The sequence below is a fragment of the Lactobacillus sp. M44 genome (assembly GCF_058130005.1).
Genome location: NZ_CM176707.1, coordinates 57,672 through 173,014 on the forward strand (window position 1 = coordinate 57,672; position 115,343 = coordinate 173,014).

103 protein-coding genes, 31 tRNA genes, 3 rRNA genes and 2 riboswitches (2 of these 139 cut by a window edge) are annotated in these 115,343 nt (G+C 33.7%); of the genes, 26 read left to right on the top strand and 111 right to left on the bottom strand.

The window, feature by feature from the left end:
- The 40 genes from AC38BG_RS00280 to AC38BG_RS00475 all read right to left on the bottom strand — a co-directional run.
- Nucleotides 1-688 carry the 5' portion of an LTA synthase family protein gene (locus AC38BG_RS00280; protein WP_489937216.1) on the bottom strand. Its footprint begins 1,382 nt before the window's first position, so the window shows 688 of its 2,070 coding nt (coding positions 1-688); the start codon lies at nt 686-688; its stop codon lies beyond the left edge, outside the window.
- Between the two features lie 90 nt (nt 689-778).
- Nucleotides 779-1,795, bottom strand: coding sequence for a lysylphosphatidylglycerol synthase transmembrane domain-containing protein (locus AC38BG_RS00285; RefSeq protein ID WP_489937217.1), 1,017 nt, complete (start codon nt 1,793-1,795; stop codon nt 779-781).
- Nucleotides 1,792-2,838 carry a glycosyltransferase family 4 protein gene (locus tag AC38BG_RS00290; protein ID WP_489937218.1) on the bottom strand — a complete coding sequence of 349 codons (1,047 nt, stop codon included), beginning with the start codon at nt 2,836-2,838 and terminating at the stop codon, nt 1,792-1,794. The genes AC38BG_RS00285 and AC38BG_RS00290 overlap by 4 nt, the downstream gene beginning before the upstream one ends.
- On the bottom strand, nt 2,831-3,997 hold the full coding sequence (locus tag AC38BG_RS00295; protein WP_489937219.1) for a glycosyltransferase: 1,167 nt from the start codon (nt 3,995-3,997) through the stop codon (nt 2,831-2,833). Before AC38BG_RS00295 ends, AC38BG_RS00290 begins: the two co-directional genes overlap by 8 nt.
- Nucleotides 3,998-4,088: 91 nt before the next feature.
- Nucleotides 4,089-4,172 (bottom strand) — tRNA-Leu (locus AC38BG_RS00300).
- 37 nt (nt 4,173-4,209) lie between these two features.
- Nucleotides 4,210-4,280 (bottom strand) — tRNA-Cys (locus tag AC38BG_RS00305).
- A 31-nt stretch (nt 4,281-4,311) separates the two neighbouring features.
- Nucleotides 4,312-4,383, bottom strand: a tRNA-Gln gene (locus AC38BG_RS00310).
- 7 nt (nt 4,384-4,390) lie between these two features.
- Nucleotides 4,391-4,463, bottom strand: a tRNA-His gene (locus AC38BG_RS00315).
- Nucleotides 4,464-4,475: 12 nt separating this feature from the next.
- Nucleotides 4,476-4,546: transfer RNA gene (locus AC38BG_RS00320), tRNA-Trp, on the bottom strand.
- Nucleotides 4,547-4,550: 4 nt separating this feature from the next.
- Nucleotides 4,551-4,632 (bottom strand) — tRNA-Tyr (locus tag AC38BG_RS00325).
- A gap of 5 nt (nt 4,633-4,637) precedes the next feature.
- Nucleotides 4,638-4,710, bottom strand: a tRNA-Phe gene (locus AC38BG_RS00330).
- A 6-nt stretch (nt 4,711-4,716) separates the two neighbouring features.
- Nucleotides 4,717-4,790: transfer RNA gene (locus AC38BG_RS00335), tRNA-Asp, on the bottom strand.
- 3 nt (nt 4,791-4,793) lie between these two features.
- Nucleotides 4,794-4,867, bottom strand: a tRNA-Met gene (locus AC38BG_RS00340).
- 6 nt (nt 4,868-4,873) lie between these two features.
- A tRNA-Ser gene (locus AC38BG_RS00345) sits at nt 4,874-4,964 on the bottom strand.
- A gap of 19 nt (nt 4,965-4,983) precedes the next feature.
- Nucleotides 4,984-5,055 (bottom strand) — tRNA-Glu (locus AC38BG_RS00350).
- 62 nt (nt 5,056-5,117) lie between these two features.
- A tRNA-Ser gene (locus AC38BG_RS00355) sits at nt 5,118-5,206 on the bottom strand.
- A gap of 2 nt (nt 5,207-5,208) precedes the next feature.
- Nucleotides 5,209-5,282: transfer RNA gene (locus AC38BG_RS00360), tRNA-Ile, on the bottom strand.
- Between the two features lie 7 nt (nt 5,283-5,289).
- A tRNA-Gly gene (locus AC38BG_RS00365) sits at nt 5,290-5,360 on the bottom strand.
- 17 nt (nt 5,361-5,377) lie between these two features.
- Nucleotides 5,378-5,450, bottom strand: a tRNA-Phe gene (locus AC38BG_RS00370).
- Nucleotides 5,451-5,456: 6 nt separating this feature from the next.
- Nucleotides 5,457-5,530, bottom strand: a tRNA-Asp gene (locus AC38BG_RS00375).
- 3 nt (nt 5,531-5,533) lie between these two features.
- Nucleotides 5,534-5,607 (bottom strand) — tRNA-Met (locus tag AC38BG_RS00380).
- A gap of 17 nt (nt 5,608-5,624) precedes the next feature.
- Nucleotides 5,625-5,698 (bottom strand) — tRNA-Ile (locus AC38BG_RS00385).
- Between the two features lie 11 nt (nt 5,699-5,709).
- A tRNA-Met gene (locus AC38BG_RS00390) sits at nt 5,710-5,783 on the bottom strand.
- A gap of 25 nt (nt 5,784-5,808) precedes the next feature.
- Nucleotides 5,809-5,882: transfer RNA gene (locus AC38BG_RS00395), tRNA-Pro, on the bottom strand.
- Nucleotides 5,883-5,889: 7 nt separating this feature from the next.
- Nucleotides 5,890-5,963 (bottom strand) — tRNA-Arg (locus tag AC38BG_RS00400).
- A gap of 8 nt (nt 5,964-5,971) precedes the next feature.
- Nucleotides 5,972-6,057: transfer RNA gene (locus tag AC38BG_RS00405), tRNA-Leu, on the bottom strand.
- A gap of 10 nt (nt 6,058-6,067) precedes the next feature.
- A tRNA-Gly gene (locus tag AC38BG_RS00410) sits at nt 6,068-6,139 on the bottom strand.
- 10 nt (nt 6,140-6,149) lie between these two features.
- Nucleotides 6,150-6,222, bottom strand: a tRNA-Thr gene (locus AC38BG_RS00415).
- A gap of 31 nt (nt 6,223-6,253) precedes the next feature.
- Nucleotides 6,254-6,335 (bottom strand) — tRNA-Leu (locus tag AC38BG_RS00420).
- Nucleotides 6,336-6,352: 17 nt separating this feature from the next.
- Nucleotides 6,353-6,425: transfer RNA gene (locus AC38BG_RS00425), tRNA-Lys, on the bottom strand.
- Between the two features lie 6 nt (nt 6,426-6,431).
- Nucleotides 6,432-6,504, bottom strand: a tRNA-Val gene (locus AC38BG_RS00430).
- 3 nt (nt 6,505-6,507) lie between these two features.
- Nucleotides 6,508-6,624 (bottom strand): 5S ribosomal RNA (rrf, locus tag AC38BG_RS00435).
- Nucleotides 6,625-6,691: 67 nt separating this feature from the next.
- Nucleotides 6,692-9,605: ribosomal RNA gene (locus tag AC38BG_RS00440) — 23S ribosomal RNA — on the bottom strand.
- A gap of 207 nt (nt 9,606-9,812) precedes the next feature.
- Nucleotides 9,813-11,376 (bottom strand): 16S ribosomal RNA (locus tag AC38BG_RS00445).
- The 16S, 23S and 5S rRNA genes sit together here with 27 tRNA genes alongside, the layout of an rRNA operon.
- Before the next feature lie 460 nt (nt 11,377-11,836).
- The gene (locus AC38BG_RS00450) at nt 11,837-12,370 is read right to left on the bottom strand and encodes a hypothetical protein (protein WP_489937220.1); all 534 of its coding nucleotides are present in this window, start codon (nt 12,368-12,370) and stop codon (nt 11,837-11,839) included.
- 137 nt (nt 12,371-12,507) lie between these two features.
- Nucleotides 12,508-13,155 carry a YtpR family tRNA-binding protein gene (ytpR, locus tag AC38BG_RS00455; protein ID WP_489937221.1) on the bottom strand — a complete coding sequence of 216 codons (648 nt, stop codon included), beginning with the start codon at nt 13,153-13,155 and terminating at the stop codon, nt 12,508-12,510.
- Between the two features lie 17 nt (nt 13,156-13,172).
- Complete coding sequence (locus AC38BG_RS00460) at nt 13,173-13,493, bottom strand: thioredoxin family protein (protein ID WP_489937222.1); 321 nt, start codon at nt 13,491-13,493, stop codon at nt 13,173-13,175.
- 67 nt (nt 13,494-13,560) lie between these two features.
- The gene (trmB, locus tag AC38BG_RS00465) at nt 13,561-14,211 is read right to left on the bottom strand and encodes a tRNA (guanosine(46)-N7)-methyltransferase TrmB (protein WP_489937223.1); all 651 of its coding nucleotides are present in this window, start codon (nt 14,209-14,211) and stop codon (nt 13,561-13,563) included.
- Nucleotides 14,208-15,413 (bottom strand): ABC transporter permease, encoded by a 1,206-nt coding sequence (locus tag AC38BG_RS00470; RefSeq protein ID WP_489937224.1) that lies wholly within the window; start codon nt 15,411-15,413, stop codon nt 14,208-14,210. Before AC38BG_RS00470 ends, trmB begins: the two co-directional genes overlap by 4 nt.
- 4 nt (nt 15,414-15,417) lie before the next feature.
- On the bottom strand, nt 15,418-16,146 hold the full coding sequence (locus AC38BG_RS00475) for an ABC transporter ATP-binding protein (protein WP_489937225.1): 729 nt from the start codon (nt 16,144-16,146) through the stop codon (nt 15,418-15,420).
- Nucleotides 16,147-16,231: 85 nt separating this feature from the next.
- Between AC38BG_RS00475 and AC38BG_RS00480 the strand changes: the two genes are divergently transcribed.
- The 4 genes from AC38BG_RS00480 (at nt 16,232) to AC38BG_RS00495 (ending at nt 18,700) form a co-directional block, all read left to right on the top strand.
- Nucleotides 16,232-16,669 (top strand): HIT family protein, encoded by a 438-nt coding sequence (locus AC38BG_RS00480; RefSeq protein ID WP_489937226.1) that lies wholly within the window; start codon nt 16,232-16,234, stop codon nt 16,667-16,669.
- 61 nt (nt 16,670-16,730) lie between these two features.
- Complete coding sequence (locus AC38BG_RS00485) at nt 16,731-17,285, top strand: hypothetical protein (RefSeq protein ID WP_489937227.1); 555 nt, start codon at nt 16,731-16,733, stop codon at nt 17,283-17,285.
- Nucleotides 17,285-17,638, top strand: a complete 354-nt coding sequence (locus AC38BG_RS00490; protein WP_489937228.1) for a hypothetical protein — start codon at nt 17,285-17,287, stop codon at nt 17,636-17,638. Before AC38BG_RS00485 ends, AC38BG_RS00490 begins: the two co-directional genes overlap by 1 nt.
- Before the next feature lie 144 nt (nt 17,639-17,782).
- A complete protein-coding gene (locus AC38BG_RS00495) occupies nt 17,783-18,700 on the top strand; it encodes a peptidylprolyl isomerase PrsA (protein WP_489937229.1) in 918 nt (305 codons plus the stop codon).
- Between the two features lie 48 nt (nt 18,701-18,748).
- Here AC38BG_RS00495 and AC38BG_RS00500 read toward each other — a convergent pair whose 3' ends face one another.
- Genes AC38BG_RS00500 through AC38BG_RS00520 form a run of 5 tightly spaced genes read right to left on the bottom strand, consistent with a single transcriptional unit; the run spans nt 18,749 to nt 25,844 of the window.
- Entirely contained in the window at nt 18,749-19,726 is a 978-nt protein-coding gene (locus AC38BG_RS00500) for a 3'-5' exoribonuclease YhaM family protein (protein WP_489937230.1), read from the bottom strand.
- Between the two features lie 15 nt (nt 19,727-19,741).
- Nucleotides 19,742-22,201, bottom strand: coding sequence for an ATP-binding protein (locus AC38BG_RS00505; protein ID WP_489937231.1), 2,460 nt, complete (start codon nt 22,199-22,201; stop codon nt 19,742-19,744).
- Nucleotides 22,182-23,402 (bottom strand): metallophosphoesterase family protein, encoded by a 1,221-nt coding sequence (locus AC38BG_RS00510; protein WP_489937232.1) that lies wholly within the window; start codon nt 23,400-23,402, stop codon nt 22,182-22,184. The genes AC38BG_RS00505 and AC38BG_RS00510 overlap by 20 nt, the downstream gene beginning before the upstream one ends.
- A gap of 1 nt (nt 23,403) precedes the next feature.
- Nucleotides 23,404-23,760, bottom strand: a complete 357-nt coding sequence (locus tag AC38BG_RS00515; protein WP_489937233.1) for a YlbF family regulator — start codon at nt 23,758-23,760, stop codon at nt 23,404-23,406.
- Between the two features lie 23 nt (nt 23,761-23,783).
- Entirely contained in the window at nt 23,784-25,844 is a 2,061-nt protein-coding gene (locus tag AC38BG_RS00520; RefSeq protein WP_489937234.1) for a PBP1A family penicillin-binding protein, read from the bottom strand.
- An 87-nt stretch (nt 25,845-25,931) separates the two neighbouring features.
- Between AC38BG_RS00520 and AC38BG_RS00525 the strand changes: the two genes are divergently transcribed.
- Nucleotides 25,932-26,789, top strand: a complete 858-nt coding sequence (locus tag AC38BG_RS00525; RefSeq protein ID WP_489937235.1) for an RluA family pseudouridine synthase — start codon at nt 25,932-25,934, stop codon at nt 26,787-26,789.
- Nucleotides 26,790-26,817: 28 nt separating this feature from the next.
- Here the strand turns inward: AC38BG_RS00525 and AC38BG_RS00530 are convergent, their stop codons facing one another.
- From AC38BG_RS00530 to AC38BG_RS00545, 4 genes are all read right to left on the bottom strand, one after another.
- Entirely contained in the window at nt 26,818-28,230 is a 1,413-nt protein-coding gene (locus tag AC38BG_RS00530) for an FAD-binding oxidoreductase (protein ID WP_489937236.1), read from the bottom strand.
- 142 nt (nt 28,231-28,372) lie between these two features.
- Complete coding sequence (locus tag AC38BG_RS00535; RefSeq protein ID WP_489937237.1) at nt 28,373-29,287, bottom strand: class II fructose-bisphosphate aldolase; 915 nt, start codon at nt 29,285-29,287, stop codon at nt 28,373-28,375.
- Between the two features lie 79 nt (nt 29,288-29,366).
- Nucleotides 29,367-31,040, bottom strand: coding sequence for an arginine--tRNA ligase (gene argS, locus AC38BG_RS00540; protein WP_489937238.1), 1,674 nt, complete (start codon nt 31,038-31,040; stop codon nt 29,367-29,369).
- Between the two features lie 242 nt (nt 31,041-31,282).
- Nucleotides 31,283-31,696, bottom strand: coding sequence for a L,D-transpeptidase (locus tag AC38BG_RS00545; protein ID WP_489937239.1), 414 nt, complete (start codon nt 31,694-31,696; stop codon nt 31,283-31,285).
- A gap of 438 nt (nt 31,697-32,134) precedes the next feature.
- On the opposite strand from AC38BG_RS00545, the gene mazE reads away from it, so the two are divergent.
- Nucleotides 32,135-32,365, top strand: a complete 231-nt coding sequence (gene mazE / locus AC38BG_RS00550; RefSeq protein ID WP_489937240.1) for a type II toxin-antitoxin system PemI/MazE family antitoxin — start codon at nt 32,135-32,137, stop codon at nt 32,363-32,365.
- Nucleotides 32,355-32,687 (top strand): type II toxin-antitoxin system PemK/MazF family toxin, encoded by a 333-nt coding sequence (locus tag AC38BG_RS00555; RefSeq protein ID WP_489937241.1) that lies wholly within the window; start codon nt 32,355-32,357, stop codon nt 32,685-32,687. The genes mazE and AC38BG_RS00555 overlap by 11 nt, the downstream gene beginning before the upstream one ends.
- Nucleotides 32,688-32,738: 51 nt before the next feature.
- On the opposite strand, the gene AC38BG_RS00560 is transcribed toward AC38BG_RS00555, so the two are convergent.
- The 7 genes from AC38BG_RS00560 to AC38BG_RS00590 all read right to left on the bottom strand — a co-directional run bounded on the left by AC38BG_RS00560 (nt 32,739) and on the right by AC38BG_RS00590 (nt 36,636).
- Nucleotides 32,739-32,873 (bottom strand): hypothetical protein, encoded by a 135-nt coding sequence (locus AC38BG_RS00560; RefSeq protein WP_489937242.1) that lies wholly within the window; start codon nt 32,871-32,873, stop codon nt 32,739-32,741.
- A gap of 291 nt (nt 32,874-33,164) precedes the next feature.
- The gene (locus AC38BG_RS00565; RefSeq protein ID WP_489937243.1) at nt 33,165-33,296 is read right to left on the bottom strand and encodes a hypothetical protein; all 132 of its coding nucleotides are present in this window, start codon (nt 33,294-33,296) and stop codon (nt 33,165-33,167) included.
- Between the two features lie 60 nt (nt 33,297-33,356).
- Entirely contained in the window at nt 33,357-33,551 is a 195-nt protein-coding gene (locus AC38BG_RS00570; RefSeq protein ID WP_489937244.1) for a hypothetical protein, read from the bottom strand.
- A 271-nt stretch (nt 33,552-33,822) separates the two neighbouring features.
- Nucleotides 33,823-33,966: a hypothetical protein gene (locus AC38BG_RS00575; protein ID WP_489937245.1), complete on the bottom strand. Its 144-nt coding sequence runs from the start codon at nt 33,964-33,966 to the stop codon at nt 33,823-33,825.
- An 88-nt stretch (nt 33,967-34,054) separates the two neighbouring features.
- Complete coding sequence (locus AC38BG_RS00580; RefSeq protein ID WP_489937246.1) at nt 34,055-34,303, bottom strand: AbrB/MazE/SpoVT family DNA-binding domain-containing protein; 249 nt, start codon at nt 34,301-34,303, stop codon at nt 34,055-34,057.
- Between the two features lie 199 nt (nt 34,304-34,502).
- The gene (locus tag AC38BG_RS00585; RefSeq protein WP_489937247.1) at nt 34,503-35,771 is read right to left on the bottom strand and encodes a serine hydrolase; all 1,269 of its coding nucleotides are present in this window, start codon (nt 35,769-35,771) and stop codon (nt 34,503-34,505) included.
- 13 nt (nt 35,772-35,784) lie between these two features.
- Nucleotides 35,785-36,636: an NAD(P)H-hydrate dehydratase gene (locus tag AC38BG_RS00590; protein WP_489937248.1), complete on the bottom strand. Its 852-nt coding sequence runs from the start codon at nt 36,634-36,636 to the stop codon at nt 35,785-35,787.
- A gap of 83 nt (nt 36,637-36,719) precedes the next feature.
- Between AC38BG_RS00590 and AC38BG_RS00595 the strand changes: the two genes are divergently transcribed.
- Nucleotides 36,720-36,803 (top strand) — tRNA-Leu (locus AC38BG_RS00595).
- A 42-nt stretch (nt 36,804-36,845) separates the two neighbouring features.
- On the opposite strand, the gene guaA is transcribed toward AC38BG_RS00595, so the two are convergent.
- Together guaA and guaB are read right to left on the bottom strand one after the other, a co-directional pair.
- On the bottom strand, nt 36,846-38,381 hold the full coding sequence (gene guaA / locus AC38BG_RS00600; RefSeq protein WP_489937249.1) for a glutamine-hydrolyzing GMP synthase: 1,536 nt from the start codon (nt 38,379-38,381) through the stop codon (nt 36,846-36,848).
- A 4-nt stretch (nt 38,382-38,385) separates the two neighbouring features.
- A complete protein-coding gene (guaB, locus tag AC38BG_RS00605) occupies nt 38,386-39,510 on the bottom strand; it encodes an IMP dehydrogenase (protein ID WP_489937250.1) in 1,125 nt (374 codons plus the stop codon).
- 70 nt (nt 39,511-39,580) lie between these two features.
- Nucleotides 39,581-39,679, bottom strand: a riboswitch (purine riboswitch).
- Nucleotides 39,680-39,786: 107 nt separating this feature from the next.
- On the opposite strand from guaB, the gene AC38BG_RS00610 reads away from it, so the two are divergent.
- Nucleotides 39,787-40,581: an SDR family NAD(P)-dependent oxidoreductase gene (locus AC38BG_RS00610; protein WP_489937251.1), complete on the top strand. Its 795-nt coding sequence runs from the start codon at nt 39,787-39,789 to the stop codon at nt 40,579-40,581.
- Nucleotides 40,582-40,631: 50 nt separating this feature from the next.
- On the opposite strand, the gene AC38BG_RS00615 is transcribed toward AC38BG_RS00610, so the two are convergent.
- The 5 genes from AC38BG_RS00615 to murI form a co-directional block, all read right to left on the bottom strand.
- Nucleotides 40,632-40,982, bottom strand: coding sequence for a hypothetical protein (locus AC38BG_RS00615; protein ID WP_489937252.1), 351 nt, complete (start codon nt 40,980-40,982; stop codon nt 40,632-40,634).
- 84 nt (nt 40,983-41,066) lie between these two features.
- A complete protein-coding gene (locus AC38BG_RS00620; protein WP_489937253.1) occupies nt 41,067-42,116 on the bottom strand; it encodes an LLM class flavin-dependent oxidoreductase in 1,050 nt (349 codons plus the stop codon).
- 144 nt (nt 42,117-42,260) lie between these two features.
- On the bottom strand, nt 42,261-43,754 hold the full coding sequence (gene yjeM / locus AC38BG_RS00625; RefSeq protein ID WP_489937254.1) for a glutamate/gamma-aminobutyrate family transporter YjeM: 1,494 nt from the start codon (nt 43,752-43,754) through the stop codon (nt 42,261-42,263).
- Between the two features lie 81 nt (nt 43,755-43,835).
- Nucleotides 43,836-44,456 carry an XTP/dITP diphosphatase gene (locus tag AC38BG_RS00630; RefSeq protein WP_489937255.1) on the bottom strand — a complete coding sequence of 207 codons (621 nt, stop codon included), beginning with the start codon at nt 44,454-44,456 and terminating at the stop codon, nt 43,836-43,838.
- The gene (gene murI / locus AC38BG_RS00635) at nt 44,456-45,253 is read right to left on the bottom strand and encodes a glutamate racemase (RefSeq protein WP_489937256.1); all 798 of its coding nucleotides are present in this window, start codon (nt 45,251-45,253) and stop codon (nt 44,456-44,458) included. Before murI ends, AC38BG_RS00630 begins: the two co-directional genes overlap by 1 nt.
- Before the next feature lie 86 nt (nt 45,254-45,339).
- Between murI and AC38BG_RS00640 the strand changes: the two genes are divergently transcribed.
- Nucleotides 45,340-45,735 carry a YslB family protein gene (locus tag AC38BG_RS00640; protein ID WP_489937257.1) on the top strand — a complete coding sequence of 132 codons (396 nt, stop codon included), beginning with the start codon at nt 45,340-45,342 and terminating at the stop codon, nt 45,733-45,735.
- A gap of 89 nt (nt 45,736-45,824) precedes the next feature.
- On the opposite strand, the gene rpoC is transcribed toward AC38BG_RS00640, so the two are convergent.
- The 7 genes from rpoC to AC38BG_RS00675 all read right to left on the bottom strand — a co-directional run bounded on the left by rpoC (nt 45,825) and on the right by AC38BG_RS00675 (nt 58,702).
- Nucleotides 45,825-49,481 (bottom strand): DNA-directed RNA polymerase subunit beta', encoded by a 3,657-nt coding sequence (rpoC, locus tag AC38BG_RS00645; RefSeq protein ID WP_489937258.1) that lies wholly within the window; start codon nt 49,479-49,481, stop codon nt 45,825-45,827.
- Between the two features lie 15 nt (nt 49,482-49,496).
- The gene (rpoB, locus tag AC38BG_RS00650) at nt 49,497-53,138 is read right to left on the bottom strand and encodes a DNA-directed RNA polymerase subunit beta (protein WP_489937259.1); all 3,642 of its coding nucleotides are present in this window, start codon (nt 53,136-53,138) and stop codon (nt 49,497-49,499) included.
- 212 nt (nt 53,139-53,350) lie between these two features.
- Nucleotides 53,351-55,876, bottom strand: coding sequence for an ATP-dependent Clp protease ATP-binding subunit (locus AC38BG_RS00655; RefSeq protein WP_489937260.1), 2,526 nt, complete (start codon nt 55,874-55,876; stop codon nt 53,351-53,353).
- A 126-nt stretch (nt 55,877-56,002) separates the two neighbouring features.
- Nucleotides 56,003-56,076 (bottom strand) — tRNA-Pro (locus AC38BG_RS00660).
- Between the two features lie 40 nt (nt 56,077-56,116).
- Nucleotides 56,117-56,188, bottom strand: a tRNA-Gly gene (locus AC38BG_RS00665).
- A gap of 50 nt (nt 56,189-56,238) precedes the next feature.
- Entirely contained in the window at nt 56,239-56,673 is a 435-nt protein-coding gene (locus AC38BG_RS00670; RefSeq protein WP_489937261.1) for a hypothetical protein, read from the bottom strand.
- 100 nt (nt 56,674-56,773) lie between these two features.
- Nucleotides 56,774-58,702: a PTS sugar transporter subunit IIABC gene (locus tag AC38BG_RS00675; RefSeq protein WP_489937262.1), complete on the bottom strand. Its 1,929-nt coding sequence runs from the start codon at nt 58,700-58,702 to the stop codon at nt 56,774-56,776.
- 103 nt (nt 58,703-58,805) lie between these two features.
- Here AC38BG_RS00675 and treR point away from each other — a divergent pair, with 103 nt between their 5' ends.
- Nucleotides 58,806-59,531, top strand: coding sequence for a trehalose operon repressor (treR, locus tag AC38BG_RS00680; protein ID WP_489937263.1), 726 nt, complete (start codon nt 58,806-58,808; stop codon nt 59,529-59,531).
- A 7-nt stretch (nt 59,532-59,538) separates the two neighbouring features.
- Nucleotides 59,539-61,194, top strand: a complete 1,656-nt coding sequence (treC, locus tag AC38BG_RS00685) for an alpha,alpha-phosphotrehalase (protein ID WP_489937264.1) — start codon at nt 59,539-59,541, stop codon at nt 61,192-61,194.
- Nucleotides 61,195-61,236: 42 nt separating this feature from the next.
- Here treC and alr read toward each other — a convergent pair whose 3' ends face one another.
- The 9 genes from alr to AC38BG_RS00730 all read right to left on the bottom strand — a co-directional run bounded on the left by alr (nt 61,237) and on the right by AC38BG_RS00730 (nt 70,168).
- Nucleotides 61,237-62,361: an alanine racemase gene (alr, locus tag AC38BG_RS00690; protein WP_489937265.1), complete on the bottom strand. Its 1,125-nt coding sequence runs from the start codon at nt 62,359-62,361 to the stop codon at nt 61,237-61,239.
- Nucleotides 62,358-62,720, bottom strand: a complete 363-nt coding sequence (gene acpS / locus AC38BG_RS00695) for a holo-ACP synthase (RefSeq protein ID WP_489937266.1) — start codon at nt 62,718-62,720, stop codon at nt 62,358-62,360. The genes alr and acpS overlap by 4 nt, the downstream gene beginning before the upstream one ends.
- Before the next feature lie 58 nt (nt 62,721-62,778).
- Nucleotides 62,779-64,221: a degradosome RNA helicase CshA gene (cshA, locus tag AC38BG_RS00700; protein ID WP_489937267.1), complete on the bottom strand. Its 1,443-nt coding sequence runs from the start codon at nt 64,219-64,221 to the stop codon at nt 62,779-62,781.
- Between the two features lie 10 nt (nt 64,222-64,231).
- The gene (locus AC38BG_RS00705; RefSeq protein ID WP_489937268.1) at nt 64,232-65,599 is read right to left on the bottom strand and encodes a UDP-N-acetylmuramoyl-tripeptide--D-alanyl-D-alanine ligase; all 1,368 of its coding nucleotides are present in this window, start codon (nt 65,597-65,599) and stop codon (nt 64,232-64,234) included.
- An 86-nt stretch (nt 65,600-65,685) separates the two neighbouring features.
- Nucleotides 65,686-65,937, bottom strand: a complete 252-nt coding sequence (locus AC38BG_RS00710) for a type B 50S ribosomal protein L31 (RefSeq protein WP_489937269.1) — start codon at nt 65,935-65,937, stop codon at nt 65,686-65,688.
- Between the two features lie 93 nt (nt 65,938-66,030).
- The gene (murA, locus tag AC38BG_RS00715; RefSeq protein WP_489937270.1) at nt 66,031-67,308 is read right to left on the bottom strand and encodes a UDP-N-acetylglucosamine 1-carboxyvinyltransferase; all 1,278 of its coding nucleotides are present in this window, start codon (nt 67,306-67,308) and stop codon (nt 66,031-66,033) included.
- Nucleotides 67,309-67,425: 117 nt separating this feature from the next.
- Nucleotides 67,426-69,045: a CTP synthase gene (pyrG, locus tag AC38BG_RS00720; RefSeq protein WP_489937271.1), complete on the bottom strand. Its 1,620-nt coding sequence runs from the start codon at nt 69,043-69,045 to the stop codon at nt 67,426-67,428.
- A gap of 122 nt (nt 69,046-69,167) precedes the next feature.
- Nucleotides 69,168-69,710 carry a DNA-directed RNA polymerase subunit delta gene (rpoE, locus tag AC38BG_RS00725; RefSeq protein ID WP_489937272.1) on the bottom strand — a complete coding sequence of 181 codons (543 nt, stop codon included), beginning with the start codon at nt 69,708-69,710 and terminating at the stop codon, nt 69,168-69,170.
- Nucleotides 69,711-69,760: 50 nt separating this feature from the next.
- On the bottom strand, nt 69,761-70,168 hold the full coding sequence (locus AC38BG_RS00730; RefSeq protein WP_489937273.1) for a DUF1934 family protein: 408 nt from the start codon (nt 70,166-70,168) through the stop codon (nt 69,761-69,763).
- A gap of 91 nt (nt 70,169-70,259) precedes the next feature.
- Between AC38BG_RS00730 and AC38BG_RS00735 the strand changes: the two genes are divergently transcribed.
- Nucleotides 70,260-71,624 (top strand): HD domain-containing protein, encoded by a 1,365-nt coding sequence (locus tag AC38BG_RS00735; RefSeq protein WP_489937274.1) that lies wholly within the window; start codon nt 70,260-70,262, stop codon nt 71,622-71,624.
- Between the two features lie 39 nt (nt 71,625-71,663).
- On the opposite strand, the gene AC38BG_RS00740 is transcribed toward AC38BG_RS00735, so the two are convergent.
- Nucleotides 71,664-72,632 carry a ribose-phosphate diphosphokinase gene (locus AC38BG_RS00740; RefSeq protein WP_489937275.1) on the bottom strand — a complete coding sequence of 323 codons (969 nt, stop codon included), beginning with the start codon at nt 72,630-72,632 and terminating at the stop codon, nt 71,664-71,666.
- A 122-nt stretch (nt 72,633-72,754) separates the two neighbouring features.
- Between AC38BG_RS00740 and dhaK the strand changes: the two genes are divergently transcribed.
- Complete coding sequence (dhaK, locus tag AC38BG_RS00745; protein WP_489937276.1) at nt 72,755-73,750, top strand: dihydroxyacetone kinase subunit DhaK; 996 nt, start codon at nt 72,755-72,757, stop codon at nt 73,748-73,750.
- A gap of 104 nt (nt 73,751-73,854) precedes the next feature.
- Nucleotides 73,855-74,562, top strand: a complete 708-nt coding sequence (locus AC38BG_RS00750; protein ID WP_489937277.1) for an MIP/aquaporin family protein — start codon at nt 73,855-73,857, stop codon at nt 74,560-74,562.
- A gap of 63 nt (nt 74,563-74,625) precedes the next feature.
- On the opposite strand, the gene AC38BG_RS00755 is transcribed toward AC38BG_RS00750, so the two are convergent.
- Nucleotides 74,626-74,811: a type Z 30S ribosomal protein S14 gene (locus AC38BG_RS00755; protein ID WP_489937278.1), complete on the bottom strand. Its 186-nt coding sequence runs from the start codon at nt 74,809-74,811 to the stop codon at nt 74,626-74,628.
- A 250-nt stretch (nt 74,812-75,061) separates the two neighbouring features.
- Between AC38BG_RS00755 and AC38BG_RS00760 the strand changes: the two genes are divergently transcribed.
- Together AC38BG_RS00760 and AC38BG_RS00765 are read left to right on the top strand one after the other, a co-directional pair.
- A complete protein-coding gene (locus tag AC38BG_RS00760; protein ID WP_489937279.1) occupies nt 75,062-75,787 on the top strand; it encodes an ABC transporter ATP-binding protein in 726 nt (241 codons plus the stop codon).
- Nucleotides 75,784-76,893 carry an ABC transporter permease gene (locus AC38BG_RS00765; protein ID WP_489937280.1) on the top strand — a complete coding sequence of 370 codons (1,110 nt, stop codon included), beginning with the start codon at nt 75,784-75,786 and terminating at the stop codon, nt 76,891-76,893. The genes AC38BG_RS00760 and AC38BG_RS00765 overlap by 4 nt, the downstream gene beginning before the upstream one ends.
- A 31-nt stretch (nt 76,894-76,924) precedes the next feature.
- On the opposite strand, the gene glmU is transcribed toward AC38BG_RS00765, so the two are convergent.
- The 14 genes from glmU to trpS form a co-directional block, all read right to left on the bottom strand.
- Nucleotides 76,925-78,310 carry a bifunctional UDP-N-acetylglucosamine diphosphorylase/glucosamine-1-phosphate N-acetyltransferase GlmU gene (glmU, locus tag AC38BG_RS00770; protein ID WP_489937281.1) on the bottom strand — a complete coding sequence of 462 codons (1,386 nt, stop codon included), beginning with the start codon at nt 78,308-78,310 and terminating at the stop codon, nt 76,925-76,927.
- A gap of 42 nt (nt 78,311-78,352) precedes the next feature.
- Entirely contained in the window at nt 78,353-79,183 is an 831-nt protein-coding gene (gene purR / locus AC38BG_RS00775; RefSeq protein WP_489937282.1) for a pur operon repressor, read from the bottom strand.
- A 110-nt stretch (nt 79,184-79,293) separates the two neighbouring features.
- Nucleotides 79,294-79,527, bottom strand: a complete 234-nt coding sequence (locus AC38BG_RS00780; protein WP_489937283.1) for a Veg family protein — start codon at nt 79,525-79,527, stop codon at nt 79,294-79,296.
- A gap of 64 nt (nt 79,528-79,591) precedes the next feature.
- On the bottom strand, nt 79,592-80,467 hold the full coding sequence (gene rsmA, locus AC38BG_RS00785; protein ID WP_489937284.1) for a 16S rRNA (adenine(1518)-N(6)/adenine(1519)-N(6))-dimethyltransferase RsmA: 876 nt from the start codon (nt 80,465-80,467) through the stop codon (nt 79,592-79,594).
- Nucleotides 80,448-81,023: a ribonuclease M5 gene (gene rnmV / locus AC38BG_RS00790; RefSeq protein WP_489937285.1), complete on the bottom strand. Its 576-nt coding sequence runs from the start codon at nt 81,021-81,023 to the stop codon at nt 80,448-80,450. The genes rsmA and rnmV overlap by 20 nt, the downstream gene beginning before the upstream one ends.
- Nucleotides 81,010-81,777 carry a TatD family hydrolase gene (locus AC38BG_RS00795; RefSeq protein WP_489937286.1) on the bottom strand — a complete coding sequence of 256 codons (768 nt, stop codon included), beginning with the start codon at nt 81,775-81,777 and terminating at the stop codon, nt 81,010-81,012. The genes rnmV and AC38BG_RS00795 overlap by 14 nt, the downstream gene beginning before the upstream one ends.
- Nucleotides 81,777-83,765, bottom strand: a complete 1,989-nt coding sequence (gene metG / locus AC38BG_RS00800) for a methionine--tRNA ligase (protein WP_489937813.1) — start codon at nt 83,763-83,765, stop codon at nt 81,777-81,779. Before metG ends, AC38BG_RS00795 begins: the two co-directional genes overlap by 1 nt.
- 66 nt (nt 83,766-83,831) lie before the next feature.
- On the bottom strand, nt 83,832-86,519 hold the full coding sequence (gene mgtA, locus AC38BG_RS00805; RefSeq protein ID WP_489937287.1) for a magnesium-translocating P-type ATPase: 2,688 nt from the start codon (nt 86,517-86,519) through the stop codon (nt 83,832-83,834).
- An 85-nt stretch (nt 86,520-86,604) separates the two neighbouring features.
- A riboswitch (M-box (ykoK) riboswitch) is annotated at nt 86,605-86,762 on the bottom strand.
- 88 nt (nt 86,763-86,850) lie between these two features.
- Nucleotides 86,851-87,201 (bottom strand): type II toxin-antitoxin system PemK/MazF family toxin, encoded by a 351-nt coding sequence (locus AC38BG_RS00810; protein WP_489937288.1) that lies wholly within the window; start codon nt 87,199-87,201, stop codon nt 86,851-86,853.
- Nucleotides 87,201-87,413 carry a type II toxin-antitoxin system PemI/MazE family antitoxin gene (locus AC38BG_RS00815; protein ID WP_489937289.1) on the bottom strand — a complete coding sequence of 71 codons (213 nt, stop codon included), beginning with the start codon at nt 87,411-87,413 and terminating at the stop codon, nt 87,201-87,203. The genes AC38BG_RS00810 and AC38BG_RS00815 overlap by 1 nt, the downstream gene beginning before the upstream one ends.
- Before the next feature lie 104 nt (nt 87,414-87,517).
- Entirely contained in the window at nt 87,518-88,306 is a 789-nt protein-coding gene (locus AC38BG_RS00820; RefSeq protein WP_489937290.1) for a glucose-1-dehydrogenase, read from the bottom strand.
- Between the two features lie 142 nt (nt 88,307-88,448).
- Nucleotides 88,449-89,009 (bottom strand): elongation factor P, encoded by a 561-nt coding sequence (gene efp / locus AC38BG_RS00825; RefSeq protein ID WP_489937291.1) that lies wholly within the window; start codon nt 89,007-89,009, stop codon nt 88,449-88,451.
- Between the two features lie 153 nt (nt 89,010-89,162).
- Complete coding sequence (coaA, locus tag AC38BG_RS00830; RefSeq protein ID WP_489937292.1) at nt 89,163-90,077, bottom strand: type I pantothenate kinase; 915 nt, start codon at nt 90,075-90,077, stop codon at nt 89,163-89,165.
- 85 nt (nt 90,078-90,162) lie between these two features.
- Nucleotides 90,163-91,185, bottom strand: a complete 1,023-nt coding sequence (gene trpS, locus AC38BG_RS00835) for a tryptophan--tRNA ligase (protein ID WP_489937293.1) — start codon at nt 91,183-91,185, stop codon at nt 90,163-90,165.
- A 118-nt stretch (nt 91,186-91,303) separates the two neighbouring features.
- Between trpS and AC38BG_RS00840 the strand changes: the two genes are divergently transcribed.
- Nucleotides 91,304-91,374: transfer RNA gene (locus AC38BG_RS00840), tRNA-Gly, on the top strand.
- 45 nt (nt 91,375-91,419) lie between these two features.
- On the opposite strand, the gene AC38BG_RS00845 is transcribed toward AC38BG_RS00840, so the two are convergent.
- Complete coding sequence (locus tag AC38BG_RS00845; protein WP_489937294.1) at nt 91,420-92,085, bottom strand: CPBP family glutamic-type intramembrane protease; 666 nt, start codon at nt 92,083-92,085, stop codon at nt 91,420-91,422.
- A 154-nt stretch (nt 92,086-92,239) separates the two neighbouring features.
- Here AC38BG_RS00845 and AC38BG_RS00850 point away from each other — a divergent pair, with 154 nt between their 5' ends.
- The 3 genes from AC38BG_RS00850 to AC38BG_RS00860 all read left to right on the top strand — a co-directional run bounded on the left by AC38BG_RS00850 (nt 92,240) and on the right by AC38BG_RS00860 (nt 95,773).
- Nucleotides 92,240-93,121, top strand: a complete 882-nt coding sequence (locus AC38BG_RS00850) for a hypothetical protein (protein WP_489937295.1) — start codon at nt 92,240-92,242, stop codon at nt 93,119-93,121.
- A gap of 72 nt (nt 93,122-93,193) precedes the next feature.
- Nucleotides 93,194-93,625, top strand: coding sequence for a hypothetical protein (locus AC38BG_RS00855; RefSeq protein WP_489937296.1), 432 nt, complete (start codon nt 93,194-93,196; stop codon nt 93,623-93,625).
- A 105-nt stretch (nt 93,626-93,730) separates the two neighbouring features.
- The gene (locus tag AC38BG_RS00860; protein ID WP_489937297.1) at nt 93,731-95,773 is read left to right on the top strand and encodes a KUP/HAK/KT family potassium transporter; all 2,043 of its coding nucleotides are present in this window, start codon (nt 93,731-93,733) and stop codon (nt 95,771-95,773) included.
- 41 nt (nt 95,774-95,814) lie between these two features.
- Here the strand turns inward: AC38BG_RS00860 and AC38BG_RS00865 are convergent, their stop codons facing one another.
- From AC38BG_RS00865 to AC38BG_RS00880, 4 genes are all read right to left on the bottom strand, one after another.
- Nucleotides 95,815-98,319, bottom strand: coding sequence for an ATP-binding cassette domain-containing protein (locus AC38BG_RS00865; protein ID WP_489937298.1), 2,505 nt, complete (start codon nt 98,317-98,319; stop codon nt 95,815-95,817).
- Between the two features lie 77 nt (nt 98,320-98,396).
- On the bottom strand, nt 98,397-100,052 hold the full coding sequence (locus AC38BG_RS00870) for a phosphoenolpyruvate carboxykinase (ATP) (protein WP_489937299.1): 1,656 nt from the start codon (nt 100,050-100,052) through the stop codon (nt 98,397-98,399).
- A 145-nt stretch (nt 100,053-100,197) separates the two neighbouring features.
- On the bottom strand, nt 100,198-100,659 hold the full coding sequence (gene greA / locus AC38BG_RS00875; protein WP_489937300.1) for a transcription elongation factor GreA: 462 nt from the start codon (nt 100,657-100,659) through the stop codon (nt 100,198-100,200).
- Entirely contained in the window at nt 100,660-101,187 is a 528-nt protein-coding gene (locus AC38BG_RS00880; protein WP_489937301.1) for a hypothetical protein, read from the bottom strand. It abuts the gene before it with no gap.
- A 183-nt stretch (nt 101,188-101,370) separates the two neighbouring features.
- Between AC38BG_RS00880 and AC38BG_RS00885 the strand changes: the two genes are divergently transcribed.
- Together AC38BG_RS00885 and AC38BG_RS00890 are read left to right on the top strand one after the other, a co-directional pair.
- On the top strand, nt 101,371-101,799 hold the full coding sequence (locus AC38BG_RS00885; RefSeq protein WP_489937302.1) for an Hsp20/alpha crystallin family protein: 429 nt from the start codon (nt 101,371-101,373) through the stop codon (nt 101,797-101,799).
- 103 nt (nt 101,800-101,902) lie between these two features.
- Nucleotides 101,903-103,219 carry a C1 family peptidase gene (locus tag AC38BG_RS00890; protein ID WP_489937303.1) on the top strand — a complete coding sequence of 439 codons (1,317 nt, stop codon included), beginning with the start codon at nt 101,903-101,905 and terminating at the stop codon, nt 103,217-103,219.
- Nucleotides 103,220-103,263: 44 nt separating this feature from the next.
- Here AC38BG_RS00890 and AC38BG_RS00895 read toward each other — a convergent pair whose 3' ends face one another.
- The 9 genes from AC38BG_RS00895 to AC38BG_RS00935 form a co-directional block, all read right to left on the bottom strand.
- Nucleotides 103,264-104,055, bottom strand: coding sequence for a metal ABC transporter permease (locus tag AC38BG_RS00895; RefSeq protein ID WP_489937304.1), 792 nt, complete (start codon nt 104,053-104,055; stop codon nt 103,264-103,266).
- Complete coding sequence (locus AC38BG_RS00900; protein WP_489937305.1) at nt 104,055-104,678, bottom strand: metal ABC transporter ATP-binding protein; 624 nt, start codon at nt 104,676-104,678, stop codon at nt 104,055-104,057. Before AC38BG_RS00900 ends, AC38BG_RS00895 begins: the two co-directional genes overlap by 1 nt.
- Nucleotides 104,679-104,749: 71 nt before the next feature.
- A complete protein-coding gene (locus AC38BG_RS00905; protein ID WP_489937306.1) occupies nt 104,750-105,538 on the bottom strand; it encodes a Cof-type HAD-IIB family hydrolase in 789 nt (262 codons plus the stop codon).
- A 254-nt stretch (nt 105,539-105,792) separates the two neighbouring features.
- Nucleotides 105,793-106,398, bottom strand: a complete 606-nt coding sequence (locus AC38BG_RS00910) for a DUF975 family protein (protein WP_489937307.1) — start codon at nt 106,396-106,398, stop codon at nt 105,793-105,795.
- A 9-nt stretch (nt 106,399-106,407) separates the two neighbouring features.
- The gene (gene yidA / locus AC38BG_RS00915) at nt 106,408-107,223 is read right to left on the bottom strand and encodes a sugar-phosphatase (RefSeq protein ID WP_489937308.1); all 816 of its coding nucleotides are present in this window, start codon (nt 107,221-107,223) and stop codon (nt 106,408-106,410) included.
- 63 nt (nt 107,224-107,286) lie between these two features.
- A complete protein-coding gene (locus AC38BG_RS00920) occupies nt 107,287-109,254 on the bottom strand; it encodes a PTS fructose transporter subunit IIABC (RefSeq protein ID WP_489937309.1) in 1,968 nt (655 codons plus the stop codon).
- Between the two features lie 13 nt (nt 109,255-109,267).
- Entirely contained in the window at nt 109,268-110,182 is a 915-nt protein-coding gene (gene pfkB, locus AC38BG_RS00925; protein ID WP_489937310.1) for a 1-phosphofructokinase, read from the bottom strand.
- Nucleotides 110,183-110,184: 2 nt separating this feature from the next.
- The gene (locus tag AC38BG_RS00930) at nt 110,185-110,943 is read right to left on the bottom strand and encodes a DeoR/GlpR family DNA-binding transcription regulator (RefSeq protein WP_489937311.1); all 759 of its coding nucleotides are present in this window, start codon (nt 110,941-110,943) and stop codon (nt 110,185-110,187) included.
- A gap of 106 nt (nt 110,944-111,049) precedes the next feature.
- Nucleotides 111,050-111,766 carry a zinc-ribbon domain-containing protein gene (locus tag AC38BG_RS00935; RefSeq protein WP_489937312.1) on the bottom strand — a complete coding sequence of 239 codons (717 nt, stop codon included), beginning with the start codon at nt 111,764-111,766 and terminating at the stop codon, nt 111,050-111,052.
- Between the two features lie 126 nt (nt 111,767-111,892).
- Here AC38BG_RS00935 and AC38BG_RS00940 point away from each other — a divergent pair, with 126 nt between their 5' ends.
- Complete coding sequence (locus tag AC38BG_RS00940; RefSeq protein WP_489937313.1) at nt 111,893-112,153, top strand: hypothetical protein; 261 nt, start codon at nt 111,893-111,895, stop codon at nt 112,151-112,153.
- A gap of 48 nt (nt 112,154-112,201) precedes the next feature.
- On the top strand, nt 112,202-112,507 hold the full coding sequence (locus AC38BG_RS00945) for a helix-turn-helix domain-containing protein (RefSeq protein WP_489937314.1): 306 nt from the start codon (nt 112,202-112,204) through the stop codon (nt 112,505-112,507).
- Nucleotides 112,508-112,594: 87 nt separating this feature from the next.
- Here AC38BG_RS00945 and AC38BG_RS00950 read toward each other — a convergent pair whose 3' ends face one another.
- Both AC38BG_RS00950 and AC38BG_RS00955 read right to left on the bottom strand, forming a co-directional pair.
- Entirely contained in the window at nt 112,595-113,341 is a 747-nt protein-coding gene (locus tag AC38BG_RS00950) for an aspartate/glutamate racemase family protein (RefSeq protein WP_489937315.1), read from the bottom strand.
- A gap of 6 nt (nt 113,342-113,347) precedes the next feature.
- Complete coding sequence (locus AC38BG_RS00955; protein WP_489937316.1) at nt 113,348-114,898, bottom strand: UDP-N-acetylmuramoyl-L-alanyl-D-glutamate--2,6-diaminopimelate ligase; 1,551 nt, start codon at nt 114,896-114,898, stop codon at nt 113,348-113,350.
- Nucleotides 114,899-115,155: 257 nt separating this feature from the next.
- Between AC38BG_RS00955 and AC38BG_RS00960 the strand changes: the two genes are divergently transcribed.
- Nucleotides 115,156-115,343, top strand: the 5' portion of a protein-coding gene (locus AC38BG_RS00960; RefSeq protein ID WP_489937317.1) for a dicarboxylate/amino acid:cation symporter. The gene runs 1,078 nt beyond the window's last position; only the first 188 of its 1,266 coding nucleotides appear in the window; its start codon is at nt 115,156-115,158; the stop codon falls past the right edge of the window.

Sequence of the window (115,343 nt, forward strand, 5' to 3'; positions counted from 1 at the left end):
TTCTTAAATCAGACGCTTTAGCTTTAGCCATTTCTGCATTATTTTGAGCAGTTTTATAGCCATCATAGACCGCGTATTCATCTATACCAAGATATTTCACAATATAATTATTGTCAAAAGTTCTTGTTAACAACCCTGAACGATCTTTTTGAGACATCATTAAATTACTGCCCATCAAAGTCAACGCAAGTAACTCAATTAATCCAGCTACTTTCAAACTTAACTTGCGCAAATCATATTTAAAAACCTTAAATGCAAGCAATAAAATGATTACAACAACATCTCCAAATGCCCAAAAGTCACTTGCCAGTGTAATCCCTGCAATACTTTTTCCTAAATTATCAGAAGTTGAACCAGAAGTTTTAATAATTGATACAGATAAAAAGTTTGAGAATTCTCGATAATATAAAATATTGGCAAATAACCAAAATGAAAGCAAAAAATCAATAATAATTATTATCCAGTATGATTTTCGACCATTAAAAAATAAACCTATGCCTAATAACAACATCGCTGCAGGTAATGGATTCATTAACAGCAAGAAGTTTTGCATTGAACCGACTGCTCCAAGGTTAAACTTGGTCAAATATATACAATAAGTTTTTAGCCAAAATAACACTAATACTGAAGTGAAAAATCCCATCTTAGTGTGAAATAGCCAATTTATAAATTCTTTGGCACGAGCCATCCAAAAAACCTCTCAATCATGATATTCTGTCAATTAATGATACTACTTGTATTTCGAATTATATATAAATTAACCGACTTTAACTAAAAATTAATTGCTTTTCATCTTTTTTGGTTTAAATAGCCAACCAAATAATCCAAGGATCATTCCGAAAAAATATGTTGTAAAACGCCATAAAAACATTGCTAATACCAAAAGTATATGACTTGATACAAATGTTTGAAAAAGAGTTTGAAAACTAAATTCGGCTCCACCTGAAGCGCCTGGAAGTGGAACTATTGACATAAACATAATTACCATAATATTCATTTGTGTGACTTGAACCCAAGATGCTTTTAATTGCAGAGCAATTAACACTAAATAAGGGATTGAATAAAATAATAATAACTGCATAATTGTTAAAATAATCGCAATTATTAATCTCTTTTTTTCCCTCTTCAATTTTTGACTCTCAAAATAAAAACTATCAATTTGTTTCATTGCGCCTTTGCGCCATTTTTCAGTTTTTTCTTTTGAAAAAAAGTGTCCCAAAAAATCAATTATTCGATTAGTAATTTTTTTTGTCCAATTATAAACAAACATTATCGAAAATAAAATAATAATCGAAGTAATGTGAATTAAAAAGCCAATAAAAATAAAAATTGCAAGTCCCGCAAATTTAGTTACAACCAAATGAAAGCCAAATAAAATGGTCGAAACATATGCAAAAAATACAACAATTTGAAACAAAATAAATTTCATTAATAAAATCGAAGTCGCACGACCACCATCTATTCCCATTTGTATCATAGCAACTAGCTGCGAAGGTTGGCCTCCAGTTGACATTGGAGTTATCGCATTAAATAGAGCCTGAATAATAGGTATTCTCAAAAACGACCAATTAGAATATTTAGGATCATTTTTACGATATGCCAAGGTCTTAATAATTCCTGCTTCACAAACATATGACAATATCATCACCAAAAATACAACTGTTAACAAATACGGATTGATTTGCTTTATGGCTAGCAATAGACTTTTAATATCCGTTGTTTTTAGATCTTGGTAGAAGACATAGCAGCTAATTAATAAAACTATTAGCATCCCTATTAAATGTTTTTTATTCATTGTTTAATTTGCCCGAGTTCTTTGCCTAATTCATATTGTTCATTATAAAAATCTTTCCAAATTTTTGCTAAATGATCCTCTGAATACTCATCACTTGCTTTAATGGATAGTTGTGCATATTTTTGTAAAATATCAGAATTTTGTTTTATTTGCTTTAAAATGCGATCAAATCCATCTAAATCATGTGCAGATAAATAATAACCATCAATTATTGCTTTGTACAAATCTAAGTCACGCAATAATACTGGTATCCCACATGAAAAAGCTTCAAGCACTGACATTGGAAATAATTCATCATAAGATGGTAAAAAGAATAAATTAGCACAATTCAAATAATCTACTAGCTTCTTGCGATCTACAATACCTGTAAATTTTACATTTCTTGGTGGATTTTCAACAATTTTTTTATATCGTTCATATCCTTCAGTGATTGCCCCAAATGAAAAATCTCCAGCCCAAATAAACTGTATTTCAGGATTTTTTTCTGCTAATGCTACAAAATCATCAATACCTTTTCTAGCTTGAACTTGTCCGTCACCAAACACTACAAACTTATCTAATGGAATATTCATTTGTTTTCTAAAAGCATTTTTTGCAACTTGTGATTTTGGATAAAATTCTTTTTTAGAAACAAAATTAGGAATATATTTGACCCTTTTTCTCTCAATTCCAGCAGATTCTAATTTATCAATAAACATTGGATTAACAACCACTAATTGGTCCATTCTTTTATAAAAATCTATCAAGTATTTATCAAAAACTTTTTTAGAAAACCCAGGTAGTTTTATTGATCCATTCAATGTTTCTGGTAGAAAATGGACATAGCCAATTTTTCGACCACGACTGGGTGAAAAGCTATTAAGATAATAAGTTGGATTGATTGTATGATAATGAGTCAAATCACTACGCCCATATTTATTGATAGTTACATAAAAATCATCAATCAATCTTGTTTTCAATAAATGAATTAATTCATCATAAGCTGATCCCACACCTTGCCCTTTAACTGAATCAGCTTGAGAAAACATATTAATTCTAATCATTTAGCGCCTCACTTGCTTGATATAGTGATATTACATCTTGATAAAACTTTAATACTTCACTACCAAAATGTTTAGCAGAAATATTTTCAAGTTTTAAATTCAACTCTTGCTTGGGAATACTTTTATGAATATGGTCAAGATAATAAAGTACTTCCTGTAACATCTCTGATGAAGTTTTAAAAGTAGCTCCAAATACAGGTTTATCAAAAACTCCCTCAGTATAGTCAGTATCATACACAACACATCTAGTTCCTGATGCAAGTGCCTCAATATAAGTTAACCCTTGTGTTTCAGTATCACTAGCTGATACGAAAAGATCTGCCATTTTATAGTAACTTCCAACTTCTTCATGAGGAATATTTCCAGTAAAAATTATATTGTTTTCTAAAGATAACCTTTCGACTTGATCTTTTAAAACATCTTCATCTGGCCCATCACCCGCAATAACTAATTTGGTTTTAGGATGACGTTCTAAAACTTCAGGCATAATTTTTATTATCTTATCTATCTTTTTTTCTAAAGCTATTCTACTTAATGTTAAGATAACAGGTACATCTTCGTTAATTCCTAACTTTTCTCTTATATTAGTTGTAGTTTTTAAATTAATTGCTTTAACATCTACACCAGTAGGAATGACTCTGATAGGAATTGTAATTCCATATCGCATTAATAATTTTTCTACACGCATGCTAGGTGCAATTACACCATTCATTGATTTTAAATATGCATCAGTAAATTGCTTAACATGCCTAGGCTTTAATAATCTACCATTTAACACATAATGTAAATAATCTTCATACATTGTATGGTATGTATGAATAGCTGGTATATTTAATTGTCTAGCAACATATTTTCCTATCATTCCCATAGAAAATTCAGTTTGTGTGTGTACAATATCTAGATGAACTTCTTTAGCAATTCTTACAGCCTCAAATAATCCACGATATGCAATCCTGCGTTCTGTAAATGATATAAATGGTACACTTGCAAATCGAAACACATTTGGCTCCAGCATATTTTTATTTACATCTGGATCAGTTGTCGTAAAAATAAATACATTATTTCCTTGAGCTTCTAAAGCCTCTTTTAAAGTTTTTATAGATGTGGCAACACCACTAATCTGTGGAAAATAAGTATCGGTATATAAACCAATATTCATAATTTAACCTCCGTATATGAAATATTATAGAGATTCCAAGAGATTCATGCAATGCAAAAAAAGACTCACTTACGTGAGTCTTTCTATACTATAGCGGTGATCGGGGTCGAACCGATACGTCCCAGGGGACACCAGATTTTGAGTCTGACGCGTCTGCCAATTCCGCCACACCGCCAAATTATAATACTTAACTTAAACTTTAGCCAGTATTAAGGCGGGGATCGGATTCGAACCGATGATTAAGGTTTTGCAGACCTCTGCCTTACCACTTGGCTACACCGCCATAAGCTAATAATACTTTTCAGATTAACAAATTGGGATAGCTGGATTCGAACCAACGCATGTTAGAGTCAAAGTCTAATGCCTTACCACTTGGCTATATCCCAATGTTAGGGCGGAATGTGGGAATCGAACCCACGCATGTCGGATCCACAAACCGATGTGTTAACCACTTCACCAATTCCGCCATTATTTTAAACAGGGATAGTAGGAATTGAACCCACACCAACGGTTTTGGAGACCGTTGTTCTACCTTTAAACTATATCCCTATTATGGAGGAGAGTGGATTCGAACCACCGAACTCAGAGAGAGCGGTTTTACAGACCGCCGCGTTTAGCCACTTCGCTACTCCTCCAAAAGTGGCGCGGGACGGAATCGAACCGCCGACACAAGGAGCTTCAATCCTTTGCTCTACCAACTGAGCTACCGAGCCATCTTACGGTCCATGACAGATTTGAACTGACGATCTCCTCCGTGACAGGGAGGCGAGATAAACCACTACTCCAATGGACCATATTGCGGGAGCTGGATTTGAACCAACGACCTTCGGGTTATGAGCCCGACGAGCTACCAGACTGCTCCATCCCGCGATGATAAGGAGGATGTGGGATTCGAACCCACGCGCGGGCAAAACCCGCCTGACGGTTTTCAAGACCGTTCCCTTCAGCCGAACTTGGGTAATCCTCCGACTTACCATCACTGGTAATGACCCGTACGAGATTTGAACTCATGTTACCGCCGTGAAAGGGCGGTGTCTTAACCACTTGACCAACGGGTCATACTAAAAAATAGTACTTAATTATATTATCTAAAATTGTAAGAAAAGTCAATCCTCACAAACGGAGCAGGAGGGATTCGAACTCTCGCGCCAGCATAACCGACCTACACCCTTAGCAGGGGCGCCTCTTCAGCCACTTGAGTACTGCTCCAATGGGCCTAAATGGACTTGAACCATCGACCTCACGCTTATCAGGCGTGCGCTCTAACCAGCTGAGCTATAGGCCCATTATAAAGCGGGTAACGAGAATCGGACTCGCGACTAAAGCTTGGAAGGCTTTCATTTTACCACTAAACTATACCCGCATTAATATAAAAAATAATGGCGCGGGACGGAATCGAACCGCCGACACAAGGAGCTTCAATCCTTTGCTCTACCAACTGAGCTACCGAGCCATCTTACGGTCCATGACAGATTTGAACTGACGATCTCCTCCGTGACAGGGAGGCGAGATAAACCACTACTCCAATGGACCATATTGCGGGAGCTGGATTTGAACCAACGACCTTCGGGTTATGAGCCCGACGAGCTACCAGACTGCTCCATCCCGCGATAACTTATTATTAAAATGGACCTTGTAGGACTCGAACCTACGACCAGACGGTTATGAGCCGTCTGCTCTAACCAACTGAGCTAAAGGTCCAAGCGTACAAATAGCGGCGGGGGGGATCGAACCCTCGACCTCCCGGGTATGAACCGGACGCTCTAGCCAGCTGAGCTACACCGCCAAATATATTGTAACAATCGTTACTATCGGGAAGACAGGATTCGAACCTGCGACCCCCTGGTCCCAAACCAGGTGCTCTACCAAGCTGAGCCACTTCCCGAAAAAGGTGCACCCTGTAGGAGTCGAACCTACAACCTTCTGATTCGTAGTCAGACACTCTATCCAATTGCGCTAAGGGTGCATCATTAATGCCGAGGACCGGAGTCGAACCGGTACGGTTGAAACCAACCGCGGGATTTTAAGTCCCGTGCGTCTGCCAATTCCGCCACCCCGGCATGTAATGAAAGCGGAAGACGGGATTCGAACCCGCGACCCCCACCATGGCAAGGTGGTGTTCTACCACTGAACTACTTCCGCATAATATAAATGCCGATTATACGATTTGAACGTACGACCCCCTGTTTACAAGACAGATGCTCTACCAACTGAGCTAAATCGGCAACTTGTCAAAGAATGTCACAGAATGGACAATACGGGTGGTGGGACTTGAACCCACACGTCCGAAAACACTAGAACCTAAATCTAGCGCGTCTGCCAATTCCGCCACACCCGCAGTATAAATTGGGTCAATGAGTCGTGACAGGTTCGAACTGTCGACCCTCTGATTAAAAGTCAGATGCTCTACCAACTGAGCTAACGACTCAAGGAATGGAGGATACAGGGCTCGAACCTGTGACCTCCTGCTTGTAAGGCAGATGCTCTCCCAGCTGAGCTAATCCTCCAAAGCACGGCAGCTACCTACCCTCGCAGGCAGTTTCCCACCAACTACTCTCGGCGTTAAGAAGCTTTACTTCCGTGTTCGGCATGGTTACGGGTGTTTCCTTCTTGCTAGCGCCACCGCACTTTTCTTCCTCTTTTTGAGCTCTTACACTCAAAACTGAATAACAACTTCCTTACCTTACAATCTCTTTGGTCAAGTTCTCGACTGATTAGTACTGGTCTGCTCCAGATATCACTATCCTTCCACTTCCAGCCTATCTACCTCTTAGTCTTAGAGGTGTCTTATTGCTTTACACAAAGGAAATCTCATCTCGAGGGGGGCTTCGCACTTAGATGCTTTCAGCGCTTATCCCGTCCACACTTAGCTACCCAGCGGTGCCATTGGCATGACAACTGGTACACCAGCGGTGTGTCCATCCCGGTCCTCTCGTACTAAGGACAGCTCCTCTCAAATTTCCTACGCCCACGACGGATAGGGACCGAACTGTCTCACGACGTTCTGAACCCAGCTCGCGTGCCGCTTTAATGGGCGAACAGCCCAACCCTTGGGACCGACTTCAGCCCCAGGATGCGACGAGCCGACATCGAGGTGCCAAACCTCCCCGTCGATGTGAACTCTTGGGGGAGATAAGCCTGTTATCCCCAGGGTAGCTTTTATCCGTTGAGTGATGGCCTTTCCATGCAGTACCACCAGATCACTAAGCCCTAGTTTCCTACCTGCTCGAGTTGTCTCTCTCGCAGTCAAGCTCTCTTGTGCCTTTACACTCTATGAATGATTTCCAACCATTCTGAGAGAACCTTTGGGCGCCTCCGTTACTTTTTAGGAGGCGACCGCCCCAGTCAAACTGCCTGCCTGACACTGTCCCTGATTGCGATTTTCAACCTAGGTTAGGGCAACCGTAAAACAAGGGTAGTATCCCACCAGCGCCTCCAGCAAGACTAGCGTCCTGCTTTCTCTGGCTCCTACCTATCCTGTACATCTTTTACAGTTACCCAATATCAAGCTACAGTAAAGCTCCATGGGGTCTTTCCGTCCTGTCGCGGGTAACCCGCATCTTCACGGGTATTATAATTTCACCGAGTCTCTCGTTGAGACAGTGCCCAAATCATTACACCTTTCGTGCAGGTCGGAACTTACCCGACAAGGAATTTCGCTACCTTAGGACCGTTATAGTTACGGCCGCCGTTTACTGGGGCTTCAATTCGCGCCTTCGCTTGCGCTAAGCGCTCCTCTTAACCTTCCAGCACCGGGCAGGTGTCAGCTCCTATACGTCATCTTACGATTTTGCAGAAACCTGTGTTTTTGATAAACAGTTGCTTGGGCCTCTTCACTGCGGCTGATCTTTCGATCAGCGCCCCTTCTTCCGAAGTTACGGGGCTATTTTGCCGAGTTCCTTAACGAGAGTTCTCTCGCTCACCTGAGGATACTCTCCTCGACTACCTGTGTCGGTTTGCGGTACGGGTAATACCTCTCTTGCTAGAAGCTTTTCTTGGCAGTGTGACTACATAACCTTCGCTACTTTAATTTCGCTCCGCGTCACAGCTCAGACTTCCTAAAAATAAGCATTTTACTCATCTTTATCCTTACTGCTTGCACATGGATTCCAGCTCCATGCGTTACTTGCCTCCTGCGTCCCTCCATCGCTATTAACGATTAGTATTAGTACAGGAATCTCTACCTGTTATCCATCGGCTACGCTTCTCAGCCTTACCTTAGGCCCCGACTTACCCTGGGCGGACGAGCCTGCCCCAGGAAACCTTAGTCTTGCGGTGGACAGGATTCTCACCTGTCTTTCGCTACTCATACCGGCATTCTCACTTCTAATTGCTCCACCAGTCCTCTCGGTCTGACTTCTCCGCTATTAGAACGCTCTCCTACCACATACTTTTTCAAGTACATCCACAGTTTCGGTACTATGCTTAGCCCCGGTAAATTTTCGGCGCGGCGTCACTCGACTAGTGAGCTATTACGCACTCTTTGAATGATTGCTGCTTCTGAGCCAACGTCCTAGTTGTCTGCGCAACTCCACATCCTTTTCCACTTAGCATAGATTTTGGGACCTTAACTGGTGATCTGGGCTGTTTCCCTTTCGACTACGGATCTTATCACTCGCAGTCTGACTCCCGTGTATGGATATCTGGCATTCGTAGTTTATCTGGATTCAGTAACCCCTGACGGGCCCCTAGTCCAAACAGAGCTCTACCTCCATTATCCTTTCTCACGAGGCTAGCCCTAAAGCTATTTCGGAGAGAACCAGCTATCTCCAAGTTCGTTTGGAATTTCACCGCTACCCACACCTCATCCCCGCAATTTTTAACTTACGTGGGTTCGGCCCTCCAGCCAGTTTTACCTGGCCTTCAGCCTGGACATGGGTAGGTCACTTGGTTTCGGGTCTACGTCAACTAACTTATTGCGCCCTTTTCAGACTCGCTTTCGCTACGGCTCCGTCTTTTCTGACTTAACCTTGCTAATTAACGTAACTCGCCGGTTCATTCTACAAAAGGCACGCCATTACACTTTAATGTGCTTTGACTATTTGTAGGCACACGGTTTCAGGTTCTCTTTCACTCCCCTTCCGGGGTTCTTTTCACCTTTCCCTCACGGTACTGGTTCACTATCGGTCACTATCGAGTATTTAGCCTTACGAGATGGTCCTCGTCGCTTCAATCGGGATTCCTCGTGTCCCGACCTACTCAGGAGAATACTCACACTTCGCTTCGATTTCGACTACAGGGTTCTCACCTTCTTTGACTTACCTTCCCAGATAATTCGTCTATCTCTGCTCTTATGCTTTATCGTATTTCCTACAACCCCATAAAATAAATCCTATGGTTTAGGCTCTTTCCTGTTCGCTCGCCGCTACTAAGAAAATCGATCTTTCTTTCTCTTCCTGCAGCTACTTAGATGTTTCAGTTCACTGCGTCTCGCCTTTATCAGCTATGTATTCACTGATAAATAATGCATCTCTGCACTGGGTTCCCCCATTCGGATATCTCCGGGTCTTAGCTTACTTACTGCTCTCCGAAGCCTTTCGTGGTTCGTCACGTCCTTCTTCGCCTTATAGTGCCTAGGCATTCACCGTGCGCCCTTTTCTACTTGACCTAACTTTTTCGTTCGATCGCTCTCTATTTACGCTCTCGGTCTTTTCTCTTTGATTGTCTCGGTTTTTTTCGTTGTTATTCAGTTTTCAATGTACTAACTTGAGAGTTACTACTCTCAAAACTAAACAAAGTTTCTTTAGTGTGCTTCCTGGTCTTTGGATACTTCTCTTAGTATTGCTACTCTCCATATCCTTTGCCTTTTCCTTAGAAAGGAGGTGATCCAGCCGCAGGTTCTCCTACGGCTACCTTGTTACGACTTCACCCCAATCATCTGCCCCACCTTAGGCGGCTGATCCCTTGCGGTTATCTCACCGACTTTGGGTGTTGCAGACTCTCATGGTGTGACGGGCGGTGTGTACAAGGCCCGGGAACGTATTCACCGCGGCATGCTGATCCGCGATTACTAGCGATTCCAGCTTCGTGCAGGCGAGTTGCAGCCTGCAGTCCGAACTGAGAACAGCTTTCAGAGATCCGCTTACCTTCACAGGTTCGCTTCTCGTTGTACTGCCCATTGTAGCACGTGTGTAGCCCAGGTCATAAGGGGCATGATGACTTGACGTCGTCCCCGCCTTCCTCCGGTTTGTCACCGGCAGTCTCATTAGAGTGCCCAACTTAATGCTGGCAACTAATAATAAGGGTTGCGCTCGTTGCGGGACTTAACCCAACATCTCACGACACGAGCTGACGACAGCCATGCACCACCTGTCTTAGTGTCCCCGAAGGGAATGCCCAATCTCTTGGGTTTACACTAGATGTCAAGACCTGGTAAGGTTCTTCGCGTTGCTTCGAATTAAACCACATGCTCCACCGCTTGTGCGGGCCCCCGTCAATTCCTTTGAGTTTCAACCTTGCGGTCGTACTCCCCAGGCGGAGTGCTTAATGCGTTAGCTGCAGCACTGAAAGGTGGAAACCTTCCAACACTTAGCACTCATCGTTTACAGCATGGACTACCAGGGTATCTAATCCTGTTTGCTACCCATGCTTTCGAGCCTCAGCGTCAGTTGCAGACCAGAGAGCCGCCTTCGCCACTGGTGTTCTTCCATATATCTACGCATTCCACCGCTACACATGGAGTTCCACTCTCCTCTTCTGCACTCAAGATTGACAGTTTCCGATGCTATTCTTCGGTTGAGCCGAAGGCTTTCACATTAGACTTATCAATCCGCCTGCGCTCGCTTTACGCCCAATAAATCCGGACAACGCTTGCCACCTACGTATTACCGCGGCTGCTGGCACGTAGTTAGCCGTGACTTTCTGGTTGATTACCGTCAAGTCAAGGGCAGTTACTCCCCTGACCTTTCTTCACCAACAACAGAGCTTTACGATCCGAAAACCTTCTTCACTCACGCGGCGTTGCTCCATCAGACTTGCGTCCATTGTGGAAGATTCCCTACTGCTGCCTCCCGTAGGAGTTTGGGCCGTGTCTCAGTCCCAATGTGGCCGATCAGTCTCTCAACTCGGCTATGCATCATCGCCTTGGTAAGCCGTTACCTTACCAACTAGCTAATGCTCCGCAGGTCCATCCTTTAGCGACAGCTTACGCCGCCTTTTAAGCTTCAATCATGCGATTAAAGCTTTTATCCGGTATTAGCTTCTGTTTCCAAAAGGTATCCCAGACTGAAGGGCAGGTTACCCACGTGTTACTCACCCATCCGCCGCTCGCCTGTATCTATTTCCATTCCGAAGAACTTCTATAGGCAGGCTCGCTCGACTTGCATGTATTAGGCACGCCGCCAGCGTTCGTCCTGAGCCAGGATCAAACTCTCAATTTTAAAAGTTTGAGCTTTTTAGCTCTAGATTTTTTTGATTTGTTTATCTCAAATTTATTGCTTGCGAAATTGACTTCGCTTATTTGTTTTGGGTTCTTACACCCGCACACTATTTAGCGAAACTTTGTTCAGTTTTCAAAGTACTAACTCGCTTTGTAAAAAGCCTTTATTAGTTTATCATAACTCATTCTTTCTTGTCAAGAACTTTTTGATAAATCTTTTGCGCCGCTCAGCCTTTCAACTGACGACATCTAAATATATTACTAGCTTTGTTTCTCTTTGTCAAGAACTTTATTCTTTATTTTTTAACTTCTTGTTCAAGGCTTTTAAGCTTCTTGTTTTATATCTTGGATATCGTTTTTTGCGACTTAAATAATATATCATTTATCCAGATTTTTGACAAGCTTTTTTCGTAATTATTTTACAAAAAAAGCTACAATTTTTTTGTAGCCTAAAAATCTCGCTATAACGGCCATTCTATTGGATCAGTTATCTTTTTTTGTTCTTCGATTAATTTAATATTGAAAAATAAGCTTTGATAAACAGTATGCATTTCTTCTTTGCATTGATGAGCTATCCAATGATATAAAGCAAAATATATTGAATTAGCAGCTCGTGCTAAAGTATTTTTTGCATATGGTCCATTTTTTGAAGCATAGTCTTTAATTGATACATATAATGAATCAACCAAGCGTGTACATATGCATTCACCTCTCATTAAATAAAATATATTTGAATAATAATCGCTATTTTCCTTGATTTCATTCATTAAAACCAATAATCTACTACCAAAATTAGAGTATTTTTGATCAGTTAAAATGCTTTCAAGTCTGTGCTCCATAGTTACTGCATAAACTGCACTCAGGTTTTTAAATTGCCTGTAAAATATCCCACGATCAATATTAGCGCTTTGGCAAAATTGAGTTACCGAATATAAGTTAACCGGGTAGTTCGACAAATCTTGGCGCAGCGCATTTTCCAGTTGCGTCACTTGCACGATAAGCCCTCCTTTAAAATTTATTCGTTAATATTATCAAAATATTATAATTCTAGCAATCTTTTTATTAAATAACTATTGTTATTTTTGTATATAAAAAAGTTAGATCTACATATAAGATCAAACTTTCACAACTTTTATAATGTTATTTTTCCTTCAACGATTAATTGATCACATTTTTCAGCGTCAAATGGATCTCCTACTTCAAATGAATCAGGTAAAACCATAATTCCACGTTTTTGTGGTGCGTGTTTCAGACTTAATTCTCGAGCTGAACAAATCATACCGTCTGATTCAACCCCTCTTAATTCTCCATCCCAAATTTGAACTCCATTTGGCATCAGTGTTCCATTTAAAGCAACAACTACTTTTTGACCTTGTGCTATATTTGGAGCTCCACATACAATTTGTACATTCGAACCTTTGCCTACATCAACAGTAGTTATTTTCAAGTGATCAGAATCTGGATGTGGTTCACAAGTTACTACGTAACCATACACTAAAGTAGGTTTTGGTGTATGCAATTCTTGTTTAAATCCAGCTTTTTTAATTATAGAATTTAAAATTGCAATTTGTTTTGAATCTAGCTTCACTTTACCATTTGGCATATTTTGATAATCTAGATATTTGTCTACATTGAAAAAGTTATAACCAATGACATGTTTTTGATCATTCAAAACTTCAGTCACATCATCTTTTTCAATAAAACCGCTACGTCCGTCATCTTGTCCCAAGATTACAATCATTGTATTTGGATAAGATTTTTTATTTATACTAATAATCATATTTTTCCTTCAATCGTTTAATTTAATGAATGTAAAAAATCTTCAACTTCTTGTTTAGTTTTCCGATCCTTATTAACTAGTCTACCAATTTCTTGACCATCTTGGTAGACAACTAAGCTAGGAATTCCAAAAATTCCAAGTTCTTTTGCAACATCCATCGCACCATCACGATCTATATTATAAAATTTAATATCAGGAAAATCATTTTCAATTTCTGGTAAATGCGGTTCCAAAAAATGACAATCGCCACACCAAGTTGCAGTAAATAACAATACTACTCTACCTTTTGCAATCAAAGACTTTAATTCATCTAATGTTAAAGTTGATTTTTGTTCCATAAATATTCACCTCTTATACTTACTTTTTACAAGTTGATTATATACGCTTATTTATTAATTAAAAATATTAATGCTCAAAATGTGCATATAATGCAAATATTGGATTGCCTTTTTGAGAAAACTTTTGTTCATATTCAGTTTCAACATTATTTTCCATCATATTAGAGTTATGTAAATCTAAGCTTACGAAATCAAAAATCATCCCAAAATTATTCATACTTTGCAAACTATATGCAAATAAGCCACTATTATCTGTTTTAAATTCAATATGACCATTTTGTTTTAAAACAGTTTTGTATTTTTCTAAAAAACTCTTATATGTCAATCTTCTTTTTTCATGACGTGTTTTAGGCCAAGGATCAGAAAAGTTAAGGTATATCACATGAGCACTGTTAGCTTTAAAAAAACTATCTAAATTGGCAGCATCAGCAACCATAATTTGCAAATTATCTAACTTTTCATCTAATTTTTTACGCAAAATCATCCCCGCTGCTGTAGTTTGTAATTCGATTCCCACAAAATTTTGATTAGGGTATTTTTTTGCTAAATCACAAATAAACTTGCCTTTACCAGAACCGATCTCAATTGATAATGGAGCAGATGAATTTTCAAAACGATTACCCCAATCTATATTTTTTTGTGGATCAGGCTCGTTTAACACAGCCTCAGGATGTTCTTGAACTAATTTTTGTGCCCAAGGTTTATTTCTTAATCTCATTTTCTTGTTCCCATCTTTTTAATTTTGTTTGGTAAGTAAATAAACATCAAAATTAACGAAAATCCGATAAAAATAGCTATATTTACTAACACAATTACCTTATTTTGAAAAATTATTAACCAGCTAAATCCTATAATTATAACTTCAATTAAAATGACATATCTAATTACTTTGATCAAAGCCAAATATTTACCAGATACATTGATTGGTTGAACATGATACATAACATTTCTTTTATAAGCATTAACAACAGGCAGCAGTTGATAAATCAGCAAATACATAAGCAAACATGACATAATAGTTGCCCAAGTTTGATTTTGTACAATAATAGCTACTAATATTCCAAATACTGTCATTCTAGCTATCAAATTCATATATTCAGGATTACGTAACAAAGTTCTTCTATATAAAAAGCTATTTGCATTTTCATCATTTAATTTTCTCGGTAATAAGAAGTCTAAATATTTACGTCTTTTAATTACGATGGCTTTTTCAGGTACATCAGTAAATAAACTATAAATACTATAAATCATATTTTTTCTTGCATTTTCATATGAAATAGCGTAATTCCAATCAAATAAATCATTACTAGTAATAGAATTATAGTACCAAATAGGTAATAAAATTAATATCAATAATAAAGTAAAATATCTTGCATTTGAATACAATGTAAATATCACCATTACAAACACTAATAAGTTATAGCCTAATAAATGACGTCGATGATTGAAATACATCCCATTCATTCTAAGCAATAACTGAATATATTTAGCACATATCAATAATATTATCAATGATACATATGTTGACAAAACAACAGAAGTTTTAACCATTACAAAGGGAAATAATATTGCACTAGTCAAAACTAACAATATTATTGGCAAAATCATACTATAGCGCAACAAAGGCATTAGATATTTAATTAATTCCTCGTCTTTAGTAAACAAAAATTGCTTATCCGCGTCTTCAAACAAAGTAGCTAATCTTCCAGATAAAAAAGGAAGAAAAATAATTATCCCAGCAATTAAGCGATAAAACCATATTTTATTGGGAATTTGTTTTAGCATTTTTGCATACCAAAACATTAATGCCCCAAACAAAAATATTATTGCAAGGATAAAAAAGTCATTAAAAACTAAAGTCAAAAAGTGTACTTGTTTTTTTAAATTTTGAGAAAGTCGTTTTTTTACTAGTTCATTCATTTGGTTACTCCTGACTTAAAATTTGATAGAGTTTATCAAAAGGATCTTTCTCACTTAAACCATAGTGTCGCCTGATCTCGCTAAGTGTTCCAATCGTTTCAATTGTGCCTTTATTTAATACTGCAAATTTTTGAACAACTTGCTGAGCATCAGACAAAATGTGTGTAGTCATTAATACCATCTTTTTATCAGCAATTGCTTGTTGCAATAATTTAATTAAATTTGCTACAGATAACGGATCTAATCCAGTAAATGGTTCATCAACAACTAATAAATCACTATCCGCCAAAAACGCGGTAACAATCATAACTTTTTGACGCATCCCTTTAGAAAAATGTATTGGCAGCCAGTCTAATTTATCATCTAACTTAAATTTTCTTAATAATTCATTTGCTCTATTCCATGCCTTATCTGGATTTAAATTATATGCCAGCATTGTTAATTCAATATGTTCTTTTAATGTCAATTCTGGATATAGTACAGGAACTTCAGGAATATATGCTAACTTTGTTTTAAATTTTGTAGGATTTTCAGTTATTTGCATATTATCTAAACTAATACTACCTTTTTGAGGACGTAATAATCCTAATATATGTTTAATGGTCGTTGATTTACCAGCACCATTTAAACCTATTAATCCTATTCCTTGCCCATTTTCAATGGTTAAGTTCACATCTTTAATGACAGGTGTAGCAAAATAGCCTCCTGTCAATTTTTTTATTTTTAATGTCATTGTGTTATTCCTTGCTTTAAAAATTCATATTTATGATAACATGAACTTGAATAAGTCTTAAACAATATTATATGGAGGAATTGATATGAATGATTTAGATCCAAGCTGTTTATTTTGTAAAATTATTGAAAAAAAGGTTCCTAGCTACCCTGTCTTTGAAAACGATGATGTTTATGCTTTCTTAGACTTAAGCCAAGTTACACCAGGTCATACTTTAATGGTACCTAAAAAACATATTGTAAATATTTTTGATTATAGCCAAGAAGATGCTGCAAGATTTTTACAATATTTGCCAATGATTGCTAATGCAATTAAAGCATCTAATCCTAAAATTATTGGAATGAATATTAACACTAATAATGGAAAAATTGCTGGTCAAGTTATCATGCATTCACATATTCATTTCATTCCAAGATATGCCGATGATGGGTTAAAAATAGCAACCAGAAATAACGCTTCCAAATACACAGCAGCAGACTATGAAGCGATTGCTACAAGCATACGAAATAATTTTCAAAACTAATATTTTTAGGTACAATGAATATAGATATTATTAAGAATTATTTTTAACAGAGGTAAATATTATGGATGTTTTTTTAATTGGTGCTGCAATTGGTGTTGTAGGTGGTAGTGTTCTTTCATTTATTAAAAACCCTTATACTGGAAATAAAGTTAAAGGGGATGTTAGAGACGCAATTGATAATTTTGAAGACTCAGTTGGACGTGCAAAAAATATATATCATGAACTTGAAGAAAAAAGAATGTATCCAGATCAACCAAAGCCAGTAAAAACTAAAACTGATGCTGAATCCGGCGCTTCTGAAGAAGAAAAATCAACTGCTGAAAAAGCAACTAAAATGGCTACAACTGACGCTGAAACTCACGCTTCCGAACATGAAGAACATAAAGAATCTAAAACCGATGCTGAGTCTGGTGTTTCTGAAGAAAAACCTGAAGTTAAACAAATGAAACCTACTCCCAAAATTGAGCGTGTTCCACAACATGTAACTTTAGGGGAAAAAGCACACGATTTTGTAGATGCTGTAACACATGCTTCATTTAAAGCAATTGACCATAAAAAGTTATTTGCAATGATTTTGGGCAAAAATAAAAAAGAAGACAAGAAAGATAATAAATAATGAAAAATTTTAGCTTTGGTTTTATAATTGGTGCTGCAATTGGTGTTGGCGTCAGCTTTTTAAAAAATCCAGAAACCAATAAAACCATAAAACATGAATTAAAAGAATACTTTGATGAAACTAATCAAAATGTCCAAAATTTTGCTACAGCCAGTAATCAACTGAAAAACTCAGTTTACAATTTTAAAACTGCTGCCGATGATAGTACAAAAACTACACAGGCTATTCAAAAAAGTCTAGATCATTTTAGCAGATATGCTGATCGCAAACTTAATAAAATGAATAAAAAAGCAGTAATACTTGAAAAAGAACTTGATGGTTTAGAAAACAATATTTCAAAAACTAGCAACTAAAACTTTCCCATCTGTAAAATTCAGGTGGTTTTTTTATAGATTAGTAAAGATTTGGTGATTAATTTGTGAATCCACAAACCAAAATAAGATTTTTATGCTATATTAATAACCAGTAATAAATTAAGAATTTGGAGATTTATTCATATGAAAAAATATTGGAAAAAAGCTGCCGCTGTATTAGCAGTTGCGGGAATCGCAGTATCAGCAACTGCTTGTTCAAGTAGCGCAACTATCGTTACTTATAAGGGTGGTAAGATTACTCAAGATGATTACTACAAGGATATGAAAAATACCCAAGCTGGTAAATCAGAACTTGCAAGTATGATTATCAACCGTGCATTAGAGGAACAATATGGTAAAAAAGTTTCTCAAAAAGATGTTGATAAACAATACAACTCCTATAAAAAGCAATATGGTAGTCAATTCTCTGCTGCATTGCAACAAAATGGAATGACACCATCTACTTTTAAACAAAACATTAAGACTAACTTATTAACTGAAGCTGCTTTAAAGAGCATCAAAAAAATCAGTAAAGCCGATGAAGAAAAAGCTTGGAAGAATTACCAACCTAAAGTTACTGTAGAACATATCTTAGTTTCAAAAGAATCAACTGCACAAGATATTATCAAGCAATTAGATAATGGTGCTAAATTTGGAGAATTAGCTAAGAAATATTCAACTGATACAGCAACTAAAAATAAAGATGGTAAGTTACCTGCATTTGATTCATCAGATCAAACTTTAGACCCTGATTTCAAGACTGCCGCATTTAAGTTAAAGACTGGTGAATATACTAAAACCCCAGTTAAATCTCAAGCTGGTTACCATGTAATTATGATGATCAAACACCCAAGCAAGGGTTCATTTGCCTCACATAAAAAAGAACTTGATAATCAAATTTATCAATCTATGGAAGGTAACCAAGAAATTATGCGCAGCGTAATCCAAACTGTATTGAAGCGCGCTGATGTTTCAATTAAAGATAAGGATATGTCTGACGTATTAACTCAATACTTGAATCCATCACCTGCACAAGGCGGACAACAAATAGCTGGTAACTAATTGCCAAACTAAAAAAGCTTTATCACAATTGTGATAAAGTCTTTTTTTTTACTCTAATTTTTGATATTCATCAAGATACTTGTCATTTAGTGGATGATAAAATCTGCGATTATCTTGTGATTGAATGAACTCTGTAAATTCTCCAGGTTCTGTATGTTGCAATGCATTTGTCACCGCATAAATCATTGCATCCATATCATCAATTCGATGTAATATTTCTGCCTCTAAAATTGCCGGTTTTTTAGGTGACCCATATTCTCCTTTTCCATGATGAGATAAAACCAGATGTCTAAGCAATAATAAATCTTCTTGTTCCAAATCAAAATGCAATGCAGTTGCTGCTAGAACAATTTGCTCATCAATAATTACCAAATGCCCTATTAAATTACCTTCAGTTGTATATTGAGTTGATACAGATCCAGATAATTCTAGAACTTTTCCCATATCATGCAAAATACATCCAGCATACAAAAGACTTGGATTTAACTGTGGATAATTTTGGACAATTGCTTTTGCATCCCTAAGCATTGACACAGTATGATATGCTAAGCCACCTTTTACTGCATGATGATTAGATTTACCAGCAGGATATTCAAAAAAGCGATCATGCCATTTATGCAATAAATACTTTACAATATCTTGCCACGTTTTATTTTCTATTTTTTCAATATATTTACTGATTTCATGCTCCATAGTTATCTCAGTTTCAGGGGCTTGTTTAATAAATTCTTTTAAATCATACCCTTCATTAAAACCAACTGGACGAATATTATATATCTTAATTTGAGTGCGACCTTGATATTCTTCTTTTTTACCATCAATTTCAACTAGTGTTCCAGCTTCAAATTTTAATGCGTCATTTTCAGAAGCATTCCAATAATGCCCTCTAATACTTTGAGTACTATCACTTAATTGTAATGTCAAAAAAAGCTTATCCTTTTTATTGCGTCTTAATTGCGAATTGCTAACTAATAATACAAGATCAAATTCTTCTTCATAATTGTAATCGCATAAATGTTTTAGCATGATTACTCCTCTTTTTTAAAAAATTACGGGATTGGCAGTCAAGCTAGCTGCTAAAGCTTTTTGGGCGGTAAATATTATAATTTGATTTTCCTTTGATATTTTTTCTAATAATTTTTCGATATATCCTATTCGCTGTGCATCAAAATTAACAAAAGAATCATCAATCAAAATTGGCAAATTAATTTCATCTTGGATTTGTTGCGCAAAAGCTAATTTTAATGCAAAGTACAATTGCTCTGACGTACCACGAGATAAATATTTTACTTCCACTTTTTTTCCATCATTTTTAATCGCATATAACTTCTTATCTAATTTTAAGCCATTATATATATTTCCAGTCAATAAACTAAAGAAATCATTTGCAGCACTTAACATTTTAGGGAATCTCTCATTAGATGCTAGATCTAGTGTACGAGAAATAACTTTTGCTGCAAACAAATTACTTAAATATTCAGACACACTATTTACTAGCATTGCTTGCGATTTTGCTAAATCCTGTTGATTATCAAATACAATATCAGAATCTGCTAATTGCTTTAATTCTAACTCATACTCTGCTTCTATTTTAGTTCTTTTTGTAATATCTGTATTTAAACTTTCCAATTTTTTTTGTAGATTTTTTGAATAATCATTAATTTGATTAGGGTTTGTATTATATTCCTGCATTTTTGCAAAGTCAGTTCCAATATTATCTTTTAAAGCTGTTAACTGTGTTTTTTGCTTTACTTGATTTAAATAATCTTGATAGTTTTCCTCATATTCCTTCAGATTTTCAACATTATTTGCAACTAAAATTGTCTTTAATTGCAATTGCACTTGTTTTAATTCCAATGATATTTGCTTCAATTGATCTTGTAAATAATTATATGAATTTCTTTGAGATTTATCTTGATCTAACTCTAAAGTAAATTGGTCAATTATGTTGATCAACAAATTATAGTCTATTGGCTTTTCAATAATATTTTCTACTTCACTAATATAATTTTGTTCATTAGCTTTTAGTTGGCCTACCTGTGCTGATTTATTTTTAACAGCATATAATTTTAAACGATATTGCTGTGCTTGTTGCAAAATTACATTTACATCATCATTAATATTTAAGCGATAGTTTTCTTGATATTCAGCTAATTTTTGTTGATGTTGCTTAATTTGTTTATTATAATTTTGAACTTTTTGTTTGTTTTTATTATTACTAATAAATCCGTATCCTAAACTGACAACACCTGCTATAACTAACAAAATACTCAAAGGAGTTGCTGTCAATAATAAAATTCCAACAATAATTAAAATTGCTCCTAAATATATTCCTATTCGATTGTCTGTTGCAGCAGGTTGTTCAATAGGTAATTTTAAAATTGTATAATCTGATTTCAACTTAGCAATTTGATCATCTGTAAATTGTGCAATTAATGGGATACTACTGTTCAATTTTTTTATTTCTTGTTGCTCTAATTGTAATTGTTTTAATTCTTCAGTTCTTTGCAATAAATCACTGTGATTTTGTAAAATTTGAGCCTTCTGATTAACAATATTTTTCTTTTGTATACTCTGTGAGTCATCTAATTTTATCTTTGATAATTTTTCTTCAACTTCTTTTTTCTGTTTATCCAAATTATTAATTTGTGCATTAATATTTTGAGCTCTTTGATAATCCTTTGCATTAAAGTTGATATTTTTAATAGTTTCTTTTAACTGCAACCACTTTTTATAATTAATTAACTTTGATTGCAATTTTCCATTCTTGGCAAGTTCATTTTGAATTGTATCTCTATTTTTTATTAATTTCGCTAAGGTATTTTGTTCTTGAAGTTTATTTGCTGATATTTGGCGATATTGATCAAATTGTTCTAGATTTTGATTCAAATTATTTTGTTGTTCATAAGCTTTTGCTAATAATTGATTAACTTCAGGTTTTCGCCCAGTTTTTTTAAATAACCCATCTGCTTGTTTATTAAATTGGTCGCGATAATCCAGTAACTTATTACTTTGAGCCATCCCTAAATAATATATTTGTTCTAACAATTCTTGTTGGGATAATTCAGAAATATGTCCCAGCATATCTTGGTTAAAAATAAAACTATCAGCATAAAAACTACCATTAATATCTTTAATCTTATCAAAAAATAAGTTTTCTGGAACTAATTGTCCATTTAATTTTACAGTTAATGTGCCTTTTTTAGATTCATCTCCTTTAGACCATACTCGATGAAGCAAAAACTTATCCCCTGAACTATCCACAAATAATAGTTCTCCACCCATTGGAAATTTTTTTGATAAAGGAACATAATCTTCAAAAAAGGCTGATTTTTTATTTTTCAAGTGAAAACCAAATAATATCTGCTTAATAAAAGCTACAGTAGTACTTTTCCCAGCTTCATTTGCCCCATAAAACACATTGAGTTGCTCACTTGGTAAATCAAAAGTCACATTTGAAAGCTGACCAAAATTGATAATATTAATTTGTTTCAGTTTCATCTTGTAATCCTTTCAATTTTTGACTTAATTTAACTTGTGTATACTGTCTTATTTGCTTTAAAAAAGCTGGATCTTGAAACATTTTTTTTAAATAATCAGACTTTTTAGCTAGATCAATTGTGTTTTTATTAAAACTATTTATCTCAAATACCTCATTAGTAGCTTTAGTTAAAATAGCTTGATCTGTTTTATTTAAAATAATTTGTTTTGAAGCTTGCAATCTTGCATCTACAATAGTTGAATTATATTTTAATTCACTAGATAATACTTGCCAAAAGTCGGTATCTTTTACCAATTCACTTTCTTCAACAGTTAAATTTTGAGCATGATTTATCTTTAAACATACAAATGATTCTTGTGATAAATTTTTATTAATATTTTGAACCAATAATTTTTTCAAATCACTTTTAGAAATTGAATTTAGTATATCAACTTCTACAACACTCCAAATAATAGGACTTGTAGGAATAAATTTTAACTCAACTTTATTTTGGGCATCTATTTGTCCAAAATATGCACCTTTTCGACCTAATTCATTGATATGACGACCTTGTATATTACCACTATAGGCAATCAAAGGTAGTTGATTTAAAATCTGTCTTTTATGGATATGACCTAAAGCAAAATAATCATAATTTAAATGTCGCAATTCATCTATTGTAAAAGGGGCATAATCATTATTTGAAATTGACATCTTTTCCCCAGAATGCATCAATCCAAATGTGAATAATTTAGAATTTTTGGGAATAAATTCTGGAATTTTATCCTCTTTAATATGATTATGTGCATATGAAAAGCCATTAACTAAATATTTAAAACCATTTTTTGTTTCAAATAAACTTTGTTCTACTTTTTCATTATTGCCTAGTAATTTAAAATATGGACTTTTTTCGATCAATAAATCATCTATTTTCATAAAGTCATGATTACCAAAGATCATTACAACTTGAATTTTTTCATCAGTCAAACGTTTTATTTGTTTTGAAAAAAACAGTTGGCTTTTAGGGCTTGGATGATTGCTATCAAAAGTATCACCAGCAATTAAAACTAGATCAACATTATTTTTTATAGCAAAATCAACTAATTTTTTAAATGAGCTATTTGCGGCATTATGGATTTCGTGATAGGTTTTAGATGATAAAAAAGATAGCCCAGCAAATGGACTATCTAGATGTGCATCAGCAATGTGCAGAAATTTCATATTATTTATTGTCTCTTAACTTTTCATACAAATCAGCCATAGGCTTAGTTAGAGTTTTTTGAACTTCATCAAGTTTTGAATAAACTTTTTCTTCCGCTTGAATCAAAGTCTTCATTTTATCATTGTCTTGTAATTTCTTATTTAGATCTTCGTATTTAGTGCGCATATCCGCAGTTAAATCACGACCATGTTGTTGTGCTTCCATGATTTGACCTTGTAAATTATTCATTTCATGATAAAGTGCATTACTAGTAGCATCTTTTTTCACATCTTCAAGAGCAGCTTGTAAGTCTTTAAATTCTTTTGTATCTTTAAAATCTGATGCCAACTTCTTAGCTGTTTCATTAATATTATACATTGGGCTTTAATTCCTCCTTAAATTTAATGTCCAAAAAAGCCTTTGATATCATTATACCATTCATTTACTTTTTGCCCTGCACTTTGGAACCCATTTTGAATATTTTGTTGTGCATTTGAAAGCCAATCATTATTTGAACCATTATTTTGAGAAATGCTTTGAGCTGGTTTCTCTTTAAACTGGGTTCCTTTTGTATATGGTAAAATTCCATTCATTTCAGAGCGATACAACCTAGTAATTCCAGTTTCTGAAATTCCCTGCATAAAATGGCTTTCATCTGTTCTATCAAATCCAACCCATGTTGAAACTACAACATCTGGTGTATATCCAACGATCCATTGATCTTTAGTGCCATAGCCATAACTATTAGGTACTTCAGTTGAACCAGTCTTTCCTGCGACTTGATATCCAGAAGGCTGAGCTGACACAGCAGTACCATTAGTAAAAACTCCTAAAAGCATTGAGGTCATTTCCTTAGCCGTATTAGTCGTAATAATTCGATGTGAGCCTGGATTTTGATTACTTGCAATGACATTGCCACTTGCATCAGTAATTTTAGTAATAAAGTATTCATTATTTGGCAAGTTACCATTATTATCAAAAGCACAATATGCACGTGCCATTTGAAGTGGTGAAACACCTGTGGATAAGCCACCTAGTGCTAAAGCTAAATTTCGATCTTTTTTGTTCACCGTAATGCCAAAGTTTTGAACAGATTGAACACCTTTATTTACACCGATTTTGTCCAATAACCAAACGGCTGGCACATTTTTACTTTGGGCAACTGCAGTATACATTGGAATTTCGTTAGAGTATAAGTTATCCACATTATGCGGTTCATAACCATTTTTTCCAAATTTTTGTAATCGATTTGATAGCATCGAATCATAATGAAATCCATTTTGCAAGGCAGGTGAATAAACAGCAAGTGGCTTCATTGATGATCCTGGTTGTCTTTTCATTTGAGTTGCACGATTATATCCTCTAAACACATGCTTCCCGCACCCTCCAACTACTGCTCTTACAGCTCCAGTTTTAGGATCCATTGCAACGCTAGCACCTTGAACTTCAGTGCCATCAGCAGAAGCTAATGGAAAATTTTGAGTCGTTTCAAAACTAAGCTGCATCTGTCTTTGATAATCAGGATTTAGGGTGGTGTAAATCTTTAAGCCTTTATTCATGACATCTTCTTCACTTAATCCATAACGATTAATTGCTTCATTAACGACTGCATCAAAAAAATATGGATAGCGATAACCATTTTCTTGGGTAAAGTTATCTTTTAAATTTAAACCTACTTTTTTATTAACATCTGCGCTATTTTGTGAAAGTTTACGATTGTCAACCATTAACTGCAAAACTACATTTCTACGCTGCAGAGCATTAGTCATATGATCAATTGGATTATAATAACTTGGACTTTTTAGCATCCCTGCCAGTGTGGCAGCTTGACTTGGAGTTAACTCACTTGCATCTTCGCCAAAATACTTATGTGATGCATCCTGCACTCCCCAGACACCATTGCCAAAGTAAGCATTATTTAAATACATTGTTAAGATATCTCTTTTTGAATACACATGATTTATTTCAATTGCAAAAAACAATTCTTCTAACTTTCTAGAAAAAGTTTGTTTTTGAGTTAATAATGCATTTTTGGCTAACTGCTGAGTTAAAGTAGAACCTCCCCCAGAGATATCTCCATGATGAATGATTAATCCAAGTGCAGCTCGCGCCATCCCTTTAATACTAAAGCCAGGATTTGTATAAAAAGTTCGATCTTCCGTGGAAATTACTGCATTTTGCATATTAGGAGAAATTTGATTCAAATTTACAAAAGTTCCTTTTTGCGAATATAACTCTCCTGCTTTTTGATTTTTATCATCATATATTGTCGTAGTTGTAGATAAAGCAGCTTTTAAATTAGCTATATTTGAAGTCTTAACTTTAATAGTATAATAAGTACAAGTAACTAAAGCTAAGCTAAGAACTAGCAAAATTAACCATCTAATAATTTGAAAACGATGATTAAATTGCTTCATAGCTTCACAGACACGATGATCCCAAGGCTCGGTTCTTAGTGGCATATATTTGCTCCCTTACTAAAATAATATAATGATTTTATCACACAATATCATGTCTATTTTATAAAATGTATCATTTTAAGATTTATTATGAATTCATATCAATTTAAATTAACTTATCCAAATAAACAACCTATTTCAGTCAAACAATTAATTAAAAACTTACTCATCTCTAGAAAGTGGAGACATTATTTGCGAATAGAAAAAAATATTTTAATTAACAATCGCTACCTTAATTTTAATGAATTGGTTAATCCAAATGACCAAATTACTATTAACTTAACTCATGTAGAATCTAATCAACAAAAATATTCACCAAGTAACCATCTGCCAGAGATAGTTTATGAAGATGACAATATCATCATAATTAATAAACCCTCTGGTCAAAAAACGCACCCTAATTTAAACGAAACTAATACTGCATTAAATGATGTAGCCTTATATTTAGGTTATTCACCTTATATTGTCCATAGACTAGATATGTTAACTAGTGGCTTATTACTAATTGCTAAAAATCCCGCAGTAGTACCTATTTTAAATAAAGAATTAACTGATAAAACCTTGCAAAGACACTATTTTGCAAAAGTAAAAACTAAGCTTGATATGCCTATTAAAGGCGTGATTAATCAACCTATTGGACAAGATCCAAACGATCCAAGAAAAAGAATGATTACATCATCTGGAAAACATGCTGTAACACATTATGAATTAATTGAGCGAACTGATTTAGTTACTACATATAAATTAACTCTAGAAACTGGACGTACTCATCAAATCAGAGTCCATTTGGCAGCTATTGACTTACCAATAATTGGTGATCCTTTATATAATCCAAAATTTAATGGGGAAAAGCTGCAGTTAACTGCATACCAACTGTCTTTTATTGAACCATTTTCTTTTGATAGAAAAACTATTTCTTTATCTAAAAATCACAAAACAAAAAGCTGATAATTCATTTTACCAGCATTTATTTTAACTATTTATTATCTTCAGATGGGAAAATCTTATCTGGGTTCAAAATAAAGTTAGGATCAAATACTTTTTTGATTTTTCTTAGCAACTTTGCATAATCTTTCCCATAATATTCTTCAAACCAAGGTTGTCTCACATAGCCTATACCATGTTCTCCTGACATATTTCCATCTAATGATTTAGCAGTCCTATATAATTCAGTGATAACTTGTTCACTTTTTTGTTTGTACTCAACTTCACTCATATCATCCATGCAAAGATAAATATGAATATTACCATCTCCTGCATGACCAAAGCTAGGAATTCTCATACTTACTTGCTCTTCAAGTTCGTTAATACGATGCAACACATCAGGTATATGACTAATTGGTACACAAATATCAACTTCATCTACTTGAGGGGTAGATTTTTGAATTGCAAGAAGTAATTCTTCACGACATTTCCAAATTTTCTTTGCTTCCTCAGAATCGGCATTTAAAACAGTTGCATTCATTGCATTGAATTTTTTTACTGATTTTAGCGTCTGTTTTAATTCTGCATCAAGTTCAGCTTTAGTAAAAGCATCAAAACCTAAAATAATAAAACCATTGCCTGATTCAATAGGGAATTTATCATCAAAGTATTTTTCCCATAAGTTAATAATTTTTCGACCCATAAATTCAACTGTAGTAGGAACTACGCCAGAAGCTAAGATAGCTGGAACTGATTTAATTGCATCATCTAAAGTAGGAAATGGAATAATTGCATTAATTGAATTCTTAAATTTAGGATAAAGTCTAATTGTAACTTCTACTATTGCAGCAAGTGTACCTTCAGAGCCAATAATTAAATCTTTTAGCGAATATCCAGATGACGATTTTACTGCTTTAGCACCAAATTTATATAACTTTCCATCAGTTAAAACTACTTTTAATTCACGAATATGTTCTCTAGTAACACCATATTTAACTGCTTTTAATCCACCTGCATTAGTTGCAACATTACCACCAATTGAAGCCCAATGCATTGCAGGAGCTGGCATATAAGTAAATGGTTTATCAGCTAAATAATCTTCAATATCTTTTAATCTGACTCCTGCTTGAACAGTCATTGTTAAACTATCTGGATCATAGTCTAAAATTTTATTCATTTTAACCATATCAAGTGAAATACCACCATCAATTGTTAGATTATTGCCCATTAAGCCAGTTGAATTTCCTCTTGGTACAATTGGAATATTATAGTCACTAGCATATTTCATAACTTGTTCAACTTCTTTGTTAGTTATTGGTTGGATAACTAAGTCAGGCATTGCTTTAGTAGTTTTAAGTTGATCATGATCCCAATGAGCTGTTGGCTCAGTAATAAACCGCTTTGAATCAGAAATATAATTACTTAAAGTTTTAATATCTTCTTGATTTATCTGGTGATATTTCATTATCTAGTTCCTCGTATTATTTAGATTAAATTGTAATAATTACCATTATTAATTTAAAAGTTTTTTGTAAGCGATGTCAATTAGATAATAAAAAAATACCCTGCATATAGGCAGAGTATCCTAAGCATTTTAAATAATTAGATTATTCTTCGTTTAATGAAGCTTCATCAAATTTAACAGCTGAATCTTTTGAGTCAATAGGAGCAGTTCCCATCCAAGAAATCATTTGTTTCATCTTGTCAGTAATTGCATCTGTACCAGCTCTTAACAACTTACGAGGGTCATAACCCTTGTTAGCTTTATCCAAGTCTTTTTCGTCTAAAATGTATTGACGAGTAGCTTCTTGGAATGCTAATTGGAATTCAGTATTGATGTTAATCTTAGCAACACCTAATTGAATAGCTTTTTCAATTTGGTCTTGAGGAATACCAGAACCACCATGTAATACCAATGGTACGTTAACTGCATCAGCAATTTCTTTCAAACGAGTGAAGTTCAAACCTTGCCAATCAGCTGGGTACACACCATGAATATTACCAATACCAGCAGCTAACTTGTCAACACCAGCAGCAACAAAGGCTTTAGCATCTTCAACAGTTGCTAATTCTCCACCTTCAGCACCTTGGTTTTCACCAATTTTACCAATTTCAGCTTCAACAGAGATTCCTCTTTCGTGAGCTAATTTAACGATTTCCTTAGTCTTAGCTAAGTTTTCGTCAGTTGGCAATTTATGTCCATCAAACATAACTGATGAATAACCTAATGCGATACATTCTTTAGCTGATTCAAAATCACCATGATCTAAGTTCATAATTACAGGAACATCCATGTCCATGTTGTCCATTTCATTAAGAACTAGATCTTTAACAGTCTTGTAGCCACCCATGTATTTAGCAGCACCAGTTGAAACTTGAATCAATAATGGAGTTCTAGTTTCCTTAGCACCCTTAATCAATGCACGAGTCCATTCAAGGTTGTTAGTGTTGTATGCACCAACAGCATAGTGATGTTCACGAGCAGCTTTAAGAATTTCGTTACCATTTACAAAATATGCCATTAAAAAATACCTCCTAGTTTTTTTTAACACATGAGTATTTTACTCTCTAGTATCAAAATTAACAAGTTTTCTACAAAAATTACATTTCTTTTGGAGCTTTTACCCCTAATAAACGCAAACTTTCAGTCAAAACAATTGAAGTTGATTCAACTAATGCTAGTCTTGCAGGTAAGTTTTCATCATCAACCAATATTTTGACATTTGCATAATATTTATTAAACTTCTTAGCTAAATTTAATGCATATTTTGCAATAATTGAAGGTTCAAATTTTGAAGCAGCTCTAGCAACAGTTTCTTTGAAATCAGCAATTTGCTTAGCTACCGCAAATGACCATTCATCATCTAATTGAATATTGCTTACTTCAGGCTTTGTTTTAGCGCGACGCAACACACTTTGAGCACGTGCATTAGTATATTGAACATAAGGGCCAGTATCGCCTTCAAAGCGAACAACTTCTTGTAAATCAAAGTCAAAATTATCAGTACGTTCGTTTTTCAAATCATGGAAAATTACCGCACCAACACCCACTTCATGTGCAACTTGATCTTTATTAGCTAAATTTGGATTCTTAGTTTCAATTTGCTCTTTGGCAAGTGAAACTGCATCAGATAAAACTTGGTCTAGTAAAACTACATTACCTTTTCTAGTAGATAATTTTTTACCATTATGTGTAATTAAGCCAAATGGGATGTGATAAATATCATCTGCCCAGCTGTATCCCATCTTTTTCAAAACGCCCTTTAATTGTTTAAAGTGAATCGCTTGTTCATTACCTACAACATATAAAGACATCACAAAATTATATTTATGTTTGCGATAAATTGCGGCAGCTAAATCACGGGTAATATACAAACTAGTGCCATCAGACTTTTCAATTAAGGCTGGATTATCATCGCCTAAATCAACAACTTGTGCACCACGTGATTCATGTAATAAACCTTTTTGTTTTAACTCATCAATTACAGGCTGCATTTTATCATTAAAGAAACTTTCTCCATCATATGAATCAAACTTAATACCCAGTTCATCATAAATGCGATTAAATTCTTTTAAAGATGCATCCCTAAACCACTTCCATAATTCTTTTGCTTCACTATTACCTTCTTCAAGTTTTTTAAACCAAGCGCGCGCTTCGTCATCTAATTCAGGGTTAGTTTCTGCTTCTTTATGAAATTTAACATATAGTTTCAATAATGTATTAATTGGATCTTTTTTGACTTGATCTTCATCGCCCCATAACTTATAGGCTACGATTAACTTACCAAATTGAGTACCATAGTCTCCTAAATAATTAATTTTAATTGGATGATATCCAACTTTAGTCAAAATCTCTGCAATAGAATTACCTATCACAGTAGATCTCAAATGTCCCATAGACATAGGTTTTGCAATATTAGGACTAGACATATCAATTGGAACATTACCCGAACCCAATTTTTGGTGACCATAGCTTGTTTTTTCATTCATAACTTCTAATAATGTAGAAGCAATTAATTCATTATGATTAATTGAAAAGTTAACATACGGACCTACTGCAGTAATTTTAGAAAAATTCGTATCATGAATTTTTTCTGCAATTTCACTTGCAATTACTACTGGTGATTTACGTTCTTGTTTTGCCAATATAAAAGTTGGAAAAGCATAATCACCTAATTTTTCATTTTTAGGACGTTCAATTAACTTAGCAACCTGATCTTCAGGAAAATCTATTTGCTGAGTAATTGCATCTACTACTTGTTGTTTAAAATCCATTTTTTCACCTCAAAATAAAACGCCTCTTCTTCTATTTTTTCTAGAAAAAGAGGCGAGCATATTACCCGCGGTACCACTCTAATTGATGAGATTCATCCGCTTTGTTATTTACATTTTTTGATGTCAAACACGCCTTCATTTGTTTGCTTTATCTATCTTACACCAACATAGACTCGCTAAAAAAGCAATTCAAATTACTACTTCTGACAATTCTGTATTATAACAGGTATTACTATGCTATGCTAATAAATTTGATTATTTTCAATTATAACCTTAGTCCTTACTGGTAATTGATCGTAAAACCATTTAGCATCAGACACTGTTAATCTAATGCACCCATGAGAAGCAGGTTGTTTACCTAACTTAGCAGCCTCTGTTAAATTATAACGTCCACCTGTTGTAATAACTGTTGAATGGAATAAATATACTCCATGATCTTTCCATGATACATACCAATTACCACCAGCAGCTTCTGAAGCAATATAGAATTGCTTACCACGTTCTGCCTGGACATGATAAGTACCAGTTGGAGTTAGGCTTTTACCATTTACAAACATCCCAGCTGATGAATACATAGTATAAATTACATTATTACCAGACACTACATAAGTTCTATTTCCTAAAATAGATACACGAAGCCATAAGTTATGTCCCAATTTAAATATTTTCGATCAGTTTGTTTGTGCAAATTGTCTATAATTTCTGTAAACATCGAAGTATCAACTTTTGATCGCTCTTTAGTAGATGAATTTTCAAATTTTTTATCATATCTTTGGTTAGTCTGTTATAACCGATTAATAAATCTTTGGTTCTGTTTTTTTACCTAATAGAGCGGCACACATGGAAAGCGATGTGTGCTTCTTTTTTTTGCTTTAAATTATTCTCGTTTAAGTCCTCGTTTTCTCAAAAACGCTTGTTTAGCTAATTCTTTTTGGAAGATGTTTTAGATTTAATCTCTTTGGTTTGTACATTGAATTGCTCTTGGATTACCTAATTTTTAATTTTGTGTGGGGAGGTCGTTTATGTTTCATAATATTTTTAAATTTTGTTAAATTGAGTTATACTTTGTATAATTAAGTTAGAGGTGAGGTATTATGTTAAATTCTAAAACAAGAAAAGTAGGAAACTCTATCATGATCTCCATTCCAGCAGAATTATCACCTGCTGCAAATCAAGAATATGTTATAACTAAAGCTAAAAGTGGAGCGATTATACTAGCCCCTAAAATTTCAAATCCTTTTAAAAGTTCTCACAAATTTGTACCAGCTGATGATAATGAAAGTTTTGAAATAGAATCTGTTAAGGAGTTTGATGATGAAAATTAAACAAGGTGATATTGTATGGATTAATTTTTCACCTTCAATTGCTAATGAAATGCGAGGAGAACACCCCGCAGTAGTGGTGTCATCTAATTTTTATAATCAGAAAACTGCATATATAATTGTTTGCCCAATAACTTCTCATGGTAATGATTTTGAAGGATATGTTCCATTAAATGGATATAAAATCTATGGACGAGTTAATGCAACGCAGATACATAGTTTTTCACTAAAGCGAATTACATCAATGCGAATAGTAGATACATTAAGACCAGAGGATTTATTGTTGGTAAAACAAATACTTGATTATGCATTAGAGATCGATTAGTTCCCTAGCATGTACTGAAAGTGGTATATGCTTCTTTTTTTTGCTTTATATTTATTGTCGTCTTACTGTTTGGTTTAGAGCTATACCTGCCTTTTCGGCTAATTCAACAATTGAACCTTGTTCTGCTTGTTTGATTTGTTTTTTAGTATATAGAAGATTATTTTTCTTATTAAGTGTTTCAGCCATAATTTTTTCCTTTCTATAAATAAAAAGACCCCATTCTTTTTTGTAATTAAGAACGGAGTCTAAAACTCTAATATTTAATTTTTAGAAATTCGTTAAAGTCTTTTTGCTAAAGCGTCATTCAAACTTAAAGCACGCTTTTTAACCTTTTGATTAAGTATTTCAGCAAAGCTTGTATAGTTGTTAATGAGGTTGATTGGGTTTGATTGTCTTTTATAGTCAACTTAACGCTAGAATTGCTTTCTCGTACAATGTTTTGAGTCATTATTTATTACCACTTCCTTACTTTTTAATCTAAAACTCTAATTTTCCGTCCCATAATTCAATTTCAACTTCTAAAGCAGTTCTTCTTGGATCATCATCAGTATTAACAGACCACTCTCCCAAAACATTTAGTTTGCTAGAATAAATTCTGGTTCTTATCAATGACCATTTTCTATTTGATGGGAGATAAGTTACATTGTGGCTTATAGTAATTCCATAACTTTATGCAATGTTACTAATTTTATTTGCAATTGAATTTAGTTTTTCAAAATCATGATAGCTGTGAAATATAGGCTTATCATTAGTAACTAAATAATCCATATTTTTAATATGAACTAGATACTTAACTTCATCTCTAACTTCATCATAGTGCTTAGCAAATTTGCTAAAGTTATTTTTAGATCCACGTAATTTCATTACTGTTCAGCTCCTGCATATTTTGAGATTTTTTCTCTCCATTCTCTTGCTTTACGACCGCGCTTAATACCACTAATAAGCTGATTTACATAAGTTTGTGATAAATTAAATTTAGTTGCAAAGTTTTTTTGCTAATTTGAAAGGAGCAATTATGGGAATTGCCGATATAATTAGAGCAATAGTTAATAGATACAAACGTGAACATCACTTAAAATAATGTTCAAGAGATTATATTAAATGATGAATGAAGCAATAACCTATTTAGCAATAATCACGGTGCAGGTATTGAATTTAAGCAACTTGATCCTAACTTACCTTCATTAACAACTTTCTTAGTTGTTGCTATCAATTTATCTTTATATTTCACTACATCTTTAATTGCCACTTTTTGCATTGCTTTAATGTATTTTTCCATATAAGCAAAATCAATTTGCCCCTTTTCGGTTACTGGTAGTTTATTCCTTGTTTTGGATTTAAATTTAATAAAAAAATGGAGCCTTGTTTTACCATTTTTCGTTTTCTATTCTGTCTGGAATAACAATTTGGGTATCAAATTCTTCTCCATTATAATCTTTGAATAATTGCGCAAAAGTTAAAGCTTTTGGTTCAGTTTGTTTTTTAACAATTAGACTATTCCCTTCTATTTCAATAGAAACTTTATCACCAGTCTTAATATTTAAAGCATTCATTAATGCTTGGTTTAAACGAAAACCTTGCGAGTTTCCCCATTTTGTAATAGTTGCAGAAAGCATGATATTCTCCTTTTTATTGTCTATACAATGTAATATCTAATTATAATGTGAACCAAAAATAACTGGCAATATTAAAAACTAAACATAAATCACGACATAACTTTGAAAGCTAGAATACTCAATCTTTTTCCATATGTTAATTACTCCAATTACATTAGAATAAAGTTATTATAGTATAAAAGATTACCAATATTAAATTTTATCCAAATATCCAGTGCCACAAACGAACAAAAATATTAGCTTTTTGAATATTAGTTTTAACAGTTGCAGCAACTGTTAAACTTTTATTACTAATAGTTGGAATTGCTTTTTTATTCAATTTTAGCTGGTATTGTCCAACTGTTTGTCCTTTAATCAATGGAGCAGATAATGCTTTTTTAGAAAAAATAGCAGTTAAATTTTCTCCATGTCTGATCCAAATATTATTATTTTTTTTCATAACTAAATTAGCACTTGTTTGTTTGCCATCTGGAACAGAAATTGTAGTTAATCCTGAAAAACTAGTATTTTTATTTAATTGATATAAAGCATAATTATGATTAATAAAATCTAATAATCTTTCGGTTTGAACAAAGCGTGATGGATCATTTCCATCTGCGTGTTTTGCTCCCATTACAACTGTAATTATTCGACGATTATTTATTAATGCAGTACCAATAAAACATGCCCCTGCAGCATCAGTTGTACCTGTTTTTAGCCCATCAACAGTATATTTACTTGCTTGTTTTAAACCCTTTAACATCCAATTCCAATTATTCATAGGAGTTATTTTAGCACCATCAACAAAATTTTTAGTAGGGATTTTTGTTGTTTGTAAAACTTCAGGGGAATTTTTCAATAAATTTTGACCAACAATAGCCATATCATTTGCAGACATTTCATTTTCAGCTTTTTTACTAATACCAGGATAGCTTTGGCTGCCAGAAGTGCCATTAGGCAAGCCATCAGTGGTATAAATTTTTGCGTCATTGATACCCCATTTTTTTAGTTGAGAGCGCATTTGATTCACGAAAATTATCTGACTACCAGCAATTGCTTTGGCTAAAGTCATTGCTGCACCATTAGCAGATTCAATTAAGGTTGCCTGGTATAATTGCTGAATTGTATATTTGTGGTTTTTATATAATGGAACATTTGAAAAGTCGGTATTTTGACTTACTTTTACCGCATCCGAATCAGGGGTTACTTTTTCATACCAAGATAGTCTGCCTTGTTTAATCGCTTGCAAAGTTAAATAAACAGTAACTAGTTTAGTCATTGAAGCAATTGGCAGTGACTTATTGGCATTAGCTGCATATAAAACTTGTCCACTATTTGCATCAATTGCAATAGAAGATTTTGATTGAATATTTACAGCTTGGTTTTGATAGTTATTAATACTTGCAAATGCATTTTGTGTGCATATCATCATTAAATTAAATATAAATACTAAGCTAAAAAATATTTTTGTAGTTTTATTTTTAAACATAGATTTTCCTTCTTTAATTTTGTGCTTGATACTGTTTCATTAATTTCGGTAAGATTGCACTAATTTTTGTTGGACGAACGACATAGTCAGTCTTTGCAATAATGTCACCTGCAAGTGAATGTAAATAAACACTTGCTGAAACTGTTTCTAAATCAACTTCAAATTGTCCCAAAAATGCACCAATGATCCCAGCTAATGTATCACCCATCCCGCCAGTTGCCATTCCAGGATTGCCTAATGGATTAACAAAAATATTTCCATTTTGATCATAAATCTTAGTATGATTTGATTTTAAAACTAAAATTGCATTTTTATTTGGAACTATCACGTCCAATGCTTCTTGATTAGCACTATCATTTTGATAAGGAATTCTGATTTGACTTAAGCGTTCCCATTCCATTTGATGAGGTGTGAAAATTATTTTTTTGGCGTTAATTGGCAATAATTCATGATATTGTGCAATTAAATCAATTGCTGAAGCATCAATTACCACACTTTGTTTTTTAGTGACATTATCACGCAAGATTTTTAATAACTCACAAGCTGTCTTGTCTAGCCCCATTCCAGAACCTACTACAATAACATCCATTTGACTGATTAGTTGCGCTAATTTATGATCATGCCAGTCAAAATACATCGCTTCTGGATTACGACTATGTAATGCAGTTAAATTAACTGAGTGTGTTGCAACAGCAGTTAATCCAGCTCCTGCATTAATTGCTGCTTCACTTGACATGATGATTGCCCCACCATAATAGTTATTTCCGCCAATTAATAGTAAGCGTCCATAATCATTCTTGTTTGTATTAGATACCCTTTTCTTGATAACTTTTTGTAAAATATTATCTGATATTTCTGTCTTCATCCTTATATCCCTATATCTTTGACAACTTCATTATTAACATGTTTATTTTATCAAAAATTTGGTATGATAGAAGAGGAATATTTGCCCTGGTGGCGGAATTGGCAGACGCGCAGCGTTCAGGTCGCTGTTTAGGTGACTAAGTGAAAGTTCGAATCTTTTCCGGGGCATAATAAAAAAGTTCTTGAGCAAAATTCAAGAACTTTTTTGTTTTATTCCCATTCAATAGTTGCAGGTGGCTTACTAGTTATATCATAAATTATTCTATTAACCCCTGGAACTTCATTTACAATTCTACGAGAAACTTCATCTAATACTTCATATGGAATATGTGCCCAATCAGTTGTCATTGCATCTTTTGAAGTAACTGCACGCAATCCAATTGCATCGCTATAAGTTCTTTCATCCCCCATAACGCCAACTGATCTAATGCCAGGAAGTACAGCAAAATATTGCCAAATCTTTTCAGATAAACCAGCTTTGTCAATTTCATCTCTAAAAATGTAATCTGCTTCACGCAACTTATCTAACTTAGGTTCTGTAACTTCACCTAAAATTCTAATTGCTAACCCAGGTCCTGGGAATGGTTGTCTCCAAACCATCTTATGTGGAATACCTAATTGTTCACCAACTTCGCGCACTTCATCTTTAAATAAATAGCGCAATGGTTCAATTAACTTAAAGTCAATATCTTTTGGCAATCCTCCAACATTATGGTGGCTCTTAATAGTGGCAGAAGTCGCAGTACCTGATTCAACAACATCTGGATAGATCGTTCCTTGAACTAAGTAATCAATATCACCTAATTTTTTAGCTTCTTCATCAAAAACATGAATAAATTCAGCACCAATAATCTTACGTTTCTTTTCAGGTTCAGTTACACCTTTTAGTTTTTTCAAGAAACGCTCTTTGGCATCAACTTTAATAATATTCATATCAAAAGCTTCACCATAGTGTTTCATAACATCTTCAGCTTCATTTTTGCGCAATAAACCATGATCTACAAAGATTGCAGTTAATTGCTTACCAACAGCCTTATGCACTAACAATGCAGCAACTGATGAATCTACACCACCAGATAATGCAACGATAACTTTTTTATCGCCAACTTCTTTTTTAATTTCTGCAATTTTATCTTGAACAAATGAATCCATTGTCCAATCTTTTTTAAGGTTTGCAATATTATATAAGAAGTTTTGGATCATCTTTTTGCCAAATAAAGTATGGTTAACTTCAGGGTGGAATTGCACTGCATACATCTTGCGTTTAACATCTTGCATTGCAACATATGGGGTATTTTCACTTGAAGCAATTGATTCAAAACCTGCAGGTAATTTGTCAACATAAAAAGTATGACTCATCCAAGCTTGTTTTTTAGTGCATCCTGCAAATAACTTGCTATTTGTGTCATAGTCAATATCAGTTTTACCATATTCGCGTTTAACACCAGCAGCAACAGATCCACCTAATTTAACAGCCATTAGTTGCATCCCATAACAGATTCCTAAAATTGGAACACCAATGTCAAATACACTTGCATCAATATCTGGAGCATCAGTTTCAGTAACTGAATGAGGACCTCCAGTAAAGATGATTGCATCTGGTTTTTTAGCCTTAATTTTTTCAATTGGAGTAGTATAAGGCACTAATTCTGAATAAATGCCAGCTTCTCTAACTCTTCTAACAATTAATTGATTATATTGACCACCAAAGTCAATAACTAAAACTAGTTGTTTTTTATTGTTCATTAATTTACCCGTTCTTTTTACTATAGTTTGGAGCTTGTTCAGTAATTACAATTTCATGTGGATGACTTTCTTTTAATCCAGCTCCAGTCTGTACTACAAATGTAGCTGTATCAGTTAAAGCTTGCAAGTTTTTAGCTCCCAAATAGCCCATTCCTGCACGCAAACCGCCAAGCATTTCAAATACAGTATCTGCAACTGTACCTTTATATTCTACCTTACCTTCTACGCCTTCTGGAACTAATTTTTTAGCATTTTCTTGGAAATAGCGATCGTTAGATCCAGCATGCATTGCTGCAAGTGAACCCATTCCACGATATGATTTAAACTGTCTACCTAAATCATCTACCATAATTTCACCAGGTGCTTCCATGGTTCCTGCAAGCATAGAACCCATCATTACGGCGCGACCACCTGCAGCTATGGCTTTAACAATATCACCTGAAAACTTCAATCCACCATCTGCAATAATAGCCACATCATATTTTTTTGCCATTTCATATGAATCCATAACTGCAGTCAATTGAGGAACACCTACACCAGCTACTACTCTAGTAGTACAAATTGCACCAGGTCCAATTCCAACTTTAACTACATCAGCGCCAGCTTTTATTAAATCTTCAGTGGCACTAGCAGTTGCAACATTCCCTGCAATAACTTGTAAATCAGGATATAACTTTTTAGCTTCACTAACTGCATTTAAAACACCTTGTGAATCGCCATGAGCTGAATCAATTGTGATGATATCTACTTGCGCATCAACCAATGCAGCAATTCGATCCATCATATTTTTAGTAACACCTACAGCGCCACCAACTAACAAACGACCTTTATCATCAACAGCAGCTTTTTCACCAGTTGGAGTAGTTTGTTTTACTTGCTTGATTTGCTCTGCTTGCTTATCAATTGACATATTTTTATGGATAATACCTAGCCCGCCTTCATTAGCCATTGCAATAGCCATGGGAGCTTCAGTAACAGTATCCATAGAAGCACTAATTAAAGGTATATTTAATTTAATAGTTTTAGTTAATTGTGTGGTTAAATCTACCTGTTTTGGTAAAACTTCTGACTTGTTTGGCACTAATAATACATCATCATATGTATATGCCGTTTTTAAAATACGTCCCAATTTGCACTCCTTATAAAAATAAAAATCCCCTCGGTTTTTAGGGTCACTAAAAGTCGAGGGGCATTGATCAATTTCATTACCCTCAACTCATAGCATTGATATTTAAGGTATCAAGTAGAAACATCTTGCCATATTCAAGACTTATATGAGTATTTGTTATTGGTTATTAGATTAGTGCTTTTGGGTATTTTTGTCAAATTTTCGATCTTATCTAATAAACGTGCTATAATCTTTAAATAGTTAATTACTTTTTGTAAGTAAAGGAGATAACTAATTATGAAAATGGGTTTAAGTCAAAAAACAGCACTAGTAACTGGTTCAACTAAAGGAATCGGCTTAGCAATCGCAAGACAATTGGCTGAAGAAGGAGTCAATGTCATTATTAATGGACGCAAAAAAGACGTAGTTAATGCCACTGTGCAAAAAATAGCGGAACAATATCCATTAACTAATCCACAACCTGCTCCATATGATCTTGCTGACAATAAACAAGCTAGTGAGTTAATGAATAAATATCCAGAAGTTGACATCTTAGTTAACAACATGGGAATATTCAAGCCCATGGAATACCAAGATATTACCGATGATATTTGGGAAAAATTTTTCAAAGTTAATGTATTAGCAGGAAATAACTTAGCAAAATTTTATTTACCAAAAATGCTAAAAAAAGATTTTGGTAGAATTATTTTTATTTCTAGTGAAGAAGGAATTATGCCTAGTGGAGAAATGCCGCAATATAGCATGACTAAATCGATGAACTTATCTTTAGCAAAAAGCCTTTCCAAGCTAACTGCAGGTACTCATGTAACTGTTAACACTGTAATGCCAGGATCTACTCTAACTGAAGGCGTTCAAGACATGTTAGCAGATATGTATAAAGATTCTGATTTACCAAAAGACCAATGGGAAAAAGATTTCATGAGAAATCATCGTCCTTTATCGCAAATCCAAAGATTGATCAGACCAGCAGAAATTGGACGCTTTGTCACATTCTTATCAAGTCCATATGCTTCAAGTTTTTCAGGAGAAGCATTGCGAATAGATGGTGGATTAGTACCAACAATTTTTTAATGCAAATTAATAAGCATCACAAAACTGTGATGCTTATTTTTTTAGACATTTTAACAACCCATACGACCTTGATAATTTGCGTTATTATGAGGCATCATTTTTCCATTAGGATATACATAATAACCATTTTTATTTCGGCCTGACTTTCCTTGTACCCAATAACATGCACGACCATTACTGTCCTTTGTCATATAGCCATTGCGCTGATTGCCATAACAACGCCAATCATCATTTCCATATTTTTGATCTACAAGCTTTACAGCTTGTTTAGCGTTGGTTATTTTACTTGCTTGAACTTGATTATTCATCATGTTATTTTCATTTATTGATCCCTTAATTGCAAAAAATCCACCAATTGCAACCAATAATATTATTAACAAACCTAATAATTTCTTATTCATTTTAGACGTCACCTCTATATTTTCGATTATAACAAAAATCCATACCCTGTTATCATAACAGAATATGGATTTAAGCTATTTTAATTATTTTTCTTTATTGAAATGATCTCTAACAATTGGAGCAACTTCTTCTCCAAAGATCTTAATTGTATTCATAACCCCTTCATGTGGCATTGAACCTACTGGTACATGTAGGTAAAATCTGTGCAAGCCAAGTTCGCTAATAACTTTAATCATCTTATTAGCTACAGTTTCTGCATCCCCTACAAACATAGCCCCTTCATTGCCAAGTTGTTCTTTATACATTTCATATGACATTGGGTGCCAATTTGGACGATCTTTACTAATATTATCAACCAAAGTCTTAGTTGGAAAGTAATATTCACGCTCTGCCTTTTCTTTATCATGATCAAGCCAGCCCCATGAGTGTGATGAAATTGTCATCTTGCTCATATCTTGGTTAGTTTGTTCAGCAACTTGTCTATATAAAGTTGTCAAATTCTTAAACGCTAAAGGATTACCACCAATAATTGCATATACAATTGGCAACCCCAATTCAGCAATTTTAATTGTTGACATCGGATTACCACCAGTAGCAACTGATAATGGGAAGTCTTTTTGCACAAAACGTGGATATACTGGACGATTATCAACTGTTTGAGTAAGCTTACCTTTCCAATTCAGGTTAGTGTGTTTGGAAATTTCTATTAACATATTTAACTTTTCATCAAATAATTCATCATAATCCTTCAAATCATATCCAAATAATGGAAACGATTCAGTAAATGATCCACGACCTGCCATAATTTCTGCACGACCATTTGATAATGCATCAATTGTTGCGTATTGTTCATATACTCTTACAGGATCACTTGATGACAAAATTGTTACTGCACTTGATAAACGGATATTTTTGGTCTTTTCGGCTGCTGCTGCCAAAATGATCTCTGGTGCAGAAACTGGAATATCTTTTCTGTGATGTTCACCAATTGCGTATGCATCAAGGCCAACTTGGTCTGCCAATTGTGCTTCTTCAACTAGATCTCTAATACGCTCAGCATGACTAATTGGTTTACCAGTTTTTTCAAGTGGTGTAGTTTCTCCAAAAGTTGAAATACCTAATTCAATACTCATAATAAAGGTTCCTCCTCAATAATTAATTTTGACTTTTTAAATTTGATTTTATTATACTTACTTTTTGTAAGTATGTAAAGAAAAAGATTATTTTGCATCAAAAAAGTACCATGTTACAAGTACATGATACTTCTCCAGCTCTTATTATTCATCTAAAACGTGTTTACGTTCTGCATGACTATAAAATATCCAAGCAATGATTCCGAAGAATACTGGACCAAATGCTGTCCAAAACGCAGTTGAATAGTCACCATCTAAGATTGGTTGTACACAAGTGAAGATAATGCTAATTGCCAAAACTAACCATACAATTGCAGTAACTACCCAAGTCCAAGTTTGATTTTTATAAAATACAAATGGACGATCTAGATCCTTTTTCATCTTAAAGAATGGAAAGGCTCCTACTAAGAACAAATATGGTGCAGCTGATGAAACATTCATCATGTCAGTCAAAATCGTGTAGAACTGCTTAGCTGCATCCCCACCAAATGAAATTAGTAAAATAATTAAGCCAACAATCACCGCTTGTGCCCACATTGCATTAGCTGGCATATTATGATTATTCATTTTAGTTAATTTCTTTGGCAATAATCTAGGATCAGAACCTTCAATAAATGATTTTATTGGTGAATATGTCATTACAAATGCGGCACCAATTCCACCAAATACATCACTTAAAGCGGTAATTTGTGAAAACACTTTACCAATTCCTATAGCTGCATGAGTTCCTAATCCTAATTTAGTCCCCAGCATATAACCCATATTGTTGATCAAAACATATTCTACATTACCTAGGTCAACATCTTTTTTACCTAAAATTGCTTGCCAATTTGTGCTAACACCACAAAGAAAAATTGCTAAAATATAAATTACTGTCATCATAATCACAGTAATAATAATTGCACGTGGGAATGTTTTTTCTGGCTTATCAACTGAATCAATGACCCCTGCCATTGTTTCCAAACCACCATACGCAAACAATGCATATACAACAAACGAAACTACCGCAATTGGTGATACAAATGCAGGGTTGGGTGATTTAACTAAATTCATTGTAGTCAATGGTTCTGCTAAATGACCACCTTCTAGTCCCCATAAAACTAAACTTGCAACGATAAAGACCACTGCAATTCCTAAAGTAAAAATACCCCCAATTGAAGCAACACTGGCGATTTTCCCAATTCCTTTTGAGGCAATTGCAGTAACAATTATCAAAAATATAATTTCTAAAATACCTAATGTTTTATTAGCTGACAGTCCAAACATACTCCATGTTTGTGTTTGATCTTTTCCAAATATCATAGTTGAAACTGATATTAGGAAAAATTGTGTTGAAGACACCAACCACACAACCCATGCTGCAAGCCAGATAAAAGTTCCTATAAAGGCTTGCTTTTCGCCAATTGACCCACGCAACCATGAAAAGATTCCACCCTTTGCGGCTTTAAATGAAGCACCATATTCTGCAAACATTAAAGCTGACGGAACGAAAAATAAGATTGCAGTAATAACATACCACAACATACTTGCATATCCCATTTGATAAAAGGCAGTTAGTGAGTTACTGAAACCAAATATTGATGAAAAGATCATCAATATTAACGCTCCTAATTTAATTTTCTTATCTACTTTGTCCATAAGCATCTACTTTCTTTCAGTCACTAAATAAGTTAATCTATATTTTACTCCCAAAAAGCTATTTAAACTAGTGCTTTTAGACTAATTAAATTGTTTCCACCAATCTGGAAACGCCTGTAAAAATGCTCTAATTGCATTACCACGATGCGAAATTTGATTTTTTTCATCCATATTCATTTCAGCGAAGGTTTTTTGCTTTTCTGGTACATAAAATAATGGATCATATCCAAAACCATCATGTCCTTGAGGAATTGCTAAAATTTTACCAGTACATTTCCCAGTAACAACTAAATCTTTATCAAATTGTTCAGGCATTGAGGCAACCATTGTTGTATAAAAAGTTGCTGTGCGTTTTGCATCCGGAACTCCTCCTAATAATGCTAATAATTTTGCATTATTTCGTGCATCATTATGAGCTTGCCCTCCAAATCTAGCAGAATGTACACCTGGGGCTCCATTTAACTTATCTACTCCAAGTCCTGAATCATCTGCCAAAGTCGGTAACCCACTAAATTGTGCTAATTGATGAGCTTTTAACTTAGCATTTTCAACAAAAGTCATCCCTGTTTCATTAACTTTTGGTGCATTATCAAAATCTGCATTAGTTTTTATGTCAAAATCAAAACCTGCTTTTGACATAAGTTCTTTTAATTCACGAGCTTTATTTTTGTTGTTAGTTGCAAAAAGTATAACTTTTTCCATTATTCTTCCTCACTTGAAATATGTTTTGCATTGATATTAGGGTCTTTAAGCCACTTTCGAGCAACCAAACTGAATTTTTCACTGTCTCCTGTAGTGTAATATTCATGTTTTGCTTCACCATTGCCTAATAATCCATCACGCAATAACACCTTATATGTATATTCAGCCACTTGATCTGCGGGATCAACTAATTGTACATTTTTGCCAACTGCTTGTGCAATTTCAGATTCAATAATTGGATAATGAGTACAACCCAAAACTAAAGTATCAAAATCTTTATTTTTGAGTGGCTTTAAGGATTCCTTTACAACTTTTAAATTTGTCTTAAAATCTTTTTGCTTCTCAACTAAAGGTGCTAACTTAGGAGTAGCCAGTTCATCAACTTGAATTTTAGGATCTCTGAAATGAATTTCTTTAGTGTATGCACCAGAATTTATAGTTACTTTAGTGCCAATTACAGCAACTTTTTTATTTTTTGTAGTGCGAGCTGCTGCCAAACTTCCAGATTGAATAACTCCAATTATTTGCTGATCAACTTCTTTTTGCAAAGTGGGCATAGCAGCAGCAGTTGCTGTATTACATGCAAAAATGATGATTTTAACATTTTTAGATAATAAAAATTCAACACTTTTTCTGGTTAAATCAATAATGTCTTCTTTAGTGCGATCACCATAAGGCATATGTGCTTGATCGCCAATAAATACAGTATTTTCATAGGGCATTTGAGCAATAACTTTTTTAACTACTGTTAAGCCTCCAAGTCCTGAATCCAATAAACCAATCGGACGATTATCCATAATAAATTACTTCCAAACTAAAAAAATTTTTACTAAAGTCAATTTTACGGTAAACTGTAAAAGAATACAAAAGGAATTGAACAAAAATGCAAGATAACACAGAACAATTATATTTTTTAACACAATTATATCGTGACTTTTTATTACCAACTATTCTAGGTAATGATAACTCAGAAATTCTATATTGGGCAGGAAGACGCGCTGCAAATCATTATAGTTTAAACGCAGTTGATGACTTAATTGAATTTTTCCAAATGGCTAATCTAGGGGCACTTAGATTAATAAAAGAAAAAAATACAAGCTATATTTTTGAATTATCTGGTCAAATAGTCCAAGATCGAATTGCAAGTGGCAGTATGGATTTCACATTAGAAAGTGGTATCATTGCAGAAACTGTGGAAAAGCAAGTAAACAAACCTGCTGCTGCAAGCATTTCAATATCTAAAGATCAAAAAGTAAAAATTACTGCAGCTTTTGATTAATTGCTGGTTTTGACACCATTTGGTGTCTTTTTTTATTGCATCAAAAAAGAGCTGAGCTATCTTGGCTCAACTCTTTAATTTAAGATTGATTAATCTTGTGTTGTTTTATTTTTTTCAGCTTCAGCCATTTGCTTTTCAATATCAGCTATTGAATAAACGGATTGAGGCTTTTTAACTGTTGATTCAGGTTCCATCGAACGATATACAGGCATACCAGTACCAGCTGGAATAATCTTACCAATAATAACGTTCTCTTTCAATCCAAGCAATGGATCGTTTTTACCACGAATAGATGCATCGGTAAGCACTCTAGTAGTTTCTTGGAATGACGCAGCAGATAAGAAACTGTTTGTCTCTAATGCTGCCTTAGTAATACCTAAGATTACATTTTGTGCAGTCGCAGGAATTCCACCAGCAATTAAAACTTCTCTGTTTCTATCTCTAAATTCACCAATATCCATTAACTCACCAGGCAAAATATTAGTTTCGCCAGGATCAAGAACACGAACCTTTTGCAACATTTGACGTGACATAACTTCAACGTGTTTATCAGCAATTTCTACACCCTGCATACGGTAAGCTTTTTGAATTTCACTTAAAATATACTTTTCAGTAGTTAATGCATCACGAACACGAATCAATTCCTTAGGATCAATAGATCCAACAGTCAACTTATCACCACGTTCAATATGATCACCTTCAGCTACTGCAACAGAAGCTGTGTATGAAACGCTGTATGTTCTGGTATCAGTTTTACCTTGAACAGTAATTTCTCTTGTATGTTCTGCTGGATTTTCTTCAATTGAAGTAACCACACCAGTAACTTCAGAAATTGTAGCACGACCTTTAGGGTTGCGTGCTTCAAACAATTCTTGAACACGAGGAAGACCTTGAGTAATATCTTCAGCTCCGGCAACACCACCATTGTGGAAGTTACGCATAGTCAACTGAGTACCAGGTTCACCAATTGATTGAGCAGCAACAGTACCAACTGCTTCACCCACTTCAACTTGTTCACCAGTAGCTAAGTTCATACCGTAACATTTTTGACAAACACCATGTTGAGTGTTGCAAGTAAATGCTGAACGAATTGTAACTTCTTTAACGCCAGCATCAACAATTTTATGAGCCATGTTTTCATCCATCATTACATCTTTTGGACAAATAACTTCATGAGTTTCTGGATCAAAGACAGTACGCAAAGTATATCGACCAACCAAACGATCAAATAATGGTTCGATCATTTCATCGCCTTCCATGATCGCACGAACGGTTACACCACGGTCAGTTCCACAATCTTCTTCACGAATAATTACATCTTGAGCAACATCAACTAAACGACGAGTCAAATAACCTGAGTTAGCAGTCTTTAAGGCAGTATCAGTCATTCCTTTACGAGCACCATGAGTTGACATGAACATTTCCAAAACAGACAGTCCTTCACGGAAGTTTGAAGTAACAGGAACTTCGATCATACCACCATTTGGTGCAGCCATCAAACCACGCATACCAGCAAGCTGAGTAAAGTTAGAAATGTTACCACGAGCACCTGAGTCACTCATCATTGAGATAGGGTTTCTTGGGTCAAACTTACCAGCTAATTCATTTTGAATGGTATCTTTACAATCATTCCAAATACTAATAACTCGATCATGACGTTCTTGTTCAGTAATAAGTCCACGACGATATTGTTTAGAAACAACATCAACTTTCTTACGAGCAGCCGCAACAACTTCATCTTTATCAGATAATGATGGAATATCAGCAATACCCATTGTAATACCAGAAATAGTACAAATAGTATATCCTAACTTCTTCAAATCATCCAAAAAGTCTGAGGTTCTTTGTACATGATAATCACGGTAAATTACTGCGATTGATTGTGACAAAAAGCCTTTTTTGAACGGAGAACCTAATTCCATATCATTTAACTTATCATGAATATCTTCACCAGGCTTCAAGAAATATTTTTCATCCAAAGGATTAGTTAAGTTCTTTTCAGTTGGTTCATTTACATAGTAAAAATCCTTAGGGAATATTGAATTGAAAATCATCTTACCATAAGTAGTTACGAAGATATCATTTTCATGTCCTTTAGGCCATGGTTTATCTGGCATTGAATTTGCTGCCAAACCAATTCTTGTATGGAAGTGAATATCACCATTTTCATAAGCTACAATTGCTTCATCTGGTGAATCAAAAATCATTCCTTCGCCTTCACGACCACGTTCTGCTTGAGTTAACCAGTAATTACCTAAGATAACATCCTGTGAAGGAGTAACGATAGGTTTACCATCCTTTGGTGCCAAAATATGGTGAGCTGCAAGCATCAATAATCTAGATTCTGCAACAGCTTCATCAGATAAGGGTACGTGAATAGCCATCTGGTCACCATCAAAGTCGGCATTGTATGCTTCACAAGCCAATGGATGCAGACGAATTGATTTACCAGGAACTAATACTGGCTCAAATGCTTGGATACCTAGACGGTGCAAAGTAGGTGCTCGGTTCAAAAGAACTGGACGTTCCTTAATTACATCTTCCAAAATATCCCAAATGTCATCATCTTCACGATCAATCTTACGTTTTGCATTCTTGATGTTAGAAGCGACACCACGCTTAACCAATTCATGCATTACAAATGGTTTGAATAATTCCAAAGCCATTGGACGTGGAACACCACATTGATAGAACTTCAATTTTGGTGAAACGTCGATAACTGAACGACCTGAATAGTCAACACGCTTACCTAGTAAGTTTTGACGGAAACGACCTTGCTTACCTTTAAGCATATGTGACAATGACTTCAATGGACGATTACCAGGTCCAACTACAGGACGACCACGACGACCATTATCAATCAATGCATCTACTGCTTCTTGAAGCATACGTTTTTCGTTTTGAACAATGATATTAGGTGCATTCAAATCAAGCAATCTCTTCAAACGATTATTACGGTTGATAACACGACGGTATAAATCATTCAAATCAGATGTTGCAAAACGACCACCTTCAAGTTGCACCATAGGTCTTAAATCAGGTGGGATAACAGGAACTGCATCCATTACCATCCATGATGGTTTATTTCCTGAATCTAAAAATGCACTTAAAATATCCAAACGTCTAATTGCACGAGTTCTCTTTTGACCAGTTGCTGTTTGCAATTCAGCTTTTAAAGTTTTAACTTCTTTAGCTAAATCAACTTGATCAAGTAATTCTTTGATTGCTTCAGCACCCATTTTGGCGTTGAAACGATCACCATATTTGGCCTTTTGTTCACGATATTCTGCTTCAGTTAATAATTGTTTTGGCTCTAAATCAGTATCACCTGCGTCAATTACAATATATGCAGCAAAATAAATTACTTCTTCTAACGCTCTTGGTGATACATCTAAAACTAATCCCATTCTTGAAGGAATACCTTTAAAGTACCAAATATGAGTTACAGGGGCAGCTAATTCAATGTGCCCCATTCTTTCTCTTCTAACTTTTGATGAAGTAACTTCAACACCACAACGGTCACAAACAATACCGCGATAGCGGATACCTTTGTATTTACCACAGGCACACGACCAATCCTTAGTTGGTCCAAAGATACGTTCATCAAATAAACCATCTTTTTCAGGTTTTAAAGTTCGGTAATTAATAGTTTCAGGTTTTTTTACTTCACCATAAGACCAACTTCTAATCTTATTTGGTGATGCTAAACCTATCTGCATACTTTCAAACTTATTTACGTCAATCAAAGTTTAACCTCCTAATTACTCAGAAACTTTTCCATCAGAAGCATTATCTGCAGGAGTTGGTTCTTTTGGCTCTTCACTTGCTTCTTGCTTTTGCTTTTCAGATTTATCAGTTTCTTTGGCTAACTTTTTCTTTTCCTGTTCTTCAGCTAAGCGAGACAAAGTATCAATGTTTAAATGTTCACTAGAGTTTTCATCCATATCACGAAGTTCAATTTCTTTATGATCTTCATCTAACACTCTAATATCTAATCCCAATGCTTGTAATTCTTTAACTAACACACGGAATGATTCGGGAACACCTGGTTTTGGAATTCTTTCGCCCTTAACAATAGCTTCATATGCTTTAACACGCCCTACAACATCATCTGACTTGTATGTCAAAATTTCTTGCAAGGTGTATGCAGCACCATATGCTTCAAGAGCCCAGACTTCCATTTCACCAAATCTCTGTCCACCAAATTGTGCTTTACCACCTAATGGTTGTTGAGTAACTAATGAGTATGGCCCAATTGAACGAGCATGGATCTTGTCATCAACCATGTGAGTAAGTTTCAAGTAGTACATGATACCTACAGATACTCTATTTTGGAATGGTTCACCGGTACGTCCATCATAAACAACAGTTTTACCATCTTTACCAATACCAGCATCTTTAACAGTATCCCAAACATCTTGTTCAGAAGCTCCATCGAATACAGGAGTTGCTACATGAATACCTAAATGACGTGCAGCCATACCTAAGTGTAATTCCAAAACCTGTCCAATATTCATACGAGAAGGCACACCCATTGGGTTCAAACAAATATCAACTGGTCTACCATCTGGTAAATATGGCATATCTTCTTCTGGTGCAACAATTGCAACAGTACCTTTATTACCATGACGACCAGACATTTTATCTCCAACTTGAATCTTACGCTTTTGAACAATATAAACACGAACTAATGTGTTAACACCAGGTGCTAACTCGTCGCCACCTTCTCTAGTAAAGACCTTAACATCTTGTACAATACCACCACTTCCGTGTGGTACACGTAATGATGTATCACGAACTTCACGTGCTTTTTCGCCAAAGATTGCATGCAATAAACGCTCTTCAGCAGATAATTCAGTTACACCTTTAGGTGTTACTTTACCAACTAAAATATCTCCATCGCGAACTTCAGCACCTACACGAACAATACCATCAGCGTCAAGATCTTTTAGTGCATCTTCGCTAATATTAGGGATTTCACGGGTAATTTCTTCAGGCCCTAATTTAGTATCACGTGCTTCTGACTCATATTCTTCAATATGCATTGAAGTATATACATCATCTTTAACTAAACGCTCAGAAAGCATAATAGCATCTTCAAAGTTATACATATTCCAAGTCATAAATGCGATAACTGGATTTTGTCCACCAGCTAATTCACCATTTTCCATTGCGGGACCATTGGCAATTACATCACCTTTATGAACTTCATCTCCTAAATCAACATTAGGAGTTTGGTTGTATGATTTTGATGCGTTAGAACGACGGTATTTTTCAAGCTTGTATGTATCCAATGTCTGATCTTCACGTCTTACACGAATTTCATCAGCATCTACATATTCAATCTTTCCGTCAGCCTTTGCTAAAATAGCATCCCCTGAATCATGGGCTGCTCTATATTCCATGCCAGTACCAACAATTGGTGAATGTGGATTAATCAAAGGAACAGCCTGTCTTTGCTGGTTAGCCCCCATCAAGGCACGGTTTGAGTCGTCGTTTTCAAGGAATGGGATACAAGCTGAAGTTACAGAAACTACTTGCTTTGGTGTAACGTCCATGTAGTCAATTTTATCTGGTGAAACTTCAACATTATCATCTTTATGACGAGCTAAAACTAACTTATCTTTAAATGAACCATCTGGATTCAAAGGAGCGTTGGCACCGGCAATAATATAATTATCTTCTACATCAGCAGTTAAATAATCAATTTTATCAGTAACTTTATGAGTGTCCCATGAAACGCGACGATATGGAGTTTCAATAAAACCATATTTATTAATAACAGCATATGTTGCTAGTGAGTTGATCAATCCAATGTTAGGACCTTCTGGAGTTTCAATAGGACATAAACGACCATAGTGAGTATAGTGAACATCACGAACTTCATACCCAGCACGGTCACGAGTCAAACCACCAGGTCCTAAAGCAGACATTCTACGTTTATGAGTTAATTCACCTAATGGGTTGTGTTGATCCATAAATTGTGACAATTGTGAAGAACCAAAGAATTCTTTCACACTTGCGACAACTGGTCTAATGTTGATCAATTGTTGTGGGGTCACAGTTGTTGGATCCTGAATTGACATTCTTTCACGAACAACACGTTCCATTCTGGCAAGTCCAATACGGAATTGGTTTTGCAATAATTCACCAACACGACGAATACGACGATTACCTAAGTGGTCAATATCATCTGTTGAGCCAATATTTTCTTGCAATGCAAAGAAATAATTGACAGCAGCTAATACATCAGCTGGAGTCAAATGCTTAACATCAGCTGCAATATGACCATTAGAGATCAATTTAACTACACGCTCTGGATCAACTTTTGAGTAAACTTTAATTTCTTGGACAGTAATTGGATCTGGCAATACACCTTCTTTTGAAGGAGTGTATGTAACCATCTTGAAATCATCACGGTCTAAGTATTTACCCAATGTATCCATTACTTGATGAGTTACGATATCGCCTTTTTTAGCGATAATTTCACCAGTATCTGGATCAGCTAAAGTTTCAGCTAAGGTTTGACCAAGTAAACGATTCTTCAAAGATAACTTTTTGTTAACTTTGTAGCGTCCAACTGGCGCAAAATCGTATCTACGTGGATCAAAAAAACGTGCATATAATAATGATCTAGATGAATCTGTCGTTTTAGGTTCACCTGGGCGCAGACGTTCATAAATGTCTTTTAAAGCTTCAGCAACTCTGCTGTCTGCAGGGTTTTTGTGCACATCTTTATCCAAAGTAAATTGCAATGGATCACTTGCGCCTAAAATATCTTTAATCTCACTATCTGAGCCAAAACCTAAAGCACGTACTAAAACTGTCAAAGGAAGTTTTCTTGTACGATCAATTCTTACATAAGCTAAGCTTTTGGCATCACTTTCAAATTCAAGCCAAGCGCCACGGTTAGGAATAACAGTAGTACCATAAATTTGACGACCATTTTTATCAAAATCTGAATTGTAATATACCCCTGGAGATCTAACCAATTGAGAAACAATAACTCTTTCAGCACCATTGATTACAAAAGTACCTGATTCAGTCATTAATGGAAAATCACCAAAAAATACATCTTGGGTCTTAATTTCACCAGTTTCATGGTTAGTCAACTTCAAAGTAACGTGTAATGGTGCAGAATAATTTGCATCATGATCACGTGCTTCAGCGATGGTATATTTTGGCTTTAAAAGTTTATAATCAACAAAATCAAGAGATAATTTACCAGAAAAGTCATTAATAGGCATAATGTCTTCAAACATTTCTCGTAATCCCTTGTCTAGGAACCATTTATAAGAATCGGTTTGAACATCGGTCAAGTTAGGCATTCTCAATACTTCTTTAATTCGAGAAAAACTACGTCTTGTACGATGATTACCGTAATTTACTACGTGTCCGTTCAAGAAAAAACATCCTTTCTTCTAGAAAAAAGCCAAATATTACATTTTTGTTACAAATTCAAAAAATCCGAAATTAGGGCACAAAAAAACAAAAACAACTTATGTCGTTTTTGTTTTATCAACCTGCTGGACAATAGATCAGTAGGTTCCTGAATTTCAGCCTTTTTAAAAATCAAATCTTATTGTAGCATGTTATCTTTGCATGTGTCAAAAATTTAGCTTTGATTTATTTTATCTTTTTGTTTTATAACCTCAAATTTTAGTTCACCTTTATGGGCACCTATTTTTAAAATATCTGATGCATTTAATTGTCCATTAATTAGCATTTGTGCAATTGGATCTTCAACATATTTTTGAATTGCTCGACGCAAAGGTCTTGCCCCCATTGCCGGGTCATATCCCTTTTTGGCAATTGTATCTAATGCTGCAGGGGAAAACTTAACATCAATATTTTTAATTTGTAATCTGACCACTAACTTTTTGACAAGTAAGGCTACGATCTTGCGCAACTGCTTAGCTGTCAATTGGTCAAAGACAATTGTTTCATCAATACGGTTTAAAAATTCTGGTCTGAAAAACTGTTTAGTTGCAACTTCAACTTTTTCTTGTCTAAGTTTTTCGGGATTAGAATTTACATTGGCAAATCCAACTGTCTTATCATCTTGCAAAGATCTTGAACCTAAGTTAGAAGTCATAATGATGATTGTATTTCTAAAGTCAACTTTGCGACCTTTTGAATCAGTCAAAAATCCATCATCTAAAACTTGCAATAACATATTGAAAACATCTGGATGAGCTTTTTCGACTTCATCTAATAATACTACTGAATAAGGATGTCTTCTGACTTGCTCTGATAACTGGCCGCCTTCTTCATAACCAACATATCCAGGAGCAGATCCTATTAGCTTACTTGTAGCAATTGTATCCATATATTCAGACATATCAACTCTGATTAAACTCTTTTCAGATCCAAAAATTGCACCAGCTACGGCTTTAGCAAGTTCAGTTTTACCAACACCAGTAGGTCCTAAAAATAGAAATGATCCAATTGGGCGATTTGCATCATTAATGCCACTTCTACTACGTCTAATAGCTTTGGCAACTGCACTAATTGCACAATCTTGACCAATGACTCTTTTATGCAAAATACTTTCCAAATTAGCTAAATGACGCAATTCATTTTGTTTCATTTGAGTTGCTGGCACTCCAGTCCATTGAGAAACGATTTCTGCAATGTTATGTGGTTCAACAACTGCAGTATTTTGTTTTTTAGCATTGTTTTTAATAATCAATTTTTGCTGATCAAGTTTTAAATCATTTTCTTCTTCACGCAAACGTGCTGCTTTAGTGAAGTTTTGATTAATTACAGCTTCTTCTTTTTCAACAACAATATCTTTCAATTCTTGATTAATTTTTTCAAGCTTAGGAGAGGTAAAATCATTATTTTTTATTTTAACAACTGCAGCAGCCTCATCAATCAAGTCAATTGCCTTGTCTGGCAAAAATCTATCGGATAAATATCTACTTGATAAATTAACTGCAGCTTTAATTGCATCATCAGAGATTTGAACGTGATGATAATTTTCATACTTAGCTTTCAAACCTTCCAAAATTTTAATTGATTCTTCTTTAGAGGGCTCTAAAATCTTAACTTGTTGAAATCTTCTAGCTAATGCTTGATCTTTTTCAATATATTTTTGATATTCATTAAAAGTAGTTGCACCAATCATTTGAATATCGCCACGAGCCAAAGATGGCTTTAAAATATTAGATGCATCAATTGCACCTTCTGATCCTCCAGCACCAATTAAAGTATGTAATTCATCTACAAACAAAATAATATTTCCATCCATATGAATTTCTTTCAGGATAGTTTTCATTCTATTTTCAAATTCACCACGATATTTAGTGCCTGCAACTAAACTAGCCATATCTAATGCCATAACACGTTTGTTAGCTAGACCTTGTGGGACTTGATGGTTAACTATAGCTTGGGCAATTGCTTCAGCCACGGCCGTTTTACCAACTCCAGGTTCTCCCACCAAGACAGGATTATTTTTAGTTCTACGAGATAAGATTTGAATAACTCGGGCAATTTCTTTATCTCTACCTACAACTGGATCAATCTCATCTTCTAAAGCTCGCTTATTCATATCAACAGCAAGCTTATCTAAGGTTTTAGTAATACTTTGTTTATTATTTTTTTCAGAAAAATCATTATTATTCAAAAATGAATCCATGTCAGAAAATGGTGGCATAGGTGCATCATTGTTGGAATTATTATCAAACTTAGCATCTTCATCGACACCACTTGATAGTGAATCTTGCAAATCTTGTTGCAGTCTTGCTAAATCGACATTCAACTTTTTCAAAATCATTGCACCTAACACTTGCTGATTAGCAATAATTCCAAGCAAGATATGAGCTGTATTAATTTTATTACTGCCATCTTGAATAGCGATTTTTCTAGCATATGACAAAACCATTGACAACCTAGGAGACATTTCCATGTACGTACCTTTTTTATGAGAACCGTATCCTGTATAGATTTCAATTTCATCACTAACTAATGTTGGTGTTACATTCCACATGCGCAATATTTTTCCAGCAACACCGTCATTTTCGATAGTCATTGCTAATAATACATGTTCTGTATTGATGTATTTATCGCCAAAGTATTGAGCTTGTTCACGTGCGATATCTAAGACCGCATTTGCACTACTAGTATATGAAATTTGCATAAATGCACCGCCTAACTTTTTAAAACAATGATAATGATTCTAGGAGTTTTTTGGCTAGAAGTAAAGAGATTTGTTTTATTTTGGTTAATAATCTGCATTTATTTTAACGCAAAAATCTATAAAAAATCGGGATGACAAGATTTGAACTTGCGACCTCTGCGTCCCGAACGCAGCGCTCTACCAAACTGAGCTACATCCCGAAAAAAAAGACCCACAAAATTGTGAGCCTCTATATTATGAAGCGGAAGACGGGATTCGAACCCGCGACCCCCACCATGGCAAGGTGATGTTCTACCACTGAACTACTTCCGCAATACAAAAAATATTATAGCAAAGTTTTAATGCTTTGCAAATACTTTTTGTTAGTTTTTTTGTTCAATATTAAAATATCCTTTTAAATCAAGCACTAATTCAAAAGCTAGACAAGCTAGCGCAGTTTTAAGCCATGAATGAGTAAAAAAATAAATTAACACAATACCAAATATATTCGTCAAAATCGTTATAATAGTTGCAAAAGCAACTAACCCCATTCCAACTCCTTGTTCTTTGGCTACACCTTTTAAGGAATCTATTTTTTCACCGATTATCTTATATCTTTTACCCTGTGTCTTTTTGATTAATCTAAAATATTTAAAAGTACAAAACATACTAATCACAGCAAATACCAATCCAATTATAGACATTACAATATTGGTAGGTGTTCTATAAATCAATACTGCACCTATTATTAGACTAGCCTCACTTATAATATTCCATAACTTTTTTTGCTTTTCATATTTAATATTTTTGTCATTCATCGCTACTATCCTATAATTTATCACTAACAAAACAATCTGTAACAATTATCTTATCATAGGTTCAATGAATAACAGAGAATTAATTTTTAATAATCAATAATTAATTAGTTCCAGGTCTTTTAGCTTTTTCTACTTTTTTGCCTTTAATCATATTGTCGTTATAGCCCCATACATAAGTTACAATCATAGCAACGATAATTGATACTACACTTGAAATCAAAAATGTATAAAAACTAGATAAGTTAGTTGGATTCTTTGGATCAAAGAAGGATGAAAATCCAATTAAACCACCAGTAAATCCATACATAGTTCCATGAAATAATCCAGTAACTAGACCACCAGCAGCAGACCCAATTAATCCCGATACAAAGACTTTGCGATAACGTAAGTTAATACCATAAATTGCAGGTTCAGTAACTCCGCAAAATGCACTAATTGCAGCTGCAATACCTAATTCTTTCATATCTGCTTTTTTGGATTTTAATGCAACAGCCAATACTGCAGCACCTTGAGCAATCATAGTTTGACAAATGATTGCATTTAATGGGCTTTGACCACTACCTGCAATTTGCTGAGCAACAAGGGGCACAACTCCCCAGTGTAACCCAAAAATAACCAATAACTGATAAAAACCACCAATAATTAATCCACCAAATAATCCCGAAATATTTACTAACCAAGTAATAAAATCAGCAATTCCAGTAGCGATACCCTGAATAATTGGACCTGTTAAAACAATAGTAATTGTAGAAACTATTAAAATCGTGAACATAGGTACAAAAATCATATGTAAATAAGTTGGGAGAACTTTTTTAAACCAATCTTCGCATTTTTTAGCAAGCCAAGCAGCTAAAATCATTGGAAAGATTGAGTAAGTATAGTTAACAAATTGGAAGTTCCAACTGCCTAATGCAAACATTGTTTTAAATGCATGTCCCCAATTTACAATTTGTGGATAAGTTAAGAATGCACCAATTACAGCAGCAATTATTGGGTCACTACCTAATCTTTTAGCTGCTGAAAAGCCAACTAATACAGGTAAGAAGAAAAACGCTGCGTCAGCCATTGCGCTAACTGTAATATAAACTGTTGAATGCACATTAAGTAACGCACCTAATTGTGGCAGTGTTAATAAAGCAAGCAAGCCTTTAATAATACCTGATGCCGCAATTACTCCAATTACAGGACTCATTGATCCTGTAATAAAGCCAATTAAATTATTGAATGCCCTAGAAATTGGGTTCTTAGAATCGTCAACAGGTGAAGGTGATGGAGCATTATCGCCAAATCCAGATCCTAAATCTTTCATTACTGCATCATAAACTGGAACTACTTCATTACCAATAACCACTTGATATTGCCCAGCTGCATGCATGACATCTAAGACCCCACGTTGATCTTTTAGCGCATCGTCATTTGCTTTTGATTCATCTTTTAAATAAAAGCGCAATCTGGTAATACAGTGAATAACATTGTTGATATTATCTTTTCCACCAACATCTTTTAAGATGACTTTAGCTAATTCATCATAAGATAGTTTTTTATTACTAGTGTCTTCACTTGCTTGTTTTATATATGCAGTAGCAACTTTTTGACCTGCTTTTGTTTGACCTTCTACTACATCAAGACCATCTAACTTGTCAGCTGTATTAGTTATTACAACCATAATTGTCGTATCTAATCCGGCTGCTTGAATTGCATTTAGATCCATTGTAGCAATTGGTTGGCCTGCTTTTATTTCTTCATTTTCTTTAACAGAAATATTAAATGGTTTACCCTTTAAACTAACTGTATCAACACCCATGTGCACTAAAACTTCTAATCCATCTTCGCCTTTGATTCCGATAGCATGTTTAGTTTGTGCAATCATCATAACTTTACCAGAAACTGGAGCTACAACATCCCCATCAGTTGGTGTTAATCCAAAGCCGTCACCCATTGTCTTTTTTGAAAAGATTGGATCACTAGTCTTACTCAATGCCATCACAGTTCCGTTTGCTGGAGCTAGTATGTTTTCTTCTTGACTCATTTAATTTCCTCCTTTTATGCATTAAGCGCTTTCATTAATCTGAAATTATGATATACTTGTATAGACAAGTTGTCAATATTTTTGTATAAGGAATTTATTTAAAATGTCAAAACAAGATACAATTGCTCAAGATTTACTAGCAAAAATCAATTCTAATCTATATCCTCCAGGTAGCTTTTTGCCTAGCGAAAACACTTTAATTACAATTTATAAAAGTTCTAGAGAAACAATCAGAAGGGCTTTAAACAAATTAGAATCACTTGGATTAATACAAAAGATCCGTGGCAAAGGATCAATAGTACTCAACGAGGCAAAATTTGATTTTCCTATTTCTGGAATTACTAGCTTCCAGGAATTAAATCGCCAGTTTCATATGAATGCGACAACTAAGGTGGTAGTTTTTGAGCAACTAAAAAAAATACCTGATAATTTCAAACAATACTTTCCAACTATTGCAGATAAGTCAGGATATTATGTTGAAAGATTACGCTGCATTGATGATAAGCCAATAGTTTTAGATTGTGATTATTTATTCAATCCTCCAATTACTAATCTTACTAAAAACAAAGCACAAAATTCATTGTATGAATATATTGAAAATAAGCTCCATTACACGATTGCTTATGGCACAAAAGAAATTACTATTGTAGATTTACCAGAGCAATTTCGAAAAATATTCCCATTGAAAAATAATCTGGCAGTTTTAGTAGCAAGTCAAAATTATTTAAGCAATGCCACTAAATTTCAATTGACTTTGTCATATCACGAACCAAGTCAATTTAAGTTTACTGATTTTGCTAGAAGACAAAAATTAATTATAGGAAGGTAGATTAACCATGACTAACTTAGGCAAAAAAATAATTTATCAAATTTATCCCAAATCTTTTTATGATTCAAATGGTGATGGAATTGGAGATATCAGAGGAATTATTGAAAAAATCCCTTATATAAAAAAATTAAATGTTGACATGATCTGGTTTAATCCATTTTTTGTTTCGCCACAACATGATAATGGTTATGATATTGCTGATTATTACAAAATAGATCCAAGATTTGGCACAATGTCAGATTTTGAAGAATTAGTAACTAAATTAAAAAATATTAATGTTGGTGTAATGTTAGATATGGTCTTTAATCACTGTTCAACTGATAATATCTGGTTTCAAAAAGCCTTAAAAGGTGATAAAAAATACCAAAAGTACTTTTATTTACGCCCTGCTAAAAAAGATGGAAGCTTACCTACTAATTGGCAATCCAAATTTGGCGGTTCTGCTTGGGCAAAATTTGGTAATACTGATTTATATTATTTACACTTATATGATCCATCCCAAGCTGATCTTGACTGGCACAATCCAGATGTTAGAAAAGAAGCAATTAATGTAATTAATTATTGGAGAAAAAAAGGAGTTTCAGGATTTAGATTTGATGTAATCAATGTTACTGGCAAGAGTGAAGTTTTAATTGATTCAACTGATCCAATTGAAGAAAAGAGTTTATATACTGATACTCCTGTAGTGCAAAAATATCTAAAAGAACTGAACAAAAATAGCTTTGGCTTAAATCCAGATTCTGTTACAGTTGGTGAAATGTCATCAACATCTATCAAAAATAGCATTGCTTATTCAAATCCTGCCAATCATGAATTATCAATGGTCTTTACATTCCATCATTTAAAAGTTGATTATCTAAATGGTGAAAAATGGACAACTACTCCATTTTCTTTTAAAGATTTGAAGTCTATTTTGACAAATTGGCAAGAAAATATTGATAAAGGAAATGGGTGGTTAGCTCTATTTTGGAACAATCATGATCAACCATGGGCACTAAGTAGATTCGGAAATACTACAAAATACCGTATTAAATCAAGCCAAATGCTGGCAACTGCTATGCAATTAATGCGAGGCACCCCATTTGTTTATATGGGAGAAGAATTAGGAATGATTAATGCAGGTTATCAAAAAATATCTGACTATAATGATATTGAAAGCCACAACGCCTACCATGAATTATTAGATAAAGGAATAGCTTCAGACAGAGCTTTAGAAATTATCCGTCAAAAATCTCGTGATAATTCACGCGTACCATTTCATTGGGATAATTCAAAATATGCTGGCTTTAGCAAAATACAACCATGGTTAATGCCAACGCATCAAGATGAAATTAATGTACAAGAAGAATTATTAAATGGACAGATTTTTAATTATTATCAACAGCTTTTTTACTTGCGTAGAAATGAAGATTTAATCAATTCTGGTCATATAAAAATGTTCTTACATAAAGATAAGCAAGTATTTGCTTATGAAAGATATTTAAATAATAACACTGAAAAAATTATTGTTTTAACTAACTTTTTTGAAAAACCTGCCAAAATTGAAATTCCTGATGAATATTTAAAACCAAATCAAGTCTTATTATCTAATTATGATAAGCAAAAACTTACAAGTGTTATGACACTGCGTCCATATGAAGCAATAGTATATAAATTACGATAAAAAAATACCATCAAGTTTGATCTGACTTGATGGCATTTTAGTTTAATCGTAAATTCTAGGCAGTCTATCACTTAACAAACATGCAATTTCGTAATGAATGGTATCAGCATAATCAGCTACAGCCTTTATGTTATTTGGAGCTTTTGGATCTGCAGAAATCAATTCAACTTTAGTGCCAACTGGCATTCTATCTGGTAATAAAACCATAAATTGATCCATGCATACTCGTCCAACAATTGGACAATAATCATCTCCGACTTTAACTTTAAAGCCTTGCATTTTTCGCATCCATCCATCTGCGTAACCTATTGGAACGGTACCTATCCATTCATTTTTTGGAGCAACATAAGTTGAACCATAGCTCACACCATACCCTGCATGAATTTGTTTGCAAAATGAAAGTTCACTTTCAAATGATAAAGCAGGCTTCAATGGAATTTCTGATTTAAGATCAGGGGTTGAAGGATTAGAAGATGGGTTCAAGCCATACATCCCAATCCCGAATCTTACTATATCGCTATGAACTTTTTTACCAAAAACACTCGCTGCAGTATTATCCACATGAATCCATTTAGGCTTAATAGTCATGAGTTCTTTTAGATGGTTAAATCTAGCAACTTGATATTCAAAATAACTTGAATCTGCACTATCTGAAGAAGCAAAATGAGTAAACATTCCTTCAATTTCAAAAAACTCATTATCAGTTAAAAAGTCATTTACCTTGATAAACTCTTCATCACTACTAATGCCAATTCTACCCATACCAGAATCAATTGCTAAATGGATTTTTAGCTTCATATCATTTTTCTTCAGAACTTCTTGTGCAGATTTTAACCATTGCAGACTAGGTGCAGCTAATGAAATATTGCGTGCACTAGCTAAAGTTACTTCATTTGCGGGGGTAACACCTAAAACTAAAATTGGTTTAACAATGTTTGCTTGACGCAATTGAAATCCTTCATCCAATACTGCAACACAAAATCCATCAGCTCCTGCATGTTCAGCAGCTTTAGCAACTCTAACTGCACCATGACCATAGGCATTAGCTTTGACTACAGCAAATAATTTTTGTTTTGGTTGTAAATTTTTAATTTCATTTTTAACATTATCTTTAATAGCTGCTAAGTTCACATGGATTGCAGCTGGTCGATGAGTTGCTGGTATCATTTTTTATCCTCCAATATTACCTGTGTAATGACTAACCCGCCATCATGAGAAACACTTGTAAAAATATTTCCTTGATACATTGTTGCCGTTGTAATGGGCTTGCCTAGATTATCTGCTAGCGTTTCAACATCTTGCAATCCAACTGCAGCTCCTAAACCTGTTCCCCAAGCTTTAGAAAATGATTCTTTAATTGAAAAATGTGCACCTACATATTCAATCTTTTTCTTCATTGAATTTAATGTTTGATAAACTTCAAATTCTTTGGGTGTCAAAACTTTTTTAGGAAATCTGTCTCCTTTTTGCAAAATCTTTTCAATCCTTGATAATTCAACTATATCAATGCCAATACCTTTAATCATAACTACCTCATATAATAAAGAAAAAAAGCGAGTTAGTCTTTCTAGCTCGCTTTTAAGTTTAATCTTTTTTGTTCTTAATTACAAAATGATGGTTTTTTGAACGTCCACGATGTGAATAATTTGGCCTACGACGACGAGAATTGCGATCATCATTGTGAGAATAATGTCTTCTTGAACGTCCTTTAAAAGGTAATGGACGCTCTGGAGTAATGTTAACTTTAACATCAGCTGAATCTTTAGACAATTCTTTCAAAAATGCAGCAACTAAGTCAACAGCAGAATAATTATCTAATAATTCAGCAGCATTTTGAGTGTACTTAGAAAGATCATTCTTCATTAGGCCTTCAATTTGCTTAGTTGCACTTGCCAATTGACCTTGCAAAGCTTGTGCATCTGTAGGTGGACGAAGAGGTAACATCTTTTTCTTAGTTAGATTTTCAATTGTCTTCATGTAGCCAATTTCATTTGGAGTTACAAATGTAACTGACATACCTGATTTACCTGCACGTCCAGTTCTACCTATGCGGTGTACATATGAATCCGGGTCTTGTGGAATATCATAATTATAAACATGAGTTACTCCAGAAATATCCAAACCACGTGCAGCTACATCAGTTGCGACTAAAATATCTAATTTTCCAGCTTTAAAGCGTTTCAAAACACTCATTCTACGTGCTTGTGATAAATCTCCATGGATTCCTGCAGCATTATAACCACGAGATTGCAACCCTCTAGTTAACTCATCAACTCTACGCTTAGTTCTACCAAAAACAACTGCTAAATCAGGTGCTTGCACATCAATTAAGCGGGTCATAATATCAAATTTTTCAGAGTCTTTTGCACGAACAAAATATTGATCAATTAAATCAGCTGTTAATTCTTTAGCCTTGATCTTGATAATATCAGGATTGTGCATGAATTTTTCACCTATTCTTAAGATAGGTTTAGGCATAGTCGCACTGAATAATAATGTTTGCGTGCGGTTCTTTGCATATTCTAAGATACTTTCAATATCTTGAATAAATCCCATATCTAACATTTCATCAGCTTCATCCAAAACAATAGTTTGAATATCATCTAATTTAATAGTGTGACGCTTTAAATGATCAAGTAAACGTCCTGGCGTACCTACTAAAATTTCTGGAACTTGTTTTAAAGCACGGATTTGGCGGCTAATATCAGCTCCGCCATAAACGACTTGAACTTTTGCATGTTCATCGCGGCCTAATCTAAACAATTCTTCTTGAGTTTGGATAGCTAACTCTCTAGTTGGTTCAATGATCAATGCTTGAATTGCTTTTTTATTTTTATCTAAGTTTTGCAATATCGGTAAGCCAAAAGCAGCAGTTTTCCCTGTACCTGTTTGTGCTTGTCCAATTACATCGTGGCCTTGCAATGCCAATGGTATGGTTTGAGCTTGAATTGGTGTAGCTTCTTCAAAACCGCTACGTTTGATTGCTTTCAATATAGCATCGTTTAAACCTAATTCTGTAAATTTCACTAAAATTCTCCTATAATAATTTATCCAAAACTTTCTCTAAATGCATCCCATGTGAGCCTTTCAACAACACGATATCATTAGGATGAATATCTTGTTTTAAATCTCCAATCATGCGATCCATTTTATCTTCTGGATAATAATGTGATTTTTCAGCAGTATATTTCCCAGCTAATGCATCTGCCAAGTGCTTCATTTCTGAGCCATAAAGATATACTTCATCAATTACACGAGGATCTAGTATATCTGCAAGACTAGCATGTAATTGCGCACTTGCCTTCCCTAACTCAAGCATATCTCCTAATACTGCTATTCTACGACCATTTTGCGGTACTTGTACTTGATCAAAGCTAGTAATTGCAGCTTTGACTGCGGTTGGATTTGAATTATAGACATCATCTATAATATCTTCTCCAACATCACCTTTTTTCCACTGCATTCTATTAGCAGTTGGAACAAAGTCAGCTAATGCATTGGCAATTTGGTCATCTTTTTCACCAAAATGATGACCTACACAAATTGCTGCTAATGCATTAGATACATTATGTTTGCCAATCATTGGAATCATAAAACGTTGGTCTGACAAATTTGTCACAAAAGAAGCATGGTGTTTGTAACTTCTAAATTCAGTTGCATAGATAGTATCATCTTTTTCAAAACCAAAAGTTACTTTGCTTTGTTCGATTTTTTTTGCACGTTCAATTAATAATGGTTCATCGCCATTATATATAAATTCTCCGTCTTCTTTCAAAAAATCAGTAATTTCCATCTTGGCATCGGCAATTTTATCCCTACTGCCAAAAAATTCAATATGAGCTTCACCAATCATAGTGATTAGTGCAACATCTGGTCTTACTAATTTGCTTAAATGATGCAACTGTCCTGGGCGATCCATTCCCATTTCTAAAACTAAAATTTCTGTAGTCGGCTTCATTTCCATGATAGTCATTGGTACGCCAATTTCATTATTAAAATTAGCTTGAGTTTTGTATACATTGAATCTTTTTGCTAAAACTGCAGCAACCATGTCTTTCGTTGTTGTTTTTCCATTAGAGCCAGTAATTCCTACTACAGTCGGATTTACCTTATCTAAATAATATTTAGCAATATCTTGCATTGCAACTAAAGTATCTTGTACTTCAATTACTGGAATATTATCTGGTTTATTTGCATGACCTTTTTGCCATAAAGTTGCAACAGCACCATTATTAATTGCACTATTAATAAAATCATGCCCATCTCTATTACCAATTAAAGGTACAAATAATGCATTTTCACCAATTTTTCTCGAGTCAAATGCTACACTACAAATGACAGGATCATCATTTCCTTCAATTGTTGTATTTAATGCTTTAGCTATTTCTGCAAGTTGCATTTTCATGAATACTAACTCCCATTTCTATCAAATTGAATACTATCAAACTAAAAAAGCAGCCCCGTAAGGACTGCTTAATAGCAAGGAATAAATTACTTGTTCTCCTTGAGACCGTACTTCTTGTTGAATTTTTCGATTCGACCATCTGCTTGTGCAAATTTTTGCTTGCCAGTATAGAATGGATGAGAATCTGATGAAATTTCAACACGTACTAATGGATATGTTTTTCCTTCAAATTCTGTTGTTTCACTTGGCTTCAATGTCGAACCAGCAATAAACTTATAGCCAGTTGCTGAATCCATGAAAACAACTTGTTGGTAATCTGGATGAATGCCTTTTTTCATGTTTTATTTGCTCCTTTGCCATGATCATCTTTCAGACCATAGATTAATATGACTTAATAAGAATAACACCTTTTTTTATTGATTGCAATTACTTTATTTATTAGCAGGTGTATCTTTTATTGACACATCTGCACCCAAATTTCGCAATTTTTGCTCTACACGATCATAACCACGCAAGATGTTACCCGCATTATTAATTATTGTTGTGCCTTTTGCCATTAATCCTGCAATCATTAAAGCAGCGCCAGCTCTAATTTCATCAGCATGTACACTTGCACCATGCAATTGTTTAGTTGGATGAACCAAAATAATATTATCCTCAACACGAATATTGGCGCCCATTTTTTGCAATTCAGGTATATGACGAGTTCTTTTGGGATAAATATTATCGATAATTACGCCTTCACCACTCTTGGCAGTTAATAATAAAGGGGTGATTGGCTGTTGCAAATCAGTTGCAAATCCTGGATAAGGATCAGTTTTTACTTGGATCATTTTTAGATCACCTGCCGGATAAACATATAATGAATCTTCATCAGAATCAATTACAACGCCCATCTCTTCTACTTTTGCCAAAAATGAATCTAAGTGTTCTCCAATAATATTATGAATTCTAATTCCATTACCTATGCTTGCAGCCAATGACACATAAGTCCCGGCTTCAATACGATCTGGGATTATGGTATGTGGCGTTTTAGCAGCAATTTTTTCTACGCCTTCAATTCTGATTGTGTCAGTTCCGGCACCTCGAATATGGGCACCCATATTATTTAAAAATGTTGCTAAATCAATAATTTCTGGTTCTTTTGCAGCATTTTCAATAATGGTCTGTCCTTTAGCAGTTACACTTGCCATAATAATATTCATCGTTGCGCCAACTGAGGGCATTGCTAAAGATATTTTGGCACCATGTAAACCATCACTTGGTGCGGTAATAATAATTTGGTCATTTTCATTTTTGACGAATGCGCCTAAAGCTTCAAACCCTTTAATGTGTTGATCAATTGGACGTGGACCAATATCATCGCCACCAGGGAATCCTACAATTGCCTTGCCAAATCTTCCAAGTAATGCTCCCATAAAATAATATGACGCACGTAAACTCTTAATTTTTCCAGCAGGCAGTGGATTCATTTTGATATGTGTAGGATCAATTAATAATGTTGTTTCTCGAAATGTACATTTAACATCCATTTCACTTAATAAATCCATTAAGTTATCAACATCTGCAATCCTTGGCACAGCTTCTAGTGTTACAGGAGTTCTCGATAATATTGATGCAGGTATCAGCGCTACAGTAGAGTTTTTCGCGCCACCAATCCAAACATCGCCCTTTAAGGGCTTTCCACCATGAATAATCATTTGCTTCATTGGGGAAAACAATCCTTTTCTGTTTTCAAAGTATCATTTAAATGTTAAATGAAAAACACATAAAAAACAAGAGAAACAATACTTATTTTGAGCTTTTATCTAAATTTAAATTCTGAATTAAAATTTTTCTTCAGGTAAATTGCTTGCAGCCCCAATAAACGCCTTAAACAATCCTTCTGGTCTTTGAGGACGACTCAAAAATTCTGGATGATATTGTGCAGCAATAAAGAATTTTTTATCAGGTATTTCAACAATTTCTGCTAAACGATTATCAGGTGAAACGCCGCTGAAGATCATACCAGCTTTTTCAAAAGCTTCACGGTATTTATTGTTAAATTCATAACGATGACGGTGTCTTTCTTGAATGACATCTTGATTATCATATGCAGCAGCAGTTTTTGTGCTTTTTTTAAGGCGAGCTGGATATAATCCTAATCTTAATGTGCCACCCAGTTCTTCTTGATCTTTTTGATCAGCCATTAAATCAATAATATTATTTTTAGCATCAGGTTCTGCCTCTGTTGTATTAGCATCTTGTAAATTCAAGACATTTCTAGCAAATTCAACACTTGCCATCTGCATCCCTAAACAAATTCCTAGGAATGGAATATCGTTTTCACGGGCATACTTAATTGCAGTAATCATACCTTCTAATCCACGAGTTCCAAATCCACCAGGAACAATTAATCCATCAGATCCCTTCATAAATTCAGCAATATTATCAGGAGTTATATCTTCTGCTTGAACTTTTCTAACTTCAATATCAGTATTGTATAAATATCCTGCATGCTTTAGCGCATCAGTAACTGAAATATATGCATCTTCTAATTCAACATACTTACCAACTAAAGTAATAGTTGTCTTATGCTTCAAATGAGTTGCACGCTCTTCCATTTTCTTCCATTCAGTCATATCAGCTTCAGGTAATGGACTCTTTAAATTAAAATGATCGCAAACTAATTGATCCATACCTTGTTTTTGGAAAGATAATGGTAAATCAAATAAAGATTTTGCATCAATTGATTCCATAATTGCTTCTTGGGGAACATCAGTAAAATCAGCAATCTTATCTTTTAATTCTTGGTTAACTGGCTTTTCTGCACGAAGCACTAACATGTTAGGTTGAATACCAATACTGCGTAAAGTACTTACAGAATGTTGTGTTGGCTTAGTCTTCATTTCATGTGCTGCATGTAAATATGGAACTAGCGTTACATGAATATACATTACATTTTCACTACCAACATCACGTTTCATTTGACGAATTGCTTCCATGAATGGAGTTGATTCAATATCACCTACAGTACCACCAATTTCTGAAATAACAACATCTGAATCAGTAGTTTGTGCAGCACGCATGATTTTTTCTTTTATCATATTAGTAATGTGAGGAATTACTTGTACAGTAGCACCATGATAGTCACCGTGACGTTCACGACGCAATACTTCAGAATAAATCTTACCTGTTGTAACGTTTGAGTATTTACTAGTGCGAACATCCACAAACCTTTCATAGTGACCTAAATCAAGGTCAGCTTCAGTACCATCATCTGTTACAAAAACTTCCCCATGTTGATAAGGGTTCATAGTACCTGGATCAATATTAATATATGGATCAAATTTTTGCATGGTTACTTTTAGACCACGATTTTTTAATAAACGACCTAAAGATGATGCTACAATTCCTTTGCCAAGTGAAGAAACAACACCACCGGTAACAAAAACATATTTTGTCATTAATAATTCCCCTTTATCTTTAAAATTAATTTACAAAACAAAAAAAGCTCCCCTTAGGGAGCTAATTGCACAAAAGTGCCCAAGTAAGATAATACTTACTTCATGACAAAGAGTCAAGTAAACTACTCATCTTCATCTTCATCTTCGTCATCATTTAATTCGGCTAATTGGCCTTCAATACCATCTGGTAGTGAATCATCTTCATCATCATTATCATCTGAATAATCATCACTGTCTTCATCATCTTCAAAATCTTCATTTGAATCTAAATCTTCATCTTCTGGATCATCAGAGTCATAATCAATGACATCATCATCTGAATCAGCAATAAATGCATTAACTTTCTTATGATGTTTCTTGCGTACATCCCCATCTTCTTCTTCAGGGTGATTTACTTCTTCATCAACAGATTCATATGGGAACCATGAGCGCAATGCCCAAACATTGTCACCCATTGAGATAAACTCACCATCAGTATTAATATCTGTATAAAATTGTGGTAAACGTTCACGAATTTCTTCATCATTTTTGCCCAAATATTTTTGCACAGCATTAACAATGTCTGCAAATGGCATACGCTTGCCATTATCTTCTAAAATAGCACGGGCAACTTCAATCATAGAAAGTTCATCGCGATTTTGATCTTCAAAGTCAGCTAATCCCACAGTAAAACGTCCTCTCTTTTGCAAATTGCTATCTTATTTATTTTACGCATTTAATATGTAAAAATCAATTTAACTGTATAGTTACCTATTAAGTATAGCCCATTAAACAATTGATATTCAACATTTAACTGCTTTATTATCCTATCTTTTATATCCAAATATAATTTTTTTGTCTTACTGGTTAGATCCATTTTGTGCCCATGAACCACATATTTACATTTGCCTTCTTCATTCAATATTAGATGAATTACTGAATAACTATCTTTTTTATCTCCACGAAAAATAATTACTTCTTTGTTTTGAATCAACATTTTAACTGGAGTTTTTTCATCTTCAAAATAATGCAACCTTATTTGAGAGCCTTTAATATCAATATTTGCATCGAACTTTTTTTCAAAAACTTCACTATCATTTTCTTGAGTAATTTTACTAGTGAATAAAACTGCTACTTTTTGCATAATACGCCCCAAATCAATAGTTAAAGCGGTTTTTAACCGATAATTTTGTTATAATTTTAACAGAATCTATTTTATAAAAAGGTAGCAAAGCATGTCAAAATATCAAAGCCCTAAACTTCCACATGAAGTTGTTATTAGTGATCCAGTTCATGGATATATTCATATTGAAAATAAAGTTGTCTTAGATGTTGTTAATAGCAAAGAATTTCAAAGATTACGCCGAATTAAGCAACTAGGTCCTGCTAGTTTTGTCTTTCCAGGAGCCACTCATACTAGATTTGAACACAATTTAGGAGTATATGAATTAACTAGAAGAATTTGTAATATTTTTTCTCAACAATATGTTTCTAAAACTCCAAATGATGGATTATGGGATCCTGATGAAAACTTATTAGTTGAATGCGCTGGCTTATTACATGATATTGGTCATGGGCCATATTCTCATACTTTTGAACATTTATTTGGTACTAATCACGAAAAAATGGGGCAGAAAATTATCCTAGATCAAAATACTGAAATTAATCAGGCATTAAGGCAAGTTTCTCCTAATTTTCCAGAAGCTGTAGCTAGTGTAATCGCAAAAACTTATCCTAATATGCAAGTTGTAAAACTAATTTCTAGTCAAGCAGATGCCGACAGAATGGATTATTTGCAACGTGATGCATATTTTACTGGCGTTGATTTTGGCAATTTTGATTTAGCTAGAATTTTGCACGTGATTCATCCTTATAATAATGGAATTTGTTTTTTAAATAATGGGATGCATGCAGTAGAAGAATATGTCGTTAGTCGTTATCAAATGTATCAACAAGTTTATTTTCATCCAGTTGATCGATCCTTAGAAATAATTTTGCATCATTTATTGCAACGTGCCCAGGTAATTTACCAACAAGGAAAATTACAAGTTACACCTAGTTTAGCTCATTTTTTAGCTAATGATTGGGACTTAAACGATTATCTAAATTTAAATGATGGAGTCATGGAGACAAACTTTGGCATGTGGGTGGATAATACAGATCAGATCTTATCTGACTTAGCAACAAGATATTTATTCAGAAAGCCTCTTGCCAGCATTAAAATCAACAATAACACTAAAAAACTTGTGCCTAAATTAAAAGACTTAATCAAGCAAGCTGGCTTTGACCCAGATTATTATACTGACATTAACAGTGCCTTTGATGAACCATATGATGCATATAAGCCAACTGGTAAAAACGCCAATAGCCAAATTGAAATTATGCAAGATGATGGTTCTTTAATCGAATTATCAGAATTAAGTCCAATAGTTAAAGCCTTAAACGGAACTTTCCAAGGCGATGAAAGATTTTTCTTTCCAAAAACCATGCTTTCTAAAACAAATGAGCCACAAATTTTTGATCCCATCTATCAAAGATTTCAAAAATATATAAAAAATGGAAATCTAAAATATATTAGAAAACCTAAGAAAAAAGAGTAAATTAAAAGCCTTGAGCGATCAACTTAAGGCTTTTATTATTTACTTATCTTTTTGATAACGAGTATTAAATAGTGGACTAACAGGTTTGTTTTCTTGAATTAACTTAATTGCATCCCCCATTAAAGGACCAACTGAAACTAATACCATTTTATCCAGTTCTTTTTCTTCTGGTTGATTAATTGAATCTGTCAAGACTAAATTCTTAATTGGAGAATCATTTAATCTTTGAATTGCAGGGCCTGATAAGACCGCATGAGTTGCACTGGCATATACTTCAGTAGCTCCTGCATCTATTAAAGCTTGAGAAGCCAAAGTAATAGTACCTGCAGTATCAATCATATCATCAATGATAATGGCACGTTTGCCTTTAACATCACCAATAATATTCATCACTTCTGCAACGTTAGCACGAGGTCTTCTCTTATCCACAATTGCAATTGGTGTTTTCAAAAATTCAGCTAATTTTCTTGCTCTAGTAACACCACCATGGTCAGGAGAAACTACAACTGCATCTTGTTCCAAATGATGTCTCAAAAAATAATCTGCAATTAATGGAGCACCCATCAAATTATCTACTGGAATGTCAAAGAATCCTTGAATTTGTGGTGCATGCAAATCAAGTGATAATACTCTGGTAGCACCTGCTTTTTCTAACATATTAGCAACTAACTTAGCTGTAATTGGTTCACGAGCGCGTGTTTTGCGGTCTTGTCTAGCATAACCATAATATGGAATTACTAAATTAACAGTACGCGCACTAGCACGTTTAACTGCATCAATCATAATCAATAATTCCATCAAGTTATCATTAACGGGATCACTAGTAGATTGAATTAAATATACATCTTTACCACGAACAGATTCATCAATATTAATTTGAATTTCTCCATCGCTAAATCTTTGAACGCTTGATTTACCTAGTGGAACACCTACACGTTCCGCAATTTTTTCAGCTAATGGCTTATTTGAATTAAGTGCAAAAAGCTTAATATCGTCTTTGTACGACATTTTGTCCTCCATAACTAACTACTTTTAACAATACTAATTCTAACAAAATATTTTCAATTTTGCAGATGAAATCGTTTTATTGCTATAATGTAACCGATATCAATCGAAAGGATACTTGTCTTATGAAAAAAATTATTAATGATCCAAATAATATTGTTAGTGAAATGGTTAGTGGACTAGTTCGCGCGTATCCACAATATTTAGAACAAATTCCAGATACATTGGCTGTTGTTAGAAGTAATAAAGAATCTATGCAAAATAAAGTAGGAATTGTTTCTGGTGGTGGAAGCGGACATGAACCAACTCATGCAGGATACGTTGGCAATGGGATGTTAAGTGCTGCAGTTTGTGGTCAAATATTTACTTCTCCAACTCCTGATCAAATATATGCTGCAATAAAAGCCAGTGATCATGGCAGAGGAGTTTTTTTGGTTATCAAAAATTATTCAGGTGATGTTATGAATTTTGATATGGCAAAAGATATGGCAGATTTAGATGGTATTAAAGTTAAATCAATTGTCGTCGATGATGATATTGCTGTTGAAAACAGTCTATATACCCAAGGAAGACGTGGCGTTGCAGGGACAATTTTCATGCACAAAATCCTAGGTGCTGCTGCAGATCAAGGAGCCAGTTTAGATGACTTAGAAAGTTTAGCTAAATTAGTTTTGCCAAATATTAAAACCATTGCTGTTGCATTAAGTGCCGCAACTAATCCAATAACTAGCAAGCCTGGATTTGTATTAAAAGACGATGAAATTGAATATGGTGTTGGTATTCATAGCGAACCTGGTTATCGCAGAGAAAAAATTAAGCCTTCAAAAGATTTAGCCCATGAATTAGTTTCAAAATTAAATCATGAAATGAATTTAGATGGAGAAAAAGAATATGCAGTTTTAGTTAATGGAATGGGGGCAACTCCATTAATGGAACAATATATTTTTAGCAATGATGTATTAAATGAACTAAATAATTTTAATATCAAACCAGCCTTCATGAAAGTTGGTAATTATATGACTTCTCTTGATATGGCAGGTATTTCACTAACTATTTTTGAACTTGCTGATACAAAATGGTTTGAATATTTAAATTATCCTGTATCAACAATCGCCTGGTAATTAAATTTCCCCTAGTATTATCTTCAAAAATAGGTTATCTTTATTATTGTTGCTTTTTAAAAGTATACAAAAAATTATTACGCATAATAATTAGGGGGAAAATAATGACAGGGTTCATTGGAGAGTTCTTCGGAACAATGATCATGGTAGTATTCGGAATAGGAACTGGTGCTGCGATTAACTTAAAACATTCTTATGCACGAAACTCAAATTGGTTATTTGTTTCAATAGCATGGGGAATGGCAATTACATTTGGGGTATATGTAGCAGGAGCATTAGGTTCTGAAGGACATTTGAACCCAGCTGTAACCTTGGGATTTGCAATATTTAATAATTTCCCAATGGCTAAAGTTGGACCATATATTTTAGCTCAGTTTTTAGGAGCATTTGTAGGATCAATTTTGATAATAATTCAATATTATCCTCACTTTAAAGCTTCTAAAACTGCCGAAGATGGAAATCATGTGGGTATTTTTGGAACAGTACCCTCAATTGAAAATCCAGTATTTAACTTTTTAGGTGAATTAATTGCAACATTCATTTTCATCTTCACTTTATTAAATTTAGGTGATTTCACTCAAGGAATTAAACCTATAGTTTGTGGTTTGTTAGTTATGGTTTTAGCAATGGCTCTTGGAAGTACTACAGGTCTTGCTTTAAACCCAGCTCGTGATTGGGCACCAAGATTGGCATATACAATTTTGCCAATTCCACATAAAGGATCTGCTAATTGGAAATATGCTTGGGTTCCACTTATTGGACCTACTTTAGGTGCATTTTTAGCTGCAGGACTTGAAAAATTAATTAAATAATATTTTTATTCTTACATAAAAAAAGGACTTTTGGAATCAAATTTTCCAAAAAGTCCTATTTTTTTACCAGCTAGCTTTCATTAAGCCAGGAATTTGCCCTTTATGTGCTAAATCACGCAAGCAAATTCTGCATAAACCAAATTTACGATATACAGAATGTGGTCTCCCGCAACGTTCACAGCGAGTATATTCTTGAGTTGAAAATTTTGCATGTTTTTCCTGTTTAACAATTAATGATGTTTTTGCCATATATTATTTTTTCCTCTTTATTCTAACTACAGCGGGCTTTTTTTGATCATGGTCAAGTGCCAATGTTCCAAACAATCCCACTAAAATTACTGCTATTACAACTATTTGACTAATCATAAAAACCCCTCCTTTTTAAGTTTTAATAAGCGAAATCTTAAGCAACAATTATTATATCACTTACTTAAAATAAGTAAAGAATAAAACACTATTTATTTAGAGTATACTAATTCTCAGATAGGTTGTGATAAATATGTCCAATACGATTATTTCATTAGACAAAATAGTTAAAAGCTACAAAAACTTACATGTATTGAAAGATATTGATTTACAGGTAACGTCTGGGCAGATTTTAGGATTAATTGGTCCTTCTGGGGCAGGAAAGACAACTTTAATAAAAATTATATTAGGGATGGAAAAAGCCGATTCTGGCAAGATAACAGTTTTCAATCAAAAAATACCTAATAGATTATTATTGAACAAAATTGGCTACATGGCTCAAAGCGATGCTTTATATGATAGCTTGAGTGCTAAAGAGAATTTACAATTTTTTAGCGAAATGAAAGGAACAAAAAAATCAAAATTAACTAAAGACATTGCTCGTATTGCACAAATTGTTAACTTAGATAAATTTTTAAATATGCGAGTCAAGAACTTTTCAGGCGGAATGAAGCGTAGATTATCTTTGGCAATTGCTTTATTAAATAAGCCTGATCTATTAATTTTAGATGAGCCAACTGTAGGAATTGATCCGGCATTAAGAAGACAAATATGGAAAGAGCTAGAAAATATTAGGAATTCTGGTCATACAATCTTGCTTACAACTCACATGATGCAAGAAGCTGAATTAGTTGACCGTGATGCTTTATTAATTGATGGAAAAATAAAAGCATTTGATACTCCTGCTAATCTTAAGCAACAATATCAAGTGCCTACAATTGAAGATGTATTTTTAAAGGCAGAAGGTGCACAATTATGAAAATCTTAGCTATAGCTAATAGAGTAGGAAAAGAATTATTACGAGATAAAAGAACTTTAGCCTTAATTTTTATAGCACCGATTTTTATAATTTTACTATTAAGCTTAGTTTTTTCAACAAACGCCAAAACTCATATTGATATTGGAACTGTCAATGTACCAACTAACATTCAAACACAGTTAAAAAAGAACAACAATGTCACTCTAAAGAAATATACTACTAATAAAACAGCTAAAAAAGCTCTACAAGCTTCAAAAATCGATTCAATTATTTTAAAAAATAAAAACAGTTATAATATTACCTATGCCAATATTGATCCAAGTAAAACAAATGCTGTTAAATTAGCCTTTAAAATATCATTGATGCAAAATAATGCCACTATTTTAAAACAGAAATTAACTACTAACATTCAAGTTTTAGCAAAGTTAACTCATCAAAAGATTGTTATACACAAACAAAAAGCCCCTGATATTCATAACCATTATGATTATGGCAATAGCAAAACTAACTTTTTCAATAAAATCCTGCCAATTTTAATTGGATTTTTCGTATTTTTCTTCGTATTTTTAATCTCGGGCATGGCGTTATTGCGTGAACGAACCCAAGGGACATTAGATAGATTATTAGCAACTTCAGTTAAAAGATCTGAAATTATTTTAGGTTACATGCTTATATATGGACTATTTGCAATAATCCAAACAATTTTAATTATACTTACGACAATTTTTTTGTTGCATATTGAAATTAAAGGTAGTATTTTCAACTTGATTTTGATTAACTTAGTTTTAGCACTAGTTGCTTCAGCGTTTGGATTGTTAGTTTCAACCTTTGCGAATTCAGAATTTCAAATGATGCAATTTATTCCGCTTATTGTTATCCCGCAAGTCTTTTTCTCAGGGATTATCCCTTTAGATGCGATGGCTAATTGGATCAAAACAATCTCTGTGATCATCCCCATTAAATATTCTGGAGATGCCTCTACTAAAATAATTATGCAAGGTGCTAAATTATCTTCTTTAGGAATTGATTTTGGAGTTTTATTTATCTTTTTGATAATTTTGACAATTATTAATATTATTGGATTAAAACGCTATCGCAATGTATAAAAAAATCGAGGATCAATGCCTCGATTTTTCTTTATTCCCAATCTTTATCTTTAGCAATTGGTAATTTGTGCCAGTAGTCTTCTTTATTGACTTGTCGACCACGTGCAATTGCCATTTCATATTTATTAACATCTTTAGTAATAGTTGAATCAGCTGCAATAAATGCATGATCCGCAATATTAATTGGATTAATAATTGTAGCACCAGCACCTATAAATGACTTGTCTCCAACATATGAATGGAATTTTTTAACTCCATCATAATTTGAAAAGATTACACCACAACCAACATTAATGTCCTTACCTAAAGTAGCATCCCCAATATAAGTTAAATGACCAACTTTAGTATTTTCACCAATTTGTGCTTTTTTAATTTCAACAAAATTACCAATATGTGCTCCAGTCATGATCTCTGCATTCGGACGCAAATGAGAATTAGGACCAATATCGGTATTATCATGCATTACTGCATGATCTAGTGTTGAAGAAGTCACAGTTACATTATTACCAACAGTAGAGTCAACTATTCTTGATCCACTAGTGATGTAGCTTTCACTACCAATTTTGCTATTGCCTTTAATTACCACACCGCCTTCAATGATAGTGTCATTTCCAATTTCTACATCCACATCAATATAAGCAGTATCAGGGTCAATAAAAGTTACACCATCACGCATATGTTTTTCATTGATTCTTTTTTGCATAATTTTAGTTGCTTGAGCTAATGCAATACGATCATTTACTCCTAAGCTTTCACTAAAATCATGCATTTTATACGCACCAACTCGTTCATTTTCATTACGCAAAATTTCCAAAACATCAGTCAAATAGTATTCACCTTGAGCGTTGTTATTAGTTACATGTTTCAAGGCTTCAAATAACTTTTTGTTGTCAAAACAAAAGACACCTGTATTAATTTCTTTAACTTTCAATTCTTCAGGACTACCATCTTTTTGTTCAACTATTCTTAACACATTCCCTTGATCATCACGAATAATTCGACCATAGCCAAATGGATTAGGAGCCTCAGCAGTTAATACTGTTGCAGTGTTGCCTTTTTCATGATGATATTTGAATAAGTTATCAAAAGTTTTAGTCGTAAATAATGGTGTATCACCAGTTACAACAAGAGTAGCACCATCTAAGTTTTCTAAATAAGGAGCTGCTGTTAAAACCGCATGACCTGTACCAAGTTGTTTTTCTTGAAAAGCATATTCAGACTTATCACCTAATACTTGTTTAACTTGTTCAGCACCAGTACCAATTATGGTAACTATTTTTTCAGGGTGCAAACCTGCAGCTGCATCAACGACATGCTCCACCATTGGCTTACCACAGACTTGATGTAAGACTTTGTATAATTTAGATTTCATTCTAGTACCTTTACCAGCTGCTAGCACAACAACAAATTTTTGCATAAATTTTAACCTTCTTAATTAATATTTAGTTTAAGTATACCATTAGAATTTTTCAAAATCGGTCTGACTCACAAAATTACCTGGTGTTGCACTAATCAAACGTTTTTGAGTATCAATTCTAGTAATTTGAATCAGTGATAAATAATTTGAAAGCAACTTTTCAGCATCATTATCAGCTTCACACAACACGCAAGCACCTGCTACTTCACAATCAAATTCTTTAACTAATTCAGACATTCCAATCAAAGTACCTCCACCTTTCATAAAGTCATCAATAATTAAAACACGTGACTTTCTAGGTAAAATTCTTGTTGGTAATTCCATCTTCTCTACCCGCTCACTAGATGAAGCAACATAATTTACCGATACAGTAGCACCTTCGGTGACTTTAGCACGCTTTCGTGCTGTCACAAATGGTACATTCAAAAATCTTGCTACTGCCTGTGCTAGTGGAATTCCTTTAGTTTCCACAGTCATTACTACATCAACTTTTTCATATGCAAAATGTGTCGCATAAATTTCACCAATTTTTAGAAGATCTTGTGGTGAGCCTAATATATCTGATAGATAAACAAATCCTCCAGGTAATATTCTACTTGGATCTTCAATTCTATCTGCCAAATCAGTTAAATAATCTTGAGTTTGACCCTTTCCTAAAAATGGAATATATCTCACACCACCAGCAGCTCCGGCAACAGTTTCTAAAATGCCATCTTGGTTAGCAGCTAAAGTGTGTTTTAAAATAGATAAATCTTCTGAAATTGACGATTTTGCTGCCCCATATCGGTCGGCAAAAAACGGCAAAGCAATTAAAGTATGCGGTTTTGCAAGCAAATACTTTGTCATGTCAACTAATCTTTCTGAACGTTTCATCATCTATTCCTTTCTAATGTCTGTAAAATCCTCTATCAAATATACTATAAAATCGCAAAAAAAACACTAGCAATATACCTGCTAGTGATTCAGCAATCTTCATTATTTTTTTATTCAAACTGTAACTCAATATTTTTAGTTAATAAATCTGTATAGCTATAAGATACACGTTCAAAATTATTTTGGTCTTGATCAAGATCAACAACAAAAACTGCCGGAAAAGTATTTTTTAAAATACCTTTTCGTTTAGTTACTTTTTTTCTTCCAGCTTGCGCCACAATTACTAGGTTGTCTCCTAGATGGGCATCTAATTCTTGTTTAATTGTTACGATTGAAGTAGGCAATGATCAACACTCCTTTTGATCTATTATATCACAAAAGTCTATCATGATCAAAAATTCACGAATATTAATTATTATTTTTATCAATTAGTTTAGATAATTGCACAAATTGTTTAATTGTTAACTGTTCTGGACGAATTTTTTCAGGAAGTTTCATTTCAGAAATTACGTTTAAGCGAACTTTTTTGTCCTTAACTAAGTTCTTTAAATTATTAGCTAATGTCTTGCGACGTTGCATGAAACAAATTTTAACAACTTTTTCAAAGCGCCTTTCATTCCCGACATCTACAGGAGTCTCCAATGGCTGCAAGTTAACTACACAAGAATCAACTTTAGGTCTAGGAATAAATGAAGTATTCTTCACCTCAAATGCCAAATTAACCTTCATCTTAGTTTGAACTGCAATTGTCAATGGGCCAAAATCTTTATGTCCTGGCTTTGCAGCAAGTCTTTGTGCTACTTCTTTTTGCATCATCAAAGTTAAACTTTCAAATTTCAAATCACTATGAATAAAGTAAAAAATAATAGGCGTTGTGATGTAATATGGCAGGTTAGCAACTACCTTAATTGGTTTTGTTAAATCAAAAAATCCAGCTAAATCTTGTTTAAAATCAGCTTTTAAAATATCTTTTAATATCAATTTGAAATGATCTTGGTTATCTAGTTGCTTGGGCAATTCATTATGTAATATTTCAGGAATATCTGAATCTACTTCATAAGCTAAAACTTTAGCTCCTGCTAATAACATCTGTTCAGTTAATGACCCAATTCCAGGGCCTACTTCAATAACTTGATCATTTTCTTTAATATCTGCGGCATTCAAAATTTCATTAATTGCATTTAAATCAACTAAGAAATTTTGACCCAAGTTTTTCTTAGCATTGCCTAAATATTGATTAACTATTGCCTGGGTTCTAACAGGATCAGCGATTGGCATTTTCATGTTTTACCTCATCAACTACTTGTTTCAATGTGTCATAGCTTATGCCAAACATCTGCAATCTTTTGAAAAAATGCTTAGCATTACCATAACCAATTCCTAATTTAATTCCTACCTGAATTCTCAACTGACGTGAATCAGTTAACAAAACAAAACCTAAATCTTGATATTGTGACCAAGTTAAATTAGCTTGCGGTTTTACTTCATGTAACTCTTGCAGCGCTCTTTGCAATACTTTTTTTGAAGCATGTTCTACCCCTAAGCTTTGCCCTTTTTTATTAGGTCTGCCTTCTTTTCTTGTGATAAAAGCTTGCTTTGCATTAGGAACTGCCTTTGTCACTAATCTTCTAATTCTTTCACCATTTAGATCAGGGTCAGTCAAGATAATAATTGAACGAATTGCAGCCAATTCTTTTATTTCTAATAAAGTACTATCAGACACTTCAGAACCATTTGTTTCTATAGTTTCAATCCCTGGAAAAAATTGCTTCAATCTTTTAGTATCATCTTTTCCTTCAACTACCACAACTGCATCAAAATTCTTTTTATTTAATTCCATATACCCTCATCGTATTTTTATAAGTATTAACAGCAACTTCATCTAAGCTAATGCCTTTTAATTCAGCAATAGCTTGAGCTACATATCGAGCATATCCTGGCTCATTTTGGCGACCACGATAAGGTTTAGGAGTTAAATATGGAGCATCAGTTTCAACTAAAAGTCTATCTAAAGGCGTCAATTTAGCTGATTCATGAACATCCGTTGCCTTAGTAAAAGAAACTACCCCAGAATAAGATATATAAACTCCTAAAGCTAAGAATTTTTTCAGCCAATAACTATTTCCATTAAAGCTGTGCAAAATAGCACCAAATTCTAAATTGCTATTTTGCAAAATTTCATAGCAATCTTCAAATGCATCCCTAGTATGGATATTCACTGGCATTTTTAATGAATGTGCTAACTCAATTTGATGAGCAAATATTTTTCTTTGTACATCCCTTGGTGATTCATCCCAATAATAATCTAACCCAATCTCACCCAAAGCCACAGTCTTTGGTAGTTTTAATTGCTTAATTAAATCCGCTTCTTTTTTAGCATCATATTTTTTAGCTTCATCTGGACTAAATCCTACAATTGCATAGACATTATCAAACTCTTGACTTAGTTCAATTGCGCGCTGATTCATCTTCAAATCTTGCCCAACACAAGCCATTTTCACAACATCTAGACTTTTAGCTTGGTCAATATAATATCTTTCTTGATCCCAAAATGGTTCATCATTCAAATGAGTATGAGCATCAAATAACTTCATTATCCTAATACTGCCCCATTCTCATGACTATCATCAACTAAAGCCAATTTAACTTTGCCATCTTTTTCACTGGATAGTAACATTCCTTGACTTTGCAAGCCCATCATCTTGCGAGGCTTTAAGTTAGTAACTGCAATTACCTTTTTATTAACTAATTTTTCATAATCTGGATAAAATTTATGCATTCCACTTAAGATTTGTCTTTGCTCATTACCAAAGTCCAATTTGAAATTCAACAGTTTACTTGATCCTTTAACTGATTCAACTGACATGATTTGACCAACTTGCATTTTCACTTTATCAAAGTCATCAATGGTTATTGTCTTATCTTGCATCTTTTGCTGACTACGAGTTTGTTTTTTAGATTTAGCTTTAGCCATTTCTTGTTTGATATAAGCCACTTCTTCATCATTTTTCAAACGTGGAAAAATAGGTTCTGGCTTTGCAATTACTTTATTATCCCAACCATATTTACCAAAGCCTAAGACTTTTTGAGTATCGTTATCCCATCCAAGGCCTAATTGTTTAAACATTTTAGCTGGGCTTTCAGTCATAATAGGTGAGATCATAACAGCAACTAAACGCAACACTTCAGCAAGATTGCTCATTACACGCAATAAGCTGGCTTTGTCTCCATTTTTGTTCAAAACCCACGGAGTTGTTTCATCAATATATTTATTAGCTCGACGAACTAGTGTCCAAATGCTGTCCAACGCTTGAGAGAAATGCAGTGCATCCATTTGTTCATAATAATTATTAATAGTTTGTTCTGCAACAGCTGCTAGATCTTGACCATATTCATCTTGAATTGCGGCAATAGGTGCGACAACACCATCTTGGTATTGATTAATCATAGAAACAGTTCTATTTAATAAATTACCTAAGTCATTAGCTAAATCAAAGTTAACTCTCTCAACAAAATCCTCTGGTGAAAAACTGCCATCAGCACCAAATGGAATTGCACGCATCAAATAATAGCGCAAACTATCCAAGCCATATCTGTCAACTATTGTTTCAGGATAGACTGCATTGCCCTTTGATTTAGACATTTTGTCTTTATAAATAAGTACCCAACCATGACCAAAGATCTCTTCAGGTAGTGGCAAGTCAAGTGCCATTAACATAATTGGCCAATAAATAGTATGGAATCTAACAATTTCTTTACCTACTAATTGAACATTAGCTGGCCAAAACTTCTTAAATAATTCATCATGATCTGTGCCATAACCAAGTGCTGTAATATAGTTGCTCAACGCATCAATCCATACATAGACAACGTGCTTTGGATCACTAGGTACTTTAATTCCCCAGTCAACTGTAGTTCTAGTAACAGATAAGTCCTCTAGTCCTGGTTTAATAAAATTATTGATCATTTCTTTCTCACGAGAATGAGGCAAGATAAAGTTTGGATGATCTTGATAATACTTCAATAATCTATCAGCGTATTTACTCATCTTGAAAAAGTATGATGGTTCTTTGACTAATTGCACATTATGTCCAGATGGTGCAATTCCGCCAACAACTTTACCAGTTTCATCTTTAAAGACCTTTTTTAGTTGAGATTCAGTAAAGTATTCTTCATCTTCAACTGAATACCAGCCAGTATATTCGCCTAAGTAAATATCACCTTGTTTTAACAATCTTTCAAAGATTTTTTTAACTGCAGCAACATGTTCAGCATCTGTTGTTCTGATAAATTTATCATATGAAATATCTAGTTTCTTCCATAATGTTTTATATTGGTCAGCCATTTGATCAACATATTGTTGTGGTTTGATACCTTGCTTTTCAGCTTTTTGTTCAATTTTTAGACCATGCTCATCAGTACCAGTCAAAAAGAAAGTGTCATAACCTCTTGATTTTTTGTAGCGTGCCATACTATCTGCCGCAATAGTTGTATAAGCATTACCGATAGTCAATCTGCCCGATGGATAGTAAATCGGGGTTGTAATGTAAAAAGTCTTAGACATGTAATTCTCCTCATAAATAGTTTCATATTCATATAATACACCATCAAAAAAAGTAAGTCTTTGTTAGGCTTACTCTTTTTTTAGTTAAATTAAGAATTTTTCTTTGCGTAAATACCATTTCTTCACTACAGAAGTTAATAAAATATAAAATACTAACAAAATTGCAATTACGATCATGTAACTTAGTGGCATTGGACCAAATTTCATTGTTTTAGCTAAACCTGAAAATGGAAGTAGTGTCCCGATAATTCCAGCTCCAAAGGTTCCCATAATCACCGCTAAAGTTGCATGCTGTTGAATAAATGGCATTCTCTTATCACGCAATGCATGAATAACCATTTCTTGAGTCCACAATGATTCAATAAACCATCCTGTATGAAATAGTGCAATAAACATTGCCTTTTGTGCAGGATCAATTGTTCCAAAACTGCCACCTACTAGATGTGGACAAATGAAGAAGAACAATAATCCAAATGTGATAATATCAAAAATCGATGACGTTGGACCAAAGTAAAACATAAACTTAGGTAATTTTTTCGTTGACCATGTTCTTGGAATCTCTAGATATTCAGGAGACATTGTATCAAATGGAATTGATAAACAACTTGTTCCATACAATAAGTCTAATACTAACAGTTGTAATGGAAGCATTGGCAAAAATGGTAAGAATGATGACGCAATTAATACTGACAAAATATTACCAAAGTTAGAACTCAAAGTTATCTTGATATATTTCATTGTATTACCAAAGACTTTACGTCCAATACGAACACCATTTTCCAAAATTCTCAAGTCCTTGTGCAACAAGATAATATCTGCAGACTCTTTAGCAATATCTACAGCAGTATCTACAGAAATTGATACATCAGCTGCCTTCATAGCAGGAGCATCATTAATTCCATCTCCCATATAGCCTACTGTATGACCATTTTTCTTCAGGACTTCAATAATCTTAGTCTTTAATTCAGGTGCTAACTTAACAAAAATATCACATTCTTCAACCATCTTGCTAAGTTCTTCATCACTTTTATCTTCTAAATCAGCTCCAGAATAGACCTTGTCAATTTTTAATCCAACTTGTTGACCAACTGCTCTAGTAACAGCTTCATTATCACCAGTTAAGATCTTCACTGTGATTCCATCTGTTTTTAGTCGATCTAGTGCTTCTTTAGCACTTTCTTTTGGTGGATCCAAAAATGCCAAGAAACCAATAATAATCAAGTCATTTTCATCTTCAACTGAAAATTCACCAACTGGTGCAGGATTCATCTTGTAACCAAGCAGGATAACACGTAATCCATCATGGTTCATATCTTCAATATCAGCTAAGATCTTTTGTTTACGCTCTTCAGTTAAAGTATGAATCTCACCATTAATCTCACATTGAGTTGATGCACTTAACATCTCTTCTGCAGCGCCTTTAGTAACTAAGATATGTTCACCTTGTTTATTTTCAACAACAACACTCATACGTCGGCGTTTAAAGTCAAAAGGAATTTCATCTATCTTGGTGTAATCTTGTTGGATTTTTTTTGTATTTAATTCATCATTGGCGGCTTCAATAACTGCATTATCAATCAAGTCACGCATCCCAGTTTGATAGTAACTATTCAAATATGATAATTCTAGTACGTGAGATTTTTCTTTTAGGTCTAGATTGTAATGACGCTCTAAGACAACTTTATCTTGAGTTAAAGTACCAGTTTTATCAGTACATAAGATATCAGTTGAACCAAAGTTTTGAATGGAGTTCATCTTTTTTACGATAGTACCATGTTTGGACATTTCAACTGAACCTTTAACTAAATTACTAGTCACAATAACTGGCAACATCTCAGGAGTTAATCCAACAGCAGTTGCTATCGCAAAGATCAAAGCACTCATCCAGTCGCCCTTAGTCAATCCATTAATCAAAAAGACCAATGGTGCAATTACTGCAGTCATAGTTAGTAACAATTTTGATACATCTTTAATTCCTGTATCAAAGGTTGTTTGTTTAATACGCTTTTTAGAAATGCTTTGGGCTAATTTACCAAAGATAGTATGATTCCCAGTTGCAATTACAACTCCAGTACCAGAGCCAGAAACAATAGTAGTTCCTTCATATAATACATTAGGATAATCTAAGTATTGATTGAGTTGGTCAGGTTTTGGTTTACTATTGGCGATTTTTTCTACAGGATTAGATTCACCATTTAATGAACTTGATGAACAAAATAAGTCCTTGCTAGTAATTAATCTCATATCAGCCGGAACCATATCACCTGCCGCAACATTAATAATATCACCTACAACAACTTGGTTAGTAGGTAATTCTTGGTCTTTGCCATCTCGTTTGATATTAGTTGTAACAGATACCATTTTTAATAGATCTTGAACTGCATCATTTGTTCTAACGTTTTGGATAAAACTAGTCATCCCCGAAATTACAACCATTGTTAACATAATGATGACTGTGCTCAAGTCCTTTTGATCTGCTGGAACAAACACATAATTAGTAAAAAAAGATAATGTTGCAAGAATTAATAAGACAATAGTAAATGGTGTTAAAAAAGCATCTACAAAAAAATGCCAGATTGAATCATTACTGCGCCTCGCTATTTCATTAGCACCATATTTTTCTCGGTTTTTATCTGCTTGTTTTGTTGTCAAGCCATTAGCAGATGTATTAAATTGTTTTAACGTTTCATCTACTTGAGAATTGGCAATTTTCTTGACTAAACTGATCTCTGCATTATCTTGTTTTTTTACAGATGGTTTCATTTTTAGCATAGCCTTACCCCTTTACTTTTAAAACGCAAACAAACAAAAAGTCTCCCACACAAAAACTGTAGGAGACTAAGTCAGTATTGACTTCCTATATTACTAGTCGTTTGAGTTTTGACACTACGTGACGTAAATAGCTATCTGGGTAACGCCTTAAATCGACAGTACCTATTTAACCCGTTGGCATCTCTGGATGTTTCTGGGCGATAGCGTGTATTCGCGTAGGAGTCTCACCTAACAGTTCATTTGCTCAATTAATTTACATTGTGAGTATAAGCGTTACTGACAAAAAAAGCAAGACTTTTTTCCTGTAACACCTTTGTAAATTATAACTAGTTTATAATCTAAATCCAAAGTCGTAACTAATTAGTTGTGCAATTTTATAAAAGTCTTCATCACGAATATATTCAATATATTCAATATTGCGATGTGCATCACTAGTAAAATCATATGCATGCAATTGATGTGTTACAACTTGTCCCTCAGTTTGATAATCATGCAATGTGTAATATGTTGGATTCGATCTAATCACAGAAGTTATCGGACTCACAATCACAAAATGCGTTGCACGATTATATTCATTACTACTAACTACTAGTGCGGGTCTACGTTTGCGAATCTCATGTCCTCTAGAAGGGTCAAAATCTATCCAAACAATATCTTTTTGTCTTGGCATATATCTATCCATTATTTTTGATCCTTTATTTTAAAAACACAATCTTCATCTTCATATAATTCACCAGATTCAGCATTTAAGTATGGATTATCAACTTTAGGCACTAAAATATATGCGCCACTTTTTTTTGCTAAAACCCATTCATCTCCTGCTTTAAAATCAGTATCATTGGGCAAAGTAAGTAACAGATCTCCATTTTTTTGAACGACTTTAACTTTTCTCATATTCAAACCCTCCAGATAATTGACCTGTGCCTTTATTTTAACGCTTTTATTTTAAATGACTTCAAAAAAAGACTACTAAATTCTAGCAGTCTATTTCTTAACATCTATCCTTTTCCACCCTGAAATGCTGGATATAATGTCATCCCACCATCTACAAACAAGGTAATCCCAGTTACATAACTTGATTCATCAGATGCAAGCCAAGCTGCAGCTGCAGCAACTTCTTCAGGCTTTCCAATCCTTTGCATTGGCACCATTGCAATGGTTTGTTTTAATTGCTTTGGATCAGCAAATTTTTTTGCATTGATTGGCGTATTAATTGCACCAGGCCCAATTGCATTAATTCGAATATTTCTTGCTGCATACTCCATAGCAGTAGTTTGTGTAAATAACTTCACTCCACCTTTTGCTGCAGCGTAACTTGCAAAATTAGGCCAAGGGATTTGTTCATGCACTGAAGACATATTGATGATATTACCTTTTTTATTATTTTTTAAAAAGTAATTTAATGCAGCTTTAGTACCTAAAAATACACCTTCTAAATCAACGTTAATTACTTTTCGCCAATCTTTTAGACTAGTTTCATTTGTTGGACTAGAAATTTCTAATCCTGCATTATTAATCCATACATCTAACTTGCCAAATTTATCTACTGCAGCATCGATTAACTTTTGAATTCCAACCTCAGTTGAAACATCAGCATGTATTGCAACTGCATTACCGCCTAATTGTTTAATTTTTGCAACTGCATCTAATGCACCAGCTTCATCTGAATGATAATTAACAACAACATTCATATGTTCTTTGGCAAATCTTTCAGCAATTGATTTACCGATTCCTTTAGAACTGCCAGTAATGACAGCAACTTTATTTGTTAAATCTTCGTATACCATGATTGTTAACCTCTACAAAAACAAAATATCTTTACTAACTAAATGTAAGTATAACATTTATTTTTGATTTGTCTACATTTGTAATTCAATTCCATAATAAAAAACACTATGATGTTGATCTCATAGTGATTTTTATTAGTTATTAAGCACGTGATTTATATGTTCCATCAGTTGTATTAACAATAAGTTCATCGCCCTCATTAATAAAGTCAGGAACAGTTACAACTAAGCCAGTCTCCATAGTAGCAGGTTTACCACCACCTGCAGCAGTAGCGCCTTTGATACCAGGTTGAGTTTCAACAACCTTCATATTTACAGTAACAGGTAATTCAATCCCGATTAATTGACCATCGTCTGTAAACTCAAGTTGAACTTCAATATTTGGAATCAAATACTTTTTGTCTTCACCTAATTGATCATTAGTGATTTCATATTGTTCATAAGTAGTTGTATCCATGAATGTATTGATATCGCCTTCGCTGTACAAATATTGTGCAGTTTTCTTTGATACTTCGACCAAATCAACTTTTTCACTTGGACGCATGGTCTTGTGAATTACAGCACCACTTTTTACATCACGCAAATCCATTTGCATAACAGTATTACCTTTACCTGGCTTGTGGTGGTTACTTAGCAATACTCGCATCATTTTGCCATCTTGGCTAAATATCATACCTTTTTTTAAATCTATAGCTTGTACCATTTTTATCCATCCTTATTTTTGTTTATAATATTAAGACCATCTGTGAAATAGACGGTGGCAATGCAAACTTTTTGATTAACATTAAATATATCAAATTCATAACGAATCTAGTATAACAAATTAATAGCTAATGTAGCTAATAATTTTAGATATTTAATACCGCCTTAAATCTATTGTATTAACTCGATGATTTTCGCCTTTATGTAAGATAATATTAGCTCTTAATGCAGTTGGCGCAATATATTCATGTAAGTTTACTAAATCTACATTCGTCCAGACATCTTTAGCTGCCGCAATTGCTTTTTTGCGATCGGAATTGGCCCACTTATAATAATAATTATCAGGATTATCTTTGTTTTGATCCAGCAATTCTTCAAATCTATGGATGAACCACTTTTCAATTAATCTTTCAGGAGCATCTAAATAAATTGAAAAATCAAAAAAGTCAGAAGTCACAATATTTCCATTAGGTGGCAATTGCAAAGTATTAATTCCCTCAATAATTAACACATCTGGATTTTTTACATGACCGACTTTATTTGGAACAATATCAGATAAGCTTTGCGAATATAACGGATATTCCACATTAGGTACTCCACTAATTACATCTGTCAAAAATTGATTTAATAGTTTCATATTGTAGCTTTCAGGAAAGCCTTTGCGCTGCATCAAATTGTGGCTAATTAATTCATCATTAGAATATAAAAATCCATCTGTAGTCATGCGGTGAATGGATAAATCAGGAAAGATTCTTTGAAATAATAATCTTAATAGACGTGATGTAGTTGACTTACCAACTGATACAGATCCAGATATTCCAATAATAAATGGTCGATCAATTGGCTTTATATTAAAATAATCTGCTTGTTCATGACGCCAAGCAATTTTATCCGCAATAAATATTTTTAAATATCCTATTAATGGTAGATATATCTCATATACATCAGACATCTCTAAGACATCTCCATGTGCATTGATTTTTTCTAAGTCTTTTGTATCAATTTTTACATGGTGTATTGGTGATAATTGTGCCCATTTTTCTCTAGAAAAACTAGTAAATGAATCCATAATGTACCTTCTTTCAATTAACATAATTATATTATTTTTTGTAAACAAATAGCCATCAAACTTGATGGCCATTTAGCAAATAGTATTAGTATTTCTTAAAATAATTTAAACCAATTGCATCTCTAACTTGTTCTAGAGTCTGGTTAGCAATTGCAGAAGCTTTATTTGAGCCTTCTAATAACACTTCATAAACGCTATCTGTATCTTTAGCAAATTCCATTCTTCGTTGCCTAATTGGTTCTAATTCTTGCTCTAATACCTTTAATAAAAAACGCTTGATCTTTACATCACCTAGACCACCTTTTTGATACTGTTGTTTAAGGTCTTCAACTTCTTCCTTATTTTTATCAAAGATATCTAGATAAGTAAATACAGTATTGCCTTCAACTTTTCCTGGATCTTCAACATGAATATGATCAGGGTCTGTATACATTGACATTACTTTTTGCTTTACAGTATCTGCATCATCAGATAGATAAATTGAATTGCCTAATGACTTAGACATCTTGGCATTTCCATCAAGTCCAGGGAGCCTTCCTTGACCCTTTGGTGGGAAGTAGCCTTTTGGTTCAACCAAAACATCTGTATTATAAATTCGATTAAAGGTTCTTACAATTTCACGTGTTTGCTCTAACATTGGTTCTTGATCATCACCAACTGGAACTATTGTCGCTTTAAACGCAGTAATATCTGCCGCTTGCGATACAGGATATGTTAAAAATCCTGCAGGAATACTATCTTTAAAGCCTTTTTGTTTGATTTCAGTTTTTACAGTAGGATTGCGTTCTAATCGAGCAACTGTAACCAAATCCAAATAATATGCAGTTAATTCAAATAATGCAGGAATTTGTGATTGGACAAAAATAGTTGCCTTTTTAGGATCTAAACCTACTGCCAGATAATCAAGTGCTACTTGAATCAATGAATTACGAATCTTTTCAGGATTGCGTGCATTATCAGTTAATGCTTGAGTATCAGCGATCATAATAAATGGTTGATAGTCACCATCATTTTGCAATTTAACCCGATTTTTTAATGAGCCAATATAATGTCCAATATGCAATTTACCCGTTGGACGATCTCCTGTTAGCAAAATTTCCTTTGCCATAATATTTTTCTCCTTTTGCTTTTACGCCTAATTAATACTTACATTTTAGCAAAAAAATAATCTGTATTAAATCCACCTTGGCGTAAAGTGATTTTCATGCTAAACTTATTAAGTAAACGCGGGTATAGTTTAATGGTAGAATACCAGCTTCCCAAGCTGGGGATGCGGGTTCGATTCACGCTATCCGCTTATAGACAAAATAGCTACAGCCAAATTAAGGCTGTAGCTATTTTTTTACATTAAAATTACCATCATAACTCCATTAACAATTGCTAGATATATTGGAGTTATTATTGTTTGAGTATACAAATATGACCAGGCAAATAAAATACCATAAACTATATTGATTATTAATAGTGGCAATGCGAATTGAAAATTCAAGATACTGAATATTAATCCAGAAATAATTATACCGATAATTCCTGTTACAACATCAGTATCTCTAAACAAATAATTAAAGAAAAATCCACTACTTAAATAAATTTGCAGCGTAGAGATCACAATTCCTTGAACTATGATCAATACCCAAAACAAAGTTTGAGTATCAATTTTAATGAAGTTTTCTTGGAAATTATATTTAGGAATGTAACCATAAGCTTGAAAATATGAAAATAAAATCCGACTGCCTGCAATTATTAATGTCATAATTACTGCAAAAGAAAAATTTCCTAATAGTGGCAATACAAATTGCCGACTAAAAAAGCGTTGCTCACGATTAAAACGATATATAAAAAATAGTAATACCATCGCACTAACTATGCCTAAAAAAATTAAATCCCATAAATGCAATGGAGTCTTTCTTACTACTAGCATAGCTGAACCAATTAGTGCTAAATAAGCAATTAAATAAATAATATATCGAATAAAATTTCCTTGACCTGATCTTGGTGTATTAACCATGATACCCACCTCTGCTTAAACATATCTTATTAATTATAGCAAAAAAATATCTCATTTTTTGTATTTATCTTAAAAAATATTCATTCAATCAGTTGTTATTACGGGAATTTGATATAATATTGTTACCAATGTTTTTAAGGGAGGATTCATAACAATGAAAAAATCCAGAATATGGATCAGTATTTTAACTTTATTTGCTATTGCGTCAATCACTGTAGGCTGCCAATCAAAAAGCAATAACGCTTCATATGATCAAGCAATGAGCGCGGGAAAAACAGCAGTTGCTGATAAAAAATATGATAAAGCACATAGTGAATTTAAGCATGCATATGACATTAAAAAGACCAAAGAAGCTAAAGCTTATGCTGCACAAGCTGATAACATGGATGAAGCAATCAGTACTGCAGAAAAAAGTCATTTTGATGAGGCGATTGACACTGTCAACAAAGTTATCAGTGAACCAAATGGTTATTCAGTTTTAAATAAACAAGCTAAAACTTTAAATGAAACTTTATCTACATGCCAAACAAATTATGAAAATGATATTCAACCATTGCAAGATAAAGCTGATGAAGCTGAAGCTAACAATCAATTCCAAGATGCAATTGATGCATATCAAAAAATCTTAGATTTACCATATATTAATGGTAAATACTATAAAGCAATTAAAAAAGATGCTAAAAAAGGCATTAAACGCGATAAAGCTAAACTAAAAGATAATTCTAGTGCTAAAAGCAAAATAACTAGCTCTGCAACTAAGCAAAGCTCTAATAATACGGCTAATAATCAAAAAGCTAATTCTGCCGTAAATCCAAATACTGGAATTAATAAAGCAGGGGATCATAAAGTTGACGGACAAACAGTATCATCTTCTAATGTATCTCAAATCCGTAGTCAATTAAAATCACTAGGAATTAACCCAGGTCCATGGAGTGACCAAGATATCATCAATTTATATAGATCTGCTGCAGCTAGTGGACATAAAACTCCAGATTCTATTACTAAAGATGATGTTTCAAATTACTTAAAGCATTAATTATGTTTGCTTTTGTGCAATAATCTAGGTAGAATAATTTAGTAATTGTATACAATTAAAGGAGTTTTCACTTTGACTGAAGAAGAAAAAAATACACAAGCAACTGCTCAAAATGAAGATAAAGAATCAGAATTTGAAGTTATAATGCCTGAAGCCAATAGAGTTGAAATGGATAAAACTGAATTTAAAGACCAACCAAGTTACTTATCTAACTTTGCAAACTTCTATATTTCAGAGTTTAACCAAAATGATCTTGAAATTATGAACTTATTTGATACAGATCACAATATTGTTGATATCAACTCATATTTGCTCAATAACAAGGATTTTTCTAGAAAAGAATTAGTTAAACATGTATTACAAATTCATGATTATAACTTTGAAAACTTACTTACTGAAATTACCATACAAACTGACCTTGATCCTAAATCATTAATGACTTATGAAGACTGGTCAAACTGGTATGAATCAAGACGTAAGCTTATTCCAGGATCTTTATCATAACACTTGTAAAATACCAAAAAATATACGAAAATATAGTAGCGTTAAAAAGGATGTCAATCGGCATTCTTTTTTATTTAAAAGTATCTTAATTTGAGGAGATTAAATATGACTCAAAGAACGCGCAAGCGCTTATCCGCTGCCGGTTTATTAATTACTATTGGGATCGTTTATGGAGATATTGGGACTAGTCCTTTATATGTAATGAAATCAATAGTTCAAGGTAATGGCGGTATTGGTAATGTCAACCGAGAATTTATTATTGGTGCAATATCATTAATATTATGGACGATTACTTTATTAACAACATTTAAATACGTCATGATTGCTCTAAAAGCAACTAACCACGGTGAAGGTGGGATATTTGCTTTATATGCTTTAGTCAGAAATCATGCTAAGTGGTTGGTAATTCCTGCATTAATAGGTGGAGCGGCATTACTAGCAGATGGTGCATTAACTCCTGCAGTTACTGTAACAACGGCAATTGAAGGATTAAAGGGCATGAATTTTGGCGGAGAGGTGTTAGTTCCTACGCAAATGACTGTTATCATAATTACGGTAATTATTTTATTTTTGCTGTTTATGATACAACGGCTAGGAACTAGCTTCATCGGAAAAGCCTTTGGTCCTATTATGTTAGTTTGGTTTACTTTTTTAGGTTTAATTGGATTAATGAATATGGCTCATGATTGGTCAATTTTACAAGCTTTAAATCCAATATATGCTATTAAAATTTTGTTCAGCCCTGAAAACAAAGTCGGAATCTTTATTTTAGGATCTGTCTTTTTGGCAACAACTGGTGCTGAAGCTTTATATTCAGATGTTGGACATGTAGGAAAAAGCAACATTATTGGTTCATGGCCATATGTGTTTGCTTGTTTAGCATTAAATTATTTAGGTCAAGGTGTGTGGATTTTGCATAATCCTGGATACCACACTACTGGTGATTTCAACCCATTTTTTGAAATAGTTCCTTCAAACATTCGTTTATTTGCAATTGCACTAGCTACTATGGCTGCAATCATTGCATCACAAGCTTTGATTACTGGTTCATTTACATTAGTATCTGAAGCTAGTCAGTTGAAGTTCTTGCCTAGAATGAATATTTTTTATCCATCAACTGAACAAGGTCAGATATACATCCCAGCTGTTAACAAAATGATTGGTTTCGTAACTATTGCGGTTGTTTTTGCCTTCCAAACTTCAGCTCATATGGAGGCTGCATATGGTTTGGCAATTACGGTCACAATGTTAATGACTTCATTATTATTATTTGAATATCTTGGAAATATTAAAGTTCCTATGTTTTTGCGACTGCTATTCATCTTATTCTTCGGCTCTATTGAAACTATGTTCTTAATCTCAAGTTTGATTAAGTTTGTTCATGGTGGATATGTCACAGTTTTAATTGGTGGATTCATTTTATTAGTAATGTATATTTGGTACTTTGGTAATAAAGTCCGTGATAAACGTGAAAGCCAAAATTCATATGTCAGATTAGATGAGTATACTGGGATGCTAACTAACTTAAGTCATGATGAAGATTATCCAACTTATGCGACTAATTTAGTTTACATGGCCAAAGTTAAATACAATAAATTCATCAAACGTGAAATCTTATATTCAATTTTGGATAAAAGACCTAAACGAGCTCGGGCATATTGGTTTGTGACTGTAAATGTCACTAATGAACCATTTACTGCAGAATATGCGGTAAATACTTATGGCACAAAAAATGTAATTAATATTCAGTTATTCTTAGGTTTTAAAAAACAAACCAGTGTGAATGTTTACTTGAGGCAAATTGTTCATGATCTAATTGCAGATGGAACAATCGAAGCACAACCACAAGAATACACTACCACACCAGGACGTGATGTTGGTGATTTTTCATTTGTTATTGTGCAAGATGTAGTTAGTCCACAAACTGAACTTACTAACTACGAAAAAGGAATTATTCAAGCAAGAGTTTGGCTGCAAAACTTATCTTCTAACCCAGCCTCTTGGTTTGGCTTAGAGTATGCAGATACTGTTGTTGAAAGAATTCCATTAATTTTAGGGCGTCCTACTCCTTCATATATTAAGCGAGTTGAGCCACGTGATTACAATCAAATAAAACGGGAATTAGAAGGAAACAATGATCCATTCTAATCAAAAAGGCTTCTAGCGATGCTAGAGGCCCTTTATTTTTGCTAGAATCTATTCCAATACCTTGCTAAATATTTAGTGGTTAATGTCTTAGGATCTTTGATTAATTGTAATGGTTTACCTTGAGCAACAATCTTTCCTCCTAATTCTCCTCCTCGAGGTCCTAAATCTACCATATAATCTGCATTAACTATCACATTTAAATCATGTGTAATTACAATGATAGTTGCTCCTTTATTTAATAATTTTTGCATTACTTGAATTAAAACTCCAACATCTATTGGATGCAAACCAATAGTTGGTTCATCAAAAACAAATAAAGTAGTTTCTTGTCTTTGGCTCAAGTGTTTTACTAATTTTAATCTTTGAGCTTCACCACCAGATAATGCAGGAGTGCTTTCTCCTAGATGCAGATACCCTAATCCAACTTCTGAAAGCAAACGCAATTCTCTTTCAATTTTTTCTTCTTTTTCAAAAATTGGCATAGCTTGTCGCACATCTAATTTCAAAATATCGACAATTGATAATCCATTCCATCTAACCTGTTGAATCGTTGGATTATAGCGATCACCATGGCAGACTGGACATGTTTCTTGCATATCTGGCAGATATTGGATATCCAATGTAACTACACCAGAACCTCCACAATTAGGACATGCACCTTGTTTATTATTGTATGAAAAACTACTTGCGCTGTATCCTAGTTTAATTGCCAAAGGCTGTTTAGCAAATAATTGTCGTAAATTATCCATAATAGTTGTATATGTGGCCACTGTCGAACGGGTACTTTTGCCAACAGGAGTCGCATTAACACTAACAACATGTTTTAGTGGACTAATTAGTTCAACAACTTGTTTTGGTAATTGTTTTTTAGATTCTTTATCTTTCATCGCTTTAACTAAAGAATCTAAAATCAAACTAGTTTTACCAGCACCTGAAAATCCAGTTACAACAGTTAATTCATTAATTGGAAATTGTGCAATAACATCTTTTAAATTAAAGTAGTTCTTGACATGCAATTTAATCTTTTCTGGGTTCTGCATTTTAACTGGCTGCCTAACTAAAATCTTAGCTTGACCACTAATATAAGGCCCAATTAAAGAATCTGGATCTTCAGTTAAATCTTTAGGTGTTCCTTGAGCAATCACTTGCCCACCTTGAACTCCAGATCCAGGTCCTAGTTCAATGATCCAATCCGCTTCTTTAATAATATCTACATTATGGTCAACAACCACTAAAGAATTACCTTGATCAACTAATTCATGGAATACATGTAATAACCCACTAATATTATCTGGATGTAGTCCAATTGAGGGCTCATCTAATACATATAACACTCCAGTTGTTTGAGTTCTCAATGTTCTTGCTAGTTGAATTCTTTGCAATTCACCAGTTGACAGCGTTGAGCCACTTCTAGCTAGTGTTAAATAATCTAATCCTAATTCAACTAATGGTTGATAGTTATCTTTAAATTCAACTAAAATTGCTCGTGTCATTTTCTGCATGTCATCAGGTAATTCTAATTTTATTTTTTCAATCCATGCAGGTAATTTACTTAAAGGTAAATCACTAACTTGTGCAATATTTAATCCAGCAGTTAATTGGGTTAATAACTTGGGATTAAATCGTGATCCATGACACATTGGACAAATTTTTAATGTAAAAAATTGTTCTCTTAATCTTTGCTGAGAACGTGCACTTTTACTTGTTTTAACCGATTCTAAAACTGAGTTTTTTGCATTTTCATATAAAGTATTGAAATCATGAAAAACTCTACCTGTGCTTGATCTAAAATCCATTTTATATTTGGTTTTTGATCCATATAAGACAAAGTGCTTTTGTTTTTCAGTTAAATCTTTATATGGAATATTAATTGGAATGCCTGCAAATTCAGCAACTTTAGGCATGAAATTACGCCCTGGCAAATGCCATGGAGCAACAGCACCTTCTTTAATTGTTAAATTTGGATCTAAAATTAATTTACTTTCATCTAATATCTGGATTTTTCCTGTTCCATGACATTCAGGACAAGCCCCAGTTGAATTAAAAGAAAAATCTTGTGCTTCATATGCTTTAAATTGAACATGGCAAATTGGACAAGTAATTAATCCTTGCTTTGGTCCTACTTTACTCAATGCTTCCGCAATTTTTAAGCTTGGTTTTATTTGATGTCCATTAGGGCAGCGTGGGGAACCTAATCTAGAAAAAATTAATCTAACTACATTAAATACCTCACTCATTGTCCCCACTGTAGCTCGATCAGTTGGCACACTTGGGCGTTGATGCAAAGCTAAAGCTGATGGAATATGTTTAACTTCTCTAACTTCAGCTTGATTGCCTAACTTAATTCTTCGCCTTGTATAAGTAGATAATGCTTCTAAATAGCGTCTAGACCCTTCTTCATATAAAATCCCCATTGCCAGCGAACTTTTTCCTGAACCAGATAACCCAGAAATTGCCACAAATTTATTTAAAGGAATGTCAACATCAATATTTTTTAAGTTATGGACTTGACCTCCACGAACTTCAATTTTAGTTGGTTGAGACATATTTTTCTCCACCTTTCAATCCAAAAACCGCTTACCTTTAGTTTACTACTAAAGATAAACGGTCTCATAATATAAAATTATTTACTCTTTAATTCCTTGATGATGTTTTCCAAAGTTTCTTTTGCTTCTGGTTGTAATGGTTTATCAGGGTGTTTCTCATTAAAGTCATTGATCCAGTTCAAACGATCTTGCATACGATCAGTTAAAACCTTTATATACTTAGGATCTTGTAAGTTTACATCAAAGCCTTCAATTGGCATGTATGAAATTCCCTTAATCTTGCCAAATGGTACCCAAGTATCTTTAGAATCAGCGATCTTTTCGATAATCTTCATAGTAACTTCTTTTGGAATATCATGTCCCATAAAGGCATCAGTATTTAATACATAACATTGTGCCTTACGCTTAGTAAACAATTCTTTAAAGTCAGAATAGTCTTCATTTAATGGATATGCTCTAAATGGATCAGCAAATGGTTCAATAACTAAAGTATTCAAATCAAAACCTTTAGGTAAGTTTTCTGCAGAAGTTCTCTTAGTAGCTAATGTCAATCCCAAAGTTGCTGCTAATACTGGATCATCGATCTTCAATACTGGTGGCAATGAAGCATCTTTCATGATCCAAAATAGCGCTGTAATTGGAGCTTTTTCTACATCAACACGGTTTTTAGAAGTATAACGAGATTTAATTGTACGTCCATTACCATTTCTTAAATCTTCAGTAACTAATACTTTTTCACCCTTATTATTCAATGTAACAGCACAGTTCATAACTGTAACCATATACTGAGTTTCATGAGTGCCACTTGGATAATCATGAGTTTTATCAAAATATGATGGTTCCATTGCAACAGATGATCCATCATCACGAGAGATAATGAACGCATCATCATGCAATACAGTAATATCATATTTGCCACCATGTTTTGCATGAGTCAAAGTTGATTTACCAGAACCTGATAGTCCATAAAATGCGAATACTTTATCTGGTTTGTCTTTGAAGTGGAATGCTTGCTCGCCACCATGAGATGCAGTGTATCCATGACGGTGTGCAATAGCCCAAGCTAGAGTCAATGTACCTTTTTTCAATTCACCAAAGTAGCGCAAGCCAAAGACCGCAGCTGAGTTATGTGGTGCATCAAAAATTGCTAGGCCATCTGGGTAGTCATCATCTTTTACATTAGGGTCGCAGTAGAAGAAGATATCTCCTTCATCATAATGCTTTGATTTTTCATACATTTTTTTGGCTTCTGAATCAAAAAATTGGAAGTTCAAAATGTAACTTAATAAGTTGAATGCATAATCTTCTGGCAACATGATGTGTGCTTTAACAGAGAATGATTCATCAAGACCAACTAATACAGTCGCCTTTAAATAATACTGATTATGACCTTTGAAGATATCTTCACGCAAATCACCGGCTAATGCTTCAGCATCTTCGTGTGAATCATCTACGAAGTGACGTGCAGAAGCAGTTCTACCTAAGATACGCCCATGATTATTAACTAATTGTGTAGCGCCTTCTGGTAATCCCAATTCTTTTGTATGTTTAATTGGAACATCAGTTACGATTGTGCCAGGAGCTTTTTTAGCAAGTTCATAGGCTTCAGCAACACTTTTTACTTCTTGAACATTGTTGCCATAAAATGCACTTTCAATAGTGCTACGTACTCTACTAAATAATGGATTATTTTTCCTTAATTCATCTGGATCAAAATATTGTTGTGTACTCATATTTTTCCTTCCTCCCGCTTCTAGAAAGCGATTTCATTTACACACTTATAATAACAGTTTGTATAAAGGCGTGCAATTGAAAAAATATGCTTTTTTTCATTTCTTTTCAATAAAAAATGCAGCTACTAATAGCTGCGCATTTTCATTATTTCACTTCTATTATTTCTACTTTATAACTTCCAGCAGGAGCCTTTACTTCAACTTCTTGTCCCGATGTTTTTTTCATCAAGGCTTGTCCTAGAGGTGAATCAAATGAAATTTTACCTGAAGCTAAATCTGCTTCGAGCCTACCAACGATTTTATATTCTGCAGATTCTTCATCATCTTCAAATTTCAAAATTACTTTTTTCCCTAAATCAACTTCATCACTAGTGCTAGGCTTTATAATATCTGCATAACGCAATTGTTTATCCAGATAACGCAATCTACTCTCTAAATGCCGCAAATCTTTTTTAGCTTCTGTATATTCAGAATTTTCAGATAAATCTCCTAATGACCTAGCTTCTTGGAGTAACTTGATTTTATTTGGACGATCTTTTTTTAAGGCTGTGATTTCAGCTTTTATTTGCTGATAGCCTTCAGGAGTCATTTTTTGAAAATAAACCATTTATCTAACCTTAATTTGTGCTCCATTTATATTTTGATAATAAAGTGTGCCATTTTTTACTAAATAATGTGCAACAATTGTTCCAGATTGCTTTTCCATAACATCAATTTCTTGGTTAGTATTATTACCACTTGTGACCAAACTAAAATCTGCTTTAGTTGTTGATTTTGGATAATCCAATCGCTTAATTGCATCATTGATAATTGTGTCAAAAATTGGATTATTGACCTTAGTTTGATTAGGAGCTTTTTTAATATTAGTTCCTGGTTTGTCGCTGCCCTTGCCTTGGACATTTTCTTCACTAGCAACTTTAGCTTGAGATTTTGCGACACTCTGTTTTTGAGATGGTGTCAAAGAACTTGCACTACTAGATGAATTTGAGCTTGACTTATCTTTTGAATGAGATTTTTTGGATACTTGACCTAATTTGGTTTCACTTGCTTTTTTATGATTGCTGCAAGCTGTTGTTACTAATCCTAAACTTATAATTGCGATTGCACTTAATAAAATAGTTTTTCTTATTTTCATAGGGCTTAATCCTTCCTGATTTGTTAAATTAATTATAGTTCAATCTTGATTAAATAAACATTTTTCTGCCAAATTTAGCAATCAATAACTTTGAGTGCTAAATATTTAACATTAAAAACCGCAGGTCATATAATAAGAATTGTAAAGAAAATAAATAATCTTATTGAAAGGAAGTTTTAGATTATGGCAAATGACATGATGAATCGTAGTAACAATGATGTAATGGGTCGTGTAAATGATTGGTTTGGTTTCCCAAAGGACTTATTTGATAATAGTGGCTTAAGTGGCATTATGCAAGCTGATATTGCTGAAAATGATAAGGAATACGTAGTAAAAATTGATATGCCTGGTCTTGAAAAAAATAAGATTGACTTAAACTATACTGATGGCACATTAACAGTATCTAGTTCTAGAAAGTCATTCAAAGATATGAGTGATAAAGAACAAAATATTGTCCACCAAGAAAGAACTGAAGGTCACTTTTCACGTTCATTCAGATTACCCAATGTAATTGCTGATCAAATTCACGCAAAATACGAAAATGGTGTATTGACAATTGATTTGCCTAAGCAAAGTGCTTCAAGCAATGATAACTCAATTAAGATTGACTAATAATTCATATATTTAATAAAGCGGCTTTAAGAAACCGCTTTTTATTTTACCTAAATTGGTGTATATTAATCGTGAATACGTATATATATTGGAGGGAATAATCATGGCTCATAAACTAACAATTCAAGAAGTCGAAGCCTTTCGTAAAGATTTTGATTCAAGCAAAAGAAATGAAGTTGCATCCCGTGCTGCAAAACGTAGTGGTATCATGGAGGCTTCTTACAATGACACTGTATCAAGAAAATTAACCCAAGTCTTTTCTACAGAATTAGCTACAGAAAATGTAACTGACCAACAAAAATCTGGTCGTTGCTGGGAATTTTCTACTTTAAATGTTTTACGTCATAATTTTGGCAAGAAATATAAAGCTAAGAACTTCACTTTGTCTCAAGCATATAACTTTTTCTGGGACAAAATTGAACGTGCAAATATTTTTTATGACAATATTTTAAATACTGCAGATAAGCCTCTTGATGAAAGAGAAGTCAAAGAATATTTAAAAGGTGCAGGCCAAGATGGTGGGCAATGGCAAATGGCTGCTTCATTAGTTGAAAAATATGGTGTTGTTCCAACTTATGCTATGCCTGAAACCTTTAATACTAATACTACTGTTGGGTTAATTAATACATTATCTCGCAAATTGAAAAAAGATGCCTTAGTTTTACGTAAGTTAAAATTAGATGGTAAAACTGATGAAATTGAAAAAACACGCAAACAATTCTTAAATGAAGTCTATCGTATGACCGCAATTGCTGTAGGGCAACCTCCTAAGACATTTGACTTAGAATATCGCGATGATGATAAGAAATATCATTTAGACAAGAACTTAACTCCATTAGAGTTTTTGCACAAATACTTTACTGATGTTGACTTTGGTGATTATGTTGTTTTGACTAATGCACCAGACCATGAATACAATAAGTTATATTCATTACCATCAGAAGATAATGTAGAAGGTGAATACAAGATTAAGTTCTTGAATGTTCCTATGGAATATTTAGCTCAATCAGCAATTGCCCAATTAAAAGATGGTGAAGCAGTTTGGTTTGGAAATGATGTCTTACAACAAAAAGACAACAAGACTGGTTATTTAGACACTAACTTATATAAAACTGATGAATTGTTTGATGTAGATACTTCTATGAGTAAAGCAGATCGCCTAGCAACTGGTGATGGTCAAGTATCCCATGCCATGACATTAGTTGGTGTTGATGAAGATAATGGTGATATTCGTCAATGGAAGGTTGAGAACTCTTGGGGTGATAAAGTAGGTAAAAAAGGTTACTTTGTTATGAGCCCTGACTGGTTTGATCAATATGTTTATGAAGTTGTTGTTCATAAAAAGTATTTGACTGAAGACCAAAGAAAGATCGCTGAAAGTGAGCCAACTGAGTTACCTGCATGGGATTCATTAGCATAATCAATAAAAATAAGGATTCTTAATTGAACCCTTATTTTTTTGCTCTATTTTTTGATTAAATGATACAAATACACACTCAAATAAATTGCTACTTCAATTACTGCAATAAAGAATGTTACAGGCCAATTAGTATAATACCCTAGCGTTAACCCAAGCCACACTCCAATTAATGCCAAAGCAATGGACCAGACCATCATAGCAGGAATTGTTCTACCTAAATATCTTGCAGTAGATGCTGGCAGTGTCAATAAAATAAACACTAACAAAGCTCCTACAACTTGCGCTCCAATACTTACTGACATTGCCAAAGCAATTAAAAAGATCAATCCTACAAAGCCAGTATTAATTTTATGTGCAACAGCTCCAATATGATCAAATGAATCAAAGTTTAACTGTCTAAATATTGAAAATACAATAAACAACACAATTAAAGATAAAACTACTAATTGCATAACCCCATGCAAGTCAACCCCAATAATACTACCAAATAATATGTTGGTCGCATATCTACTATTCGATCCAGATAATGCTAAAAATAATACTCCTAATCCAATAAATAAAGCACTGATTGCACTAATAGAAGACTCTTTTTGATCACTATGCAGTGACAGCTCCCCTACACTAAGCGATCCAAGTAATGTAAATATTAGCATCCCCCATAAAGGTTCAATTCCTAAAAACACCGCAAATGCAGCCCCTGCAAATCCGATTTCTGATAAAGTATGTGCTAAAAAACTAAATCCTCTAGCTACAACATACACCCCTACAATTCCACAAGTTATTGCAATAAAAGTACTTGCTAAAAAGGCATATTGCATAAAATCATAAGAAAACATTATTCGTACGCCTCCAAAGTCAAATTACTCATCTGACTATGTTCTAATTCACCATCTTTAAATAAGAGATAATCCTTCATATATTTTTTAGCTAATGGAATATCGTGAGTGGTAAATAATACTGTCATCCCATGTTTTTCATTTAGATGCTTTACTAGTTTCATCAATTCTTCTTTAGCAACTGGATCTAAACTAGCTGTTGCCTCATCTAAGATAATCATATCTGGATTATCTAGCAACGCTTGTGCTAGATAAGCACGCTGTTTTTGTCCACCTGAAGCTTCACCCATACGAGTATTTTGAATTGAAGTTAGCTGTGTTTCATCTAAAATATGATTCACATGTTCTTTAACTTGGCTAGTTTTAAATAATGGAGCATCTAACTCAATAAATGCTCTAATGCTCAAAGGATATTCTTCATCAATATTTCTAAATTGAGGAACATAACCTAACTTTACGCCCTTTGCAAACTGATAAGTCCCACTAGTTGCAGGCAACATTCCTAGTAATATTTTAATCAATGTTGTTTTCCCTGCACCATTTGGTCCTAACAACGCTGTCATAGAACCTTTTTTTAAAACAAAGTTTAGATTATGAAATAATGTTTTTGTTTCAAATTTCATCGATAAATTTTTCACAGTTAATATGTCCACTCAATACACCCCTATCTAATCTAAATCTATTTAGAGTATACTTAATCAGTTAAGATTGCAAGTATTTTCTTTTGAACGCTACTATCCTCGCTAGATCCAATAATTTCTCTTGCTGCTCTTTTAGCAACTGGCAATGCAGTACTAGTTACATAACTGTGTCCAACATATTTAAGCATTTCAACATCATTACCGCTATCTCCAAAGGCAACCATTTCACTTGGTTTAATGCCTAGTTTTTGACTTAAGTATTTCAATCCTACAGCCTTTGACATTCCTAATTGAGAAATATCAACTGAAGATTCAGACCCTGCTACAATTTCTACATCTTTATATTTATTTTTTAATTGATCTGCTAGTTCTCCAGCTTTAGTTGTTGATAACATAAAGCTCATCTTAAATAAACGATCATTAATATCAGAAAAATGATCGATGAATATTACTTTTTTGAAAAATTTTTTTGCTTCTTGTTTTATCACTTCGCTAGCTGAATTATAGATATATGCAGCTTGTAACCCTGTCCAAACTACAGGATAATCATATGCTTTTTGAATTTCTCTGATATTATTTATATCTTCTACACTTAAGTCTTTAACATTTAATATTTGCTTACCATGTGCTACTAATGCACCATTTTCTGCAACGTAATATAATGAATCCTTTGTTTTTGGAAAGCGAGTCAAGAGATTTTCATATTGATTACCACTAGCTACAACAAACTTGATGTTGCGTTTTTGCATTATTTTGAATTCTTTAAAAAACAATTGATGGTCATATTCTTTTTTAGAGTTAAGCCAAGTACCATCCATATCTGTTGCGATTAATTTAATCATATTTTTACCTCATTTGGTTTTATTCACACTATTAATTATACAAAAAAACGCTACCTTTTGGGCAGCGTTTCCACATAACAGAGTGTCTTGAATAAGTAGAGGCTATCAAGACTCTTTTATTATACATTATTTTCACTAGAATAACTAAAAATTTGCTGAATGTTATTTTATTACAGCATCAAAATCATTATGTTACTTGTCATAATAGTCAACATCAAGTATAAAAATATTTATAATTTTATACTTATAGTTATTTAATTTATAACAACACTATATCCAAACTGATCACCTGCAATTGAACGATAAAATGCAGCTTTAGTAGTCAAAATATATGGTATTATCCACAAAAATCCTATCCCTAATGTTAAAACTCCTACTAAGATCCAGCCTAAAAAACTTAAATCTAACACAAATAACTCAAACTTATGTCCATCCATCAATTGCCTGCTCAAGCTAATTGCTTCAGTTGGACTACATTGCTGTCCACTATCTACCAAGTCCTTAACAATATATGGTGCCATCGCATAAGAATAAGATTTAATAATTCCAGGAATAATTAACAATAAAGTCCAAAAGAAAAGAAATATATTTGTCAGTAATGAAGTTAATAATGATGGGATGAATCTATTGTTAGTAAAAGCAGAAAAAATTGCTGTAAAGTAATTATCCTCTTTTTTACTATCAACCATATTCAAAAATGTAAACATAACTCCAAAATATACTAAACTACCTAAAATTGCGATAGTTAATGAATCAATTAAATCAGCTAGCATTATACCAAGCAGTGCAATAAGAATTGCCCAAGTCCAATTACCTCGCAAAATATCTTTTGCTTCTTGTTTTAATTCAGCTCTTGTCATTTTTTCTCCTTATTTTAATGCATAAGAATTAATTGCTTTAGCAACTCCATCATGATCATTATCTTCAACAATAAGATCAGACATCATTTTTACGCGTTCAATAGCATTCCCCATCGCTATGCCAACACCTGCATATTCAATCATTGATAGATCATTTTCCTCATCGCCAATTGCCATAGTTTCAGTAGATTTTATGTGCAAAATATTGCCTAATTGTTTCAAAGCATTACCTTTACTGATATCTTTAGCATATGCTTCATAATAAACTGGTGAAGTTTTAACTAAGGTTAACTTCTTTTTTATATCTGCAAAATATTCTTGATGACGAATTGCCTTGTCTAAAACTTCGGGCTCATCAACATACATCCCCTTTATTAAGTCAATGCCACGCATTTCACCAGGCGCTCTATAAGATAATGGCATAGAAACAATATTTGCTTCATACATAGTGTATTTACCAATATCTTTATTAGCAGTATAAATTCGATCATTACTAATCACATGAAAATGCAAATTTAATTTCCTAGAAGCAGCTTCTAAATCCACATAATCATCATAAGTAATGCCTTTTTCAAATAATATTTTACCAGCAGTTGTTTGAATTAAAGATCCGCCAAAGCTTATTACATATTGATCTTTTTGATCATTCAATTCTAATTGTTTCAATAATTGTTCAACGCCTTTTAAAGGACGCCCTGTAACAATTACTACTTTAATATTTTGTTTTTTTGCTTTTATAATAGTTCTTCTTACATTTTCAGTTAATTTTTTCTTTGAATTGACTAATGTTCCATCAATATCAACTGCAATTAATTTTATAGCCATATTTTTTCTCCATTTATAAAAAGACAAAGTTTCTATATAAAACCCTGTCTTTTAACTATAACATTATTCAAAACTATCTTGGCTAACTTTTTTCTTCCAAAGACTCATAATCACACCTGCAACAATTGAGCCAATTACTACAGATAAAACATAACCCCAAATATTAGTTGCAAGCGGAGCTACCCAGAATCCGCCATGAGGCGCTGGAACTCCAACACGCCAAAATCCAACTAATGCTCCAGCTAGCGCTGAACCAATAATACTTGATGTAATTACACGTACAGGATCTGCTGTCGCAAATGGAATTGCACCTTCAGTAATAAATGAAAATCCTAATACCCAGTTAGAAATTCCCGCACGCTGTTCTTGTTTAGTATATTTATTTTTGAAAAATGTTGTACCAAACGCTGTTGCAAATGGAGGAATCATTCCACCTACCATAACCGCAGCCATTAAAATCGCAGCTGTAGCAGAGTGTGGATCATTAGCAAATGCTCCTGAAGCAAAGACATAAGCAGCCTTATTAAATGGTCCACCCATATCGATTGCCATCATTCCAGCCAATACTGTGGTTAATAGTGTCATATTACCAGTACCCATATGGTTCAAAAAGTTAGTAATTGCTAAATTCAAGCCACTAAATATTGGGTTAACAATGTAATACATAATGGCACCAACAAATAATAATCCTAAGATTGGATATAACAGCATTGGTTTCATACCTTCAAGATTTTGTGGTACTTTAGCAAAAATTTTTTTCAAAAATACCATTATGTATCCTGCAATAAATCCAGCAGCTAATCCTCCTAAAAATCCTGCTGCAGATTTTGTTCCAGGCATTACATTTGCAATATAAGCTCCACCAAATGACCCTGTATATACAGTTGCCATAAAACCGCCAACAAATCCTGGCATTAAAGCTGGCAAATCACCAATTGATTCTGCAATATATCCTGCTAATACTGGTATCATAAAAGCAAACGCCATATTACCAATGTTGTTTAAAAAGATAAAAGCTGGGTTGTGAGCACCACCTGGCATATATTGTTCAACAATAAAGGAAATGGCCATTAAGATACCACCACCAATAACAAATGGTAACATGTGTGAAATACCATTCATTAAGTGCTTATAAATTGTCCCCCATAATCCCGCTTTTGCAGTGTTATTTGCTTGTCTTTTAGCTTTGCTATTTGCATGGTAGACACTTGCATCCCCATCCATAATATCTTCAAGCAATTTTTCAGGTTCTTTAATTCCTGCAACAACTGGCTTGCTGATTAAATGTTTACCATCAAATCTTGCCATTTCAACATTTTTATCAGAAGCAATAACTACGCCTTTGGCACGTTTAATTTCTTCAGGTGTTAGGCGATCTTTTACACCTTCTGAACCATTAGTTTCAATTCTGACATCGATTCCTAATTTTTTACCTGCTTTAATTAAAGCTTGCTGAGCCATATAAGTATGAGCAATACCATTGATACATGCGGTTACGCCAACAATTAATGGTTTTTGGTCTGCAAGTGCAGGTTTTGCTTCAGGTTTTTGGCTTTTTTTGTCTTGTTGATCCTTGTCTTTTTCAGCAGTTTCAAATAAATCCATTACTTGCTTTGGAGTAGTAGCCTTTTTTAGTTTTTCAACTAAATTAGGATCAATTAATAAACCACTTAATTTAGCAAGGGCCTGCAAGTGAGTGTTATCAGCACCTGCAGGAGCTGTAATCATAAAAAATAAGTATACTGGCTTTTTATCAAGTGAGTTGAAGTCAATTCCTGTCTTACTTTTTGCAAATAAAACTCTTGCTTTATTAATATATTTATTACGTGCATGAGGCATAGCAATTCCATCACCAATGCCTGTTGTTGATTCTTTTTCGCGATCCCAGATTGATTTAATAAATTCTTTTTTATTATTTACAATACCTTGCGTTACTTCTAGATCAGCCATTTCATCAATAGCTTGAGTTTTATCAGTAGCTTTCAGATCCATAATCATTAATCTAGGATCTAATATATCTGTAATCTTCATTAATAACCTCGTATTATTGAATTTCTTCTACTTTAATTTCAGGTAGAACTACATCAATTTGACTCTTAACAGCAATATCAGTTGTAAATGCAGTAGCTCCACCACATGCCATACCCACTTTGAAGCTTTCTTTAGCATCTTTTGTTTTAGTGTAAGTCCCTACAAATCCAGCAAGCATTGCATCACCTGCGCCAACTGAGTTAACAGGGATACCTTGTGCAGCTTGTGCATAATATACATGATGTTTAGTGATTAAGTATCCACCTTCTGCACCAAGTGAAACCATAACATGCTTTGCACCAAGATCTAATAATTTTTTGCCTGCAGCTAAAATCTCTCCGTTATTTGAAAATGTAGTATTAAACAATGCTGCTAATTCAGCTTTATTTGGCTTGATTACTAGTGGATGATATTGCAATGTATCAAGTAGTGCTTGACCTGTTGTATCAATTGCAAATTCAGCACCAGCATCTTTAATTGTTGGCAATAAACTTTGATAAAAATCTTGTCCTAAACTTGGTGTTAGACTGCCACTCATTACTACAACATCATCTTTTTTTAGATCATTAAGGCGAACTTTGAATGCAGCAATTTCCTGATCTGTAATATCAGGACCTGCTGTGTTAATTTCAGTTTCATTATCAGTTTTAACTTTTACATTGACTCTAGTAGTTCCCAAAATTGTGACTAGATCATTTACAATTTGTTTTACATTTAATTGGCGAACTAATTCACGACCGGTAAATCCTCCAACAAATCCCCAAGCTACATTGTCTATTCTTAATTGGTTCAAAATTTGTGAAACATTAATTCCCTTGCCACCAGCTAAGAACTCATATTTATTAGTTCTGTTCACATGACCTGAGTTAATTTTATCTAATTGCAATACATAATCTAGTGCTGGGTTAACTGTTACTGTATATATCATACTTATATCTCCTCGATTTTTATTTTTGCAGGTAATTCCTGACGTTGTTTTTGATTTATTTTATTGGTGATCAAAACAGAATGTTGACAATCTCCAAAAATCGCAAAAGTTTGCCTTGCTATTTTTGTTTTATCCATCAAGACATATGAGAATTCTGCTTGCTTGATAGCTTTTTGTTTAACATCAGCTTCTGCTATGTCTGGTGTAGTATATTGTCCATTTTTATTCAATCCATTAGCACCAATAAATGCACAAGATAGATTCAAGGCACCTAATTGTCTTAATACTGATTGTCCTACAGTTGCATGGGTATCTTGTTTGACTAAGCCACCTAGCATAATAGTAAAAATATCTGCATTAATACATTCTTGAGCAGTTTCTAATCCATTAGTGACTACTGTGATATCTTGAATATCTTTTAAAAAAGGTACCATCTCATAAATTGTAGTCCCTGCGTCCAAAAAAATTGTCATACCTGGACTGATGTGAGTTTTCACAGCATATTTAGCGATTTGGCGTTTTAAATCCCTGTTCAAATTAAAACGTATATGTTGGGCAATATCTGCAGCTTGATTTTTTAGAGTTCTAGCACCACCATGTATTCTTTTAATAATTCCTCTTTTTTCCATAGAGGCTAGATCTCTGCGCACTGTAGCTGGAGATGAGGAGGTAACTTTACTCAAATCAGCTACACGGCAAATTTTATGGTTATCAATATAGTTAACCATAATTTCTTGACGTTTTTCGGTAAGCACTTTCATCACCTCGATTTTCATGATAGCGCATTCCTTAATCATAATCAATCATTTTTAATCAAAAATAATCAAATATAAAATAAAAAAAGGCTACTATCTAGCCTCATTAAAATTATTTCATCATTTCAACTGTAACTTGTCTTGGTGTGTAATCAAAATTATTTTGTACTACTGAATCTGAAACTTTCATTTCTCTCAGCATTATATCAAATCCTTTAGGATTATGCGGTATAGTTAAAGTTACCTTTTCTCCTTGCTTTGCATGCGGGTTAGAAATTTTTATATTTGAAGTCGCCATATAAGCATATGTTGTTATTGCAGCCTCTTCAGGATACTTTTTAATTATTTCTCCAAAATTATTAAAATCTAAATACTTTCTTTCTCCTTCCTTCGTATCTTTCCCTTTATAAATATCAGTATAATACTCTTCAAAATATTTAGTTATTTTTGAATTAGAATCACGTTTTTTCAAAGCAATTAATGCAGCATTGGTCATAATTCTTCTACTACTCTCAGGCGATAATACAAGTTGGCCTTGATCACTGTAAAACGTAATTGTTTGATTAGAAAGTGGATTATTAGGGTTATGTGCTGGGCTTGTACGATATTTATAAAATCCAAATCCACCGACTATAACTAACACAATTAAAGCTATGATCAAATATTTCTTAGTTGCAAACTTTTTAGGTTGCAATAGTTGTGCAGATTGATTTGAAGACACTTGATTTGATGCATTATTAGTATTAGAACCAACTGGCTTTCCACAATTAGTACAAAATTTAGCACCTGACATTAATTCTTTTCCACAATTTGGGCAAAACTTTTTCATTATTATTCCTCCAATTAATAATGTATTTATTATAATCCAAATGAATAATTATGTAAGACATATTTTTAATCAAATACAAAAAATATATCAGTAAATCTGCAAGAATTGTGACACCAATAAAAAATTATGACTATTGGTGACAACTTACGACAAACTAGACTATCAATGCACTTGAATATGAAGCAATTTGATAAATATAGTAATCGAACTATTAAGTTATTAGCTGAAATAATAGTTAACTACTTACAAATATGCGTAACTAATGACTTAACTGATTTGGCTTCAGCTACATTTGATTATATGGATCAATTGCCCACTATTCCTGCAATATTTTTTGAAAAAATAAAGGCAGAATACTTAAACAAGAAAATGAAGAAAAACGGTTGACCTTTTTACAAGTTTTTGAAGTTTTACAAAATGCATAAAAGAGGCACTATGGAACTTTATATACAATTAAGAAAAACTCGTACTCTCCTTGGACTAACTCAAAAGCAGTTTAGTAAAGGAATTGTTACTGAGTCTTTTTACTCACGCGTTGAAAACAATTTGACTAGCATTAGCATGGTTAAGCTACTTGAAATTTTAAATGCTAATCATGTCTCTTTGCATGACTTTTTTAAACCATTAGCTAATGATAAAGTTGAGCAAAAAATCATAACTGCATTCATTGATCAAATTATCGTGAGTATTTATTATGAAGCTTTGTTTAATCATGATACGACAATTAGTCACAATTCTTAAAAAAGCTGGCTATATCTCAGTTATTCAAGATACACTAGATTAATGCCCCATACCAAAAAAGCTATCACGCAATTGTGATAGCTTATTTTAATACATATATTTACCTATAACCGCCTTAGGATCTGCACCATTGCGGATTTTCAATGATAACTCAATTGCCACATCAGCAATAATAGCTTGTGGATCAATCGTATTATATGGATGATCTGGGGCTTTTTCTTGGGCTAAGGACAATTCTGTACATCCCAGCAAAATCACATTACAGCCGTATTTATCATGCATTCTCTTCAAAATATCATGATAAAGCTTCTCATCTACAATCCCTTTTTCTTTAATATCTTTATAGATCAATTCATTAACCATTGGCTGAATTTCAGACCCACCTAATTCAACTTTTCTTCCAACTTGATGAATCTCATTTTCATACAAATGATCATAAATTGAACCTTCCGTTGCAATCAAGCCGATCTTTTTTTCATCAGGATATTGTTCAACGAACTTATGCACCGCAATGCGCATCATATGAAGCAATGGAATTGTTGTTTGTGCTTGCAAATCATCATAAAAATAATGTGCAGTATTACAAGGCATTACAAAAAAATCAGGATGCAATTTAGATTGATCTACAATATCTTCTTTTAAATCATAGAAAAAATTAGGCTTTGAATGATCTAAGATATACGCAGTTCTATCAGGGATCTGAGCATCATTAACTAAGATATAATTCAAATAATCTTGATCTTTAGTAATCTTAATGCGATGGTTTAATAAATGTACATAACTTTCAGTGGCAATTGTCCCCATTCCACCTAAAATACTAAAAAAGTGCTTCATAACGATCTACTTTTCCAATTCTTTAATTACATCTCTTGCAACTACAACATCTGAAGGATAAGGGGTATTTACTCCTCTAATCTTTTGGAAGGCATCTGCACCCTTACCACATACTAAGACAATATCATCTTTTCCAGCATGTTCAATTGCTTCTTTGATTGCTTTTTTACGGTCTAATTCTATAATCACCTTAACTTTAGAGTGATTAATACCAGAATCAATCTCATCAGCAATTGCCATAGGGTCTTCAAAGCCAGGATCATCAGTGGTTAAATATACTTTATTTGCATATTCATTTAAACTCTTGCTAATGCCAGGTCTTCTAGAAACTCCTTTATCTCCAGGTGCCCCCACAACAACAATTAACTTAGGTTGATTGAATTCCATCTTCATAAAATGCATTAATGCCTTCAATGAAGCTTCATTATGGGCATAATCGACAACTACTAAGCCATGGTCTTTAGTAGGTTCAGTTTGCATTCTACCTGGGATTGTTACATCTTTAATTCCCTCAGCAGCGATCTTATGATCAGCCCCACCTAATCCTGCACCAATAATTGCAGCAGTTCCGTTGAATTCATTGAAGTCACCGATCATCTTTAATTTATAGTCGCCATTAATTGGCAATTGCTTAGCTTTATCAGTGACACAAAATAGCTTGAATCTAGTTTCTTTCAGATCAGTTTCTTGAGAAGCAAATCTAAAGTCAATTGGTGTCTTTAATTCTGGATTTTCAAATTTTTCTCTAGCAAATAAATAAATGCTATCTGGATTAGTAGTTGTTGTAGCAGCAGCATAAACTTGATTGAAATGATCAGTTTCTGCATTAATAATACACTTGCGAGAATTTACCATTAATTGCAATTTGCAATGTAAGTAATCTGCAAAGTTAGGGTGTTCATTAGGTCCTATGTGGTCTGGAGTAATATTTAAGAAAAACCCCAAATCGTAAGTTAATCCAAAGACGCGGTTTTTCTTATAAGCTTGAGATGACACTTCCATAACTAGATGAGTCATCCCATTATCAACCGCGCGGCGCATATTTCTGAATAGATCAAGAGATTCAGGAGTTGTTAAACTAGACTTGAATGTGTCTTCAGGTTTAGGTCCAACAACATCATTAACTGATGAAAACAATGCAGTCTTATTGCCATTCATCTTGTCAAAAATTCCCTTTAAAAAGTATGCTGAAGTAGTTTTACCTTTAGTTCCAGTAAATGCTACAACAAATAAATCATCTTGTGGGAATCCATAAAAGGCTGCAGATAATAGCGCCATTGCCTTAGTAACATCACGCACAATTAAAGCATGCATTCCCTTGCCTTCAGGATAAGGCTGCTGTGCTACATAGCAGATTGCACCATTATCTTTTGCCATTGATAAATATGTTGGTCTAAAACTAGCTCCCTTGCAAAAAAACAAGGTGTTAGTTTGAACATCACGTGAATCATATGAAATGTAGTCCATCTTAGTTGGAACTGCATCTTGAATTGCACTTGATTTGAGCAAGTGATGCTCTTTTAAAATTAAAATACATGTATTTAAAGATATACTCATTTGCGTTAACTCCACTTCAAAATCATTCATTAAGATTATATCACAGTCAAGGCTGATGCAGCTTTGCTTATCTCAAGTATTAACTATATTTTTGTTTTTTTAAGATATTTTTATTATACAATTACGAACATTATTTTTTTAATTTCACAAATAAAATCTAGCTTTATTTAAAAATCTGATTGTTTATATATGTCATTCATGATATTGTTAAGAAAAGCTTAAATATATTTTGAATATATACAAGAGAGGATTTTAATATGTTTGCAAAGCTGCGAATTACTTTAGGTTGGCAAATTATCATTGGTTTAATTATTGGAGCCACCTTAGGAACTATTTTTTATCATAATAAGCCATTTATTGCTATTGCGGGCGGAATTGGGTCATTATTTATTAACTTAATTTCAATGCTAGTTATTCCAATTGTTACATCAAGTTTAATTGTGGG

Excerpts from the sequence above, each read along its gene's own strand:
- AC38BG_RS00285 (WP_489937217.1), bottom strand. The coding sequence starts at position 1,795 with ATGAATAAAAAACATTTAATAGGGATGCTAATAGTTTTATTAATTAGC.
- AC38BG_RS00290 (WP_489937218.1), bottom strand. The coding sequence starts at position 2,838 with ATGATTAGAATTAATATGTTTTCTCAAGCTGATTCAGTTAAAGGGCAA.
- AC38BG_RS00295 (WP_489937219.1), bottom strand. The coding sequence starts at position 3,997 with ATGAATATTGGTTTATATACCGATACTTATTTTCCACAGATTAGTGGT.
- ytpR (WP_489937221.1), bottom strand. The coding sequence starts at position 13,155 with ATGATTATTAGTATAAATAAAAAATCTTATCCAAATACAATGATTGTA.
- AC38BG_RS00460 (WP_489937222.1), bottom strand. The coding sequence starts at position 13,493 with ATGGAACAAAAATCAACTTTAACATTAGATGAATTAAAGTCTTTGATT.
- trmB (WP_489937223.1), bottom strand. The coding sequence starts at position 14,211 with ATGAGATTAAGAAATAAACCTTGGGCACAAAAATTAGTTCAAGAACAT.
- AC38BG_RS00470 (WP_489937224.1), bottom strand. The coding sequence starts at position 15,413 with ATGAATGAACTAGTAAAAAAACGACTTTCTCAAAATTTAAAAAAACAA.
- AC38BG_RS00475 (WP_489937225.1), bottom strand. The coding sequence starts at position 16,146 with ATGACATTAAAAATAAAAAAATTGACAGGAGGCTATTTTGCTACACCT.
- AC38BG_RS00480 (WP_489937226.1), top strand. The coding sequence starts at position 16,232 with ATGAATGATTTAGATCCAAGCTGTTTATTTTGTAAAATTATTGAAAAA.
- AC38BG_RS00485 (WP_489937227.1), top strand. The coding sequence starts at position 16,731 with ATGGATGTTTTTTTAATTGGTGCTGCAATTGGTGTTGTAGGTGGTAGT.
- AC38BG_RS00490 (WP_489937228.1), top strand. The coding sequence starts at position 17,285 with ATGAAAAATTTTAGCTTTGGTTTTATAATTGGTGCTGCAATTGGTGTT.
- AC38BG_RS00495 (WP_489937229.1), top strand. The coding sequence starts at position 17,783 with ATGAAAAAATATTGGAAAAAAGCTGCCGCTGTATTAGCAGTTGCGGGA.
- AC38BG_RS00500 (WP_489937230.1), bottom strand. The coding sequence starts at position 19,726 with ATGCTAAAACATTTATGCGATTACAATTATGAAGAAGAATTTGATCTT.
- AC38BG_RS00505 (WP_489937231.1), bottom strand. The coding sequence starts at position 22,201 with ATGAAACTGAAACAAATTAATATTATCAATTTTGGTCAGCTTTCAAAT.
- AC38BG_RS00510 (WP_489937232.1), bottom strand. The coding sequence starts at position 23,402 with ATGAAATTTCTGCACATTGCTGATGCACATCTAGATAGTCCATTTGCT.
- AC38BG_RS00515 (WP_489937233.1), bottom strand. The coding sequence starts at position 23,760 with ATGTATAATATTAATGAAACAGCTAAGAAGTTGGCATCAGATTTTAAA.
- AC38BG_RS00520 (WP_489937234.1), bottom strand. The coding sequence starts at position 25,844 with ATGCCACTAAGAACCGAGCCTTGGGATCATCGTGTCTGTGAAGCTATG.
- AC38BG_RS00525 (WP_489937235.1), top strand. The coding sequence starts at position 25,932 with ATGAATTCATATCAATTTAAATTAACTTATCCAAATAAACAACCTATT.
- AC38BG_RS00530 (WP_489937236.1), bottom strand. The coding sequence starts at position 28,230 with ATGAAATATCACCAGATAAATCAAGAAGATATTAAAACTTTAAGTAAT.
- AC38BG_RS00535 (WP_489937237.1), bottom strand. The coding sequence starts at position 29,287 with ATGGCATATTTTGTAAATGGTAACGAAATTCTTAAAGCTGCTCGTGAA.
- argS (WP_489937238.1), bottom strand. The coding sequence starts at position 31,040 with ATGGATTTTAAACAACAAGTAGTAGATGCAATTACTCAGCAAATAGAT.
- mazE (WP_489937240.1), top strand. The coding sequence starts at position 32,135 with ATGTTAAATTCTAAAACAAGAAAAGTAGGAAACTCTATCATGATCTCC.
- AC38BG_RS00555 (WP_489937241.1), top strand. The coding sequence starts at position 32,355 with ATGAAAATTAAACAAGGTGATATTGTATGGATTAATTTTTCACCTTCA.
- AC38BG_RS00560 (WP_489937242.1), bottom strand. The coding sequence starts at position 32,873 with ATGGCTGAAACACTTAATAAGAAAAATAATCTTCTATATACTAAAAAA.
- AC38BG_RS00570 (WP_489937244.1), bottom strand. The coding sequence starts at position 33,551 with ATGAAATTACGTGGATCTAAAAATAACTTTAGCAAATTTGCTAAGCAC.
- AC38BG_RS00575 (WP_489937245.1), bottom strand. The coding sequence starts at position 33,966 with ATGGAAAAATACATTAAAGCAATGCAAAAAGTGGCAATTAAAGATGTA.
- AC38BG_RS00580 (WP_489937246.1), bottom strand. The coding sequence starts at position 34,303 with ATGCTTTCTGCAACTATTACAAAATGGGGAAACTCGCAAGGTTTTCGT.
- AC38BG_RS00585 (WP_489937247.1), bottom strand. The coding sequence starts at position 35,771 with ATGTTTAAAAATAAAACTACAAAAATATTTTTTAGCTTAGTATTTATA.
- AC38BG_RS00590 (WP_489937248.1), bottom strand. The coding sequence starts at position 36,636 with ATGAAGACAGAAATATCAGATAATATTTTACAAAAAGTTATCAAGAAA.
- guaA (WP_489937249.1), bottom strand. The coding sequence starts at position 38,381 with ATGAACAATAAAAAACAACTAGTTTTAGTTATTGACTTTGGTGGTCAA.
- AC38BG_RS00610 (WP_489937251.1), top strand. The coding sequence starts at position 39,787 with ATGAAAATGGGTTTAAGTCAAAAAACAGCACTAGTAACTGGTTCAACT.
- AC38BG_RS00615 (WP_489937252.1), bottom strand. The coding sequence starts at position 40,982 with ATGAATAAGAAATTATTAGGTTTGTTAATAATATTATTGGTTGCAATT.
- AC38BG_RS00620 (WP_489937253.1), bottom strand. The coding sequence starts at position 42,116 with ATGAGTATTGAATTAGGTATTTCAACTTTTGGAGAAACTACACCACTT.
- yjeM (WP_489937254.1), bottom strand. The coding sequence starts at position 43,754 with ATGGACAAAGTAGATAAGAAAATTAAATTAGGAGCGTTAATATTGATG.
- AC38BG_RS00630 (WP_489937255.1), bottom strand. The coding sequence starts at position 44,456 with ATGGAAAAAGTTATACTTTTTGCAACTAACAACAAAAATAAAGCTCGT.
- murI (WP_489937256.1), bottom strand. The coding sequence starts at position 45,253 with ATGGATAATCGTCCGATTGGTTTATTGGATTCAGGACTTGGAGGCTTA.
- AC38BG_RS00640 (WP_489937257.1), top strand. The coding sequence starts at position 45,340 with ATGCAAGATAACACAGAACAATTATATTTTTTAACACAATTATATCGT.
- AC38BG_RS00655 (WP_489937260.1), bottom strand. The coding sequence starts at position 55,876 with ATGCAAATTTCATATACTAGTAGTGCAAATGCGGTCTTAGATATCGCA.
- AC38BG_RS00670 (WP_489937261.1), bottom strand. The coding sequence starts at position 56,673 with ATGAATGACAAAAATATTAAATATGAAAAGCAAAAAAAGTTATGGAAT.
- AC38BG_RS00675 (WP_489937262.1), bottom strand. The coding sequence starts at position 58,702 with ATGAGTCAAGAAGAAAACATACTAGCTCCAGCAAACGGAACTGTGATG.
- treR (WP_489937263.1), top strand. The coding sequence starts at position 58,806 with ATGTCAAAACAAGATACAATTGCTCAAGATTTACTAGCAAAAATCAAT.
- treC (WP_489937264.1), top strand. The coding sequence starts at position 59,539 with ATGACTAACTTAGGCAAAAAAATAATTTATCAAATTTATCCCAAATCT.
- alr (WP_489937265.1), bottom strand. The coding sequence starts at position 62,361 with ATGATACCAGCAACTCATCGACCAGCTGCAATCCATGTGAACTTAGCA.
- acpS (WP_489937266.1), bottom strand. The coding sequence starts at position 62,720 with ATGATTAAAGGTATTGGCATTGATATAGTTGAATTATCAAGGATTGAA.
- AC38BG_RS00705 (WP_489937268.1), bottom strand. The coding sequence starts at position 65,599 with ATGAAAATGCAACTTGCAGAAATAGCTAAAGCATTAAATACAACAATT.
- AC38BG_RS00710 (WP_489937269.1), bottom strand. The coding sequence starts at position 65,937 with ATGAAAAAAGGCATTCATCCAGATTACCAACAAGTTGTTTTCATGGAT.
- murA (WP_489937270.1), bottom strand. The coding sequence starts at position 67,308 with ATGAAGCAAATGATTATTCATGGTGGAAAGCCCTTAAAGGGCGATGTT.
- pyrG (WP_489937271.1), bottom strand. The coding sequence starts at position 69,045 with ATGACAAAATATGTTTTTGTTACCGGTGGTGTTGTTTCTTCACTTGGC.
- AC38BG_RS00730 (WP_489937273.1), bottom strand. The coding sequence starts at position 70,168 with ATGCAAAAAGTAGCAGTTTTATTCACTAGTAAAATTACTCAAGAAAAT.
- AC38BG_RS00735 (WP_489937274.1), top strand. The coding sequence starts at position 70,260 with ATGTCAAAATATCAAAGCCCTAAACTTCCACATGAAGTTGTTATTAGT.
- AC38BG_RS00740 (WP_489937275.1), bottom strand. The coding sequence starts at position 72,632 with ATGTCGTACAAAGACGATATTAAGCTTTTTGCACTTAATTCAAATAAG.
- dhaK (WP_489937276.1), top strand. The coding sequence starts at position 72,755 with ATGAAAAAAATTATTAATGATCCAAATAATATTGTTAGTGAAATGGTT.
- AC38BG_RS00750 (WP_489937277.1), top strand. The coding sequence starts at position 73,855 with ATGACAGGGTTCATTGGAGAGTTCTTCGGAACAATGATCATGGTAGTA.
- AC38BG_RS00755 (WP_489937278.1), bottom strand. The coding sequence starts at position 74,811 with ATGGCAAAAACATCATTAATTGTTAAACAGGAAAAACATGCAAAATTT.
- AC38BG_RS00760 (WP_489937279.1), top strand. The coding sequence starts at position 75,062 with ATGTCCAATACGATTATTTCATTAGACAAAATAGTTAAAAGCTACAAA.
- AC38BG_RS00765 (WP_489937280.1), top strand. The coding sequence starts at position 75,784 with ATGAAAATCTTAGCTATAGCTAATAGAGTAGGAAAAGAATTATTACGA.
- glmU (WP_489937281.1), bottom strand. The coding sequence starts at position 78,310 with ATGCAAAAATTTGTTGTTGTGCTAGCAGCTGGTAAAGGTACTAGAATG.
- purR (WP_489937282.1), bottom strand. The coding sequence starts at position 79,183 with ATGAAACGTTCAGAAAGATTAGTTGACATGACAAAGTATTTGCTTGCA.
- rsmA (WP_489937284.1), bottom strand. The coding sequence starts at position 80,467 with ATGAAAATGCCAATCGCTGATCCTGTTAGAACCCAGGCAATAGTTAAT.
- rnmV (WP_489937285.1), bottom strand. The coding sequence starts at position 81,023 with ATGGAATTAAATAAAAAGAATTTTGATGCAGTTGTGGTAGTTGAAGGA.
- AC38BG_RS00795 (WP_489937286.1), bottom strand. The coding sequence starts at position 81,777 with ATGAAGTTATTTGATGCTCATACTCATTTGAATGATGAACCATTTTGG.
- mgtA (WP_489937287.1), bottom strand. The coding sequence starts at position 86,519 with ATGCTAAAAATGAAACCATCTGTAAAAAAACAAGATAATGCAGAGATC.
- AC38BG_RS00810 (WP_489937288.1), bottom strand. The coding sequence starts at position 87,201 with ATGGATAGATATATGCCAAGACAAAAAGATATTGTTTGGATAGATTTT.
- AC38BG_RS00815 (WP_489937289.1), bottom strand. The coding sequence starts at position 87,413 with ATGAGAAAAGTTAAAGTCGTTCAAAAAAATGGAGATCTGTTACTTACT.
- AC38BG_RS00820 (WP_489937290.1), bottom strand. The coding sequence starts at position 88,306 with ATGGTATACGAAGATTTAACAAATAAAGTTGCTGTCATTACTGGCAGT.
- efp (WP_489937291.1), bottom strand. The coding sequence starts at position 89,009 with ATGGTACAAGCTATAGATTTAAAAAAAGGTATGATATTTAGCCAAGAT.
- coaA (WP_489937292.1), bottom strand. The coding sequence starts at position 90,077 with ATGGATTCATTTACTAGTTTTTCTAGAGAAAAATGGGCACAATTATCA.
- trpS (WP_489937293.1), bottom strand. The coding sequence starts at position 91,185 with ATGGCAAAGGAAATTTTGCTAACAGGAGATCGTCCAACGGGTAAATTG.
- AC38BG_RS00845 (WP_489937294.1), bottom strand. The coding sequence starts at position 92,085 with ATGGTTAATACACCAAGATCAGGTCAAGGAAATTTTATTCGATATATT.
- AC38BG_RS00850 (WP_489937295.1), top strand. The coding sequence starts at position 92,240 with ATGAAAAAATCCAGAATATGGATCAGTATTTTAACTTTATTTGCTATT.
- AC38BG_RS00860 (WP_489937297.1), top strand. The coding sequence starts at position 93,731 with ATGACTCAAAGAACGCGCAAGCGCTTATCCGCTGCCGGTTTATTAATT.
- AC38BG_RS00865 (WP_489937298.1), bottom strand. The coding sequence starts at position 98,319 with ATGTCTCAACCAACTAAAATTGAAGTTCGTGGAGGTCAAGTCCATAAC.
- AC38BG_RS00870 (WP_489937299.1), bottom strand. The coding sequence starts at position 100,052 with ATGAGTACACAACAATATTTTGATCCAGATGAATTAAGGAAAAATAAT.
- greA (WP_489937300.1), bottom strand. The coding sequence starts at position 100,659 with ATGGTTTATTTTCAAAAAATGACTCCTGAAGGCTATCAGCAAATAAAA.
- AC38BG_RS00880 (WP_489937301.1), bottom strand. The coding sequence starts at position 101,187 with ATGAAAATAAGAAAAACTATTTTATTAAGTGCAATCGCAATTATAAGT.
- AC38BG_RS00885 (WP_489937302.1), top strand. The coding sequence starts at position 101,371 with ATGGCAAATGACATGATGAATCGTAGTAACAATGATGTAATGGGTCGT.
- AC38BG_RS00890 (WP_489937303.1), top strand. The coding sequence starts at position 101,903 with ATGGCTCATAAACTAACAATTCAAGAAGTCGAAGCCTTTCGTAAAGAT.
- AC38BG_RS00895 (WP_489937304.1), bottom strand. The coding sequence starts at position 104,055 with ATGTTTTCTTATGATTTTATGCAATATGCCTTTTTAGCAAGTACTTTT.
- AC38BG_RS00900 (WP_489937305.1), bottom strand. The coding sequence starts at position 104,678 with ATGAAATTTGAAACAAAAACATTATTTCATAATCTAAACTTTGTTTTA.
- AC38BG_RS00905 (WP_489937306.1), bottom strand. The coding sequence starts at position 105,538 with ATGATTAAATTAATCGCAACAGATATGGATGGTACTTGGCTTAACTCT.
- AC38BG_RS00910 (WP_489937307.1), bottom strand. The coding sequence starts at position 106,398 with ATGACAAGAGCTGAATTAAAACAAGAAGCAAAAGATATTTTGCGAGGT.
- yidA (WP_489937308.1), bottom strand. The coding sequence starts at position 107,223 with ATGGCTATAAAATTAATTGCAGTTGATATTGATGGAACATTAGTCAAT.
- AC38BG_RS00920 (WP_489937309.1), bottom strand. The coding sequence starts at position 109,254 with ATGAAGATTACAGATATATTAGATCCTAGATTAATGATTATGGATCTG.
- pfkB (WP_489937310.1), bottom strand. The coding sequence starts at position 110,182 with ATGATATATACAGTAACAGTTAACCCAGCACTAGATTATGTATTGCAA.
- AC38BG_RS00930 (WP_489937311.1), bottom strand. The coding sequence starts at position 110,943 with ATGAAAGTGCTTACCGAAAAACGTCAAGAAATTATGGTTAACTATATT.
- AC38BG_RS00935 (WP_489937312.1), bottom strand. The coding sequence starts at position 111,766 with ATGAAAAAGTTTTGCCCAAATTGTGGAAAAGAATTAATGTCAGGTGCT.
- AC38BG_RS00940 (WP_489937313.1), top strand. The coding sequence starts at position 111,893 with ATGACTATTGGTGACAACTTACGACAAACTAGACTATCAATGCACTTG.
- AC38BG_RS00945 (WP_489937314.1), top strand. The coding sequence starts at position 112,202 with ATGGAACTTTATATACAATTAAGAAAAACTCGTACTCTCCTTGGACTA.
- AC38BG_RS00950 (WP_489937315.1), bottom strand. The coding sequence starts at position 113,341 with ATGAAGCACTTTTTTAGTATTTTAGGTGGAATGGGGACAATTGCCACT.
- AC38BG_RS00955 (WP_489937316.1), bottom strand. The coding sequence starts at position 114,898 with ATGAGTATATCTTTAAATACATGTATTTTAATTTTAAAAGAGCATCAC.